This window comes from Paucisalibacillus globulus, from assembly GCF_900184735.1.
Lineage (GTDB): Bacteria > Bacillota > Bacilli > Bacillales > Amphibacillaceae > Ornithinibacillus > Ornithinibacillus globulus_B.
Map to the genome: position 1 here is coordinate 57,672 of NZ_LT855386.1, position 115,343 is coordinate 173,014.

Below are 115,343 nucleotides of genomic sequence, written 5' to 3' on the forward strand. Positions count from 1 at the left end.
AGAGTCTCCCTGAGATGTCTTTATGGTTAACCTACATACAGATGCTATACTAGCTAGAGCTTCACCACGAAAGCCTAATGTATGCACATGAAATAAATCTGACTCATTGCGAATTTTACTAGTTGCGTGACGTAGGAAAGCCCTTTCTACATCGTCTTCAACCATACCTTCTCCATTATCAGTAATTTTAATTTGTTCTAATCCCGCTTCTAGAACATCAATTTTTATCCAGGTACTACCAGCATCAATACTGTTCTCAACTAACTCCTTTACCACCGATGCTGGTCTTTCGACAACTTCTCCTGCAGCTATTTTATTTGCTAAGGTTTCTGGCATTTGAAATATCTTCATTAGAAAGAACCCTTTCTATTTACTACTTTGTACTCTTTTTTTACTTAACTTTTGTAAACGATGTAATGCATTCATTGCCTCTAATGGAGTCATATCAAAAAGATCTAGCTCATTTAACTCTTTTAGAATCTTGCCTTCTTCGCCTGATACTGTATTTGTATTCAATACCCTTTGATTACTCTCTTCAACGAAAAATGATAATTGATTAGACTCGTTATTTGTTTCTTTCAAATCTTGTCCTGAATCAAAGCTTTCTAATTGCTCCAATATTACACTTGCTCGATTAATCAACTTATCCGGCAAGTTTGCAAGCTTAGCGACATGAATGCCATAACTTTTATCTGCAGCACCATCTTTAATTTGGTGGAGGAATACGACATTTCCTTCATGCTCTTCAGCACGAACATGGATATTCTTTAACCTAGGAAGATTTTCCTCTAAGGCCGTTAATTCATGGTAATGGGTTGAGAATAATGTCTTTGCACGAATATTGTTATGAATATACTCAACTATCGCCTGCGCTAGCGCCATTCCATCATAAGTGCTAGTTCCACGACCAATTTCATCAAGAAGAATTAAACTCCTATCAGTAGCATTTGATATTGCATGATTAGCTTCGAGCATTTCCACCATAAAGGTGCTTTGGCCAGATACAAGGTCATCAGCAGCTCCGATGCGGGTGAAAATTTGGTCAAAGATTAAAAGCTCTGCCTTTTCACAGGGTACAAAGCAGCCTATTTGACCCATAATAGCAATCAATGCCAATTGCCTCATATAGGTGCTTTTTCCAGACATATTTGGCCCAGTAATTAATAATACATTTTTATCATTATCTAACAAGATATCATTCGGCACAAATGTACCATCATCCATTACTTTCTCTATGACAGGATGACGACCATTTTTAACTTCTAATTTATCTTTTGTAAAATTTGGTCGCTGATAATTATTCGTTTCACTTACGGTTGCAAATGATTGTAAAACATCAATTTTACTAATGATATCTGCTAGATATTGAATTTTAGGAATGTGTGACTTAATATTTTCCCGTATTTCTGTAAATAGTTTGTACTCTAAGTCTACACTTTTTTCTTCCGCTTCTAAGATTAATTGCTCTTTTTCTTTTAGTTCTGGTGTAATAAAACGTTCTGCATTGGTTAATGTTTGTTTACGCTCATACTTACCTTCAGGTAGCAAGTGTAAATTGGCTTTTGTGACCTCGATATAATAACCAAAGACACGATTATAACCAATTTTTAAGGACTTAATATTAGTTTCTATTTTTTCTTTTTGTTCCAATTCTGCTATCCATTTCTTACCATTTCGTGAAGCATATCGATACTTATCCAATTGATTATCATAGCCATCTTTAATAATATCTCCCTCTTTAATGGAGATAGGGGGATCCTCCACTATACTAGCTTCCAAGGTATCTACCACTTCAGTTGGATATTCTAGTTGCTCAGCTAGTTGAGTGATTACTTTGTTATCAAAAGATGAAAGAATTTCCTTTATTTCTGGAATTCTATTCAATGATTTCTTAAGTTGTATTAGGTCCCTGGCATTTACATTTCCAAATGCAATTCTTCCAGCTAAACGCTCTAAATCATACACAGATTTTAGGCTCTCACGTAATCTATCCCGTTCTAGAAATCCATTGTAGAAGCCTTCTACTGCCTCAAGTCGATTTTCTATTTGAATCTTATCTAATAATGGACGCTCTAACCATTTTTTTAACATTCGGGATCCCATTGCTGTTACTGTTTTATCTAGAACCCATAATAAACTACCGTGCCTTCCCTTTCTTAGAATCGTTTCGGTTAGCTCCAGATTCCGCTTCGAATACATGTCCAGAGATAGATAAGCATTGAGTTCAAGTATCTCCGCTTGTTTTAAATGATCTAAGGAACGTTTTTGTGTATGTTGAACATAATTTAGTAAGCGACTAAAAGCTTTCACTAGGAGTTCATCGGTCAAATTTTCACAAATATTACGATACTCTCCATTAAAAGTAACCTCATCTTGATATGATAATGTTACTTGTAATCGGTCTTTTAATTGTTCTTGAAGTTCCTCTGATAAATTAGATGAAACCACAATCTCTTTTATTGGTTGATTATAGAGTTCATGTATGACGCGATCAAATTCAGAATTAATATGAGCAATTTTACTCTCTCCAGTTGATAGATCACAATAAACAATAACAAATGACCCATCCTGAAAATGTGATAGACTTGCAATATAATTATTGTTCCGTTCATTTAACATAGTGCTTTCCATAACGGTACCGGGAGTGATAAGTTGTACAACTTCACGCTTAACTACTCCTTTTGCCGTTTTAGGATCCTCTACTTGCTCACAAATAGCTACTTTATACCCTTTCTCCACTAGATTCTTTATATAGTTTCCAGCTGAATGATAAGGAACACCACACATTGGAATCTTGTCCTCTTGTCCAGCATCACGTTTTGTTAAGGTAATCTCCAATTCTCTAGACGCTTTAATAGCATCTTCAAAAAACATCTCATAAAAATCGCCTAATCGAAAGAATAAAAATGCATCTTTATGATCTGCTTTAATTCTTAAATATTGTTCCATCATTGGTGTATATTTTGCCATTACAAAATCCTCCAAAAACCTACATATTATTCTATTATTATAGCATAAAATGTCCTAACTACCGTGAGTAAAAAAAAACTTACGAGGAACATCCCCCGTAAGTTTTCTAATCTTTACTTCTTGAACTCGAGCTACTCTCAAGGAAATCTGGTTTTAAATCGCTTAACTCATCCTCTGTTACAGCATAATCCCAGCTTTCATCATCATGATGTTTGAATCCTCTTGGTTTAACTTTAACGTAAATTTTTGTTTCGCCAACTACTTGAACCATAAATTCTCTCTCAATGTCTACAAGAATCTTATTTCCTTGATTTGCAATTCTGCATTCCAAGCAATTTGGTTGTTGTAGCACTTTACAAATCACATCGTAATCATCACTTATGCAATTTTCATCTAATACCCCCAGAGGAATATAGTCGCAGTACGTTACCCTTTCCGTAACTACCTCTGTTTTTGTATTATCATTATAGGAATACCAAATATTAATGTCATAGCTTCCATTAACTTCAATGGTATCTTCTGATTTTTTATTTGCATTATATAGATGATTTATAACCCAGCATCCTAAGATACTTGTAGGTCTATGTGATGGCGAAATGGAATGAGTAGCTTGCGTGAATTTTTTACCTTTGCCGATAACCGCTTTTGTAATAATTTCTCGGTAGTCTTTATCTAGAAAACTCATAATTACGTTTACCTCCTCTTTTTTCATAGTCATTTTATGCAAGACAAATACCTAATGTTCATGATGAATCCATGAAAGGTAAATAATTAATGATTTTTTTAGGCGAAAACCGTTACATGATGTTGGTTACAGGGACTTAAGGAATAATAAAAAAGCTAAGCATGATAATTCATTTGCTTAGCTTGTAAATTAGTTTATTAGGTTTTGATATCTAGAAAGACAATGTTAAAACTTTAATGATCACAGCCTACGTTATTTTTATCTGCTGCTGCTGTTTTTCCAGATAATGGATCTCCGCCGGTTGATTCGATCACTTTGTTAGTTACTTCTCGAGCGATTGTACCTGAAACTAGTTGTAATACATCATTAACCACAATTTGTGTTTCTTTAAATTCTTGAACAATAGGAATCTCATCTATTTCTGCTTGTAAACGATCGATTTCATCTTCAATTCGTTTTAATGCTTCTCTTTTCTCATAAGCTTGGAAATTAACTGCTTGCTTTTGCAAGGTTTTAATTTTTTGAATTAATTTCGTTACTTTTTGATTTTCATTTAATTTCGCTTCTACTTGTTTAAAACGCTCAATTTCTTCTGTATTAGCCAACATCTCTGCAAGTTTTCTTGCTTCTTCTAGTACTTGTGTGCGAGTAAATTCTGCCATTTATTTCACCTCTACCGTATTTTCAACCATGACTCCGTTTAAGGACCATGTCTTAGTCTCCGTAATCTCAACATCTACAATTTTACCAATTGCAGATTTAGGGCCTTTAAAGTTCACTAGTTTGTTCTTTTCTGTATAACCTGCTAAAACATTTGGGTCCTTTTTGCTTTCCCCTTCTACTAACACCTTTACAGTTTTGTTTTTATAGGACTTCATGGAAGCTGCTGACTGCTTGTTAACAAGTTCATTTAAGCGATATAGTCGTTGTTTTTTCACTTCTTCTGGGACATCATCCTGCTTTTTGGCAGCTGGTGTACCCTCACGTGGTGAATAAATAAAAGTATATGCCGCTTCAAAACCTACTTCTTCTACAAGTGTCATCGTTTCCTCAAACTGTTCTTCTGTCTCGTTTGGAAAACCAACAATTATATCAGTTGTAAGGGTTGCATTTGGTATAGCTTTACGAATTTTACGTACTAATTCCAAATAGTCCTCACGAGTATATTTACGATTCATACGTTTCAAGACTTCACTGCTTCCAGATTGGACTGGCAAGTGGATATGATCAAGTAAGTTTCCACCTTTTGCAAGTACTTCAATTAGATGATCATCGAAGTCTCTAGGGTGTGAAGTAGTAAAACGTACTCTTGGAATATCTATCTTATGCATATCATCCATTAAATCACCGAAACGATAATCGATATCCTCAAAGTCTTTCCCATAGGCATTCACATTCTGTCCAAGTAGTGTTATCTCTTGATAACCTTGTGCAGCTAAATGACGAACCTCTTGAATAATATCCTCTGGACGACGACTTCTCTCTTTACCACGCGTCATTGGAACAATGCAATATGTACAGAATTTATCACATCCATACATAATATTTACCCATGCTTTAATATTCCCTTTACGTACTTTCGGAAGGTTTTCTATAATGTCTCCTTCCTTAGACCATACCTCTACGACTTGTGCTTTACTAAACATTGCTTCTTGCACAAGGTTTGGTAACCGGTGAATGTTATGGGTACCAAATACAATATCGATATGTTGATGTTTCTTCATAATACGATCTACAACTGATTCTTCCTGTGACATACAACCACATACACCAAGAATTAAATCTGGTTTTTCCAGTTTAAGAGGCTTTAAGTGACCAATTTCACCGAACACTTTATTTTCCGCATTCTCACGTATTGCACATGTATTGAGTAAGATTAGGTCTGCTTCTGATGTCTCTGTTGTAGATTCATAGCCCATTTCCGTTAGGATTCCAGCCATGACCTCTGTATCATGTTCGTTCATTTGGCAGCCATAAGTTCTAATTAAAAATTTTTTCCCTTGGCCAATAAGTTGAACATCCTCTGGAATTTGAAAGTCGTAGTGAAATTGAACTTCTTCTCTACGACGCTTTCTAGCTTTCTTTAGATCAGGTGGTTGATAACTAGTTTGAAAATACTTAGCTATCATATCATCACTAGAAATGTTTTTAATTCGGTCGATATTATCTTTCTCAGAAAGTTTATCCGCAGAATGAACTGGGTTAATTTGAGCTTGTTCAAGACGTTGCTTCTCGTTCATGAATCGATCTCCTTTCTATCTATAAAAAGAAAAATAGTATATGTATAGTTGTTCATTATAACAGTATAAAGCCTTTTTGGGATTTTAACAATAAATGTGAGAAACAGACACAATAAAACCACAAAAAATGAAGACTGTTTGAATAAAAGTCATTATTATAATAGCCTATTGTTTTCCCCTACTTTGAATCAATTAAATATTAGATAGGAACTGTGCGGTAACTACGGATTTTGGGTAGAGCAACATACCCGCTACGGAAATACACTCCGCTTTCCGCGGGCGGCTGGTGAGCCTCCTCGCGCTTACGCACTGCGGGGTCTCACCGAAGCCTATCCTCCCGCAGGACAAGGAACGCTACGAAAGCGATACATCGCACGCAGAAAAAGTGATTTTCTTTTTCAAGGAGTCTCCGTGTATTTCCTTCGCTAGTATTGTGTGAAAAAAATAAGCGATTAAAACCAACACTATAATTATTTACTAACTTAAGTTAGAAAACCTAAACTAGCGCAGGCAGAATACGGAGACTCCTCGAAAATAAAGAACAATTTTCTTCGTGCGATGATTATGCTGCCGAAGCATTCCTTGTCCTGCGGGAATAGCACGTGTCCGAAGACCCCGCAGAGGTGAACTTTCCTCGAGGAGGCTGAGGCCGGGCCCGCGGAAAGCGAAGTATTCTGCCGGAGCGGTGTCGTACAGCTGTACCCAATAACTAATTCTTTTGTAATTAAACTAGTTACCGCGCCGTTTCTGTAAAATGCTAACAAACTGTATCAAAGTCAAAATAAAAAAGTGCTGCGTTAATACGCAACACTATGTAAGTTATTTCAATTATCTAGGTTCTACAATTAATTTAATTGCAGTCCTTTCTTCATTATCTATCATGATATCTGTAAACGCTGGAATACAAATTAAATCTACTCCACTAGGTGCTACAAACCCTCTTGCGATTGCAACTGCTTTTACGGCCTGGTTTAATGCTCCAGCGCCAATAGCCTGAATTTCCGCTGTGCCACGTTCGCGTAATACGTTCGCAAGTGCTCCCGCTACTGAATTTGGATTTGATTTTGCTGAGACCTTTAATATATCCACTACTAGTACCTCCTTCATTTCCTATTATAGTTCTACTGATACTATATTCTGGGAGACGTTAGCTTATAACCATATTATGCATCAAAGATTCACAAAATTCAAATTACCAAAGCCATATACTTAGGAGAAGAAAGGGTTATCCTCATTGATCATAATTCTTTCGATCTTTGTTGCGTTGCCTGTATCTTCATTAACTGATATCAAAACTCCATTGAGTTGCGTGCGACCTGCTTCGTCAGGTTCAAAACGAACTGGTAAACTAGTTAAAAATCTCTTTAGAACAGCGTCCCGCTCAACCCCTAGAATTCCATCATAAGGGCCTGTCATACCTACATCAGTAATATATGCAGTGCCACTTGGTAAAATACGATTATCTGCAGTTTGGGTATGTGTGTGTGTACCTACCACAGCACTTACCCTTCCATCCACATACCAACCCATTGCTTGTTTTTCACTCGTTGCTTCAGCATGAAAATCAAGGAATATGATGTTAGTCCTTTTCTTTGCTTGTTCAATTAGCTCATCCGCTTTTCTAAATGGGTCGTCAATTGGAGGCAAAAAAGTACGACCTTGTAGATTTAGTATTGCAATTTCTTTCCCATTCATATTAAGAAAAGTAATCCCTTTACCAGGCGTACCAGTTGGGAAGTTGGCAGGTCTTATTAGATTTTTTGCATCATCAATAAATTCAAATATATCCTTTTTATCCCAGGTGTGGTTCCCCATTGTTATTATATGTGCTCCCCACTCCATAAATTGCTTATATATCTTTTCGGTTATACCTTTTCCAGAAGCTGCATTCTCCCCATTAACAATGACAACATTTGGTCTATACTTTTCTTTTAATTTAGGTAAATATTCCTTTATCATATCTCGTCCTGGTGAACCAAATACATCACCTATAAATAAAATTTTCATTACTTTAATCATCCTATCGTTGGTATGTATGTCAATAACTTTAGTTTTCCATAATCACTATTTAAAGTCAAAGTTATCGAAAACAAAAAAGTGGGGGTGTTCATCCCCCACTTTCGCAGTCTTATTTATTTTGCATATTCAACTGCTCTTGTTTCACGAATAACGGTCACTTTGATATGACCTGGGTAATCAAGTTCGCTCTCAATACGTTTACGAATATCACGTGCAACTCTTGCAGAATCAATATCGTCTATTTCATCCGGCTTTACCATGATTCGAATTTCTCTTCCGGCTTGAATTGCAAATGATTTTTCTACACCTGCAAACGACTCGGAAATTTCTTCAAGCTTTTCTAATCGCTTAATATAATTTTCCAATGTTTCACTTCGAGCTCCAGGGCGAGCGGCAGATAGTGCATCTGCAGCGGCAACTAAAACAGAAATGACGGAAGTAGGTTCTTCATCACCATGGTGTGAAGCAATTGCATTAATGACCACATCGTGTTCTTTGTATTTCGTTGCTAGCTCTTTACCGATTTCAACGTGGCTTCCTTCAACTTCATGATCAATTGCTTTACCAATATCATGAAGTAATCCAGCTCTTCTAGCTAATCTTTCATCTTCACCTAATTCAGCAGCAAGCAGTCCTGATAAATACGCAACTTCTGTTGAGTGTTTTAATACATTTTGACCATAGCTTGTACGATATTTTAGACGACCAAGTATCTTGATAAGATCAGGATGTAGACCATGTACTCCTACTTCAAACGTTGTTTCTTCTCCAACTTCTCGTATATATTCGTCAACCTCACGACGAGCTTTATCCACCATTTCTTCAATTCTTGCTGGGTGAATTCTGCCATCCTGTACGAGTTTTTCCAAAGCTATACGAGCAGTTTCTCTACGAACAGGGTCAAAACCAGATAATATTACAGCTTCTGGTGTATCATCAATAATTAAATCGATTCCAGTTAAAGTTTCTAATGTACGAATGTTTCGACCTTCACGACCAATAATACGACCTTTCATTTCATCATTTGGAAGATTTACAACAGATACGGTAGTTTCAGCAACGTGGTCCGCAGCACAACGTTGTAAAGCAAGAGACAAAATACTTTTTGCTTTCTTATCTGCCTCTTCCTTGGCACGATTTTCAGCTTCTTTAACCATTATCGCTGATTCGTGTGCTAATTCCTTTTCAAGCCGCTCTAAAATGATACTTCTTGCCTGATCAGTAGTATATCCAGAAATGCGTTCAAGCTCAGTTTGCTGCTCTTGTAGCATTGATTCCACTTTGCTTTCCATTTCTTCAATTTGTTGTTGTTTTTCTGTAAGCGATTGATCGCGCTTTTCTAGCGTGAATTCTCGCTTATCTAATGTTTCACTTTTTCTATCCAGATTTTCTTCTCTTTGCATCAGGCGATTTTCTTGCTTTTGTACTTCAGAACGACGTTCACGTAATTCCTGCTCTGTCTGCTGGCGAAGCTTATGATTTTCATCCTTCGCCTCAAGAAGCGCCTCTTTTTTAGCGGCATCTGCATTTCGATGTGCCTCTTCAACTATTTGCTTTGCTAGATTTTCCGCACTAGAAATTTTAGCCTCAGCAATAGATTTACGAATCAGATAACCAACAAACAAACCGACTATAAGGGAAATTACGATAAGCAAAATGGAGATGAGTAGATTTGAGTCTTCCACGTTTTCACCTCCTCTTGCTATAGAATTGTTTTGATTCGTTCATTCATTCAAATTGTCGGTGTGTACCATATTCAATGAATAATTTAAACTACGTATAATAAAAAATATAAAATTATACAAATTAATTTTATCTGTCTGTAAAAATAATGTCAAGGAATCGACAAAAAAATTATATTAGTTTTCTGAAATTAGTAGTGTAAAAAAGGTGTATCCCCTTTTTACAACTGTAACATAGCTGTAATATGAGGATACACCCTTGAAAAATTAAACATCTAGTGTTTCTTGTGTTGCTTCTTCATCATGGCGTAATTCGACTTCATCATCTAATTTGTAGTGATCTCGAACTGCTTGATGAATTTCAGACATAATTTCCTTATTTTCTTTTAGGAATTGTTTAGCATTCTCTCTTCCTTGTCCTAGTCTTTCCCCTTCATACGCATACCATGCACCACTTTTTTGAACAATGTCGAGGTCGGATCCGATATCTAGAATTTCACCTTCAATTGAAATACCTTCTCCGTACATGATATCTACTTCTGCAGTTTTGAATGGTGGAGCAACCTTATTTTTAACCACTTTAATTTTTGCTCTATTTCCAACCATATCGTTACCTTGTTTTAGAGTTTCAGCACGACGAACTTCAAGTCTGACAGATGAATAGAATTTTAATGCACGTCCACCAGGAGTAGTCTCTGGATTTCCAAACATTACGCCAATTTTTTCACGTACTTGGTTTATGAAAATGGCAGTAGTTTTTGATTTATTAATGGCACCTGAAAGTTTTCTAAGTGCTTGTGACATAAGTCTTGCTTGAAGACCCATATGTGAATCTCCCATTTCTCCCTCAATTTCTGCTTTTGGAACCAATGCAGCTACTGAGTCAACAACAACAATATCAACTGCTCCACTACGTACTAATGCTTCTGCAATTTCAAGTGCTTGTTCACCTGTATCAGGTTGGGATAATAAGAGCTCATCTATATTAACACCTAATGCTCTTGCATAAGTCGGATCTAAAGCATGCTCTGCATCTATAAATGCAGCTTGTCCTCCTTGTGCCTGTGCTTCCGCGATAGCATGTAGAGCAACAGTCGTTTTACCTGAAGATTCAGGGCCGTAAATTTCTATAATTCTTCCTTTCGGATAACCACCAATACCTAATGCAATGTCCAATGATAATGAACCACTCGATGTAGTTGCTAGTTTTTGGCCTGCTTGTTCTCCTAACTTCATAATAGAACCTTTACCAAATTGTTTCTCTATTTGTTTCAAAGCCATATCTAAAGCTTGTTTTCTATCACTCACCGAAACTACCTCCTTAAATTAACTATATCTATCATACATTGTTTTTGTCGTTTTGCCAAGTAAAAAACGAATAAATGTTCTCATGTTTTTAATGGTTTTTTTAAAATAAAATTCGACTATAGGGAGTAATCAAGTCCTATAATCGAATTTTATGCAATTTAAACTAGCATATTTAATTATTTTAATAGATTTAGTAAAAGTTCATTCCCCTTTATAACTGCTCGATCACGAATTCTATCCCTATTTCCACTGAATTCATACTTGTGAACGATATGCTTATTGTTTCTGATATAAATTGAGATATAAACCGTACCCACTTGCTTCCCTTCAGTAGAGTCAGGTCCAGCAACCCCAGTAAAACTAATACCAATAGATGCGTCTAACAAATCAGCAACATTCTTTGACATTTCCAGTGCGCATTCTTTGCTAATTGTACCTTGTTTCTCAATCGTTTCATTCGATATTTTTAATATATCTCGCTTAACGGAGGTATCATAACAAACAATTGAACCTCTACAAACTTCAGAGGCACCTGGAACAGAAATTAATTTTTCAATAAACTTTCCACCAGTGAGGCTTTCTGCGGAAGCAATTTTATGCTGTTTCTCTTTAAGTTTTGTATTAATTACGTGTTCCAGTGTTTCATCGTCCATACCATAGTAATAGTCGCCAACTCTAGATAAAATCTCTTCTTTGACTCGATCAAGTAATTTAAATGCATTAATTTCTGAGCTTGCTTTAGCGGTTAAACGAATAATAACCCCGCTATCTTGTGCTAAAGGTGCGATTGTTGGATTTTGTTGTTTATCCAAAATATCTTTTAATTCATATTCTAACTGTGATTCACCGATTCCTATGAAACGGAGAATGTATGACTTAATAACGTCATTTTGCTTTAATGCTTTTCTTAAATATGGTAAAACCTGTTCTAACAACATGGACTTCATCTCACGGGGAACGCCTGGTAGGAACACCCATGTAGTGTCTTGATGTTGAATAATCATTCCAGGTGCCATTCCAACAGTATTATTAATAACTGTAGCATCTTCAAATACTCTTGCTTGTTTTCGATTGTTTGGAGTCATATCAGTATTATTTTTTTTGAAAAATGCTTCAATATACTCCATTGACGGTTTATGTTCAATCATTTTTTTTCCACTAATTAATTGAAAAGCTTCTCTAGTTAAGTCATCATCTGTTGGACCCAAACCACCCGTTACAATGATTACGTTAGACCTATTCTCTGCCAGTTTAAATGTATCTTTTACTCGCATTAAATTATCACCTACAACTCCATGATACATCACATTTATACCATGTAATGCAAGTTGTTCTGATATCCATTGTGCGTTAGTATTAGCGATTTGGCCGAGGAGAAGTTCTGTCCCTACAGAAATAATTTCAGCATTAATTTCTTTCATTATTTTGAATCCCTCATGACATGCCAGTTTTTAGCGAAATAATCATAGCCTGAGAGGACGGTAAAGAATAGTGCAAGATAAAGCATTAACGTGCCAAATGGAAAGTCAATGTAAGAGAATGGAAAGTTATGTAACAGTAAACTAGCAATTGCAATCATTTGAGTGGCAGTTTTAAGTTTACCCATTTTCCCAGCAGCAAGTACAATTCCCTCACCGGCAGCAACTAAACGCAATCCTGTAACAGCGAATTCTCTACTTATAATGACAATAACAACCCATGCTGGTGCAACTCCCATTGCTACTAACATAATTAATGCAGAAGAAACTAATAATTTATCTGCAAGTGGATCTAAAAATTTCCCTAAATTTGTAACAAGATTATACTTACGAGCATAATGACCATCCACCCAATCAGTTGCAGCAGCAAAAATAAATATTAATGCAGCGACAAAATGGGAAACAGGCAACACACCATCTCCAATATCCCATTCTCCCCAATTAAATGGAATACTCATGATAATAATAAAGATGGGAATTAATAAGATTCTTGAAACGGTAATTTTATTTGGTATATTCATTGATTTGACTCCTCCTAATTAAAAGGTAGAAAACCCTTCTACAGCATTATAGCTTCTAGAAGGGTTTTATCCTACTCATTTGATTCTACAACATTTAACCATAGTCGTTGAAGATCTGCTCCACGTTGGTTTGGATCAACAGGATATTCAAATTCAACCCCATTTATCGTTATGGCTAAGCTTGGTGCATGCCCAACATTTAGAAAAATACGTTTTTCCCCTGTAAGTTCTACAGATAGTGGCTCTTCAGGAGTGACAAAACCACTAAAGAAACTTTTTTCATCTCCATTCTTTACATCGAGCCACACTTTTTGACCAGTTGCATTAAATTCAACATTTAATGTGTCACCAACATTTAATAGTTCTAATTCAGAAGTTGGGGAAGGCACACTACCCTGTTCAACAACATTGATACTAAGTTCCGGTTCCTTTTCTTCAGTTTCTTCCGATTCAGTATCACCAGTATCATTAGTATTCTCTGATTCTGCATCAGATTCTTCTTCCTCTGAATCTGTATTAGAATCTGCATTATTTGCATTATTTTCAGCATTGTCACTTCGATAAAATTCTCTATCCTCTGTTTGTTCAGGCGAAGACGAAGGATCTTCTGGTTCATTTGATTTTGTAATAAACCACCAAGCTAAAAAGATAATACCAACAATTAATATAACAACAATAACAGTTGGGATAAATGAAAAAACAGCTGAACTTTTACTTGGCATATTATCTTTTCTCGAACGATGAATCCTTGTATACTGTGTAGTTGTGTCCTCTTCAGGTGAAGGAATATCCTCTTTAAAATCCTCCATTAATTGATTTGGATCTAATCCGACCGCTATTGCATATTCCTTTATAAAGGCTTTTGCATAAAATTTTCCAGGCAGAATAGAAAAATTCTCCTCTTCAATTGCAACAAGATATCTTTTCTGTATTTTTGTTGTATCTTGTAAAGAATCTAATGAGATGTCTTTTTCCATTCTAGCTTCCTTAAGTCTTGCACCTATTCCCATATATAAACACCATCCAATTTATTAATCGAACATTGAAAATCCATTGCCCCCGCTAAATTGTGAATTTTCGACTACTTCATATGTAATCTCTTCATTCTCATCACTTCGTAGTTCTATAATATAGTCAAAATCATCAATATTATACTCTGTAGATTGGACAAATATATCCGGATGTTCCACAACTTTAATCGCAGGAAGCTGCATAATTTCTCTAATTAGCTGCCAGTGTCGTTCATTGGCTCTCTGTTTTGAAACGATGCCATCGATAATAAAAATATTATCAGAACTATATTCCCCTTCAATTAATTGGCTTCTGACCGTTTGCTTTATCAATGTACTGGAAACAAACAACCATCTTTTATTTGCACACACACTAGCCGCAACAATAGATTCTGTTTTTCCAACCCTTGGCATACCTCTTATTCCAATTAATTTATGGCCTTCTTGTTTATACAATTCAGCCATGAAATCCACAAGAATTCCTAGTTCATCCCGTACAAAGCGTACGGTCTTCCGATCATCTGCATCTCTATGTATATATTTCCCATGTCTAACGGCGAGGCGATCCCTTAATTTTGATTTTCTAATCTTTGTTACAATTATTGTCTCCATCGTTTGTAAAATCAATTTTAAACGCGTTATTTGTTCCGTGTTATCTGCAAGTAACAACATGCCTCTTCGACCGTTTTCGACACCGTTTATTGTAACAATATTTATTGAAAGCATACCCAGCAAAGAGGATATCTCTCCCAATAATCCAGGGCGATTAATTTGAATTTCATATTCTAAATACCACTCTGTTTTTGCCACTCAAAAACTCCCCTTTGCCAAATTAACCAAAATGTTCCTATATGTACATAATATATGATTTTACCTATTGTTTAAAGACATTTCATAAAAATAAATACAAATGATTCTAATTGGAACATAAAAGAAGCTACGATTCAGGCGTAGCTTCTTTTATGAACATGTTTAACTTAACTGTTTGCTTCGTTTTGTACTAATTTCACCATTGAATTAGCAATTGCTTGCTGTTCTTCTTTGGAAGCAGCATTCCAAAGTTCACGAAGAACCGCTTCTTCGCTATTCTTTGCTTCGACACTTTTTGCAAGATAATCTCCAACCTCATAAGCAACTTGAGATATAGTTTGTTGTGACATACCTTGCGATTGTGCTTGTTCTAATCTATTAGCCAAAAAATGCTTCCAAGAATCAAAATTATCAAGAACAGACATTTTCATTCCTCCTTCTCATGATACATGCATAGTATTTGATTTTATTTAGTGTTTATGCATGTTTCATTTAAAGGAATCAGGTACTAATTATAACTTTAGCAGTTATAGTTATTTCATTGCCAACCACCGGCTACTCTTAGTATCTCACCATGAATATATCCTGCTTTATCACTTAATAAAAAGCTAACTGCGTTTGCAACGTCTTGAGTAGATCCAGCACGATTTAATGGAATATCATCAACTAAGATACCTTTTTCTTCATCTGATAAAGGATTCATCTTCGTATCAATAAAGCCTGGGCTTATAGCATTAATAGAAACCCCACTGGGTCCTACTTCTTTTGCAAGTGCCTTAACAAAACTAATCTGTGCTCCTTTAACAGCAGAGTACACTACTTCGTGACTAGCACCTACTTCACCCCAAATCGAAGAAATCAATATAATGTTGCCAGATTTTTTCTGGATCATTTCAGGCAAAATTTCTTTAACAATGGAAAAAGGTGCCTTAACATGGATAGATATGATTTCATCCATAATATTATCTGGGGTATCTTGAAAAATTCCATAATAAGCAACACCACTTGCGAATACAATAGAATCTATCGGATAATAAATTTGGGAAAGAAGATTCTTTATCCCTTTATCTGATGTCAAATCAGCTTGAACTGTATCCAGTATCGCATCACTTGGCAGTCTTCTCTGAATTTCCTCAATCGCTGTTTTGTTTTGGTGATAATGTAAAAGTAACGTATATCCTTCCTCACCTAATTGAGAAGCGATAGCACTTCCTATATCCCCACTTGCACCAATTATTAAGACATTTTTCCCCATAGTTTCTCCTTAACCTGCAATAATTTTACTAACACCTAGTCGGTCATCACTAATCCAATCTTTTAAGAATTCATTTGCATCTTTTACAGTTAATTTCTGAATAAAAGGAATTAATTCAAAGTAATCAACTGCAACCGTGTTGTAGTGTATAAATTTACTTGCGATGTTTTCTAATGAATTCATGGAACGAAGCAGCTGACCAATTTTCTTCCGCTTCATTCGTTCGAAGTCTTCCTCAGCAATCTCATGTGATTGGGTCGATAGTAACAATTCCTTAATTTTCTCTACAAATTGATCGGGATTATCAGAGTTTCCTCCAATAATCGAATATCCATAATTCTTATCTAGATTCGTCTCAAAATAAAAACTGGAATCAATAATATTCTCTTGATATAGTTGCTCATAAAACTGTCCACTCTTTGAGAAATAATATGAAATGATCATATCCTGTAATAGATCTTTTTTTACGAAGTCGTCACCTGATAGTTCTTTGTAGGATTCTTTTATTCCTACAGTACACTTTGCCACAGAAACAGGCATATTTAATGTAATTTCTTTTTCTGCAACTTCTACCGGTTCTTCTGGATAATTACGTTGTATTTCCTCTAACTTGGAAAATTGCTTCTTATTTTGGTTTTCTTTGATAAGTGTCATCATGGAATCAGGATCAAAATTTCCAGCAATAAAAAACGTCATATTTTCAGGATGATAAAATGTATTGTAACAAGTGTAAAGGTCATCCTTGGTAATTTCACTAATCGATTCAACAGTCCCAGCAATATCAATATTTACTGGTGTTTCTTTAAATAAACTTCTCAATGTACCCATAAAAGATTGCCAATCAGGCTGATCATCATACATTTTGATTTCTTGACCAATAATTCCTTTTTCTTTTTCAACTGATTGCTCTGAAAAGTATGGATCTTGGACAAAATCCAGTAGTGTCTCTACATTCTCTTCAATGTTTGAAGTAGCAGAGAATAAATATGCAGTTTTGGTAAAGGAAGTATAAGCATTAGCAGAAGCACCCTGCTTCCCAAAATCAGCGAAAACGTCTCGATCTTTCTTTTCAAATAACTTATGCTCAAGAAAATGAGCAATACCATCTGGAACGGTTATTTCTTCTGATTCTCCAATTGGAACGAATGTTCTATCTATCGAACCATAATTTGTTGAAAATATCGCATACGTTTTTGACATTTGTGGTCTTGGTAACAGATATACGTCTAAACCATTTTGTAACTTCTCATGAAATAAGGTCTCTTCAATAAGGCTATACTCTTTTTTGTCCATATTACGCTCCCCCTTCATTGGTTAGCAGGTATACTGTATCTTCTACAATACTTTTTCCAACTTCGATTACCTCTTCTAGTGTTACTTTCTTAATATTCTCGATCAGTTCATTTGGGGTAATCTGTGTATCAGCGATAACTTGTTGATACAGCATTTCAATTATTCCTTGTGGGTGATCTAATGTTTCTTGCAACGAATTCACAATTAAATCCTTTGTTTCCATTAATTCATTTTCAGTTATATCGCCATTCTTCATAGCCTCCATTTGTTCCTCCATAATATCCCTAGCTTTTTTGTAATCTTTCGGAGCAATACCACTAAATACTAGTAATAAACCTTTATGGCTTTCTAATCTGGAGGATGCATAATAAGCAAGGCTATTCTTTTCTCGAACGTTTATAAACAGTTTAGAACCCGGAAAACCACCTAAAACACCATTAAAAACCTGTAAAGCCGCATAATTTGAATCCTGGAAACGGATGTTCGTTCGATACCCGATGTGTAATTTAGCCTGTTGAATATTTTGCTCTTCAATTACTTCCTTAACCTCTTTCTTGGAGGTAGATTGCTCTGTATCTGCTTTTTTATTGTCATTCTGATATCCTTCTCTTTTAAAGGATGAGGAGATAACTTCTTCCATTTTATTTACTTCAACATCTCCAAGTACATAAATATCAATTTGATCGTTCTTTAAAAGGTCTTGATAATACTGATATAAATCTTGTGAGGTTAAGCTAGTTAAGTCTTCCTCATAACCACTCACATGAGTTTGGTATGTTTCCCCCTCACACATTTCATCAATGAGTCTCATGTTTGCATACTTCATTTTGTCATCGACAATGGATCTAATCTTCTGTTTTAATGTTTCCTTTTCTCTATTAAACACCGTATCATGAAAACTCTTTCCATCCACATTCGGATGAAAAATAACGTCATTCAGTAAACTAACCGCTTTATCCATAATATTAGATTCATTAGGTATGAACTTTTCATTTGCTACCTCTAGTCTAAAGCTAAGAATGTGGCTATCACCTTTCTTTCCCCCATCAATAGAGAGAACAGCTCCATACAAATCATCAAGTACTATTTGTAATTCTTTTCTACTAGGGTATTTCTTAGGTCCTTGTTGTAATACATAAGGTAGTAATGCTCTTTTGGTAATGGTTTCACGGCTTAATGGTGCTCTGAATTTAACGACGATATGAACTGTTTTAAATTTTTCATTTGGTACAAAATGAACATTGAGTCCATTAAAGTTTTTTACTTCTTCTTGGATAGTAACCATACATTTTCCTCCAATTTTATACATTAACTTGTTCTTTAGTTTGTACGATTTTTCATTATCAATGAACGTTTTATTAATAACCATAGTTTACCATTTATATGTGAAGGAACCAAAAAAAAACTGACTTGAAAGAAACATTCAAGTCAGTTCTTTTTAAAGCTATTACATTATCTACTACCTTTAATATAAGGAATACCATTAGCTCTTGGTGCGTCAGCACGACCAATAAATCCTGCTAAAGCTAGAATGGTTAAGACATAAGGTGCTATTAACAAGAACACCTGTGGAATATCTTCTAATACAGGTATCCCAGAACTTACAATACTTAAACTTTGAGCAAAACCAAAGAATAAAGCAGCTCCCATAGCACCTAGTGGATGCCATTTACCAAAGATAACGGCAGCAAGTGACATAAACCCTTGTCCAACAATCGTTGCATGTGAGAAGTTTGATACGATTGTTAAAGCAAAGACTGAACCACCTAAACCACCTAAGGCTCCAGAAAGAATTACTGCAATATATCGCATTTTATATACATTAATTCCGTTTGTATCAGCTGCCATTGGATGTTCCCCAACCGCTCTGAGTCGTAATCCAAATGCTGTTTTATAAAGTACGAACCAAGCAATAAAGGCAATGATAATAGCAACATAAGATGTTACATATACACCTTGGAAAAAGATAGGTCCAATAATAGGAATTTCCGATAAAACAGGTATGTTCTGTGAGTTGAATGGCTCAGCAACCATATCCGTTTGTCCTTTTTCATACCACACCTTGGTTAAATAAACGCCAACCCCTAATGCCAGCATGTTAATTGCAACACCACTTACCGTCTGGTCAGCTCGGAATGAAACCGATGCAATGGCGTGAATACTAGAGAATAAAGCTCCTGCTATCATCGCTACAAGAATAGATATCCAAGGAGTAAGTCCCCCAAAAACATCTGCAAATGTTAGATTAAAGACTATACCGACAAAAGCACCGATTACCATTAGCCCTTCTAACCCAATATTAATTACTCCAGATCGCTCACTAAAAACTCCACCTAATGCGGTCAAAATCAGCGGTGCTGAAAAGAATAACACGGTCGGAACTATTGATGCTAAGATATCGAGCATTTATTTCCCCTCCTTTTTAAAGCGAGTTAATGCCCAGCGTATAATGTAACTTGAAGCCACAAAGAAAATAATAATAGCTATGATAATATCAACGAGTTCAGTTGGTACACCAGCGCTCGGCATTTCCCCTGCTCCTTCTTTTAATACACCAAAGAGTATAGCAGCTAGGATAACTCCTAAAGGATTATTTGCACCTAATAATGCTACTGCGATACCATCAAATCCTAGATTTGTAAAACCTGAAATTACTGAAACGTTACCATATGTTCCTAATCCTTCCATTACTCCGGCTAGTCCTGCAAAGGCACCAGATATTACCATAGAAAGGATAATATTCTTACTTACATTCATACCAGCATATTTAGATGCATGGCGGTTAAATCCAACAGCTTTTAATTCATAGCCAACTGTTGTGCGGTCAATGATAAACCACATGACAACTGCGGCAAACAAGGCAATTAAAATACCGTAATGTAATCTAGAATAAAACGTTAATGCCTGAAGCCACTCTGATCCTAATGATGCTGTTGCAGCAATTTTTTCAGTTGAAGTATTATGATCAGTTAAAACAGAGCGTACAATCTCATTGGATACGAACATTGCAATATAGTTCATCATGATGGTTACAATAACTTCATGAACACCTAGTTTGGCTTTTAATAGTCCTGGGATAAATCCCCAAAGCCCACCCGCAAGAGCACCTGCTAAAACAGCTAGTGGTAAGTGAATAATCATCGGTGCATCGACTACAAGTCCAATCCATACTGCAGCAAGCCACCCAACGATAACTTGTCCTTCTGCACCAATATTAAATAGTCCTGTACGAAATGCAAAAGCAATCGCAAGACCAGTTAATATTAATGGAGTGATTCTTCTAATTGTTTCACCTATTGTAAAAGCATCATAAAAAGCACCATTCCATAAAGCTATATATCCTTCAATAGGATTATGTCCAGAAATAACCATGATAATGGCACCAACAATTAATCCAAGTAGAACTGAGATGATTGGTACGAGAATACCAAATAATCGATTATTTGACGTCACTTGAATCACCTGCCTCATTTATTGTGCTACCTGCCATCAATAACCCTAGCTCTTGCTCATTTGTTTCTTCTGGCTTCACGTTAGCAACAATTTTTCCATCAAACATTACCGCGATACGATCACTTACATTCATGATCTCGTCCAGTTCAAAGGATACAAGTAATACTGCTCTTCCTTTATCCCGCTCTTCAATTAATTTACTATGAATAAATTCGATTGCCCCAACATCAAGACCACGTGTTGGTTGAGCAGCAATTAATAATTCAGGTGAACGATCAATTTCACGTCCAATAATTGCCTTTTGCTGGTTTCCACCAGACAAAGCTCGAGCAGGAGTAAACTCACTAGGAGTTCGGACATCATATTCTTTAATAAGCTCTTTCGCTTTATCATAGATTTCTTTATAGTTCAGCACTGACACTTTCGAATACGGTTTTTGATAGTAAGTTTGTAGAACCATATTAGCGCCGATAGGATAATCCAGTACTAAACCGTATTTATGTCTGTCTTGTGGAATATGGCCTAATCCACTTTTAGTAACATTTCTCGGACTCATATTTGTAATATTTTTTTCTTTTAATGTAATTTTTCCTGAGCGAGATTTTGTTAAACCGGTTATAGCTTCAATGAGTTCAGATTGTCCGTTCCCATCCACACCAGCAATTCCTACAATCTCTCCAGCACGAACATCTAAATTTAACCCCTTAACTAAATCTACCTTCCTAGCATCTTGTACGAATAGATTTTCAATATGGAGTACTACTTCTTTAGGATTTGCTGGTTTTTTCTCAGTTTTAAAGTTTACTTCGCGCCCTACCATTAATGAAGCAAGTTCATCAGGATTCGAATCCTTTACTTCAACTGTTCCGATTCCTTGACCTTTTCGAATGACGGTACAGCGATCACAAACTTCCATAATCTCTTTTAATTTATGAGTGATTAGTATGATTGATTTACCTTCTCTTACTAGAGAACGCATAATATCCATCAGTTCGTGTATCTCCTGTGGTGTTAGTACTGCTGTTGGTTCATCAAAAATTAATACCTCAGCACCTCGATACAGGGTTTTTAATATTTCTACACGTTGCTGCATACCAACTGATATTTCACTTATCTTTGCAGTTGGGTCTACTTTTAAACCGTAGCGGTCTGAAATCTCTTGAATCTCTTTTTCTGCTTTTTTAATATTGATACTACCAAAAGCACCCTTAGGTTCACTTCCAAGGATAATATTTTGTGTAACGGTAAAAGGTTCCACAAGCATAAAATGTTGATGGACCATTCCAATCCCTAAATCATTAGCAATATTTGGGTTTGTAATATTAACTTTTTCACCTTTCACGCGGATTTCTCCTGCTTCAGGTTGGTATAACCCAAACAATACGTTCATTAAAGTAGACTTTCCAGCACCATTCTCACCGAGTAGTGCGTGAATTTCACCTTTTTTTAATTGGACTGTAATGTTATCGTTAGCAACAATACCCGGAAATTCTTTACGGATATTCAACATTTCAATCACATATTCCACAGATGTCACCCCTCTTTAATAAATTAGTTCATTTATATAGTAGATTTCATAAGTATAAAATCACCAAATGAAAAAGACGCCAAGCATCTTCTTCAGTTGAGGATTTTAAAGCAAAAAGATTGGAAAAGACCATTGAATAACGGCCTTTTCCATATTTATTAAAGGCTTTCTAAGAATGTTTTTAATTCATCACGAGTAGAAGGAGCTTCTACATCACCGTTTAGAATTTTTTCTTTCCATTCATCAACAGTGCTAATGATTTCTTCAGTCATTGCTTCTGTATTTGTAGTTGCATAACCAATACCATCTTCTTCAATACCGAATTCTAGAAGTTCTCCACCAGGGAATTCACCGTTCATTGTCATTGTTGCAACATCTTCAACAGCTACATCAACACGTTTAATCATAGAAGTAAGTGTTACGTTAGTGTCGCCTACTTTACCTTCTTCATGTTGGTCACGGTCAACCCCGATTACCCAAATTTCACGATCTGGATCATTTTGCTTCAAGTCTTTTGCTTGGTTAAATACACCATTTCCAGTTCCACCAGAAGCGTGATAAATAACATCCACACCATTGTCATACATGTTTGTAGCAATTAATTTACCTTTTGCTGCGTCTCCAAAGCTTTCAGCATACTGTACATCCACTTCGATATCTGGGTTTACAGATTTTGCACCAGCAATGAATCCAGCTTCAAATTTATTAATTAATGGAGAATCAATTCCCCCTACAAAACCAAGTTTATTAGTTTTGGTTTTTAATGCAGCAGCAACACCCACTAGGAATGACCCTTGGTGTTCTTTGAATGTGATACTTACAACGTTTGGCAACTCAATAACATCATCTACGATACCAAAGTGTGTATCTTCATTTTGTTTTGCAATTGTTTCTAAATCTGCTTTTAGTTCAAAACCGATACCATACACTAAATCAAAATCGTTACGTACAAGACGAGTTAAGTTAGGAATGTAATCCTCTTTACCATTTGATTGTTCATAAGCATAACCTTCCCCTTCAGTTAGGCCATTCTTTTCACCAAATGATTTTAAACCTTCCCAAGATGATTGGTTAAATGATTTATCATCAACCCCACCCAGGTCTGTTACCATACCTACTTTGAAGTCTGCATTATCTTCAGTTGTTGCATCTTCTCCAGCCTTATCATTGTTACCGCTATCTTTCTTGTCATCTCCGCCACCACATGCAGCTAATAATAATCCTAATCCAAGGATTAACACTAACAAAAAGCTTAGTTTTTTCATGAATAATACCCCCATAATGAATTTTAATAAGTATTTTTTAGTCATGTACTACTATGTGCGTTTTCCTACAAAAGTCCCGACATCACCCCCTAAAAGGTTACATAATTTATATACGTTTCCTCAATACATGGAAACTAAATACATCAGAACGAAAATAGTTTAAAGAATATAAAACTGGTTCATCGTCTTCTGTATAATGCATTTGTTTCAATAATAATAGGGATTGATCAAAATCACAGTTCAGTATGTTAAAAATTCTTTCATGGAAGCCTACAGGTTCAATATAAGTTATTGCATAGCTAATACGATTATTTGCGTGTTCCTCTATGGTCTTAAACAATGAATCTTCTCTGTGAGCAGCTTCATTTGGGATTAGACCTTGTGGTAATTTATCAATGCAAAAAACCACTGGTTTACCATCAGCTGTGCGAATTCGCTCAATCTTTACAAGTTTAGTTAGAGTGAGTGGTTTAAATTTTTGTCTTTCTTCTTCAGTTGGTTCTATTATCTCCGTTGAATAGTACTGAGAACCGGGTTTCTTACCAGCTTGTTCAATCATATAAGTCACACTAGTAAGTTGTTCTATACCTGATGAAACAATTGGTTTTGAATTAACAAATGTACCAACACCATGTTTTCTAGTTACAACATTATCCTCCTCTAATAGTCGAAGAGCTTCTCGTAATGTCGCCCTAGAAACACCTAAATTTTTAGAAAGTTCGAATTCCGATGGCAACTTTTCATTTGCACTATATAAACCGTTTTCAATATCATGTTTAATTTTGTCAATAACTTGTAAATATAAATGCCTAGAGTCAGACTTAATAGACATAGAGAACCCCCTAGTATTTGCTCTATTACCTCAGGGTATGCAGGATTTCCGACAAATACTGACAACCATACCTTGAATAATATATCATTAATTACCAAACAAATAAATAGTTTTGTTAAAAATTCGATACTTTATTTTTAAATGTTATACTATTTGCTGAAAAGCACTCATATTGCGGTTTCAATGTATTGAAAAGTCAAAAAATGCTATTTTTTTCTGTTATCAATATAGTAAAGGACCAAATGACACGATTAGTTATACGTTATCACCTAGTCCTTATTCTATACAAACGTTTTTAAGATGTTTTTTCTTCGGTTTGAGACACTAATACTGTTCTTGGCTTACTTCCTTCATAGGGACCTACAATTCCCCTTGCCTCCATTGCGTCTATCAATCGAGCCGCTCTTGTATAACCTATACGGAATCTTCTTTGTAGCATAGAGACACTTGCACTTTGCATTTCTGTTATTAGTTGTACAGCATCATCATATAGTTCATCATCGACTTCTTCCACTACGTCATTGGAATCCTCGGGAATCATTTCCTCTTGATAACTTGCTTTTTGTTGTTCGATACAATGATCAACAATTCTTTCCACTTCATCATCCGAGAGAAATGCTCCTTGAACTCGAATTGGTTTAGAGGACCCGACAGGCAAGAATAACATATCCCCGCGACCGAGAAGTTTTTCTGCTCCACCGGAATCAAGGATTGTTCGAGAATCTGTTGAGGAGGAAACACTAAAAGCAATTCGCGATGGTATGTTTGCTTTGATTACCCCTGTAATAACATCAACAGAAGGTCGTTGTGTCGCAATAATTAAGTGTATACCAGCTGCCCTCGCCATCTGAGCAAGTCTAGTAATTGAATCTTCCACATCACTAGATGCTACCATCATGAGATCAGCAAGTTCATCAACTATTACGACAATATACGGAAGGTTCGGCTGACCTTCATTATCATCCACTGTCCTGTTATACTTTCGAATATAATCATTATACCCTTCTATGTTTCTTGTGCCGGTATCGGAAAATAATTCATAACGCCTTTCCATTTCCGCAACGACTTTTTTCAGAGCACGAGATGCTTTCTTTGGATCCGTCACAACTGGTGCTAATAGATGTGGAATACCATTATATACATTCAATTCTACCTTCTTCGGGTCTATCATCATCATTTTAACCTCATGGGGTTTCGCACGCATTAAAATAGTAGTGATGATACCATTGACACAAACACTTTTACCGCTACCTGTTGCACCTGCGATTAATAGATGTGGCATCTTATTTAGCTCTGCATGTACGGCATCCCCTGAGATATCTTTCCCTAGACCAACTAATAGTTTAGAAGATTGATTACTTCCTGTACTATCTAGTACTTCTCTTAGTGACACCATCGCAATTTCTTGATTGGGCACTTCAATACCAACAGCTGATTTTCCAGGAATCGGAGCCTCGATACGAATATCCTTTGCTGCAAGGGCAAGTGCTAAGTCATCATGTAAACTAACAATCTTACTTACTTTCACACCAGCTTCAGGATATACTTCATATTTTGTTACGGCAGGGCCAACATTTACCTTAGTAACTCTCGCTTTTACACCAAAACTATGAAACGTTCTTTCTAGTTTTCTAACGACAGACTGGATTTGAGCCTTATCATGGTATTGTGAGTTATGCGCAGGTTCAGTAAGTAAATTTGGTGAAGGTAAAATGTATTCCGGATTTTCAACTTCCGCCATTGGCATAACTTCTACATCATCGTCTGGATCTTCTTCTACTTCATTTGTATTTTCTTCTTGTCCAATATCTTTTGGCACAGAAGAAATAGGCTCCTCAAAAGCATACGTAACATCTGGGAATTCATCTGATTTGGTCTCTATTATTGGTTCTACAAGAACAGGGCTATCCTCTGCTTCATCACTATTTTTCTTCTTGTTCACTCGCTGACTTGGCTTCATTCTTCCTTTAATATTCTTTATTTTATGTTTGCTTTGTTTTCCTATTTTAGTGAAGAAATCACCTATTGAAAACTCGGTTAAAAAGATTAAACCAATTATAATAGAAAAAATAGCAACAATTTGTGCACCAACAGAAGAAAATAGATAATAACAAAATGCGAAAAGGAATGCTCCAATCATTCCGCCACCAGTTTGGCCAGCTGACGCATCACTTCCAACAAAATCAAAAAAATTAACCCAAGTAGCTCGTATAATAGATGTATCACTAGAAGCTGCTAGTAAACTTTCATAAGTCTGAATATGTGTATAGAGTAATGTTCCTAGTAAAATAATATAAAATCCTATCATTTTTTTATGTAAAAAGTTTGGATAGTGTCTCTTAATAACTAGGTAAATACCAATTACAAGTAAGAACAGAGACGCAGTAAAGTACCAAACACCTAAGAAAAAACGAAAAATATGTTCTAAACCACCAGGAATTGCTCCATCACTTATTGCACTAGCACCACTTCCGAAGATTGCTAGAAAAATAAACAATAGACCAAGAAGTTCGAATTGAACTTGTTTTTTTAGTGAATTTTTTTTCTTCTTTCTTCTTCTCTTCTTTGCCATAAACTCACCTCTTACACTTCACTGATGTTTTGAAACTTATACCCCTGCCTCTATTGGCAAGGGTATAATCTTCTAGTTGATAATTAATAGTATATCATAGACAAACAAATTTAACGATTGTTATTAGGTAATATAGTACCTGGTGTATACATATTATTTAGGTAGTCTTGTGGATCTGTTGACAGTAATTGTACGAGTTGGTACTCTCCACTACTGTTTTTTTCGACAAAGACCGTTTTTCCTTCATATGTAATACATTGGCGATTAGTGTAAAGGTTCTCAGCTGTAGGAAAGATATCAGATTCTGATAATGGTGTATATAGTATCATTATTGAATAACCTCCTGCTCTCCATTTCCTTTCGCTTGTGCAATATATTCATTAATTTTGATCATTGCCTCTTTAACACCACCAACTTCATCAATCAAACCATACTCAACTGCGTCGGTACCAATTACATTTGTTCCAATATCTCGAGTTAGATTTCCTTTTGCAAACATTAAATCCTTAAATTTCTCCTCTTTGATATTAGAATGGTTTACGACAAAATTAATTACTCTTTCTTGCATCTTATCTAGATATTCAAAAGTCTGTGGTACGCCAATAACAAGACCTGTTAGTCTAACTGGGTGAATGGTCATGGTAGCAGTTGGAACAATGAATGAATAATCAGTAGAAACTGCAATTGGAACTCCAATTGAGTGTCCACCACCAAGCACAATAGAAACGGTTGGCTTAGATAAAGAAGCAATCATTTCCGATAGTGCAAGACCCGCTTCCACGTCACCTCCAACAGTATTTAATAATATAATTACCCCTTCTATCTTAGGATTTTGCTCTATGGCAATTAGTTGAGGTAAGAGGTGTTCATATTTAGTTGTTTTATTTTGTGGTGGTAACTGTATATGTCCTTCGACTTGACCGATGATAGATAGAACATGGACATTGGAATCCGGTGCTTGTGGAACATTCGTTTGTCCAAGCGCTTGAATCTTTTGCACTAAAGAGGACGGTCCAGATTGCTCCTCTTGTTCTTCTTGTCCATCTTTTTTTTCAGCATCTTTATTTGTCATGAAATACACTCCTTTAAAAAGATCACTATGGATATAGTATGAACGAGAATCTATAAATAAATTCTTCTTTTAACTTGTTTCCAATCATGCAAAGTAAACTATTTGATTATTCCTATTAAATTTATGGCACCTATTTTTCTGAAATGGGGAAACCCGAAAACAAATAAAAACCGAACAATGATTTACTACTTCCCGTTTGGGAACTAGTTCATTGTTCGGTGACTGTATATGATCTAATTTAGATTGAATCTACTTATCCCTTCAAACCTTCTAACAATAATTTTATGTTGTTATTTTCTACTTCTGTTAGCGGAACTAATGGAAGGCGAACTCCACCGGGATTTATCCCTTTAAATACAAGTGCAGCTTTCACAGGGGTAGGTGATGGTGCCTCAAATAATCCATTCATGATCGGTAATAGCTTACGATGGATCGAGGCTGCACGATTAGTATTACCTTCTTCATATGCTTTAATCATTTCCTGCATCTCATTTCCAATAACATGTGATGCAACTGAAACAATCCCATCTCCACCTATGGCCATCATCGGTAAGGTTAGCCCATCGTCTCCACTGTACACCGAAAAGTCATCATTAGTATTTTCAATAATGATAGCTGCTTGATCTAAATCTCCACTTGCTTCTTTCACTGAGACAATATTATCAATTTTACTTAAGGCAATAATTGTTTCAGCAGTTAATTTAACCACAGAACGGCCTGGTATATTATATAACATAACTGGGAGTGAAGTTTCATTAGCTACCACTTTAAAGTGTTCATACAATCCACGTTGATTTGGTTTGTTATAGTATGGTGCTACAAGCATAATGGCGTCTACACCACAGTTTTCAGCTTCCTTCGTTAATTCAATGGTGCTCTTTGTGTTATTTCCCCCTGTTCCGGCAATTACCGGGACACGTTTATCGACAATTTTAACAACGTGTGAAAAAAGCGCAATCTTTTCTTTTGTTGTGAGTGTTGGTGATTCACCTGTCGTTCCTGCAACTACTAATCCTTCTGTTCCATTTTCTAAAAGGTAATTAACTAATTTCGTTGTTTCATCAAAGTTGATTTCCCCATTTTCATCAAATGGAGTAATCATAGCAGTTAAAATTTTACCAAAGTTCATTTAAACTCACCTTTCTGTTAAAAAATCATGCAAAATTGTCGATTCCTTAGATAAATTGAATTCCTCGTGTAAGGCATTTACAGCTTTGTATACATCCTTGTTTGGAATTAGTACCCAAATAGTTGTGTGGCTATCTGCAGATTGTAAGATTTGTACTCCTTGACCTGTTAATGCCTGAACAATCCTTGAAGCAACGCCTGGAACACCTGTCATTCCTGCACCCACTACCGAAACCTTGGTGCAGTCCCTCATGACGTTAGGTTTGAAGCCATTCTCTTTTAGAATCGCTGTTGCTTTCTTTGTTTCCACATCAGGAACTGTGTATACCACGCCAGTAGGATATATATTAATAAAATCAATTGATATTCCGGCATCAGCCATTGCTTTAAATACTTCTGATTGCATTCGATAAGCTTCTTTTTCCTTGGTTTGGACCTTAATCTGTGAAATATTTGTTAAATGTGCAATTCCTGTTATTAAACGATCCGATACATCTACTCCAAGATTTTTACTTGTTTCTGTGGTAACCAAAGTGCCACCACTTTTCTCGTAAGTTGAACGAACAAGAATAGGAACTTTCGCATGCATAGCAATTTCGACTGCTCTTGGATGAATTACTTTAGCGCCTTGGTAAGCTAAGTTACATATCTCACGGTAAGACACAATATCTAATGCACGTGCATTTTTCACTACTCTTGGATCTGCTGTCATGATTCCATTTACATCTGTAAAGATTTCAATTCTGTCTGCTTTTAGCGCAGCACCTAATGCTGCAGCTGATGTGTCGCTGCCTCCACGACCTAGAGTTGTGAGTTCACCAATTCCATTTTTACCCTGGAACCCAGCCACCACCACAACATCGTATTGATTAAATTCTCTGAGTATTCGTGTTGGATTAACTTCTTTTATTTTTGCTTGATTATAATCTGCATTTGTTAAAATACCAGCTTGCGCTCCAGTTAACGCAACAGATTTTATCGATTTCTTCTTTAATTCATTGGATAATACCACAGAGGAAATAATCTCTCCACAAGCCATAAGCATATCAAGTTCTCGACTTGTGATAGAATGCTCTGGAAAACCAACTAAATCTAAAAGAGAATCGGTTGCATAGGCACTCGGTCTCCTACCTAATGCAGATACAACAACTACAAGCTTAAATCCATCCATTACTGCTTTTTCTATATGATTAATAACATGTTCCCTAGAATGTTTATCTTGTACAGAAGTTCCACCAAATTTTTGAACTAATATCTGCACACTTTGACACCTCTACCTAACTTTAGTTTATTTTATTAGTAGCCCCTTTTCTAGAACACGTTCGGCTATCTGCACAGTATTCCACGCAGCACCTTTCAGCAAGTTGTCAGATACCACCCACATATGGAAGCCATTATCTTGATCCAAGTCTTTTCTCACGCGGCCCACAAATACATCCGTTTTACCAGCAGCACTAAGTGGCGTCGGATAAACTTGCTCACTTGGGTCATCCTGTAAAGTAATGCCATCTGCATTACGCAATACTTTCCATAAATCTTCAGTGGATAATCCTTCTTGCTCTACTTCAATATATACGCTCTCAGCATGAGAAGTGAAAAAAGGAAGACGTACGCATGTAGCCGATATCTGAAGTTCAGGAGCATGCATGATTTTCTTTGTTTCGTTAATCATTTTCATTTCCTCAAAGGTATATCCATTATCTTGGAACAAGTCAATCTGAGGTAGTGCATTAAAAGCAATTGGATAATGCTTCTTATCTGCTTTTACTGGTAACAATTCTGGATTTATTTCTTCTTCATTTAAAAATTTCTCAGTCTGTGAACGTAACTCTTCAACAGCTTGATTTCCTGCACCAGATACAGCTTGATACGTCGAGACAATAACCCTCTGTAAACCAAAGGCTTCTTTTATTGGTTTAAGAGCAGCTACCATCTGAATGGTAGAGCAATTTGGATTTGCTATAATGCCATTATGATTTGCTAAGTCACTTTCATTTACCTCTGGAACGACTAGTGGTACATTCTCATCCATTCGATAAGCACTTGTATTATCCACAACAACAGCACCTCGTTTAACTGCTTCTGGAGCTAATTGTTTTGAAACTGCTCCACCAGCAGAAAACAAGGCAATATCTATATCGTTAAAACTATCATTCGTAGCTTCTTCTACTATTATTTCACTACCCTTAAAATTAACCGTAGTACCAGCTGAACGCTTTGAGGATAGAAGCTTTAATTGTTGGATTGGAAAATTCTTTTCCTCTAGTATTTTAATAATCTTTTGACCAACTGCTCCTGTTGCACCAACTACCGCTATATTATAAGTTCTTTGTGTCATGATGATGACTCCTTCCTCAGACGGATAATTTAAATTTTCAAAATCACTTTAATACTTAAGATATTATTTTATCATAAACTATTCCGAGAATGGAACTAAAACTGGCTGTAGTTGTTTACCCTCTAAAGCAAGTTTTATAGAGTCTGGTAATAAATCCATCTTAGCTACTAATGAATTTGGCTTCTTATAAGGGTCATCTTGACCAAAAGGTACGAAGTATATATATTTACTAGACATTAAACGCATTAAATTAACACCATTCAAACCTAATGCATCATTTGTAGAAATTCCTAATACGACAGGACTGCCATTTCTCATGGTTGCTTTCGCAGCCATTAATGGTGGAGAATCAGTTTGGGCATTTGCAAACTTACTCATGGAGTTACCTGTTATAGGAGCAATCACCATACAATCTAAAGGATTTTTGGGCCCAAGTGGTTCTGCACCTGGCATTGTTGATATAACTTCTTGACCAGTTATTTCTTCAATACGTGCAATATGATCCTTAGCCTTTCCAAACTTTGTATCAACATTTGCAACTGTGTAAGTTACGACCGGAACTACTTCCGCGCCAAGTTCCATCAATCGTTCCATTGGACCAAAGACCGCTTCATATGTGCAGTGGGATCCAGTAACTCCAAAACCAATTCTTTTCCCTTTTAAGTCCATCCCAATAACTCCTTTTCTTTTGTTAATATTTGGATAATTACGTCTGCAAGTATTTTACCAGCTGTCTTGGGTGCTACAATACTTGGCAAACTACGAGCTAATATCGCTTCAATTCCTCTTTGTTTTGCATATTCGAAATCCGTTCCACCAGGCTTTGACGCTAAATCAATAATTACTGCATTTGATGGGAGATTTTGTATTGCTTCTTTTGTAATTACCATTGCTGGTATCGTATTAATTAATAAATCACACTCACTTGTATATTCAGGTAATTTATTTAGTTCAATTGGTGTTAATCCCATTTCCGTAATTCTTGCAAGATCGGTAGATTTTCTTGTAGCAACAGATACCTTTGCACCTAAAGCAGAAAATTTATTAGCAACAGTATTACCAACTCTACCAAATCCTGTAACTATTACTCTTGAAGAATGAATGGTATAATCGGTGTTCTCGATTGCCATCATGATTGTTCCTTCAGCCGTTGGTATTGAATTGTAAATCGCCACATCATCCCGGTCTAGTAAGGGAATTAACGATGTCTTAGTCTTTGTAGTTAATTCTGTTAAATGATCATTCGCTATTCCTGTAAATACGACTGCATCCTCTTTTAATCTATGAAACCAGTCTTCTGTAATGCGAATTTCTTCCACTGAAAATACAGTTTCTACTTTCCCTTCTTCATCAGTACCAGTGATTGGTAATATGACAATATCTAATTCCTCACAATTAAGATCCTCAAATTCAGTTTGATTTAATCCGGTAAAACTTTGCTCCAATTTATCATAACCAACCAATATAAGTTCTATATTTTCAATAGCTTGTAGCTGCCTAATTAATTCTAAATATCTAGCATCCCCGCCTATTACAGCTATTATTAATTTCATTCCTTAGAACACCCTCCAACTTCAAAAAATAAATAGTTCCTTGACAACATGGTTTTCATAGTTAAAACATTTTTCTTTATAGCTTATGTTCTTATAGGCGGTTAGTGAATAGTTGTTAACAAAATGCATAGAAAAAGGCTAGTATCCCTATTCCGATACTAGCCCTCTTCATACTATTCTGCTTCAATCATTATCATATCCTCACCAATTTTGCGGATTGAATTCCAATGGATTTTGGCTTCCTCACCTTCTTTTTTCAGTCCGAACCATTTATAGTTTGGCAGGATAAAAGAGTGTATCTGTCCAGTGTGCTCATCAATCTCCAAATCAGTTTGCCCCAGAACACCTAACCGTTTTCCATTAGAAATATTTACTATTTCTTTATTACTAATATCGTTATAACGCATATATCCACCTCCAGAACTTACAGTTACTTCATATATATGCTAAAAAATAACTTGTATTCCCTCGTCAACATCTCAGATCTGTGAAAGTTTAAATTAATTTCATATCCGTAGCAAGTTTATTCTAGTTAATTGCCAATAGAAGTAAAAATCCCCACCATTTTTACCATTTACAAATTAAACATCATCATGATGAAGATTACTATCCATAATAATTCCTTATCAAGATAAAAATAGCATATCAATGGGAGGTCCAATGATATGCTATCAATAACGAAATCTTGAGTATTGGCTGTTTTCGAACAGTTGTTACTAATTTATTAGAAACTGCGCGGCTAGTATTCTTTTTGGGGAGCACCATACCCGCTACGGAAATACACTCCGCTAGTAAGATGTAATGAATAAATTTAATGGCATCTAAATTATTAAAATACATTATTTAACCTCATACACTAATGAGAAAACTAAACTAGCGTAGGCAGAATACGGAGACTCCTCGAAAATAAAGGACGATTTTCTTCGTGCGATGATTACGCTGCCGATGTCTTCCTTGTCCTACGGGAATAGCACGAGTCCGAAGACCCCTAGAGAGGCGAACTTCCCTCGAGGAGGCTGAGGCCGTGCCCGTGGAAAGCGGAGTGTTCTGCCGGAGCGGTGTAGTACAGCTCTGCACCCAATTACTAATTGTGTTGTGATTAAACTAGTTACCGCACAGTTTCTATCTACTATTCAGGAAAAGCACATTCTTTTTTTGCTAAGCATTTATAATTTATTGTTAATTACATCATTTTTGGTGCTATTAAGGCGGTTGATGGTTCTACACCAAATGTAAAATCAATGACCTCGCGAATAGAATCATGATTAACCGCATCGATTTCTTGAATCATCTCATCTAACGTACGATGACGCTGTAAGAGAAGCTCGTTTTTTCCATTTCTACTCATTCGACTATTTGTACCCTCCAAACTAAGCATTAAGCTACCTTTTAATTGTTCCTTGCTATTTCTTAATTCTTTATCAGATAATCCTTTTTCCTTTAAGGTAAGAATCGTACTTTCAATAGTTTCTTGTAGGAGTGGTAGCTGATCCTTACCAGTTCCAGCATATATAGTTAATAAACCGTGATCTAAGAAAGAAGAATGGTAAGAGAATACAGAGTATGCAAGTCCTCTCTTTTCGCGTACCTCTTGAAATAGTCTTGAACTCATGCTTCCACCAAGTACATTATTTAAAATTATTAAGCTATATACATTGTTAGCCCCTAAAGGTAAACCATTATAGCCAATGCATAAATGGGCTTGTTCTGTTTCTTTATGCCGTTCAATTTTTTCACTTAAAAAATTAGGCTTCTGAATTTTTGAACGTTCATATGTTGAGCTGTAGTGACCAAAGTAACTTTCTACTCTTGACATAAAATCAGAATCTACATTCCCCGCTACTGAAACAACTACATTCTCTGGTATATATTGCTTATGTATATATTCTCTAAGTGTTTCGGGAGTAAATGTTCGAAGATGATTCTCTGTACCTAAAATAGGATATCCTAGTGGGTGTCCTCCGTAGGATGCTCTTGCCAATAAATCGTGTACAATATCATCCGGTGTATCCTCATACATTTTAATTTCTTCATATACTACCTTTTTCTCACGTTCCATTTCTTCTGGATCAAACGCAGAATTGAAGAACATATCTGCCAAAACCTCTAATGCATAATCTTTATGAGTATCAAGTACCCTAGCATAGAAACAAGTATATTCCTTTGAAGTAAATGCATTGACCTGTCCTCCAATTGCATCAAAAGCTTCTGCTATATCTGAAGCCGAACGTGTTGCTGTCCCTTTAAAAAACATATGTTCTAAAAAGTGAGAAATACCGTTATTTATTTCATTTTCGTTTCTTGAACCCGTTCTTACCCAGATTCCGATTGTAACTGATCTGACTGCAGGTATTTTTTCTAAGACAATGCGAAGTCCGTTATTACTAGTGTGTTTTTCAATCAAATTAGTTCCTCCTGTAAAAACTATCGAGTTTCAGATAATAATTTGTCAATAGTACCTATTTTATAGTCTTTCTCTTTAATTTCTGTTATTAGTGAGGGTAGTCCTTTAACAATAGAAGTAGTAGGATGCATTAAAATAGTTGCACCTGGGTGGATTTTCCCCATCACTCGGTTAATCATAACATTTACTGCCGGATTCTTCCAATCTACCGTGTCTACTGTCCATAAAATTGTATCCATCTGTAGCTCATCTGCAACTAGGACCACTTCCTCTGAAAAGCTCCCACTAGGTGGGGCAAACCACTTAGGAGTCCCACCTGTTATCGCATTAATGACATCATTTGTGTCCTTTATTTGATTCATAATCTCTGTTCTATTTAATCTAGCCATATCTGGATGATTGTAAGCATGGTTACCTATAGTATGTCCTTGTTCTAAAATCATTTTCACATAATCAACATTGTCTTTAGCCCATTTCCCTTCGAGAAAGAAAGTTGCTTTCACTTTATGGTCTTTTAAGATATTTAATATTTCTGGGACATGTTCTGTCCCCCAAGATACATTAATTAAAAATGATACCATTTGCTTCTCCGGATGACCTCGGTAAATTGGAGCTGCTTCTAGATCATCAAGTGAGACTTTTGGTTTTATTTGTTTATAGACAAGTAAATTTTCATTAAAATTCCCATCTTTTTTCATTCTAATATACGATGCTTCCACATCAACTTGCCGCCCATTTCTCCCAGGTGTTTTCTTCCAAACAGGATCTATATATGCATCTTTTGGTTCCTCATTATAGGAAGCAGCCTTTTCTTGAATCTCTATATATAGTGGGTCTTCCTCAGTGTTTAAGACGGGAAGTTGGGAAAATACAGCTTCGTCATTTGTTTTAAAGGGATTAACATTTATATTAAATGAAAGCATTACAATAATCACAAATACAACTAAATTAATATAATTTCGATAGTTAATCATTTCATCACTCCTCCATCTCATTTATATGAGTGATGGGGACAAGATATGAAATCAATTAAAGAAACGCACTTTATTTTTCAAGTAGTAAGGAATAAAAAAAGAAACTGGATTTCCAGCTTCTTATAAAAACTACATTGTTGATTTTTCAGCCTTTTCTTTTTGTTCCTTTAGAACAGCTTTGCGCGAAAGATTTACTCGCCCTTGGTGATCAACTTCTTTCACTTTAACCATGATTTGATCACCGATTTTTACAACGTCCTCTACTTTATTCGTTCTCTCTTCAGCTAATTCTGAGATATGGACTAATCCATCTTTTCCTTTAAAGATTTCTACAAATGCACCAAATTTCTCAATACGCTTAACTGTACCTAAATAAACTTGTCCAACTTCTACTTCTCGTACAATATCTTCGATAATATTTTTGGCTCTTTCATTCATTTCTGGGTCTGTAGATGAAATGAATACATTACCATCTTGTTCTATATCGATTTTTACGCCGGTTTCTTCAATAATCTTATTGATTTGCTTTCCGCTTGGTCCAATTACATCACGGATTTTATCTGGATTAATGCTCATCGTCAAGATCTTTGGAGCGTATTTAGATAATTGTTCTTTCGGTTTATCGATAGTCTCAAGCATACTTTCTAGAATCTGCATACGTCCTTTTTTAGCTTGCGTAAGTGCTTCTTCTAAAATGTCTCGAGATAGGCCATCAATTTTAATATCCATTTGAAGGGCTGTTACACCATTTTCAGTCCCTGCAACTTTGAAGTCCATGTCTCCTAATGCATCTTCCATCCCTTGAATATCTGTTAAGATTGTATAATCATCACCAGATTTCACAAGTCCCATTGCAATTCCAGCAACTGGAGCTTTGATTGGAACACCAGCATCCATCATAGCCAACGTACTTGCACAGATACTTGCCTGTGATGTTGATCCATTTGATTCCAACACTTCTGATACCAGTCGAATAGTATAAGGGAATTCCTTTTCTGAAGGAACAACTTTCTCAAGAGCTCTTTCTCCAAGTGCACCATGTCCAATCTCACGACGTCCTGGTCCACGCATTGGTCCCGTTTCCCCAACACTATATTGTGGGAAATTATAGTGATGCATAAACCGTTTAGACTCTTCTAGATCTAAGCCGTCTAGAATTTGCACATCTCCTAGCGCACCTAGTGTACATACACTTAATGCTTGAGTCTGGCCTCTTGTGAATAAACCTGAGCCGTGTGCTCTTGGAAGTATTTTAACTCGTGAAGATAAAGGACGAATCTCATCAGGCTTACGACCATCTGGACGAACTTTTTCTTTTGTTATTAAACGACGCACTTCTTCTTTAACCATTTTATCCAGAATAGAACTTACTTGTTTGACAACCTCTGGTTCTTCTTCTTGATAATCATCTAACACCGTATTTTTCACTTCACTAATTGCTTCTTCTCGTGCATGCTTTTCTTTCACCTGAATAGCTTGTAGCAGTTTATCATGTGCTTCTGCTTCAACTTTTGCTTTTAGATCTTGGTCCAGTTCAAATAGTACAACTTCTGATTTCACTGGTTGAATAGCTTGTACTATTTCTTCTTGGAATTCAACGAGACGTTTAATTTCATCATGTCCAAACATGATCGCTTCTAGCATAACCTCTTCAGGAACTTCATCCGCACCTGCTTCAACCATGTTAATGGCATCTTTTGTTCCAGCAACCGTTAACTCGATATCACTCTGAGCTTCTTGCTCGACTGTCGGATTAATGACAAATTCACCATTTATTCTACCTACATGAACTCCTGCAATTGGTTGTTCAAATGGTATATTAGAGATAGAAAGTGCAATGGAAGACCCAATCATTGCTGCTATTTCAGTAGAGCAGTCTTGATCCACACTCATTACTGTACTTATCACTTGTACTTCATTACGGAAACCATCTGGGAATAAAGGACGAATTGGTCTATCAATTAATCTTGATGCCAATATAGCCTTTTCACTCGGTCTACCTTCTCTTTTGATAAAACCACCAGGGATTTTACCAACTGCATATAATCGTTCTTCATAGTTAACTGTTAATGGAAAGAAAGGCAAATCTTTTGGTTCCTTCGATGCAGTTGCAACAGCGAGAACAGATGAATCACCATATTGCACCATACAAGCTCCACCAGCTTGTTTCGCTAATTCTCCAATTTCAACAACAAACGGTTTTCCGGCTATTTCAGTGGAGAATACTTGTTTTTCAATTGCCATTATTACTAAAACTCCTTTCGTAAAACACTTCTATTTTTATTTTATACTTATTAGCCATTAATGTAAATTTTATCACTGGTTATTATCTATCAGATAATTTAGATTGTCTCTTTTTAACTCTTATATTATGTATGTAAATTATAGGATAAACGTAGAAAAAAAGCAGGATTACTCCTGCTTTTTACATTATCTACGTAAGCCAAGCTTTTTAATTAACTCACGGTAACGTGTTACGTCTTTATTACGTAAGTAGTTAAGTAAGTTACGACGCTTACCAACCATTTTTAAAAGACCACGACGTGAATGGTGATCCTTCTTATGAACACGTAAATGCTCATTTAAAGTATTGATTTCAGCAGTTAGTACAGCAATTTGTACTTCTGGTGAACCAGTATCACTTTCATGAACTTTGTATTCATTAATGATTTCATTTTTACGTTCTTTAGTAATAGCCATATTAGGCCACCTCCTATTATTATTAGTAACCCCTGTCCCCTAGCAAACGTCGGAGTTTCGATTTGCCAAGCGAAGGTTTTAACTGTTTAAGTGTACATCTTTTTATAACAAAATGCAAGGTCTTGTAAAAATGAATAAAAATTCCTAACTATTATTATTTAGATAAGAACGTATTTCTTCTTCATCTTTTCTCATTCTTTCAACTAAAGCTTCTACACTATCAAATTTTTCCTCATTACGAATATATTTATACCATTCTACAGTTACTTCTTTACCGTATATTTGTTGATTAAAATCAAAAATATAGACTTCAAGTGATAAATCAATTCGATCCTCAGTAAAAGTTGGGTTCACCCCTAGGCTTGCCATTCCTTCATAGTATTTCTCATCCATTATCACACGAACAGCATATATTCCGGGTTTAGGTAAGTGAGCTTCTGAATTATAGTTAATATTAGCTGTAGGATAACCTAATTCTCTTCCTCTTTTATCCCCTTGAATTACAGATCCACTTGTAGTAAGTGCCCTTCCAAGTAGTATGTTAGCATGCTCAACATTACCTGAATCAAGTAAACTTCTTATTTTGGTAGAACTAATCTTTTCACTATCTATCGTCACTTTATCAATTACAGTATGATTAAATTTCCCACCAGCATGACTGCTAATGGTTTCCATATTACCTTTACCCCTATGTCCATATGTAAAATCAAATCCAGCTACCATATGTTTTATATTTAGACCAATAATAAAATGATTGACGAAATCTTCTGGACTTAAAGCAGAAAGTTCTTTGTTAAAATTAATAATATAAAGGCGATCTACACCCAATTTCTCAAGTATTTCCTGTTTTTCCTTAAGCGGTGTAATGTATTTTACATCATGATTATTTCTGAGTACTACAGATGGATGAGGATAAAACGTAATAACAGCACTTTCCTTATGCGTTTCTTTTGCTTTAGCAATTGCATACTGAATGACGGCTTGATGTCCCCGATGTATTCCATCAAAAAATCCAATTGCAGCAATTGTTTCAGGTAATTCTTCAGTTTGTAACTGATGTGGATACGACAACTCTATTGTTTCCATTTTCTCACCTACACTTTGACTACTCGCTAAATACGCGAATCGGTTTTATTTCACCCTTCTTCTCCGGGTGAATTTGATAGATTGCTAATAATTTGTCACCATGCATTACTTTAAATGGTCTGGCCTCCATTATTTGATCTGTGCGTGAAAGCTTTTGTCCATTTAACACCTTTTGTTTCGTTTGTTCATCCACCTGCACTGTATCTAAATGGGTCAAGCCTTCTGTAATGGGAAGTAATAATTCTTGTTCATTACCATTTACACAAGCAGCTTCAATCGTTTCAAAATCAAATGTATGTTCTCTCGTAATTGTTCCAGTCTTTTCCCGAACAAGATAAGTCATATGTGCAGGATATCCTAATTCCTTACCAATATCAACACATAATGTTCGGATATAAGTACCTTTGGAACATGTTACATTAAATTTAATTTTGTTCGCCTCTTCATTCTTAGAAATAAAATTAATTTCATGAATAACGATTTTCCGTGATGAGCGCTCTACCGTTTGATTAGCCCGGGCATATTCGTATAATTTTTTACCTGCAACCTTGACAGCAGAGTACATAGGCGGAACTTGTGTAATCTCACCCTGAAATGATTTTAACACGTTTTCTATTTTTTGTTGAGTTGGAAAACGGGAAACCTTTACTTCTTCGATAATGTCACCGTGTGCATCTTCCGTTTCTGTTGCGCTTCCTAAAGTAAGCTCGGCAGTATAAACTTTTGATGTTTCTGTAAGAAACTGGACAATCTTAGTGGCTTGACCAATACAAATAGGCAATACGCCCTCAACTTCTGGGTCGAGGGTACCTGTATGGCCTACTTTTTTGGTTTTATATAATTTTCTTATTTTCATCACACAATCATGCGATGTCCAACCTTTTGGCTTCCATAGTGGTAAAATACCATCCATTATTTATTAACCCCCAAAGGTTTATTCTTAATAAAAATCTGACCCAACTGAGTCAGATTTTTATGTTTACATTATTGATTAATTTTTGTTCATATCACGTAGAATTGTTTCTATGCGATTGCCATATTCAAGTGCTTCATCAAATTCAAAATTAATTTCTGGTGTTTTTCGTAACCGAATTCGACTTCCAATTTCAGAACGGATAAATCCTTTAGCTTTTGCAAGCCCAAGTAAAGTATCCTTCTTCTTATTATCATCACCTAGAACAGATATATATACTGTAGCTTGTTGTAAATCTCCAGTGACTTCAACATCTGTAACGGTAACAAATCCAACACGAGGATCTTTAATCTTTCTAGTTAAGATTTCACCTAATTCTTTCTTCATTTGCTCTGCTACCCGATTAGCTCGTAAATTACTCAAAGTATTCACCTCTTTAATTAAGAACCTATAGAAAAGCAGAAGGTGCCATTCATTGGCGTAAGGCTATTAGCACTACTAGCTGATATCTACAAATGAAATAAGCTAGACAATTTCTACATTTGTAACGGTTCTTTCTAATTCAGAATACGTATCAATTACTCGAAGTACTTCCTGCATTACTTGTTCTCCATGGTTACGTTCATTCGTAATAGTCACAATACCAAGCTTTGTCCGCTGCCATAGGTCATGGTATTCAAGCTCCGTAACAGCCACATTAAAATCTCTACGTAGCCTGGCAAGTAATCGTTTAATTACGGAACGTTTATCCTTTAAGGAATGGCCATCATACAATATGCATTCTACTTCAAGAGAGATTATCATTTACGCTCAATTTCCTCCATAACGAATGCCTCAATAATATCGCCTTCTTTGATATCATTATAATTCTTGATTGTTATACCACATTCGTAGTTTTGAGCAACTTCTTTTACATCATCTTTAAAGCGTTTTAAAGCATCAATTTCACCTTCAAATAAAACAACTCCATTACGGATTAAACGAACCCCAGCATCACGAGTAATTTTACCATCGGTTACATAACTTCCTGCAATTGTACCAACTTTGGATACTTTAAAGGTTTCGCGAACTTCTGCTTGACCAATGACTTTTTCTTGAAACTCTGGATCAAGCATACCTTTCATTGCTGCTTCAATTTCTTCAATTGCTTTATATATAACTCGGTGTAAGCGAACATCAACTTTTTCAGATTCTGCAGTATGTTTTGCGTTTGAATCAGGACGAACGTTGAATCCAATTACAACTGCATTAGAAGCAGATGCCAATATAATATCAGATTCAGTTATGGCACCAACACCTGTGTGAATAATCTTGATTTTCACACCTTCCACTTCAATTTTTTGAAGTGATGATGCTAGAGCTTCCACAGTACCCTGAACGTCTGCCTTAACAATTAGATTGATTTCTTTCATTTCGCCTTGTTTTATTTGTTCAAATAAATCTTCAAGACTAACTTTATTCGTTTCCGATCTATTTTCTTGAATATGTTTTTGTTGACGCGCTTCACCTATATGACGTGCGGTCTTTTCATCTTCAAAAACAAGGAATTGATCTCCTGCTTGAGGTACGTCATTTAACCCTGTAATTTCTACCGGTGTGGATGGTCCTGCTTCTTTCACTCGTTGTCCAAGATCGTTTACCATTGCACGAACGCGGCCGAATGTATTACCAACTACAATTGGGTCTCCAATACGTAATGTACCATTTTGTACTAATAGTGTTGCGACAGAACCGCGTCCTTTATCCAACTGAGCCTCAATAACAGTACCAGTTGCATGTCGTTTCGGATTAGCTTTTAATTCTTCAACCTCTGAAACAAGTACAATCATTTCTAAGAGATCATCGATACCCTCGCCCTTAAGAGCTGACACTGGAACGTAGATTGTATCTCCACCCCAGTCCTCAGGTACTAACTCATATTCAGTTAGTTCTTGCATAACTCGGTCTGGGTTAGCTGTTTCTTTATCTACTTTGTTTACTGCAATAATAATAGGTACCTCAGCAGCCTTAGCATGGCTTATTGCTTCTACAGTCTGTGGCATTACACCATCATCCGCTGCAACCACTAGAATTGCAATATCCGTAACCTGTGCTCCTCGAGAACGCATACTAGTAAATGCTGCGTGTCCTGGTGTATCTAAGAAGGTAATTTTCTTACCACTTCTATTCACTTGATAAGCACCGATATGCTGAGTAATACCTCCAGCTTCACCGGCAGTAACTTTAGTATTTCGAATAGAGTCCAGAAGAGTAGTTTTACCATGGTCAACGTGTCCCATAATAGTCACCACAGCAGGTCTTTCCACTAAATCTGCTTCATTATCCTCCTCTAAATACTTGTCAAAATCTGTTTCTTCTAGAATAATTTCTTTCTCAACTTCTACTTCGAACTCTGCACAAATTAACTCAATGGCATCATCATCAAGATCTTGATTCTTCGTAGCCATAACTCCAAGGAACATAAGCTTTTTAATGATTTCCGAAGCTTCTTTATTCAGTTTATTTGCTAACTCACTAACTGTTAGAGTTCCTGAGTACTTAATTTGTTTTGGTGTTTCTTTTACTACTGGCTGTGGTTTAGGTTGATTATTCTTTTTATTTTTGTTTGGACCTTTATTTTGTTGTTTGTTGTTGGTTGGTTTTTGTTTGTTATTATTATTCATTTGTTTTTTAGTATGTTGCTCCCCGCGCTTTGTATGCGGATTAGAAGTCGATTTTGTTTCTTTTTCGCTCTTCTCATCACGCTTAATTGGCTTATTTTCACTCTTTTGTTTTTCTTGATTATTTTTTTGTGTTGTATTTTCTTGTTTTGCAGAGAATTTTTGGTCCAGTTTTACAATTGTATCAGCATCAATCGTCGACATATGATTGGAAACCTCAATATTTTTCTCTTTTAGAAAATTAATGACAACTTTACTAGTGATATTTTGTTTTTTTGCATACTCATATACACGCATTTTACGCATATGTTCACCCCCGAATTTATTTACCCGAGTAACGACTTTAGTTTCTTTGCAAAACCATCATCTAAAATTGCAATAGCTACTCTTTGGGATTTTCCGATAGCATTTGATAGTCTATCTCGGTCTTCTGCCACGATCACATAAGGAATATTATATGATTGACACTTATCCGTAAGCTTTTTCTTAGTTTGGGGACCTACATCATTTGCAATAAGTACTAATTTTGCTCTTCTTTTTTGTATGTCTTTAACTATTGTTTCTTCCCCTGTGGAACATTGTCCAGCCCGAAATGCTATCCCGACAATATTTAAGTAATTATTATTTTTCATAGTAACCCTGCACAAACGTTCTTAGCTCATCATAGATCGAAGAATCAATCTCCGTATTTAGATGCTTTGCCAATACACCCGTTTTTTCTGCTTGATTAATTACTGCTAAGTCTTTTGTTAAATAAGCTCCCCTACCATTTTTCTTACCGGTAGGATCTACAAAAACCTCGCCTTCCTTATTTCGAACAACACGGATCAAGTCTTTCTTGGCTTTCATTTCATTGGTGATCACACATTTACGCTCTGGAGTTTTACGTTTTGCTACCATTTGTATCTCTCCTTTATTCGAATAAATCTTCTTCGACATCTGCGTAATCTGGATCTGATTTCTCAGTTAATAAACCTTCTTCTCGAGCTTCTGTTTCGCTCTTTATATCAATTTTCCAACCAGTTAATTTAGCGGCAAGTCTTGCATTTTGTCCACGTTTACCAATAGCTAGAGATAATTGATAATCGGGTACAATAACAGTGGTTGATTTATCCTCTTCATTTACTAACACATCCACAACCTTTGATGGGCTAAGTGCATTAGAAACATATACAACCGGATCTTCAGACCATTCAACAATATCAATCTTTTCGCCTTTAAGCTCATTTACAATGGCTTGGACCCGTCCGCCTTTTTGACCAACACAAGACCCAACTGGATCAATTTCTGGATTCTCTGCAAAAACTGCAATCTTTGAACGATCCCCTGCTTCTCTTGCCACAGATTTAATCTCAACAATACCATCATAGATCTCAGGTACTTCCATCTCGAACAATCTTTTCAGTAAACCAGGATGTGATCTAGATATATAGATTTGAGGTCCTTTACTAGTATTTTCAACTTTTGTTACAAAGACCTTTATACGATCATGTACTTGATAATCTTCAGTCGGCATTTGTTCGGCCTCAGGAAGTTTTGCTTCGATTTTCCCTAAATTCACATATACAAACCTTGGGTCAATTCGTTGAATAATTCCAGTCATTACATCTTCTTCACGGTCAACATACTCGCTAAATATAACACCGCGTTCTGCTTCACGAACTCGCTGAGTTACGACTTGTTTGGCAGCTTGTGCAGCAATTCTACCAAAATCTTTAGGTGTAACTTCAACTTCTATAATGTCCTCAATTTCATAATTAGGATCAATCTTTTTTGCCTCTTCTAGCGATATTTCTTGTTGATCATCAAGAACTTCCTCAACCACTGTTTTTCTTGAGAATACGCGCATTGTACCAGCTGATTCATCTAATTCAACGCGAACGTTAGTAGCAGATTTGAAGTTCTTCTTATACGCCGATATTAATGCAGCTTCTAGAGCCTCAATCAAGATTTCCTTATCAATACCTTTTTCTTTACCCAAATTTTCAATTGCGTCAAACAATTGACTGCTCATCTTCCAATTTTCCCCCTTTATAGTGCAACAGCTAGTCGCGCTTTTGCAATTTTATTAAATGGAATCTCTACTCTTTTCTTACGTGTTTTTACCTTATACTCAATGGTTGCAATGTTTTCATTAAATTCAACAAGTATACCTTCAAAAGATTTTTCACCATCAATTGGTTCAAACAATTTCACAAAAACATTTTTATTTACATTTTTTGAGAAGTCTTCAACTGTTTTTAATGGACGTTCAACACCTGGTGAGGAAACCTCTAAAAAATAAGCCTCTTTAATAGGGTCAACTTCGTCAAGTTTTTCACTTAATAGTTCGGATACTTCGCCACATTCTGATATGTCTATACCGCCTTCTTTATCAATAAAGACACGTAAAAACCAATTCTTACCTTCTTTTACATATTCGACATCAACTAATTCTAACTTCTTTTCTTCTAAAATTGGTTGAACTAATTCTTCGGTTGTTTTTACAACTTGAGAGCTCAATCTGACCTTCCTCCTTTAACTCTAGCTGCACATACTATTTCTTATTATTTACAATCTGCATGATTTTCATTTAAAGGCAAACCAATATAAAACCCTTGCCAAAACTAGGCAAGGGAAGTTTAAACAAAGTAGGCAGATTACGAAGAAAGAGTGGGAATGCCCACTCTTTTGTCCGATGCTATCAAAACTTACTACTAAAATATACCATATGTAAACCATTCTTGCAAGAAATTAGCAACTATTTAATCCTTGTAGAATCCCATTACAAATAATCTACTAATCCATTATGATTAATTTTTATCGTATCAAACTTTAAGTAATCTTGTAGTGCTTTTTGTAGTGTTGCTTTTGTAGTTTCTTTAGTACCAAATTCTACATCTAAATTGATCATATTACGCACGATTTCAGGACGTAAACCGGTTATAACTAACTTGCTTCCCATCATTGTTACACCATCAAGTAATTTTAAGAATAGTTTAATTGCTTCATTATCCATTTCGGCTATACCGGAGAGGTCCATAATTAATGTTTGTATTCTGAGTCTACCAACTTCTAATAATACTTTTTCCTCAATAATGTTTGCACGATTCGTATCGATAGTACCAATTAACGGTAAAATGCTTACATCTGGTGTGATTGGTATAATGGGTACTGATAGGTTGTTTACTAATTTTTGTTGTTTCTCAATTAATTCATCTTTATATCTTGAATAACTAATGAAGAATCCATTTGTAAAAGAATCAATTAATTCATTATACATACTTGTTTCTGAGTAAAAAATATCACTTTTCTTTTCTCTATTATCAGTCAACACATCAAATTGATGTAGAAATTCCCAAAAGGTCTTACGAATTGCCCGTATCCATTCTAGTTTAAAGCTTAGTGTCATCGCATACTTAGCCCAAACCATGCCCTCTTTCCTAGCAAATGCTTTTACTTCTTCTTCTTTTTGATCAACGACAAGTAAAACTAATTGATGGGCATTATCTAATAAATTTATATTCCCAATCAAATGAATTTCGTTTATCTTATCCCTAACGTTTACCGCAACACTAAGTAGTTTCTCTTCAAAAAGGCTACGATTTACCTCTAAAAATTCATGTATATTCTCACTTTTTTTGAAATCAGACACAGACAAACCACTTCCTTGTTTTGATTGGCTAGTTTCGTGCAGCTTGTTGCTATTTATAGAAACAGTGCGATACATATTAATAAACCACCCTCATAATTAATAAGGGATAGTGGAACGATACCGCTCCGGCAGAATACTCCGCTTTCCGCGGGCCCGGCCTCAGCCTCCTCGAGGTAAGTTCGCCTCTGCGGGGTCTTCGGACACGTGCTATTCCCGCAGGAGTCTCCGTATTCTGCCTGCGCTAGTTTAGGTTTTCTAACTTAAGTTAGTAAATAATTATAGTGTTGGTTTTAATCGCTTATTTTTTTTCACTCAATACTAGCGAAGGAAATACACGGAGACTCCTGCGGGAGGATAGGCATAGGTGAGACCCCGCAGTGCGATAGCACGAGGAGGCTCACCAGCCGCCCGCGGAAAGCGGAGTGTATTTCCGTAGCGAGTATGTTGGGCTAACCAAAATAATTATTTACCGCACAGTTTCTATCAACTATTTGTTATTTTAACTAAGTGGAAAACAACAATCTATTAGTAACCAGCCTTTGTTTTTAAAAACGTAATCAATTAAACAATATTTTGAATTTATTATACATATAAACACCTTGGACTATCAAGAAATTAAGTTATAAAGAAGGGTTGTTCCCAGGAAAGTAACTGAACAACCCATATAATTTTAATATCACCTAGAACAAGGATAATTGATTCTTTTCTTCCATACCTTCTAAACAGCCATGATTATCCAAATATTCTAAGACTGTTTTGGAGATTCTACTACGTTCACGTAAATCTTCTTTAGAGAGAAATTCCCCTTCTTCTCTAGCATTTACGATGTTAATAGCGGCGTTAGTACCAAGACCTTCAACAGCATTAAAAGGCGGTATTAACGTGTTGCCTTCTACAACAAATTCAGAAGCTTTGGATTTATAAAGATCGACTTTTTGGAATGAAAATCCTCGCTCACACATTTCAAGCGCAATTTCTAATACTGTTAGTAAACTTTTTTCTTTAGGAGCTGCATCATTTCCTTTTATCGAAATTTCCTCAATACGCTTACGAATTGCTTCAGATCCTTTTACCATGGTATCCAGATCAAAATCACTTGCACGTACTGTAAAGTATGCAGCATAAAATAGGATAGGATAATGAACTTTAAAATAAGCAATTCGGACTGCCATTAATACATAAGCTGCAGCGTGTGCTTTAGGGAACATATATTTAATTTTTTTACAAGATTCAACATACCAATCAGGAACATTATGTTTTTTCATTTCTACAATCCACTCATCTTGTAGACCTTTACCTTTACGTACAGATTCCATTATTTTAAAGGCAAGAGAAGCTTCAAGACCTTTATGCATTAAATATACCATGATATCATCACGACACCCTATTACATCTGGTAGTTCGCAAATACCATCATTTATTAACTCTTGAGCGTTACCAAGCCAAACATCTGTACCATGTGATAAGCCTGAAATAATAACTAATTCAGCAAAAGTACTAGGTTTCGTATCTTCTAGCATTTGGCGTACAAATTTAGTACCAAATTCAGGTACTCCTAAAGTACCTGTTTTACAATTTATTTGTTCGGATGAAACCCCTAACGATTCAGTGCTTGAAAAGATTTTCATGACCTCTTTATCATCTGTTGGAATTGTTTTTGGATCAATTCCACTTAAATCTTGTAGCATACGAATAACTGTCGGATCATCGTGACCAAGTATGTCGAGTTTTAATATATTGTCGTGAATGGAATGGAAATCAAAGTGAGTTGTCTTCCATTCACTTTTTCTATCATCCGCAGGAAATTGGATTGGTGTGAAATCATAGATATCCATATAATCCGGAACAACGATAATACCACCTGGGTGCTGACCGGTTGTTCGTTTCACACCTGTTGTCCCTTTTACTAACCGATCCACTTCCGCATTCTTGAATACTAAATTCTTATCAGAAGCATAACCTTTCACATAACCATATGCTGTTTTTTCTGCTATCGTGCCTATTGTACCTGCACGATACACATAATCTTCTCCAAACAAAACCTTTGTATAATTATGAGCTTTAGGCTGATATTCGCCTGAGAAGTTTAAGTCAATATCCGGAACCTTGTCTCCTTTAAAACCTAAGAATGTCTCAAACGGGATATCCTGGCCATCTTTACTTAATGAAGTTCCACATTCCGGACAATCTTTATCAGGTAAATCAAAGCCACTAGCAACCGAACCATCCGTTATAAACTCATTGTAGTGACAGCCTGGACAGACATAATGAGGTGGTAATGGATTTACTTCTGTAATCTCTGTCATGGTTGCTACAAAGGAAGAGCCAACCGACCCCCTTGATCCAACCAAGTATCCATCATCCAGTGATTTTTTCACTAGTTTTTGTGAGATTAAATAAATAACCGAGAATCCATTACTTATAATACTATCTAACTCTTTTTCCAAACGATCGGTAACAATTTTAGGGATTGGTTCACCATAAATGAGCTTTGCACGTGAATAGCATAAATCTCTTATTTCATCATCTGCACCTTCAATACGTGGTGTATAGAGATCATCTTTTACTGGAGAGAGCTCTTCAATTTCATCTGCCAAAGCTTGTGTATTTTGAACAACAATTTCCTTTGCTTTCTCAAATCCTAAGAAACTAAATAAATCTAGCATTTCATTTGTAGTGCGAAATGGAGTATCTGGTAATGTTACACGATTAAGTGGGTTTCCGGCTTGCGAAGCAATTAAAATTTGACGATACATTTTTTCATGATCATCGATATAGTGAACATTACCCGAAGCAATTACCTTCTTATCCATTCTTTCCCCAAGCTCAACCAATTTGGTAATAATATCTAGTATCTGAGCTTCATTTTGGACCAAATCTTTCTCGATTAAATGAGTATAATTACTAGGTGGTTGTACTTCGATATAATCATAGAATTCTGCAGCTTTTTCAGCTTCTTCTTTAGACTTTTGCATCATTGTCTCAAATACTTCACCCTTATCACAGGCAGTACCTAAGAGAAGACCAGTTCGATATTTTTGCAGTACTGATCTTGGAATTCTCGGAACACGATAAAAATAATCGATATGTGCAAACGATATAAGCTTATAAAGATTTTTTAATCCTTCTTGTGTTTGGGCCAAAATGGTGCAATGGAAAGGACGAGATCGTTGATAAGCATTCCCTTCTCCCATGTGATTATTCAAATGATTATGGTTTGTAATATCCTTTTTCAACACTGCTTGTACGAGTTTCCATAGTAAATAACCTGTTGCCTCGGCATCATATATTGCACGGTGATGTTGTGTTAGTTCAATGTCTAAATGCTTACACAACGTGTTTAATCGATGGTTCTTCAACTCAGGGAATAGGAAACGAGCTAACTCTAAGGTATCAATAACCGGGTTAGTAACCTTTTCATATCCGATTTTATTATATCCTTGATTTAAAAATCCAATATCGAAACTTGCGTTATGAGCTACAAATACATCATTGCCACTCCATTTATAAAAATCTCGTAGTACATCATCAATTTCCGGTGCATCTTGTACCATTTCATCGGTAATTCCAGTTAAATCAATAGTAGTCTGAGATAATGGATGATGTGGATTAGCAAATGACTCAAATCGATCCACGATTTCACCTTGATGTATTTTTACTGCAGCGAGTTCTATAACGGTGTCATAAACAGCTGATAGTCCAGTTGTTTCCACGTCAAAGACAACATATGTTGCTTCATCTAGTGCAATATCACTTTCATTATAGGCAATGGGTACCCCATCATCTACTAGATTTGCTTCTACACCGTATAGAACTTTAATTCCATGTTTCTTACCTGCACTGTGTGCATCTGGAAACCCTTGTGCTCCAGCATGATCCGTAATTGCAATAGCTTTATGTCCCCACTTAGCAGCTTGTTCGACTAGTCTTGCTGGGGAAACAACTGCATCTAATTGGCTCATTGTCGTATGAGTATGGAACTCTACTCGTTTCTCATCTTCCGGAGCATAATCCTCTCGTGATGCAACGTTAACCTCATGCATATCATTGGCCATCATGGCTAACTCATTGGAATACATATCTGTTTGGATGCTTCCCCTTGCCTTAATCCACATTCCTTTTTTCAATTGCTCAAACTTCGCTGCATCTTCATCATTTTTAGAGAACATTTTAATTTGTAAAGAATCTGTGTAATCTGTTGCTTTTGCTATTAATAGGCTTCTACCAGATCTTAATTTTCGTATCTCAACATCAAAAACATACCCCTGAACTGCCACTCGTTTTTCTTCTTCAAGGATTTCCTGCATTTCGATTGGTTCTTCTTGAATTTTGTACCCTAATGTAAATGGCTGATTATCCGCAACAGGTCGATCTTTATCACGTTTTTCTTTTTCTTGAATGGTTTTTAATACTAATTTTTGATCTTCTAGTGCGGTCTGTTCCCTAAACTTCTGGATCTCATCCATCTCTGTCTTTACATCAATAGTTAGAGGATAGTAGGACAGACCGACACTTTTACAGAAAAGTTTAAAACTTTCATCTAACCTTCTCTTCAAGGCAGTAGCCTCTACTTCATTTCTCGCGGTTAACATAATCTTATTACCATAAATTCGAGGCTTTTGGTTAAATGCCAAATCACGATATGCTGGAGAAATATCTGAAGTGATATTTAAAAATAGCTGCCAATATTCACTGACTAATTCCTCGGTACACTGATTATCTACTGCTTGTAAAGTTAACTGTACGGAAGCTATTTGTTGAAACGCATTTTTTAATCTGGTAATTAACTCTTGGTAAATAGTTGTAGGTAATACTTTTTCTACAATAATATTAAAATGCCAACTTTTCTTTTGTTTATAGATTTCTAGTTTATCTAAAGAACTTTCTTGGAAAAATTCTTGAACATAATCAGTCGGCATTTCAATTTGCTTTAAAAGTAAATTCATTTTTTCTTTTTTCGAAATATCCATACTCATATTCCTCCTGCATTCATTCGCCAATAAATGACATTCTCAGGGAATCATAATAAAAAACTTGTGTGTTTGCTCAGCATTCATCTATTGTTCTTGTTACTTATGTTTTACACTCTACTTCCAATATTACATTAAGAACATATAAAATTCCCAAACAGGAAACAATTGAAACCCTTGTCGAAATGAAATTAGACAAGGGTCCCAAAACATAAATATTCTATTTATATAGTACCTTCTTTACTTTAGAGATACAACCTTTTTATATTGGTAATCATTACAATGATAAATGACTAGACCATCCATTTATTGTACTAATGTTCCCTGATTATAAGAACAAACGCTGAATATCATTCCATGTAACAATAATCATTAACAGCATTAATAATGCAAACCCGACAAAGTGAAATATTCCTTCCTTTTCTGGTTCCATAGGTTTACCACGTAGAAGTTCAATTCCTACAAATAATAGTCTTCCACCATCTAATGCAGGTAATGGAACTAAGTTTACTACACCTAAGTTAATACTAAGTATTGCAGTCCACATTAGAAAATTCATAAATCCAGTCTGAACAACCTGGTCGGTAGCATCATAAATCCCTACAGGTCCTGACAACATATCAAGACCTAACTGTCCCGTTACTAACATTGTTAGATTGGTCAGAATCATAGAAGTTGTTTCATATGTTTTCTCTGCACCATATTTAAATGAGCCCCAAAATGTCTTTTCCAATGATTGATAAACACCTATCTGTCCTATTGATGCTTCTTCACCTTCTATAGGTATTTCATTTGGAACTACAGTTAAATTAACGGTCTCCCCGTCACGCAGAACTGTCATACTTAACTCTTCAGCTGGATTTTCTCTAACAATAGTGGTGAATTCTTCCCAAGTTGATATAGATTTATCCTCAATCTGAATTATTTCATCATTAGGTTGGAATCCAGCTTCTTCTGCAGGATTGCCTGAAATTACCTCACCTATTCTCGCCTCTTCAACAGGTACACCTTGAACAACACCTAAAATAATGAAAATAACAATTGCCAAGATAAAGTTCATCATAGGACCTGCAAATAATTGCATAGCACGTTTCCCAGGTGATTTAGAAGCAAACTGACGATCATATGGGGCAATTAGAGTTTCTTTTTCATCCATAACAAATAAAGCACGGCGATCTACATTAAAATGAAGTAATTCATCTTCATCAATCTCATAACCTTTAATAAATAATTCATGGTCTAAGTCAACTTTTTCTACTTCAATTACTCGAGCATTAGGATGTTTTGATTTGTTATTGACAATAATCTTATTGACAATACCTTCCTCGTTAAACTCTAGTCCTATATGGTGTCCAGGCTTCAATTCAATGATTTCTGGGTCTTCACCTGCTACCCGCACATAACCACCTATTGGTAATAATCGAATGGTATAAAGCGTATCATTTTTGGTGAAAGCAAATATTTTAGGTCCCATTCCAATTGCAAACTCTCGAGCTAACATCCCAGCGCGTTTTGCAAAAATGAGATGCCCAAGTTCATGGACAAATACTAAAAGTCCAAACATAAAAATAAACGCAATAACTGTTGTCAAGCCGAACACCTTCCTTTATTGAAGTAGAAGAGTTGTATATCTCTAGCTAACTAATTGTAATATCAAATGGAGAACTGGAAAAACAAAAATAGCACTATCGAATCTGTCTAAAATACCACCATGTCCTGGTAAGATGTTACCCGAGTCCTTAACATTATAATGGCGCTTAAAGGCGGATTCGACGAGGTCACCAATTTGTCCAAAAATAGAAACCAGAATAGAAACAATGACAATTGTAACCATACTATATGGGAATTGGTAAATTAAATGAAAAACAACTCCAACTATAGTAGCAACAACTATTCCACCTAATGCTCCTTCTATAGTCTTATTTGGGCTAATTTCAGGCCAAAGTTTATTCTTCCCAAATGACCTGCCAGTAAAATAGGCACCCGTATCAGTAGACCAGATTAGTAATAAGGCAAAAAACACTTGAGCTAGTCCATCTTCAGAACCGTTTCTTGTTTCAATAAAATAGAAAAATCCCATACCAACATATAAAACAGCTAACAACACAAACCCAACATCATCGAATGTGAATTTGTTTTTTAATAAAACGGTGTATGCTAATAATAATAGGAAAAACACCAGAATGATTTGAGCTGTATTTGAAGTAAACGGTAGATTTCCATTTATCGCTGCAGGATATAATAATAACCATAATAAAATAAAAGCCATCAATCCTGGAGCTGAATACCACGTAATTTTATGCATCTTAAGGAGTTCATACAAACCTATAGTTGCTAGTAAGTAAACTACAACCGTAAATGGAAGGTCACCATAGATTACAAAGGGTAAGAATAAGATTATTGCAATGACTCCTGTTAAAATCCTTTGTTTCATATACCATACATCACCTTAAATACCTCCATAGCGTCTGGACCTTCTTTGATAGTCCATTAAAGCCTCTACAAATATCTCTTCACTAAAATCTGGCCACAGTACATCAGTAAACCAAAATTCAGTGTAAGCTAATTGCCATAATAGAAAATTACTTAATCTTTGTTCCCCACTGGTCCGGATTAATAAATCTGGATCTGTTAATCCGTGTGTGTATAAATACTCTGAAAGCAAGTTTTCGTCTAACTGCTCAAGTGAGAACTTATCATTGTCTAGATCTTTCATCATCAATTTAATAGCACTTAAAATCTCACTTCTACTTCCGTAGTTTAATGCAAAATTCAGTAATAAACCATCATTATTCTTCGTTTTTTCTTTAGCATACTGAACTGCTTCTTTAGTAAATCCTGGTAGCGAATCAAAATCTCCAATTGTTTCAATTCTAACATTATTTTTCATTAAGTCAGGTAAATAAATATGTAAAAATTCCTTTGGTAATTTTAGCAAATATTCTACCTCAGACTTTGGCCGTTTCCAATTTTCGGTTGAAAATGCAAAAAGGGTAAGAATTTTAACATTATATTTAACAGCAGTTTCCACTGTTTTTTTTACCACATCCATGCCCTCTTTGTGACCAGCAATTCGTGGTAGTCCCCTTTTCTTCGCCCAGCGCCCGTTTCCATCCATAATTATTGCTACATGTTCAGGTACACTCGTTAATTCTTCTTGTAGGGGTATTTCTTTTTTGGGTTTAAAAAATGGAAGTTTCATTGGCATAATTTCCTCCGAACACTGGTGTTTAACCATTTGAAAATACTTTAATAATTATGCTAAAAAAATGAGTTATATGACTATAAGTGATTTCGTACCCATAATAACAGCCCACTATAGTGTAACTCATCACTATTACAAAGCAAAATTTATTTTAATTATAACGGTTTTTCAATAAGAATACAAAAGCCCCCTTAAACAAGAGGGCTTATTTATGTGTTAAAAGAAACATATTGTGTGAGCAAAGGGTTCTAATTAAACTTCCAAGATTTCTTTTTCTTTATTTTTTGCTAGTTGGTCAATCTCAGAAATATGCTTGTCTGTCTCTTTCTGAACGCTATCTTGGGATAATCTTAATTCATCTTCAGTAAGATCGCCACCTTTTTCTGCCTTTTTAAGGGCATCATTTGTATCACGGCGAATATTTCTAACTTGAACACGATACTCTTCTGCATACTTCCCTACTACTTTAACAAGATCTTTTCTACGCTCTTCTGTTAGTGCAGGAATATTAATGCGAATAACGTTACCATCATTAGAAGGAGATAAACCTAAATCAGCTTTTTGAATTGCTTTTTCAATATCTCCCATTGCTGTTTTATCATAAGGAGTGATCACTAGTAGACGCGCCTCTGGTGCGGCAATAGTGGCTAATTGATTTAATGGAGTATTTGCACCGTAGTAATCAACAAAAACATTGTCTAAAAGACTAGGATTTGCTCTTCCAGCTCTAACTGTTGCCAAATTTCTAGAAAATGCTTGAACAGCTTGTTTCATTTTATCCTTGCACTCGTTCATAATTTGATCAGTCATGATTATTTCCCCCTTATTATAGTTCCGATTGTTTCACCTTCAACAACCTTTTTAATGTTTCCTTCTTCCGTAATAGAAAAGACAATCAATGGAATATCATTCTCCATACACAAAGTTGACGCAGTAGAATCCATCACACCAAGACCTTCATTCAGCATTTCCATATAAGAAATATTTTCATATTTCTTGGCTTCTTTATTCACTTTAGGATCATCTGAATAAACACCATCAACATTGTTTTTTGCCATTAAAATAACTTCTGCTTCAATCTCTGCAGCTCTAAGCGCAGCAGTAGTATCTGTTGAGAAATATGGATTACCAGTACCAGCTGCAAAAATGACAACTCGCTTTTTTTCTAAGTGGCGAATTGCTTTTCTCCTGATGTATGGTTCAGCTACTTGTCGCATTTCTATTGATGTTTGAACACGTGATGGAATATCGATTGTTTCTAAGGCATCTTGTAACGCTAATGAGTTCATTACCGTAGCCAACATCCCCATATAATCAGCAGTCGCACGGTCCATTCCCATTTCACTACCGACCTTACCACGCCAGATATTACCCCCACCTACAACGACAGCAACCTCAACTCCAAGTTTTACTACCTCTTTGACCTGTGTTGCAATCGATTGTATAACTTTTGGTTCTATGCCATATCCTTGGTTTCCGCTTAAAGCTTCACCACTTAATTTAAGTACAATTCTACTGTAACGAGCTGTTGTCATAATAACCTCCATAGAGATAAATTTATAAACTCTAAATAATTTATGTGCTCATGGTGAAATAGGGAACATGATATGTCCCCTATTTCTCCCACTGAAAATTATTTTTTAATTTGGCTCATTACTTCTTCTGCAAAGTTCTCAGAGCGTTTTTCTAATCCTTCTCCAACTTCATAGCGAGCGAAAGATTTTACTGTTGCACCTTTGCTTTCTACATATTTCTTAACTTTTTGATCTGGGTCTTTTACAAAACTTTGTTCAAGTAAGCAAATATCTTCAAAGAATTTACCTAGGCGACCATCAACCATTTTTTCAACGATTTTTTCAGGTTTACCTTCGTTAAGTGCTTGTTGTTTAAGAACTTCACGTTCATGGTTAATAACATCTTCAGAAACTTCATCACGAGATACATATTTAGGGTTAACTGCAGCTACATGCATTGCGACATCTTTAGCTACACTTGAATCAGTTGTTCCTTCTAATAAAGCTAGAACACCGATACGGCCACCCATATGAAGGTACTCACCAAATGCATCATTATCAGTTTTTGTTAATAATTCAAAGCGGCGCAATGAAATTTTCTCTCCGATTTTAGCTACAGCAGAGTTAATGTATGTTTCTACTGTATCTCCATCACCATTTAATTTTTGTTGTAATGCTTCTTCAACAGTAGCAGGTTTTTGCGAAAGTATATGGTTACCTAAGTCTTCAAGTAATTGCTTAAATTGGTCGTTCTTAGTAACAAAGTCAGTTTCACAGTTTACTTCTAAAAGTACTGCTGTATTACCTTGAGATGTAATGTATGTAGATCCTTCTGCAGCAATACGGTCAGCTTTTTTAGCAGCTTTCGCAATACCTTTTTCACGTAAGTAGTCGATTGCTTGATCGATATCACCATTAGTTTCAGTTAGTGCTTTCTTACAATCCATCATTCCAGCACCAGTTTTTTCACGAAGTTCTTTTACCATTTGTGCAGTTACAGCCATATTAAGTCCTCCTTAGTATTATTACATATTTAGCATTTGTACTATTGTTAATAACAAACCTGAAAGTTCTGATCTCTACAGAACTTTGTATCTTAAAAAAAGGTGATAAAAGGCTTATCCTCTTATCACCTGACCTTTTCAGAAATTAAGCTTCTTCCGTTGTTTCAGCTACAGCATCTGTTTGAGCTTCTTCAGCTACTTCTAATTCTTCACCTTGTTTAACTTCAAGGATAGCATCAGCAATTTTACCTGTAAGAAGTTTCACAGCACGGATAGCATCATCGTTAGCTGGGATCACATAATCAATTTCATCAGGATCACAGTTTGTATCAACGATTCCGATGATAGGAATGTTTAATTTGTGTGCTTCAGCAATTGCAATACGCTCTTTACGAGGGTCAATTACAAACATTGCATCTGGAAGTTTCTTCATCTCTTTAATTCCGCCTAGGAATTTAACAAGACGTTCTTTCTCTTTCAACAAGCCTACAACTTCTTTTTTAGGAAGTACTTCAAACGTACCGTCTTCTTCCATTTTTTCAATTTGAACTAAACGGTTAATACGTTTACGAATTGTTTGGAAGTTAGTTAATGTACCACCTAACCAACGTTGGTTAACATAATACATTCCAGAACGGATTGCTTCTTCTTTAACAGAATCTTGAGCTTGTTTCTTAGTTCCTACGAAAAGAACAGTACCGCCATTAGCTGCGATCTCTTTAACGTAGTTATAAGCTTCTTCTACCTTCTTAACTGTTTTTTGAAGGTCGATGATATAAATGCCGTTACGCTCAGTGAAGATATATTTCTTCATTTTAGGGTTCCAACGACGTGTTTGGTGTCCGAAATGTACACCAGCTTCTAGTAATTGCTTCATAGAAATTACTGACATTATTTTTTCCTCCTCAGGTTTATCCTCCGCTTACATCATTTCTGTATAAAGACCCATTGGGCACCGATTATACAAATCAACAAGCGTGTGTGGTTATAAATCATTTTGTTGTATTTACACCAGAAATAAATATATCATACCAATAGCTTGTAATCAAGTTAAATGTTACTTTTCTCATGAAACTTTATAATTAATTCTACTTCTGTTTTACCACAACCAAGTTTCCGAGCAATTTCTTCTACTGAATTGCCCTCTTTATACAGTTTAAGTATTCTAGAGGATGTTGATACTTCTATCTCATCACGCACTGCTTCTCCGGTGTCGGTTAAATCGATACTAACATTTACATCCTCTTGGTCCAATATGGAGTTACTATTCTCTTTTAAACTAGATGGACCAGGTTTTGTAATCGTCTTATCTACGGCTCTTGATAACTCTTCTTCGAGAAGCTTATTTTCATTCTTTATTTCTTCTAAATAACTTTCCATTAAACTAACTATTTCCTGTGTGTTAGAGGATTTATTTGTAACTAACTGTTTATTTATTGCAATTATTGCCGTGATGGTTATGATATGTAATAAAAAACTAATAATAAATAAAAAAGATGTCATAGTAGTTAGCTCCTACTGTCAAAATTGTTTCCTAGAAATGGATGATTAATATTTTCTACAGCTTCACTAGTCTGTTTTTTTTGCAGATACTTCTCTTCGTTCTTTTGATTCTGGCTATCTTTTTGCAACATAACTTCATCTGAGTCTTGAACCCGCTTCCTTTTGATATTTTCTTGGATTAATTGCGTTTGGGCAAGAGCTTCTTGAAAATGTTGATTTTGCTTTAGACTTTGTTCTTGAAGTTTTCCGGCATCCATTGTTCTAGGGAGAGCAACCTGCATTTCAACTGATTTCCAACTCATGTTATCACTTCCTGAAATCGCTATTTATATAGAACGCATATAGATTTCATTACGCAGAAGTTCTAGTTCGACTTGTTTGTATGATTCTGTAATGACTCGTTTATATTTTCCGAAACTAATAATGGTATTACCAAATAAATTTCCTGTGATGGTCAATGTTGCCTTTCTTTCATTGCCATCAGTACTAAAAGAGTCAAGTTGTTCCTTAATACTATTAAGTAACTCTATGTTTTTATTATAGGATAGTTTTTGTTTTTGTAATGTTGACAGTAATTTCGGATTGGATCGGATATTGGGTGTCTGAGTTAGTTTTTCTCCAATAATTGTTAATTTCTGCAATGTGTCCTCAATTTTCTTTTTTTCTACTAAAAGTTTTTCCATTTCTTGGGTTTCGATATGATTTTGTCCGAGCAAAATCTCGGTTTTTGTATTCATATAATTCCCCACATGATTTACATGGATTGTTTCTCTAGCAGAAACACGGCCCCCAATTATACTACCCCTTTGAGAGATTATCTCCCTTCCAGCTACACATTCACTATGAAGAATGGAATTCTCAACATATAAATTCTTTCCAGCTCGAACGGTACCTTGGTTAACATAGCCAATTTGAATGTTTTCTTCAGCTATTATTGATCCTTTTTGCATTCCGGAAAGACCTTCAGCCACATAAATAGATCCACTTGCCACAATAGTGGCAGCCTCGACCATTCCAAATATTTTTACGTCTCCACCAGCTGAAATCGAGAATCCAGTAGGCACATCTCCTTTTATCACGATAGTTCCGATAAAATCTATATTACCTTCTTTCATTGAAAGGGTAGATGTTACCTCATAAACTGGATGAACATGCATATAATTTGCTTGAACATTAGCCTGGCCGCTTGAATTAGAGTAGTAGGACATATCCTGTTCCGAAAACCGGACGTTTTGACCTGCTTTTATTTTTACCGGGCGTCCAGGTTTTGCAGGAATATTAACCCCAGACACATTAGTTCCTGGGGTACCCTCTGTCGGTAAAGATATGGTTGCAAGTTTTTCATCTTTTTTAACTGATGGAATTCGCATCACTTCTCGAAAATTCCAATCATCATTTTTTTCAACGGTTGGATTAAAATTAATGTGATAGGTTATGTTTCCATCGCGTCCTGAAATCGGAGCTTCTCCTTGAGCGATGATGATTGGAAAATCCTCAAGTGAAACTCCTGAAATTACTTTTTCTATGTGGTCTTGAATAATACCAAAGTTAATATTGTTTTTGGCTAGGAAGTCTAAGAAAGAATTTATCGTGATTTCTATATCTCTGTTTAATAGGTATTCTTCAGTAAAATGGAGTTCTGCAATCATTGCATCTTTAGATATAATGATTTTGAAGAGTTGACTAAGCTGGGCCATCACCATGCTTCTCCTTTAATGTAGAATTATAGGGCCTCTTGCATTTTGTTACGTAATTTAAATATTACTTTTTTATGGATTTGTGAGATCCTTGAGGTAGTAAGCCCCAGAACTTGTCCTATTTCCGTAAATGTTAGCCCTTCTTGATAAAATAAACTGATTATCATCTGTTCATTTTCTTTTAGACCTTTAATACTTTTAGCTAACTCTTGATATTGCTCTTTTCGAACTATATGTGTATCTGGTTGAATACTAGTATCGTCTGGAATGGTATACCCAATTCCTTCTTTATGTTGATGATTGGAGCCGTCTTTAGATTTTTCTTCGATAGAAAGCAAATTAGCAAATACTGCATCTTTAACATGAGTTTCTACCTCATGCACCTCAAGTCCTAGAGCTTCTGCTATTTCAGCGGAACTAGGCTCCCTTTGGTATAGTTGGATTAATTCTTGTGAGGCTTTTTCTATTTTTTTCGTTTTTTCCCGTATTGATCTTGGCAACCAGTCTTCTTTTCGTAATCCGTCAATAATAGCGCCTCGAATTCTAAAGGAAGCATACGTATCAAATTTCAAATCACGATCAAGATCGAACTTTTTCAAAGCATCATAAAGTCCAAATAACCCTAGACTTTTTATGTCATCTTTTAGTACATTACTAGGTAAATGACTCATTGTTCTTTCAACATGGTAATTTACAAGATGCATATATTGTTGAATAAGTTGATTGGCTGCTTCGTTATCTTGATGTTTTTTCCATTTATTCCATAGTTCTTGCTCTAGAGGAGAGATTTTTGTTCCCAAATGACTTGCTCCTCCCTATCCATTTTTTAGTTAAATAACATGTTCGCCTTTTGTGATGGTTCTTATTTTTAGTTTCCCTGTTTTGGGATTGAATTCAATAGTTCTGCCGTAACTTCCTCCAACATCCGATGATTCAACCGGTATGTTGTGTTCTTCTAATTTAGTTAAAACCGCTTCTATATTTCTTTTACCAATTCGCATAATGTCATTAGAAGTATTTATTTGAAACATTTGTGCGCCACCAGCTAATTTTGCTTTAAGTTGTGATTTTCTAAGTCCTCTACTGCAAAGTTTATCTACTAGTATGTCAATTGCAGTATCAGCATATTTGTATTGATTTAATGATTCCTGCTTCCCAAGACTAGAATCAGGTAACATAATATGTGCCATACCTGCAATTTCTCTTTGGATATTGTAAATAACAACACCTACACAAGAACCTAAACCCGAAGTCCTAATCATATCAGGGGCAGTCACCACATTTAAATCCGCAATCCCGACTTTTACAATGGACCATTCCTGTGTTTGGCTACTCATGGTCTTGTATTCCTAATGCTTGAAATATTTTTGTGAATGACTCTGGTGATGGCAACAGTAGAAGTTGACCATTAATACCTTGATTACTTTCTTCTGTATCAATTATTTTAGTATTGATAATGATAGCAAAATCATATACCTCAGAAACTTGAAGCAACCCAACAGTAAGTATTGCCCCTGCCATATCAACACTTAAATGAGGGACAGATGGCTGCATATTAATATTGGTGAAATCAGATAGAGCGGTTAGGTATGAACCAGCTAATATATTGCCTGCTTCTTGAAGAGCTGATACTGCCAATTCATCCTGATCTGTAAATGATATTTCGTTATTATTGGTCATTTGTCTTACTAGAGCTTCCGCTTCCTCTAATGTAAATAAAAGATAGACCATACCAGGTGCTTTTCCATGAATTTGAAATAGTATTCCAACAATTAATTGTTCAGGACCCCCAACCATTTCCATTACATCATCGAAAGCAACGATCTCAATACTTGGAACTTCCATATCGACTTTATTACGAATTAACCTGGACATGGTAGTAGCGGCATTACCTGCCCCGATATTGCCTATTTCTTTCAGTGCATCTAGTTGAATAGTTGAGAATTGTTGATACTTCATATTATTGACCTTCTACTGTTTTTAACTCGGTAATTTCCTCAGCAGTTAGTATCTTTCTAAGGTCAAGTAGGATGAGTAGTCGATTTTCTAGTTTCGCCACACCTTCAATATAATCCTGATTAACCACTCCAATCACTTCTGGAGCAGGTTCAATAGTTTGAGTTGGAATATCAATTACATCATTAGCGGCATCCACGATTAGACCTACTTCCATATCATCTAGATAAACGATGATGATACGAGTTGAGTCGTTGTATTCTGTTTCTTCGATTCCTAAACGAGTACGAAGATCGATGATGGGTGTTACAACCCCTCTTAGATTAATAACTCCTTTTACAAATTTTTCCGTGTTTGGTACTCTCGTTATTGATTGAATACGTTCAATAGAACCTATTTGTTGAACGGAGACTGCAAATTCTTCATCTTTTAACTGAAATACAATAACCTTTTTCTCGGTAGTTGTTTCTAAACTCATTGACTGTTTCCCCCTTGGATTACTAACTTATTTAATGATTGAATTACTATCAATAATTAGTGCTACTTGTCCATCACCAAGAATTGTTGCACCTGATATTGCAAAAGTATTACTCAAGTAAGAGCCTAAAGATTTAAGTACAACTTCTTGTTGGCCTATAAAAGAATCAACGACAAGTGCTGCCATTTTTTCCCCTTTTTTAACGATAACTATAGACGTGTACTCATCATCAAGGTTCGTGTTCGGAATATCAAAAACGTCTTTTAGATTCACTAAAGGAACTACTTTTCCTCTAAAATCAATTACTTTTTTATGGTGAGCAGAAAGAATTTGTTCTTTAGAAACAATAGCCGTCTCAATTATCGATGACAATGGTATAGCATACTTCTCTTTATTTAATTCAACCAACAGAACAGAAATTATGGTCAATGTTAATGGTAGTTGAACTGAGAATACAGATCCTTTACCAAGTTCTGAATCAATAGAGATACTACCACCTAAGGATTCTATTGTGTTCTTTACCACATCAAGACCTACACCCCTACCTGAGATATCGGAGATCTTATCTGCAGTGGAAAATCCGCTTTCCATAATTAATTCATAGATTTGTTGATCGGTTAAAGCATCAATTTCTCTTTCGGTTAATAATCCATTATTGATTGCCTTAGATAGTACTTTCTCTTTGTTAATACCAGCCCCATCATCTTCTATCTCAATAAATACATGATTTCCACTATGATAGGCCTTTAATTTAATGGTACCTTTTTCTATTTTCCCTTTTTGCAATCTTTCTTCTGGCGTTTCAATACCATGATCAATGGCATTTCGTAGGAGGTGAACAATCGGATCTCCAATTTCATCAATTACCGTCCGGTCAAGCTCTGTATCTGCACCTATAATTTCAATATCCACTTGTTTCTCGAGATCCCGAGCCAATTTCCGAACCATTCTAGGGAATCTACTAAACACGTGATCAATCGGTACCATCCTCATGGTCAAAATGATACTTTGCAAATCACTTGATACTCTTGACATTCGTTCTACCGTATCTTGTAAATCAGCATTTTTCAAATCTGAAGAAATTTGTTCTAAACGGCCACGATCAATAATTAATTCCTCAAAGAGATTCATTAAAACATCTAATTTATCAATATTAACTCGAATTGTTTTTTGTTGGTTTTTCACAGGTACTTGTAGCTCTTTTTGTTGTTCTTCTTTATCTTTATTAACTGAGTTATGGTCAGTAATTTTATTTACCGATGAGTTACTATCTTTTGATTCACGATATTTTGTTATTGAGAAAGGATGTACCATAACAGATTCAATTTCAGAGACTTTTTTAATTTTTTCTTCTATTTCTTTTGGAGCTTGGTTCGAAACAAGAATAACAGAAAACGTAAATTCAAAGTCTTCTTCTTCTAAGTCACTAACTGGGGGATCCGATTTAATAACTTCGCCGAGCTGTTCTAAAACTTCAAAAACCATGAATACACGAGCACCCTTTAATAGACAATCTTCCCTTAAGCGGACTGTAATTTCAAAGTTCTGGAATCCTCGTTCTTGAGACTCATTCAAGATAGAAAGTTCAAATTCGTCAATATTGGTGAATACACTAGTAGTATGAACAGAAACTTCTTCTTGCACTAAATCTTGTTCTGTATCTTCCAATAATTGTCCTTTCTCAATCAACTGCAACTGTTTTTCGATTCTAGTAATATTATGTGAACCGTCTCCACCACCAGAAATATCATCAACCATAATTTGTAGCTGATCAACTGTTTCAACTAATAGATCTATCATTTCAGATTGAACCCGAACCCGCTCATACCGGATAGCGTCAAACACATTTTCAAGAGTGTGGGTTAATGTGGCTAAATCATTATAGCCCATCGTTGCTGACATACCTTTTAAGGTGTGAGCTGACCTAAAAATCTCCTCAATAATTGTTTTCTCATTAGGATTCTTCTCTAAATCTAGTAATTTTCTATAGAGAGTTTCTATATGTTCCTTACTCTCATCTATAAAAACATCTAAATATTGTGCCGTATCCATTCTAAAACCCCCCGGATCTATTAGTTAGTGCATGAATCATTTCACCCATTTGTTGTATATGAACAATATAATTTACAGCATTTGTTTTTACAGCGGCATTTGGCATTCCATTGATAATAGCTGATTCTTTAGACTCAGCTATTACAGTTGTTTCTGGATCCGTTTTCTTAAGTATTTCAATACCTTTGGAACCATCACTTCCCATCCCAGTAAGGATGACTGCAAGTTTATTCACTTGAGAAAGATTTGCAGCTGATTCTAACATGATATCTACTGCCGGTCTATGACCAGCTCTTAAACTTTCCTGTGTAAGTTCAATTGCATGAACTGTACCAGCCCTTCTTATCTTCATATGGTAATCACCCGGAGCAATATAAATTGTTCTATCTTTAATTATCTCACCATGAGTCGCTTCTTTTATATGTAAATCGGATAGATTATTTAAACGGTCAGCTAGTGACTTCGTAAAACCTGCAGGCATGTGTTGTACCACTAAGACAGGACAAGAAAAGTCTTTAGGTAAATCGAGTATGAGTCGTTGTAAAGCTCTTGGTCCACCGGTTGAAGCACCTATAAATACCATTGTGGTGGGATGCTTTAGCTTTGCCCTATTAATCTTAGGTGAACGCACACTCACATTTGAATCTGATAGATTTACTTTAGAAGCAGCAATTACCTTATTAATAATTTCATGTTCAATTGTTGTAATATCAAGTGAAATCGAACCAGATGGCTTAGGGATAAAGTCTACTGCGCCGTTCGTGATAGCTTTCATTGTATTGATTGTTCCATCCTTGGTCAGACTAGACAACATTACAACGGGTACCGGATGCTGTTCCATAATATGCTCTAAAGCAGTTATGCCATCCATGATTGGCATTTCGACATCAAGAGTGACTACATCTGGTGATAGCTCTATTATCTTTTTTAACCCATCTACCCCATTCCTTGCTGTTGAAATAACTTGTATTCGGTTATCAGTTTCTAATATATCTGAAATCATCTTGCGCATAAATGCAGAATCATCGATTACAATTACACGAATGGGAGTCATAACCTCACCTTCCTCTATTGCCTAAAAGACCTTTTAGTCTTTCCACAAATGTAGAAGATTCCTTTACATTAATGGCTACTTGTCTATCTCGATAGTTTTCAGTTAATTGTTTAATTGATTTTGCAATATTAGATTTATTATTCTGAATTGCAAAAGGAGCTTGTCGAATTACTGCTGACGTTACAGCCTTATCTTCCGGAAGAATCCCAAGAAATTTTATATTAACTCCTAAAAACTGTGCAATAAGTTTTTGGAACCGGTTAACTGTCATCAAGCCCTTCTTTACATTGTCAGAACGATTTAACACAACATATATTGGCATTGTTTTCTTGAAACCAATAATAAATTTTATCATACTATATGCATCAGTTATTGAAGTTGGCTCTGGTGTTGTTATAACAATACATTCATCTGATGCAAGAACAAAATCAATACTTCCGTGTGTAGCTCCAGCACCCATATCAAATATGATATAATCATATTTCTTTATAACTTCATTGTATTGCATTAAGAAATAATCCATTTTTTGTTGATTAATGGAAAATAATGTAGAGAGTCCTGAGCCACCAGCAATGTAATGTAGGTTATTTGGACCTAGTTCCATAATATCATAAATAGGTAATTCGTCCTCTAGCATATCAACAATTGTCTTTTTTGCTTGTAAACCTAGCAAGATGTCAACATTACCCATGCCAATATCCAAATCCACTAACAGGACTTTTTGCCCTTGATTACAAAGTTCTAATGAAAAGTTAACGGCGATATTTGACTTTCCAACACCACCCTTTCCACTAACAAAAGAAATCGTTTTAGCTTGTTTTACATTATTTATTTCGAGCTTTCTTCGTAAACTCTCCGCTTGATCAGGAATCAATTAAATCACCCACTATATAATTACTTATAATTTCTTTTGATGGCTCAACTAAATTATCAGGTACCTCTTGACCATTTGTAATATAAGCAATTCCTTTTTGGTGAGCTAGAGGTAGATTGAGTAAACTACCATACTGTCTAGTTTCATCTACTTTAGTAAATATTAGGGCTTTAATGTTTACATGACGGAAACTGTGATAAATATCGTTAATATCTCTCGGTTTAGCTGTTAAGGAAAGGACGAGATAGTTTTCAACATTTTCTGCCTCAACGATATTTTGAGTTAACTCTTTTACATACTGCTCATCTCGATAATTCCTACCTGCAGTATCAACTAGAATTAAATCGTATCCCTTTAGCTTCTGTATCGCATTACGATAATCCTCTATTGAGTAGACTACCTCAACAGGGGTGTCTAGTATTTTCGCATAAGTTTTAAGTTGTTCAATAGCTGCAATTCGGTACGTATCCATTGTAATAAAGGCTACCTTCCGATTTTCTTGTAATATAGACTTTGCTGCAACCTTTGCCAAGGTTGTTGTTTTTCCCACTCCAGTCGGTCCTACAAAATGAACAACCCTTGCTGTAGGAGAAATTCCTTGAAATGATAGCTCATCTAATTGTGCTTCTATTTCTCTTTTTACTTCAGTTATAATAACGGAAGAGGTTGGAGATACCTGATTTTCTTCTAGCTTCTTTAATACATTTTCAATAATTGTAGTTGCAATGTCTTCCTCAATTTCTTGGTCTAGCAAGTATTGAAAAATGACTTGGAAATCTGGTGCGAATTTAAAACTATTCGCTTGTAATGATTGTTGCTCTAGGATCCGTCGCATATGTTTCATCTCATTAATAAGTTCAGTCTCCATTTGTCCTTTTTGGTTCTTCTCCATAGCCTGGGGATTCTTTAGGGTATTGGTCATCGACTGCTTCTTTGGAACTGGACTTGGATCAAGGGCTGCTACAACTTCTATTTTTCTTTTTTGAAAGAATCCTAAGAAGCCGCCATCTTGAATTTCCTTTGAACTAAGGATAACTGCGTCAGCTCCTAGTTCTTTACGTATCAGTTTCATAGCCTCTGGCATTGTCGGTGCTGTATATTTTTTTACTTTCATGCTACATTCACCACTCCAACACTTTGTACTTGTACTGTCGGTTCTAATTCGTTATACGATAAGACGATTACTTGAGGTAAGAAGCGATCTAGCAATTGTTTTAAATACATTCGAATTGCTGGTGAGCACAAGATAATGGCATTTTCTTCTTGAAGTGTTAATTTCTCCACTTCATCGTTAATTGCTTTGATAATCAATTGTTGTGTTTCTGGGTCTAATGCTAAATAATTACCGTGCTCTGTTGTTTGTATACTTTCAGCAATTTTCTTCTCTACTTTACCGGAAACTGTAATTACCTTCATCGAATTATCTGGATTAGCATACTGCTTAGTTAATTGAGAAGAGAGTGCTTGTCTAACATATTCTCCTAGTAGTTCAGGGTCATTTGTTAACTTACTAAAATCGGCTAATGTCTCAAAAATAATAGGTAAGTTACGAACAGAGACATTTTCTCGTAATAATTTTGCCAAGACCTTTTGTATATCCCCAATTGCAAGTGGTTCCGGTGTAACCTCTTCCACTAAAATTGGATAATTTTCTTTCAAATGGTCGACAAGCTCTTTCGTTTCCTGTCTTCCTAATAGGGTATGCGCATGGCGTTTAATTACCTCTGTAATATGTGTAGAGACTACAGAAGGTGGGTCAACTACCGTATAACCTGATAATTCGGCTTCATCTTTAAGGTCTTCACTAATCCATTTGGCAGGTAAACCGAATGCTGGTTCCATCGTATCTATACCTTCAATTAAGTCGTTATCCATATCGGGAGTCATTGCTAAATAATGATCAAGAAGTATCTCACCAGTAGCAACTTCATTACCTTTTACTTTTAAACGATACTCATTTGGATTCAATTGGATATTATCCCGAATGCGTACAACTGGAATAACGATACCAAGTTCAATTGCTAATTGCCTACGAATCATTATTACACGATCAAGCAAGTCCCCACCCTGTTTAGTATCAACTAAAGGAATAAGGGCATATCCGAATTCAAATTCAATCGGATCCATACTAAGTAAGTTGATGACATTTTCTTGGGTCTTCATTGCTGTACCTTCCGCTTGTTCTTCTTCTTCCTCAGTCTCCACAATAGGCTGCTTCTGTCTTTGCATCATTAGAAAAGCACTTCCAGCAAGTACTACAGCAATTGTTGTGGTAAGAAAAAAGTTTATCGGAGTTAAACCTAATAAGAATATTGTACCCGCAGCTATAAATAATAACTTTGGATATTGTACTAATTGTTGGGCAACATCCGTACCTAAGTTATTACCTGTCGCGGAACTACGTGTTACAACTATCCCAGTAGCTGTTGAGATTAATAATGCAGGAATCTGACTCACTAACCCATCACCCACAGTTAATCTCATATACGTGTCAATTGCTTCCCCGAAGGAGAATCCCATTTGAGTCATACCAATAATCAATCCAAAAATTATGTTAATAAGTACGATAATAATCCCTGCAATCGCATCTCCCTTAACAAATTTACTGGCACCATCCATTGAACCATGAAAATCCGCTTCATTTTCAACCTTTTTACGTCTATCTTTCGCTTCCTGTTCGGAAATAAGCCCTGCATTTAAATCTGCATCAATACTCATTTGCTTACCAGGCATTGCATCCAAGGAGAATCTGGCTGCTACTTCTGATACACGTTCAGATCCCTTTGTAATAACTAAAAAGTTAATAATAACTAATATAATGAAAACAACAAATCCAACTAGTGGATTATCCCCAATTACAAAGGTACCAAATGTATCTACTACTCCCCCTGCATCCGCTTCACTTAAAATGGATCTTGTCGTAGAAACATTAAGTGCAAGCCTAAACAGTGTTAGTAACAAAAGAAGCGTTGGGAAAACCGAAAATTGTAACGGTTCTTGTGTATTCATGGATACTAAAAGTACAATTAAGGCAAGAATTATATTAATCAAAATAAATACACTTAATAGCCATCCTGGTAGTGGGATGACTAACATTACAACAACTAAAATTACGGCAATTAAAACGGATAAATCACGGGCTTTCATGGATGTCTCTCCTTACCTGCTTAAAGTTTTTTCTCCATTCGATATACATAAGCAAGTACTTCTGCTACTGCTTGATAGAATTCTTCAGGAATTGCCTCACCTATTTCTACTGAGGCGTAAAGCGACCTTGCTAATGGTCTGTTTTCCACTGTCACGACATGATTTGCTTTAGCTATTTCTTTTATTTTAAAAGCAATGTGATCAACACCTTTGGCTATTACATAAGGTGCGCTTGCTTTATTTTCATCATATTTAATGGCAATAGCAAAATGCGTCGGGTTGGTAATAACTACATCCGCATTTGGAATCTCACTCATCATACGACGCATTGCTATCTGCCGTTGTTTTTCCTTAATTTTTGATTTAATCAAAGGATCCCCTTCGATATTTTTATATTCATCTCTAATATCTTGTTTAGACATACGGATATTTTTTTCAAAGTCAAAGCGTTGGTATGCATAGTCAAAAACTGCAAGTATCAGTAAAGCGATAGTAGCTGCAATTCCCATAATAAGGGTAACTCTTCCAAAAAAAGAAAGTGCACTTTCTACATTTTTAAAGGCAACCATCATCATTTCGTCTTTATACATCCAGATGACGAAGAATGTAACCGTTCCAATAATCACAATTTTCAAAAGAGACTTAAGCAACTCCACTAGTGCTCGAATTGAAAAAATACGCTTAGCTCCTTGGATTGGATCAATTTTCTTCAAATCGAATTTTAAAGGCTCTGTTGTAAATAAAAAACCAATTTGCATTAAATTAGATGCAACTCCTGCAATTATGGCAATCAACATGACTGGTCCTACGATTTTCGCAAACTGGATAATACTTTCAGTAAAGATTTGAAATACGGAGGTCTCTGTAAGCTCCCAGTTTAGATATTCAGTAAATGTATGTTGGAATAATGCAAGCATATTATCCTTCATTAAACCAGCAAATACCGCCATTAAGATAAATACGAACAACAATAGAAATGCGGTATTTACATCTTGACTTTTGGCTACTCTTCCCTTTTTTCGTTCATCATTTCTTCGTTTAGGGGTTGCTTTTTCTGTTTTTTCACCTGCAAAATATTGTAAATCCAACTTAAGTTGCAAAACTTAAGCACCCCCAAATAACTTCATAAGTCCTTGCATCCCTGAAAACATCGCTTCAAATAGATTTTTTGCAAGAATGATATATAGACTAAGAAAGACTAAAATAGCTACAAAACTTACCAATATTTTCAATGGTAATCCGACTACAAATACATTAAGCTGCGGTACTGTTCTCGATATAATTCCTAAAGCAACATCAACTAAAAATAAGCACCCAACAATAGGTATTGATATTTGGAAAGCTATCAGAAACATATTATTGAACACTTTTATAACAAATTCTGCGATATTACCATCATGAAATGGTATAAAGGCATCTAATGGTATAAATGTATAGCTATTAACAATCCCATCTATTAATAAATGATGACCATCAACCGATAATAAAAATAAGAGTGCAATAATATAAAAGTACTGTCCAGTAAGTGGACTTTGTGCACCAGTCTGCGGATCCATTACATTAGCGATTGCAAAGCCCATTTGGAAATCGATAAACCCTCCAGCAACTTGTACGGCAGAAATAATGATATAGCCAATAAGTCCTACTAACACACCAACAAGAAGCTCTTTTATAATCATAAAGAAATACATCTCATCAATGACAATTGCAGTTGTATCGACTGTATATAGGATAATAAAAGCTAAAAAGACGCTTATCCCAATTCGAAAAGGTAATGGAATGGTACGATAAGAAAATAAAGGCATCGTAACAAAGAATCCTAATACACGTACCAAAATCAGTAAAAATATTGGTAAACTATTGACATTAATTAACTCTAACATGATTTATCCTGCAAACCGATTCAAGTTTTGAAATATATCTGCTGTGAATTCTACTATAGTAGAAAGCATCCATGGACCAAAAAATAACACACCAACTAAAACAGCTACAATTTTCGGGATAAAAGCAAGGGTTTGTTCCTGAATCTGAGTGGTTGCTTGAAAAATACTTACCAGTAATCCAACTGCAAGGGCCAAGATTAGCAGTGGACCCGTAATAAGAAGTACAGTATATATTCCTTTCTCTGCTAAAGCTAGAACAAATTCACTACTCATCCTTTTAACCCCTCCTTTAAATTAGCTCATCTTTAGTTAGTAACCTGTTAGTAATGAGTGTGTAATTAAATACCAACCATCTACCATGACAAACAGTAATATTTTAAATGGTAAGGAGATCATTACCGGTGGTAACATCATCATCCCCATTGACATTAAGATACTCGCTACTGCCATATCAATAATTAAAAATGGTATAAATATCATAAATCCCATTTGAAAGGCTGTCTTTAATTCACTGATTGCAAATGCTGGTACTAATGCAGTTAGAGGTATATCCTGAATACTTTCTGGTGTCTCTATTTCTGCATAGCTCAAAAACAATGCTAAATCCTTTTGCCTAGTGTGTTCAGCCATGAATTCCTTCATTGGTGCACTTGTAAGTTCGTATGCTTCATCTAGCGTAATCTCTTCATTAAATAATGGCTGTAATCCTTCTTCATAAACCTCACTAAAAGTTGGTGCCATAATAAAGAAAGTTAAAAATAATGCTAGTCCAATTAAGACTTGATTCGGTGGCATTTGCTGTGTTGCAAGGGAAGTTCTAACAAATGACAAAACAATAATAATTCGTGTAAAACTTGTCATTAATATTAAAATCCCGGGTGCCAATGAAAAAACAGTTAACAGTAATATTAGTTTTATGGATGTTGAAACATTGGTAGGATCTGAACTAGAAAACATATCGATAAATTCATTCATGTTTATCTTCCTTCTCGGTATGCTTATTCATTAAACTCTTTCTGTTTTGCTTTAACTTTTCTAGTTCGTTCGAAAAAAGATTTTTGAAATCCACACCAGTACCGCTATCCTCTGAATTTGATTTACTTTTGAATATAGAAAGGATATTCTCTGGTTTAAATTCAGGTTGTTCTTGATAGCTCTTCATAATCTCCTCTTTCAAATCCTCATCTTCTAACACCTCAAGAAGTTGAACATTTTCTCCTACCCCAACTAGATATAACTTATTACCAACACGAACAATTTGTATAGATTTACTTGGACCAACTGCAATGCCACCAAGATTTTCTAATGCTCTAACTTTATTAAAAATTTTATTACGTTTATTCAGGAACTTTAGTAATAAATAAATAAGTGCAAGAATCAAGAATAAAGCAAAAACCATTTGTATTAAATTAAAAATTAAGGAACTATTATTTAAAGCCTCGTCCTCGGAAGAGCCAGAATTAACCTCTTCAGGAGATAGTATACTGTCATCAGTTTCTGGGCTTTCATTACCTTTTTGCTCAGAGTCTTGATCACTATTTTCAAACATGTCTTTCACTGTATCTCCATCAGCTTGAACATATATAGGGGATACTAAGAGGAATAAAACAAACCCAATAAGCATCCCCAACAATTTTTTATTACGCAACTTTTTCACTCGTTTCTTAATCCAAGGCTTTCTGGATAGCTTCAATTACTCTATCTGCTTGGAACGGTTTCACAATAAAATCCTTTGCACCAGCTTGAATAGCATCAATAACCATTGCTTGCTGCCCCATCGCAGAACACATAATAACTTTAGCATTTGGATTTACTTCTCTAATATTCTTAAGAGCAGAAATTCCATCCATCTCAGGCATCGTTATATCCATTGTTACTAAGTCCGGTGTCAATTCCTTATATAATTCCACCGCTTGCATACCATCTTGGGCTTCTCCTACTACTTCAAAACCATTTTTTGTTAAAATATCTTTAATCATCATTCGCATAAAAGCGGCGTCATCTACAATTAGAATGCGTTTACTCATGTCAACTTCCTCCTTGTTTGTTTATTTCAGCTTCAAAAGTCTATCGGATTGACTAATAATATCTGTCACTCTTACTCCAAAATTTTCATCAATAACAACTACTTCACCTTGAGCGATTAATTTCTCATTTACTAAGATATCAACGGGCTCTCCAGCGAGTTTATCTAATTCAATAATAGATCCTGAAGTTAAATCTAAGATATCTTTAACACTTCGCTTCGTTCTCCCTAGCTCAACCGTAACCTTTAGTGGTATATCAAGTAGCATATCAAGGTTTCTATGTTGATTAACAATCGGTTCTTGTGGTTCGAAGCTTGAGAACTCCGCCCCTTGTATATTTGTTTTATTAAGGCTAGCTGTATTCCCAACCATTTGCGGTTCACTTTGACTTGTAAATTGAGTGTTGCTTAGAACTTGTGACTGCTCCATCATGGTTGCTTCAGGTTGTATGTTTTCTTGGTACATAAATGGTTTCTCCAAAGGTTCTACTGCTACAGCTGACTCCATTTGACTGCCTTGATTCAAATGTAATAGTTCCTCAACCAATTGTTTTGCAAATTGAACTGGCATCAATTGCATGATATTGGAATCAATTAAATCACCAACTTTTAGTTGGAAGGAAACTTTTACACAAACATCATCAGTAGATTTTTCTGCGCTATCTCCTACTCTTGCCTGTGAAATAGACGGTGGTGAAATATCAACTCTCTTTTCAAAGACGGTTGACATACTTGTTGCTGCAGCACCCATCATTTGATTCATTGCTTCTTGAACTGCACTTAGATGAATCTCATTTAAATCACCGAATGGACCTTGTCCTGTACCACCTAGCATGATATCTGATATTACTGCTGCGTCATCTTTCTTAATGATGAGAACATTTTTACCAGTAAAGCCTTCTACATAATTAACTTGGATACTTACATGCTCAAATTGAAAGACGTCTTGTTTTTCATTGTTAGAGATTATATCAACTTTAGGAGTTGTAATTTCCACCTTTTGATTCAGAAGCGTTGAAAGTGTAGTTGCAGAGCTTCCAAATGAAATGTTTCCAATTTCACCTAGTGTATCAATCTCTATCGTTGTAAGGTAATCACTCATAGTAAGAGTAGCGTTTGTTTGTTCACTTTGATTGCTATCGGAATCCTCATCTGCTCCTATCTTTAATAGAGCATCAATCTCATCCTGGGAAAGCATTCCATCACTCATCATTGTTCAACTCCTCCCTTTATTTCTTCCAACACCTGTACAGAAAGTTTATTTTTGTATTTTCCAGGTTGAATATGGAATTTAGGTTCATCATTTATCTTTAAAAGTAAAGGTTTCTCTATTGGTTGTTCTAAAGCTATTACGTCATCTGAACGTAAATTTAAAAATTGCTCAATACTGATGAATGTTTCACCTAGTATTGCCTTTGCATCGACATGTACCTTTTCAATACTTTCCGCTAGCTTTTCAGCTGCCTCTGGGTCACGTTTTTTAGCAGAGGTTTGCATCCAGTATTGGACAGAAAGTCTTGATATTATAGGTTCTAATACGATATGCGGAATACAAATATTTATCATACCACTCACTTCACCAATGGCTGTGTTAAATGACACAACAACAACCGTCTCATTTGGGGAGACCATCTGTAAAAATTGTGGATTGATTTCCATTTCATCTAATTCTGGCTCGATTGATATAAGTGAGGACCAGGCCTCTTTCAAGCTGATAGTAGTTTTTTCAAACAGTTGCGAGATTAGAATTGATTCAATCTCGGTTAATTTATCAATTTTATTAAATGAATCCCCTCTACCACCTAGTATTCGATCAAGCATACCATAGGCGATGTTTGGATTTACTTCCATAATGATTTTCCCGTCTAATGGTGCAACATTATAGATATTCAAGACTGTCACTTTAGGTATGGACCTAATGAATTCTTCATATGGAATCTGGTCGACAGATGCAACCGTAATATTTACATACGTTCTAAGTTGGGAAGAAAATAAGGTAGTTAAGCTCCGCGCAAAATTTTCATGAATTCTACCTATACTTCGAATTTGATCTTTTGAAAACCTTAGAGCACGTTTAAAATCATAAACACGAACCCTTTTTTCATTTTCTTCTTTTTTTAATTCTTCTGCATCCATATCTCCAGTTGTTAATGCTGACAAAAGGGCGTCGATTTCATTTTGCGATAGAACTTCATCTGCCAAGATTTACTCACCTCCAAACAGGAGTAATTAAATTTACTGTAAGATTTTACTAATTGTATACACATCGATAATAGAACCCTCTGTCATCACTTTATTGAGTTCAACTTTTAGGATATCTTCAACATTAGAAAGCCCAGATTTAAAGGCTTCTTCATCCATTGTTGCTAATTCTTTAATTAAAATGTTTTTCACTTGAAATTCACGTTTTGCAATCTCTTGTTTTGCGTCTTTGCTATCAGTTACGATTTGGAACTGAATACGAACAAAACTTCCATCACTTAAATCAGTAGTAATCTCTGGAGTTTGATATGAATATTCGATAATTTCATCAATAGATGGTTCCCCGTTATCATTCTTCTTATCTAAGACATTAAGAATGATGACAGCTGCTACAGCACCAATTAAAACGATAATTAATAAAGACAAAAGCGTGATTTTTAAAAATTTATTCACTTGAATTCCCCACCTCACTTAGTGAATGTACAATCCCTATTCGTTGATAGAAAGAAGTTATGAGTTGAACTACTTCGGTCTCTGGTTCTTTGACAACTACTTTCTTACCATTTAATAGAGTTATAGTAGTATCTGGGTATGATTGTATTTGCTCAATCATAAATGCGTTTATAGTAAATGAAGCACCGTTTAAACGTGTAAGTTTAATCATAAATGGGAAGAAGATGTCTCAGTGGCATGAGGAATCGCCCTGAGACATCAACCTACCTCCTTATTATCGTTTTAAGTTTACAAGTTCCTGTAGAATTTCATCTGATGTTGTGATGATTCTAGTATTAGCTTGGAATCCACGTTGAGCAGTAATCATTTCAGTAAATTCTTCCGCAAGGTCCACGTTAGACATTTCTAATGCACCACTTACGATAGAAGCACCTTCTGACTCAGGGATCACTAATCCTGTGTATCCTGCGTTAGTACTATTTAAGAATAAGTTGCTACCTGATTTCTGAAGACCAGCTGGATTTGAAAAGTTCGCAATTGCAATTTGACCTGCAATTTGTGTATTACCATTTTCATCAACATAGTTTACTATTCCGTTTGTTTGGACACTAAAGCTCTGTGCGTTTGCAGGAATATTGATAGGACTTGTTAAGTTGTAATTGATATCGGAAATTTCAATTGGTTCAGCTGTAGCATTTTCCCCTCCGAATTCAGTTGGTAATTGTACTGATACATTATCGTTTACATCCGTCGTAACAACAACTTCGTAAGTCTCATAACCATTCGTCATAGAATATCTCTCGATTCGCTCACCATTAGGTCCAGTTTCAACGGTAGGAGCTGCTACATTTTCATCCGAGATTCCTTGACCATTAGAATTTACAAGATTAATAGATGTTACACCGTTTACAGTTCCAATGGTTACATAATTACCAGTAGAATCCTCTGCTAGAATCCCTGTCCCTTCAACCTTGGCAAATCCCATTAAGTATAAACCCTGTGGATTAACAATATTACCTTGCTCATCTAGGTAAAAGTTACCCGAGCGAGTATAGGAAACATTCGAATTTTCAAGACTACCTGGTACCAGGTCACTTGCTACTACAAACATACCGTCGCCCTCTAAAGCAAAGTCTAACGGATTATTAGTAGTCTGACGGAAACCTTGGGTATGAATATTATCAATAGATCCTAATTGTGAACCTAAACCAACCTGTGCTGGGTTAACCCCACCACGAGTTGCAGTTGGGCCTTGAGCACCTGATGTCATTTGACTCATCATATCCTGAAAAGTTACTCGGCCTTTCTTAAAGCCAGAAGTATTGACATTGGCAATATTATTACCAATAACATCTAATTTTGTTTGGAAGTTTTTCATTCCAGAAATACCTGCATACATTGAACGTAGCATATTTATTCTCCCCTTTTTGGTTGTATGTGCTGTATCAGTCAGTCAACAGCTTTGGCCTCCCAATTGGGTCCAGCCTATTCGTTAATTAAAATGGTTCCATTAATATTGGTAAAAATTCTGTTAGAAGCTTCTTCTAGATTCATTGCAGTAACTACCGTGTTGTTTTTTGCACTAACAAGTAACGCTGCATTGTTCATTACTACAAGAGAGTCAATAACACCCTTTTGTTTTGCTTCTGATACCTTGTCATTTATAAGTTGCCACTGTTGGTCATTTAAGTGAATGTTTCTTTCTTGTAATCGCTCACTCGCATGCTTACTAACCTTTAGTTCCTGCTGCTCTTGTAACATCGTTTTAAAGTCAAGGCTAGTATTTGCAGTCTTTATATTTTGCTTAGTTGGGAACTGTAACGCATGTTGTCTAGGTACCTGATGGATTCGATGATCCATAAATTTCACGTCCTTTTTCAGATACTATTCAGTCTAGTTTTGATTGTCATTAGAGTCTTCTTCAGTTTTCTTTTCACTCGCCCTTGCCTCAAGTATTAAGTCTGCATATACACTGTCTCCATTAGTCAATTCTAGTACCGCATAACCATTACGCTGACTTACCGATACTACCTCACTTGAAAGGACTTCTGACAATTCACCAGTCTCTTCATCCATAGTTTGGTAGGATACCGTTTTACCAATCATATGGCTGTACTGAATAATAGGATTTAATTGTTGATTACTTACCAAATTATTTATTGCGGTAGACATATTCATTACTTGTTCTAGTGAAGAAAACTGAGCAAGTTGTGAAATAAATTCGCGATCTTCCATTGGGTTCGTTGGGTCTTGATGTTGAATTTGGGTCATTAATATTTTTAAAAAATCATCTTTACCTAGTTCATTACTAGGAACTCTTGTTTTAGTTTGATTTTTTAAGTATAGCGATGGATCAATTGTAGTCATTATTACACCTACACTTTCACGTTTTGAAGCAATTCATCTAGATGTGCTTCAAAATCACTCTCATTAGAATTATTTCCTTGTTGATTCGTTTCATCTGATTGACTTTGACTTTGATTTTGGTCTTGGCTATGAAGTGATTGTTCATCACTGTCTTTAGTTTGATTCTGAGTTTGACCTGCACCTAAATCCTGTCTCTCAATAACTACTTGTTGGGGTGAAAACATATGCCTTAGCTGGTTGATGTTCGATTCTAGCATTTCTTTAGCAGCTTGTGAGGTTACCACTATTTTCACCGTCATCTCACCATTAATTTCTGTCAAACGAACCATCATTTCTCCTAAATTATCAGGTCGTAATGCAATTGATAATTGGTTTACCCCGTTAGGCATGGATAAGAACTTACTTGTTTTCATTACTTGTTGAAATTGTTCAATCAGCTGACTCTCTACAGCCCCTGGATTTTGATTTTGATTAACATAAATGACGTATTGTTCTAACTTTGGCATTGGTACATTAGTTTGAATGTTTATATGTTGAACTGATGTTGTACTATCATTTCTAGACTGATTTTGAAGTGCGTGCTCCATCCACTTGACCACATCCTTAGATGTTACTTCGGATTCACTTTGATAATGTTGCCTAGAAGTTAATTTACTACGATTCTGGTAGGATAATAGGATCTCATTCCAAGTTTGATTGACCTTCAGACTCGTCGATTCTACACCTTCTTGAATTTCACTAGCATGAATTAACTTGTTCTCCAATCCAGTCCACTGCTTTAATAGTTCAAGTATCTTAGGAGCTACTTTTCGAATATCGTCCTGATTGTTTATTTCCGATAGAAGACTTTCAAACTTTGACATAATGTTTGCTAGTTGTTGCTTAATGGCACCAAATGACTCTGCATCTAGCTGCTTAATACCCTGTACTGATTGCAATTCTGCTAAAATTGCGGGATTTACCACAACACCATCAGCAAACATTTGTTCCAAATTAGGTTCTAACATCTCTTCACTAGAGGTAAGCTCTGCTAACCTGGTGTCTTCACTAATCCCTGAAAGTAATTCTAACAATTTGTTTAAATTACCTGAATTAGCTATTAGATCTTCATTTATTCCCATTCCCTGTTGTTGTAGTACTTGTGAAAACGGAATTGATGTCTCTCCATTTTGCATTTTAACCTTCAAGGAAGTATTTTTATCACCAACTAACGGAGATGGAACAAACATTCCTATCGCATTCATTTTTTCACCTCCCTTCAAATGTTAATTCACTCTAATCTGAATCGATAAATCGCTTTGTAATAATCGCTGCCTTTTCTGGATTCATGCTTTCCATAACTAGACCACGATCTTGATTTGACATTTCACTTAAAATAAGAAATGCAGCTTCTGTATCAAGTTGCTCTAATATCAATGCAGCTTGCTCATTTTTCATTTTTGTAAATGAGCTCGAAATCTCTTTAACTGTTTTTTCTGTTTCTTGTTCATCTGGACTTTGTCGAGCTACATTTAAATCTCTTTCAAGCTTTGTAATTTGTTGTTCTAATCTTTCAATTGTTCCTTCAAGATTTAACTTTTCTTGGCTAAGTTTTTCAATTTCTGTATCTTTTGCATCAATTCTTTCTTGAACACTTTTCTCTTTTTCCAATTCTCTTGCCTCATCGTCTGTCGTAATAATGGAAGAAAGTACAGGGATATTATTCCCTGTTTTCTTTGCCCAATCTACTACGTCAACTCCAACCACTGCGAACACGATTATTGTTAATGTTATTGCAATAATTACCGGAATAACGATGGCAAATAAGAACCATACAAATGGATTCATTTTTTCTTTTTCTTCTATTAATCTTTGTTTTGCCATTTAAACTCACCTATTATTTGTGACTAAGATATTGTTGAATGGATACTTCATTCATGAAGGACTCTTCTACTTTTTTCACTTTTTCTAGTAGTTCGCTTGTTCGAAACTCGATAATTTTTTCAAACTTTTTCGTTTCAACATGTGCATCGGATAATACTTGTTGTTTCATTTCCATATTACTTCTCGCATAGCTTACTTTGCCTTGGAGTTCCGCAACTTTTCTTTCTAATGACTCTATATAAGCAAGTTGATCCTGAATAAAATTCAAATGCATATTTGAAGTAAGTCCTTGTTCATAAGACGATTCGGCCGCTTCTTTTTTTCGCAGTAAATCGAGAAGTTCGGTAGCAACCTCTTCAAACACATCAACTGATTTACGATAGGCAAGCTGGGCATCCTGTTTTTCTTTTTCCCGAATATCAAGAATTTTTGTTAAAACTGCAGTCCCTGCCATAATTAACTACCTCCATTAAGTACCCTGTTCAAATGTTCTACTGACTCTTCCAGAGTTACTTTTTCGAGAACACTTTGTTTTAGAAAGGTTTGAAGCTTCGGTTGGTAAAGAATTGCCTTATCAATTTCATGATCTGTCCCACGTTTATAAGCACCGATTTGAATCAAATCTTTATTATCCTCATATTTTGCTAGAAGAGCTCTAGCTTGTTGAGCGGAGTCTAAATGTTCAGTAGTCACGATTTGATTCATGACCCTACTAATGGACTTCAAGATATTTATTGCTGGATATTGACCTTGCTCTGCAAGTTTTCTATCCATTACAAAGTGTCCATCTAATATTCCTCGAACGGTATCAGCAATTGGCTCATTCATATCATCTCCGTCCACCAATACCGTGTAAAATGCTGTAATTGCCCCATATTTATTTGTACCAGTACGTTCCAATAGTTTAGGCAAAATAGAAAAAACAGAAGGGGTGTACCCTTTAGTTGTTGGTGGTTCACCTGTTGCTAGTCCAACTTCTCTTTGAGCCATAGCAACGCGAGTCACAGAATCCATCATGAGATTAACGTTATAGCCTAAGTCTCGGAAGTACTCAGAAATAGCAGTTGCTGTGTAAGCACCTTTAATCCTCATTAAAGCAGGTTGATCTGAGGTTGCAACAACAACAATCGATTTCTTTAATCCCTCTTCACCAAGGTCCTTTTCGATAAACTCACGAACTTCTCTTCCGCGCTCACCAATTAATGCAATAACATTTATATCAGCTTTACTATTTCTAGCAATCATCCCTAGTAGAGTACTTTTCCCTACACCACTTCCTGCAAACAACCCAATGCGCTGTCCTCTTCCTACGGTCAACATTGAATCGATTGCTTTTACTCCAACTTGAATCGGTTCGGATATGGTTGGACGTGCCATAGGATTAGGTGGGGATTGTTCCGTTAAATAATTTGATAATCCTTTTGGCAATTCAGAGCCGTCTAGTGGCCTGCCTAATGAATCAATCACATTACCTATTAAACTTCGACCAACTTTAACAGTTAAAGGTTTTCCAGTAGATTCTACAAGACAACCTGGTCCGATTTCTGCAACCTCGTTATAAGGCATTAAAATGATATTTTCATTACTAAATCCTACTACCTCTGCTAGAACAGGTTGTTTATTTCGGTTTAAAGTTGGATGGATATAGCAAACTTCACCAATATTTGCAGCTGGTCCAATTGACTCAATCATAATCCCAACAACACGTTGTACTTTCCCATAACGTTTATAGAGATCTACATCTTGGATTGCGGTTAGGTATTTCGATAGTTTCATTCTTTTGACTCCATTACAATTTCATGTAAAACCTGTTTTATCTGGTTTAATTGCGTATCGATGCTTGCATCAACTTTCCCAAATGGATGTTCTATAACACAGCTTCCTACATCTAATCTTTCATTAATAAAAATAGAAAGGGTAGCTTTCGAATCAAGAACTTTTTCAAGTTCATTTTTTTGTGTTAATACATGCTCGTAATTGTCTGGATGTAAGAATATAGAGAGTTCTCTTTGATCCTTAATACTTAGAATTGCCTCTTTTACAATTGGCAAGAATGATTCAGGTCTATTTTCTAGTTCTAACTTCATTATTCTCTCTGCAATTTGAATAGCTAAATGCAATATAGTTTCTTCACTTTTATCAATGGTTGATTGATAATCCTTATTAGAAGCAGCTATGATAGTATTTGCTTGTTCAATTAGATGTTTGTACTGTTCAAGACTTTCATCTCTACCTTTAGAAAAACCCTCACGAAAACCTTCTTCTTTTGCTTCTTCTACCAATTGATTCCGTTCCTGGATCCAATTATCTTTTGCTACTTTTATTTGGTTTTCTGTTTCTTTAAGAAGCGTTTCCTGCTGATTTTTTACAAGTTCAAGCTCTTCCTTTGCCTCTTGTATTCTATTTAAATCTTGTTGTAATTGGTTTTCATCATTTTCTTCGTAATCAGCTTTAGGCTGATAAACTGGTTTTAGTTGTATAACCCTTTTGTTTACAGGTTGAGTATCAGACAATGATATCGTCTCCTCCACCACGAGCAATTACAATCTCACCTATATCCTCAAGTCTTCTTATAATTGCTACTATTCGAGTTTGAGCTTCCTCTACATCACGAAGTCGAACAGGTCCCATGTATTCCATTTCATCCTTAAACGTTTCGGCCATACGTTGGGACATATTTTTGAAGACAATTTCCTTAACTTCATCACTAGAAACTTTAAGTGCTAAGCGCAGATCTTCATTTTCCACTTCACGTATAACACGTTGTATGGCACGATTATCGAGAATCACAATATCCTCAAATACAAACATCCGCTTCTTAATCTCATCTGCTAGTTCTGGATCTTGTATTTCCAAAGCATCCAGAATAGTTCTCTCTGTGCTTCGGTCAACTCCGTTTAACACTTCTACAACGGTTTGAATTCCGCCAGTTTGGGTGTAGTCCTCAGCAAATGAAGATGAGATATTTCTCTCTAGTACTTCTTCAACCTGACTAATAATCTCAGGTGATGTGGAATCCATCGTAGCGATTCGTTTCGCAATATCTGCTTGTAATTCCTGTGGTAGAGCAGATAAAATTTGTCCTGCTTGCTCCGGATCCAAATACGATAATACTAGGGCAATCGTTTGGGGATGCTCGTTTTGTATAAAGTTTAATACCTGCTGCGGATCTGCTTTTCTCGCAAAGTCAAACGGCCTTACCTGTAATGAGGATGTCAACCGGTTAATGATATTGCTAGCTTCTTGCTCTCCGAATGCTTTTTCTAATACGGTTTTTGCATAACCGATACCACCTTGGGAGATATAATCTTGTGCAAGAGCTATCTGATGGAATTGTTCAAGTACATCTTCCTTCATGGAAGAATCAACTTTTTTAACAGATGAAATTTCTAAACTAAGCTTTTCAATTTCTTCCTCTGTTAGGTGCTTATAAACTTGCGCGGAGACATCAGGACCTAGAGAGATTAAGAGAATTGCAGCTTTTTGTTTACCAGTTAATTGTGTTTGTTGCCTAGCCATTATTCAAAACCTCCTAATCTTCCCCAATCCAGCCTCGAAGCAGTTTCGCAAATTCTTCTGGTTTGTCTTTTGCCATTTTTTCTAATTGTTTTCTACGTTGAATTGATTCAGTCTCTTCTGTTACCTCAGGTATACTTTCAATAGATTCAGTAACAAATGCCTCTTGACGAATCTCTTCAACTTGATTCTTAGGTTTTCTTACAAACAATAAAATAATCAAGATAATAATTATTACTAGAAGAACTGCACCGACAATATACATCCAAAGTGGAATCTGAAATCCAGGTTCTTGGATAGCGGTATTGCTACCACTAAATTCTTGGAAAACAATCGATGTTTTTTCTTCTGGTACTATATCTCCATATCCAGCATCGATAGAAGTTGTAATAATAGAATTTAAGATAGAAGTAATCCCATCCTCAACAACCATCATATCCTGCTGAGATAAGTATTCTGTATCATCATTAGTCCGACTTTTGACATTATCAACCGCTACCTGTATTCCTAGGTCACGAACTTTATAAGGACTTTCTACAATTTCCTTATGGATACGATTAAATTCATTATTTATTGTTTCTTTGATGTATTCGTAATCACCATTTTGACCTTCTTCTGCACCAGGATAATTCGCTATATCACCATCACCAGTAGCTGGGACACCTCCTGCATTTGCACCCTCGCCAGAATACGTCTCACGAATTGTTTCAATACTAACTGGTAAACCTTCCATATTCTCTGGGTCTGCCGGTTCAACAATTTCTTCTACTCGATTTTCTTGAGTGAAGTCGATGTCTGCAGTAACTGAAACGATAACATTGTCCATACCTACCATTGTTCCAAGCATTTGCTGTACTCTTCGCTGAAGATCACGTTCAATATCTTTTTTCACAGTCTGTTGATAAGTATAGGCATCCTGAAATCCCGGAGAATTCTGAGAATTCTGGTCATAGTATTCAAAATACTGATTCATAATGGTAATATCTTCTGGTTGAAGATTTGGAACAGCCTTCGACACTAGTTGATACAGAGAATTTATTTGATTACCTTCAAATCGATATCCAGGTGCTGTTTCAATTACGATTGACGCGCTTGTAGGTTGAGTCGCCTCATTTACAAAGACCGGCTCCTTGGGCATATTAATCATAACCGTAGCGTCATTAATCCCATCAATACTCTTAATTAGGTTCGCAAGTTCAGTTTGCATAGCATCAAGCTTCATGATGTTAAATTCATTATCAGTAATCCCCCATGAAGAGTTTTCACTAAAGAATGAATAATCAATACTGCCACTGTTTGGAATCCCTAGTCCCGCTAAATCAACTAACAATCCGTCAGCTTGTTCACTAGGAACCATTATAGTTGTTCCGCCCTTATCCAGCTCAAATGGAATGCCTCTAGTTTCTAGTTCTGTCTTTATTTGGCCAACTTCCTGCAAGGATAAATTATTATATAATGGCACATATTTTGTATTCGTCGTAAATAATGAAATGACTGCTACTAAAGCAATAACCGCTACGATCGAACCTATTAATAAACCTTTTTGACTTTTCGACCGTTTGGACCAAAAAGTTCTTGCTGTTTCCTTTAATTTCATTATTTTTTCGTTATTCATGTACTCCCCCGCCAAATTCCAAACAATATAATAAAAACCTTCATATCACTTTATTAATAATACAGTTGTAAATTTTATTAATTTTATTAAAACTTTGTAAAAGTTTCCGATATATATGATAGAAGGTTATACTTGCATTCTCATTATCTCGTTATAAGCATCAATTGCTTTACGTTGTACTTCAACAGTCGCCTGTAATGTAATACTAGCCTTCTGTGCCGTTATCATAACATCATGCAAGTCATCAATTTTCCCTAATGCAAGAGCCTCTGTTTTCTTATCAGATAAGACCTGTAAGTCATTTACATTGCTTATTGCATTTTTAAGCACATTCGCAAAACTTGCTTGTGCTTTTCCTGGTGAAGTCTTAAGTGTATTTACATCTTTAACTGCACTAGTATTTATTCCATTTATAGCAAGATTCATTTGTCTACTCCTTATTTACCTATTTCTAATGCTTTCATTAACATGCTTTTACTAGCATTAATTGCAGTAATATTTGCTTCGTATGACCTTGTTGCACTCATTAGATCTACCATCTCTTTCAGTGGATCTACATTTGGCATTTGAACATACCCTGCTTCATTTGCATCTGGATGCGAAGGGTTATAGACAAGTTTAAAAGGCTCTTCATCTTCAACAATTTCTGTTACTTTGACACCAGTAGCTTTATTGTCTGTGGTACTGGTAGCTTTTTGAAGGAATGTTCGAAAACTTTTGTCCGTTGGCTCAATTTGTACCATTTTTCTACGATACGGTTCGTACTCACCATTTTCATTCACTGTTGCTCGAGTCGTATTCGCATTAGCAATATTAGATGAAATAACGTCCATGCGTAACCGCTGCGCTGTAAGAGCACTGCTGCTTGCATTAAATGCATTGAAAATGGACATCCTTACCTTCCTCCTTTAATTACCGTTTGTAAACTATTAAACTTACCATTTATTCGATCTACTAAACTTTGATAATAAATTTGGTTCTGTGCTAATTCCGCCATTTCTTTATCAATATCCACATTGTTACCATTATGATTAAATGTTGTATTATTTCTTTGAACTGTTTGATAGGATAATCGTTGGTCAAGATCAAAAGATAAATGCCTTGGGTGTGTTCTCTTAGCAGCTATTGAACTTGATAACTCATTTTGAAGCACATCCTTAAAAACGACATCTTTCGCTTTATAATTAGGAGTATCGACATTAGCAATATTGGAAGCAATCGTCTGATTTTTAATAGAAGAATAATTTAGTGATTGTTGTAAAGTATTAATCGTTCCACTAAACAGATTCATTCAAAACCCACCTTTTTGTAAAAAAATACATTAAAACGGACATAAAAAATAAATTGTATACGAATATTGTAATTTATATCTGGGATAAAGTCTATCAAAATTCGACAGAATTCTAATAGTTACGTCAAAACAGGAGCTTAATACTAGGTATATTTTACTATAAAAAGTCGTATTGAGATTAAGTTGTTTAGAACTTTAGTATTTAAGTAAGTAAATAATTGTAGAAATTTGTAAAAAATGGGTGGTTAAGGATATTCATTATAGTCCATTTTATCTACAAAATTCTGTAGAAATTAAAAACTAGCATATCCTAAATAACTTTGGGACATGCTAGTTTTTAATTAAATAATATAAAAACGAAAAAAAGAATTCATAGTTTCTCTATGAATTCTTTTTTTTATTACTTATCTAGAACGTAACTTTTCTAACTCCACTAAAAACTTATCATTTAGAACTTTGATATATGTTCCTTTCATACCTAGTGAACGTGACTCAATTACTCCAGCACTTTCTAACTTTCTTAATGCATTTACGATTACGGATCTTGTAATACCTACACGGTCAGCAATTTTACTAGCTACAAGTAAACCTTCGTGACCATTAAGTTCTTCAAAGATATGATCGATTGCTTCTAACTCACTGTAAGAAAGAGAACTGATTGCCATTTGAACAACAGCTTTACTTCTAGCTTCCATTTCGATTTCTTCTGTCTTTTCATGAAGAATTTCCATACCTACAACCGTAGCTCCATATTCAGCTAACAATAAGTCGTCATCATTAAATGTCTCTTTCAATCTTCCGATGATCAGCGTTCCTAGGCGTTCTCCCCCACCAATAATAGGAACAATTGTAGTTAAACCACTTTGAAATAAGTCTTTGTTTTCCACTGGGAAAACTGTGTATTGGCTATTTATGTCTAAATTTGCTGTTGTTTCATGAATATGGAATAAACCTTCTGTGTATTCTTCAGGGAATTGTCTTTCTTCAAGCATAGATTTCATACGCTCATTCTCAATTTCTTGATTAATTGCATAACCAAGTAGCTTCCCTCTTCTACTTAAAATGAAAACATTTCCTTTGATAACGTCTGTCAGTGATGCAGCCATATCGTTGAAGTTTACTGATTTACCTGTTGCTTTTTGCAACATTGAGTTGATTTTTCTTGCGCGATTTAATAGTTCCATGTCATGTAATCCTCCATTTTTTTAATTATTATTACAATATGAATTGACTTAAGTCTTTATTTTTAACAATGGTGCTAAGTTTTTGATCGACATATTCCGGAGTTATCTCTACCTTCTCCATAGAAACGTCTGGTGCTTCAAATGATAAATCCTCTAATAATTTTTCTAGAATAGTGTGAAGCCTTCTAGCACCAATATTATCTGTATCTTGATTTACTTGATAAGCAATTTCCGCAATTCTATTGACAGCTTTGTCAGTAAAAACTACGTTTATACCTTCCGTTTTAAGTAGAGCTTGATATTGTTTTAAGAGAGCGTTTGATGGTTCATTTAGAATTCGAACAAAGTCATCAACAGAAAGTTTCTCTAACTCTACCCTAATCGGAAATCGCCCTTGTAATTCCGGTATTAAGTCAGAAGGTTTCGCCATATGAAATGCCCCCGCTGCAATAAATAGCATATGGTCAGTTTTAACAGGTCCGTGTTTGGTTACGACAGTAGACCCTTCTACAATCGGTAGGATATCACGTTGCACACCTTCTCGAGATACATTCGGTGAGTTATCATGCTTACCAGCAATTTTATCAATTTCATCAATAAAAATAATACCAGATTGTTCTGCCCTAGTTATTGCTTCTTGAGAGACTTCTTCCATATCAACAAGTTTTTGTGCCTCTTGTTGCGTCAGAACTTTTCTGGCTTCAGACACAGGAAGCTTTCGTTTCTTCTTCTTCTTCGGCATAAATTGGCCTAAAGCATCTTGCATATTCATACCCATTTGTTCCATTCCAGAACCTTGTAACATATCGAACATTGATGGTGGAATTTCTTCTATCTCGATCGACACCATATGGTCTTCTAGTTCACCCATTGCAAGTTGATGAGCTACCCTACTTCGTTTACTCTTAATTTCTTCATCCTTTTCCGAATCATCATTGTCTTGTTGTGTTCCTTGACCTGAAAATAGCATTTCAAAAGGATTAGAAATGGTTGACTGTTTTTTCACCTGTGGAACTAATAGCTTGACGAGTTTTTTCTCAGCCTCTTCTTTTGCTTTGTCTAATACTTCACTCATTTTTTCTTCTTTTACCATGCGCATAGACATTTCCACTAAATCCCGAACCATCGATTCGACATCGCGCCCAACATAGCCAACCTCTGTAAACTTTGTAGCCTCTAGCTTTACAAATGGTGCACCAACCAACTTCGCTAAGCGTCTAGCTATTTCAGTCTTACCTACCCCAGTTGGCCCAATCATAAGAATATTTTTCGGAACAATCTCATCTTTGAGTTTTTCATCCAACAAGGATCTACGGTATCTGTTTCTGAGAGCAACAGCAACCGACTTCTTAGCATTTTGCTGACCAATAATGTAGTTATCAAGTTGGTTAACAATTTGTCTCGGAGTATAATCTATCCCCATATTTGCAATGGCCTCCTCATTAATCAAGTACTTCCAATGTAATTTGATCATTTGTAAACACACAGATTTCTCCAGCAATTTTCATTGCAGCAAGTGCAATTTCTTTTGCTGACATATGTTCTGAATAGTTTACAAGAGCCCTACCTGCACTAAGTGCATAGTTTCCACCTGAGCCAATTGCTAATATACCATCATCAGGCTCAATTACCTCTCCAGTTCCAGATATGAGCAACATGCTTTCTATATTCATTACAATAAGCATTGCTTCTAACTTCCGTAGCACTTTATCACTACGCCATTCTTGCGCTAATTCAACTGCAGCTCTAGTTAAGTTACCATTAAACGCCTCGAGTTTACCCTCGAATTTTTCAAACAGGGTAAATGCATCCGCAACAGAACCAGCAAATCCAGCTAAAACTTGGCCATTATACAATCTTCTAACCTTTTTAGCTTTGTGTTTCATAACAACGGAATTCCCCAATGTAACCTGACCATCACCACTCATTGCACATTGTCCGTTATGCTGAACAGCAAATATCGTGGTGGCATGAATTTCATGTGCCAATAAACTCACCTCATCCGTTATTCCTGACTTCTTTTTGCTCTAGGATGACTATTTAAATAGATGTTTCGTAAATGATCTTTTGTGACATGGGTATAAATCTGAGTAGAAGATAAGCTTTCATGTCCCAAGAGTTCTTGAACGGTCCTTAAATCAGCACCTTCATTTAACATATGGGTCGCAAAAGTATGCCTTAACTTATGTGGGTGGATATTAATTGTAAGCGCAGCTTTTTCTACCATTTTATTTAATATCAATCTTATCCCTCGTGTTGTAATTGGGTTACCTCTTGAGTTAAGGAAAACCGATTCAGAATTTGATCCGGACCTTTCTAGTAGTTGTTTTCTACCATCATGTATGTATAATTGTAGAGACTTCTCAGCAAAGCTACCAAAAGGTACGTATCTTTCTTTATTTCCTTTCCCTTTTACAAGGAGTGTACCAATTGAAAAATCAATATCCTTAAGACGTAGGTTTTGACATTCACTTACCCGAATACCAGTGCCATATAGTATCTCTAGCAGTGCTAAATTCCGCTGACCCAAAGGGTCCTCAGTATCATTACTTTCAAAAAGTTTTACCATTTCTTCTTCATATAAAAAGCCTGGAATGGGCTTAGCCGCTTTGGGTAAAGTAATAAGCGAGAAGTTATTAGAATTTATAATTTCTTCCCTCTCTAAAAACTTGAAGAAAGTACGCAAACTAGAAATCTTTCTTGATACAGACCTTCTTGAGAACTTCTTATCAAAGAGAGTGGTTAGAAACAAACGAATACATTGCAGGTCAACTTCCTGAAAGGTTTGGATTCCTTCTTGATATAAAAAAGAAAAGAATTCATCCAAGTCATGATTGTAGTATTCAACTGTGTACGGTGAAGCATTTTTTTCTATTTGCAGATATTCTGTGAAAAGCTTTTGAAACTGTGTGAAATTTTCCAAATACTCACCTCAACCTGACAGCCAACTAATAATATATCACATGTGAATTAGAGATTGCAATGAACTTAACAAAATTGTAACAAAATTCTGAATTGAGCGCAACACTAAACATTTTCAACCTAAACCTTTTTATCTCAAAGAAATTGCTGTCAAGTAGTTTCTCTTACCACTGGATAATTATAGCGATTCACGTATTAATAGTCAACAAAGAACTCTTCATTTTTCGACATTATTCGATACCTACAAATATTTAGAATTAATCACCTATCTATCATTTTTACCAATTGTTCAAAAATTATAATCTAAAACAATTATAATTCTTTACCCTTTTCAAAAAATGTAAAACATTTTGGACTAAAAACAAAAGACGCTCAAGGTATGAGCGACTCTGTTATCCCTGACTATTCTCTTTATAATCACAGTTTGTACAGACAATTTGTGTATCTTTCTTGTTTTTCTTTTCTACCAATAATGAATCACATTTAGGGCATGGTCTAGATATTGGCTTATCCCATGAGACAAAGTCACACTCTGGAAAACGATCACACCCATAGAAAACACGACGTTTCTTCGACTTACGTTCTACAACATTACCTTCCTTACACTTCGGACATGTAACACCAATCTCTTTCAGGATTGGTTTTGTATTGCGACAATCTGGAAAATTAGAACAAGCTAAAAATTTACCATAGCGCCCCATCTTGTAAACCATTTCGTGTCCGCAGTTTTCGCAGTCGATACCAGCTGGTTCGTCTTTAATTTCTATTTTATCCATTTCCTCCTCAGCCACACTTAAGCGTTCTTGGAATCCATGATAAAAATCATCAATGATATTAACCCACTCTACTTCGCCTTCTTCTATAGCATCTAGATCATTTTCCATTTTCGCGGTAAATTCAACATCGATAATCTCTGGGAAAAACTCTTTTAATAAATCTACAACAATTGTACCGAGTTCAGACGGTATAAATCTCTTATTATCCAATGTCACATATCCACGGCGTTGAATGGTGTCAAGCGTCGGAGCGTAGGTTGATGGTCTACCTATGCCTAACTCCTCCATTGTCTTAACTAATCTCGCTTCTGTAAAGCGTGGTGGTGGCTGTGTAAAGTGTTGATTAGGATTAATTTCATTGGCATTTACAATCATGCCCTCTTCTAAATTTGGAAGAAATTTATCGTCCTGCTTTTTATTATCATCAGTACCTTCCACATAAACTTTCATAAATCCTTTAAACTTAACTTTTGAACCCGTCGAACGAAATTCTACATTATTATTTTTAAGTGTCACAGTCATGGTATCTAAAATTGCCGATGCCATCTGACTTGCTAAGAAACGTTCCCATATGAGTTTATACAGTCTTAACTGATCTCTTGATAACACAGACTTGAGTGAATTCGGTTCTCTTAATACAGAAGTCGGGCGTATTGCCTCATGGGCATCTTGCGCTTTTTCATTTACCTTCTCACTTTTATTTATACCTAGGAATTCACTTCCGTACTTATCTTCAATATATCCCTTTGCCTCATCTTTAGCTGTATTAGAGATTCGGGTCGAATCTGTACGCATATACGTAATTAGACCAGTAATACCTCCAGCAGATTTACCGAGATCAATACCTTCATATAATTGTTGTGCAATCATCATGGTTTTCCTTGCTCGGAAATTCAACTTTCTTGCTGCTTCCTGTTGTAAGGAAGATGTGGTAAAAGGCTTCGCAGGGTTACGACGTCTTTCTTTTTTTGTTACTTTATCTATCGTAAACTTTTTATCTACCAGTTTACTTAATACATCTTTTACTTCTGACTCAGAAGATAACTCCAATTTTTTTCCATCAATTCCGTAAAAGGTACCCTCAAATAATTCTTTATCCTTTTGAAAGTTTGCTTCTATTGACCAATACTCTTCTGGTTTAAAATTATTAATTTCATTTTCGCGATCAATAATCATTTTAAGGGCTACTGATTGCACTCGACCAGCACTTAAACCTTTTTTTACTTTTTTCCAAAGTAAAGGACTAATGTTATAACCAACTAATCGGTCGAGTACTCTTCTAGCCTGTTGTGCATCTACTAAATCTGTATCAATGGAACGTGGATTTTTAAATGATTCTTTAATTGCATCTTTTGTAATTTCATTAAATACGACTCGACACTTAGAGTTTTCATCTACATTTAACGCATGTGCTAAATGCCAAGCAATTGCTTCCCCTTCACGGTCGGGGTCGGCTGCTAGATATATTTTTTTTGCTTTCTTTGCTGATTTCTTTAAATCCTTTAATATATCACCTTTACCACGAATCGTAATATACTTTAACTTATAACCCTCTTCTACATCAACACCCATTTGACTTTTTGGCAAATCGATAACATGTCCCATAGAAGCTTTTACTTTGTATTTTTTCCCTAAATAACGTTCAATCGTTTTCGCTTTTGCAGGTGATTCTACAATTACGAGATAGTCAGCCATCCTTTTCCTCCTTAACTGAGGTAACGAAAATCTAGTACATTTATCTCCTAAATCATTCGTGTCCTTAAATCACTATACAATTAAATGTATGAATAGATAATAAAAATGTCAACATTTTCAGATTTTAAATCCGAAATTAATAAGTATTCGTTTTATTAAATCCTCACCTATATTAAATATATACGGTATATTTGTCAAACATACGAATAATTTCCAAGAGCAAGTTTCTAACATTTATTCCAAAAAATCTGTTGTGTTTCCCAGTCTTTTTGTATATCTTCATAGGTTATGACTACTTTTGCCCCATCTTGTATTAGTTTCAGACAGCCTTTTGTCTGTGTTACTAATGGTGACCCTGGAACTGCATATACTTCTCTACCTTGGTCTAAAGCCTGGTCTACCGTAATCATGGTACCACTTTTCTCCGTTGCCTCTACAACTAATGTCGCAAAGCTTAAGCCACTGATTAATCGATTTCTTTCAGGAAAGTGATATTTTTTTGGCGGTACATTGGGAGGATATTCAGATATAGCTAATCCTTTTTGTACAATTTGATAGAATAATTTTATGTTTTCTCTTGGATAAATATGGTGAAAGCCACTACCTAATACAGCGATTGTTTTACCATTTTCATATAATGCTAATTTATGTGCCAAACTATCAATACCCCTGGCCATACCACTGACAATAACCCAATTTTCTCTAATTAAAGGAGTTACTACAAATTTAACTTTTTGGTTAGCAGTTTCAGAGGGATTTCTAGTTCCAATTACACTAATCGCGGGGGCACCAAATAATAAGGAGACATTCCCGGCTGCATATAATACTAATGGTGCATCTTTAATTGTTTTTAACATAGGGGGATAGTTTTCGTCAATGATTGTGATGATATGATAATGTTTTAAGTCCTTTTGGATGTCTTCTATTATCGTATGGCTATGTAGATCCCTATAAAGCTTTTCTGCCATCTTTTTATTGATAGATAGAAAATTACTGATCTGAGGGGAAGATAATCCATACAGTTTGGATAAAGAGGGGTCTAATTGAAGTAGTCTTCGAAGTTTATTCCTTGATAGTCCACGGCATCGGTGAAGATGTATGAGTCTATCTCTATTATTCTTATGCAAAAATACACTTCCTTTCTATTAATATAGAAGCCATTCGTTGAGTCAATATGACATAAAGACTAAAGTTAAGAGGCTGGGACACTTGTACCAGCCTCTTATTAAATTTTGAATTAGTGAGTTTTACACTTTTCAGCTAATCCTTGTTCTTCAAGGACACGAATCATAGTCTCTCCGATAACTGAAGGTGTTTCTGCAACAGCAATACCGCACTCATTCATAACACGGATTTTTTCTTCTGCTGTTCCTTTACCACCAGAGATAATTGCTCCTGCATGACCCATACGTTTGCCTGGAGGTGCAGTAGCTCCACCAATAAATCCTACTACTGGTTTTGTCATATTTGCTTTAACCCATTCAGCCGCTTCCTCTTCTGCAGTACCACCGATTTCACCAATCATTACAACTGCATAAGTTTCAGGGTCTTCATTAAAGGCTTTTAGAACATCGATAAAGTTTGTGCCGTTAACCGGATCTCCACCAATACCTACAGCTGTAGTTTGACCATATCCAGCTTGTGAAAGTTGATGTACAGCCTCATATGTCAATGTTCCAGATCGTGAAACAACTCCGATATGACCTTTAGTATGAATATATCCTGGCATAATTCCAATTTTACACTCATCTGGAGAGATTACTCCTGGACAGTTTGGTCCAATTAAACGTGTTTTCTTACCTTCCATATATCGTTTAACTTTTACCATATCCAATACAGGAATATGCTCTGTAATACAGATAACTAAATCTAGTTCTGCATCTACTGCTTCAACAATCGCATCTGCCGCAAATGGTGCAGGAACATAGATAACAGATGCTGTAGCACCTGTAGTATCAACTGCATCCTTTACAGTATTAAACACGGGTACTCCTTCTACTTCTGTACCACCTTTTTTAGGTGTTACTCCGCCAACAATCTTCGTACCATATTCAAGCATTTGTTTTGTATGGAATCTAGCTGTTCCGCCAGTAATCCCTTGGACAATTACTTTTGTATCTTTATTAACATATACACTCATTTACGTCCGCCCTTTCCAAAATCTAGTCTATTCTATCTACCAAATTTATTTAAGCACCTTTGACTAAGGATACAATCTTCTCTGCACCATCCGCCATTGAATCTGCAGGAATAATGTTTAATCCAGAATCATTTAAAATTTTCTTCCCTAAATCAACATTTGTACCCTCTAAACGAACTACTAGTGGTAGATCTAATCCGACTTCTTTAGTAGCTGCTACTACACCTTCAGCTATTACGTCACATTTCATAATTCCACCGAAAATGTTAACGAAAATACCTTTTACATTCTTATCGGACAAAATAATTTTAAATGCCTCTGTAACTTTCTCAGCAGTAGCACCGCCCCCAACATCAAGGAAGTTAGCCGGTTCGCCGCCAGTATGCTTAATGATGTCCATTGTAGACATTGCAAGACCTGCACCATTTACCATACAACCAATGTTTCCGTCTAAAGCTACATAGCTAAGGTCAAATTTAGAAGCCTCAATTTCTTTTTCATCTTCTTCATCTAAGTCACGGTACTCTGTTACGTCTTTTTGACGATATAAAGCATTATCATCAAAATTTAATTTAGCATCTAATGCTAATACTTCACCATCGCCAGTTGTAACAAGTGGGTTAATTTCAGCAATAGAACAATCTTTTTCTACAAACGCTTGATATAAGCCCATCATGAATTTAACTGCTTTACTATTTAATTCATCTGGAATATTAATATTAAATGCTAGTCTACGAGCTTGATAAGGTAGTAAACCAACAACAGGATCAATTACTTCTTTAAAAATCTTTTCTGGAGTTTCTGCTGCTACTTCTTCAATTTCAGTTCCACCTTCTTCAGATGCCATCAAGACAACACGAGAAGTGGCACGTTCAAGAACAACCCCTACATAATATTCTTTTTGAATATCGCAGCCCTCTTCAATTAGTAAACGCTTAACTTCTTTGCCCTCTGGACCAGTTTGATGTGTTACAAGTGTTTTACCAAGAATTTCATTAGCATATGTACGTACTTCATCTAAATTCTTAGCAACTTTTACACCACCAGCTTTACCACGTCCACCAGCATGAATTTGTGCTTTAACTACAGTTACTGATGTGCCTAATTTCTCAGCTGCCTCTACAGCTTCATCTACTGTATATGCAACATATCCATTAGGAACCTTTACACCATATTTGCGTAAAATTTCTTTCCCTTGGTACTCATGAATATTCATTCTTTGTCCTCCCATCAAAATCACTGCATTTTCATTGTATTAAAAAACAAATAAATGTACAAGAAAAGAGAAATTATTTGTCGTAATTTAACTAATATTTATTACTTTGTTCCATTTTCTTGTCTGTTTGGTAGATAAATGCAAATACCTCTGCAACAGCCTGATACAATTCTTCTGGAATTCTTTCATTTATATCCAGTTCAGAAAGTAATTCAATTAGAGTATTATCTTCTAATATTGGGATCTGGTTTTCTTTAGCTTTCTTGATGATTTGATTAGCTACAAGCCCCTTACCTGTTGCACTGACTCGCGGAGCATACGTTTGTTCTTGATCATAGCTTAATGCAACAGCTTTCTGTCTTTTTTCACTCATATTCGTAGGTCAACTCCCTTGGAAGAGGAATACTGGTTATATTTCAAAAATTTATTTTTGGTATGGTTTAATTCTTGACTACTTAACGGTTTATGGCTGACATTAGACAAATGATAATTGATATTCTCTAACCCTTCCTTCAACAAAGATTGTAAAGGTCTCATAATATCTTCTATCGAATTATCATTTAGTATGGTTAATGATATTGACCTTTTTTGCACATGCATATCCACTACTGTCTTTTTGATTGTTGCGAGATCCAGGTAAAATACCACTCTGCAAAAATCAGGGTCTATCTCACCATTATCTTTTTTCTTTCCTTCAAAATCTAATTCTACATCGCTTTCTATCCCTAATTTGCTAGCTGGAACGATTAAATTAGCTTGAAGAAATTCACCCGTCTCCTGTATGGATTGCAACTGCATTCCGTTTACAAATTGTAAAAACTTATTGGCTTGATCCTGTACTAATCCGTCACTAGTTTGAACTAATGATAGGAGTATTGCCTTTAATGAGTTCGCTGGATTTTTTTCATCATGCAAGATAGACTTTTCATATTGCAAACCAACATTTTCCAACATATTTCTTGTCTGTTCAGCAAATGAATCCTTAATTAATTGGTGCGAAAAACGGTCAAGGCTCAATAGTTTATCACTATGAGCTAATACTTCCAATTCCTGTAATAAGTTTTGTAACTGTTGTGGGTTATTAACGAGATGAGCGCTGTTAATCTGTAAAGGTTGAAGAACATTTTGTTTAACTTCTTTTACTAAATTGGCAAAAACTTCTACAGCTAACGGCTTTTTATTCCCAATACTGGATTGTAAATTATCCCCATATATAGTTAGGATTGATAATACATTGTTACGGATGGAATCAATTTTAAATAGATTCTGTAACTTATCCACATCTACAAGCGTGTTTACTTCTAATACATTTCCATTTGAAATATTTTTTACCCGATTACTCCACTCAGTAAACTGCGAATCATGATCAATTATTTGGATGGATTTCAGCAGATGGAATAATTCCTTATTTTCTGCTATTACAAGTAATTTGGAAAGAAGTTTATCTTGGCTAATCACACTATTAAACTTATCATAAATAACTTGTTTATGATTATCCTTTAGTGTTGGGGTGTTTTGGACTGCCTTGTCTAATGCTCCAAGTCTTTCTGTGAAACTACTTACTAATCTCTCCTGAAGAGATTCGAATATAGAATCTGTAAGTGGAATTCGTTTTGCTATCATCTCAAGTAAAACATTTTGGGCTTGTCTTTTATCTGGTGTCCCTTCTAATAAAGCTATTGCACGTTGTAATTGGCCCTTATTGAAAGGAATTTTCCTCTCAAGAAGTGTGTTTACAAACACATGATTTACTTTTGTTGATTTAATCCCTAAGTGCGAGAATAGTTCTTGCAGATGGGACTTACTATTGTAAGTCAGAGCATCCCCTAATACTTTTAAATGGATCATATTTTCTGTTGACCCAACTTGAAAATGGTATCTTTCTCCAACTGCTAGTGAAGCTTCTAGCTGGGCGATTAATTTATTTGTACCAAGTTGAATGCTAGCCTTATTATTTGGGTAAAGCTTTAGTATTCTGCCTTGTATAATTTGCCCTTTCCTGAGCATTTGAGGTGTATCTTGCAGTTTCTGCAATTGATTGCCTAACACTTTTTGAATACTCAACTAGATCACTCACTTCTAGATATTCTCTCTAACTGGTGCAAATGATTTGCGGTGATATGGTGAAATTCCATATTCATTTAATGCTTCCATATGATACTTTGTACCATAACCCATATTTGATTTAAAATCATACATCGGGTACTCTTCATGAATCTTATTCATCAAACGGTCTCGGGTAACTTTAGCTAAAATACTAGCTGCTGCAATCGAAATACTCTTTGCATCACCCTTGATAATAGATTCAGAGGTACATGGGAGATTATCTAATCTTACTGCATCAATTAGTACATGATCAGCTGGCGTATCTAACAGTAGCAATGCCTCTTTCATTGCCAGTTTAGTTGCTTCAAAAATATTTACTCTATCTATTGTCTGATTGTCTATAACAGATACACTATAGCTAATAGCATTTTCTTTAATATATTCAAAGAACTCATTGCGTTTCGTTTCACTTATCTGTTTGGAATCATTTAAACCTATGAGCTTAAAATCTTCTGGTAGAATAACCGCTGCAGCTACCACAGGACCAGCAAGTGGACCTCTTCCAGCTTCGTCTATACCAGCAATCATTTCCTTCCCTTTTAAACGGCTATTTCGTTCATATGTACACATTTCATAAAAATCTTTTTCAAGCATCTGTCTTTTTTGCTTATCTTTCTCGTACTTTGCAATTAGTTGTTGTACACCTTTGCGTGTATCATTTTTTAATGTTGCTATTTCTGTTTCTGTAAGTTCTTCTTCAGTAAATAATGTTTTTATTTCTGAAATTGATAGCTTCCCCATGTTTACACCTATCTTTCTTCTTTTTATATCGACACTATCTAGAGATGTATTAGACTGTTTTCTAAAAGATTGTTGTCTTCCCAGTATTTAACAAAGAGTAGATAGAAACTGCGCGGTAACGTACTATTAACCCTCATAATTAAAAGAGGATAGTGGAACGATTACCGCTCCGGCAGAAGACTCCTGCGGGAATAGCACGTGTCCGAAGACAGAGCAGTTCCTATCAAAATAGTATCAAACTGTACTCAAATAGCCTTATCTAATCAAATATGTTGAATGGTTTATGACCAATAATTGATAAAGTAAAAAAAGAAAAGACATCCATCATTATGACGTATGTCTTCATTGTCCTTCTGTTGGTCTCTCTAAGGTAATATTCCCTAATCGGCCTGTTCTTAAATCACGGAGTACAAGGTCTGAAACTTTATCTAAGTTAACAGTCCCGCCGCTTTCTAGTGCACCCCTTAATTTCCCAATTTTATTAAATATATCCAGCATATCCTCATCATTTGATTCAATTTGATAACGTTCTTCTAATTGAGCAGGATAATAAGCTTTCAAATAATTAATCACATATACTACTATATCTTGTAAGGAAAGTAATTGATCCTTTATTGTTCCGATTGCAGCCAATCGATAAGCAACTTCTTGGTCCTCAAACTTTGGCCAGAGAATACCAGGTGTATCAAGTAAATCAAATTCCTTCTTCACCTTAATCCAAAGCTGTTGCTTCGTTACACCAGGGCGATCTCCTACTTTAGCTATTTTCTTATTTGCTAATCGATTAATTAACGTAGACTTTCCAACATTTGGTATACCAACAATAATTGCTCTTGCTGGCCTAGGTTTTATTCCCTTTTTCAATAGTTTTTCTAGCTTTATTTGTCCTAATTCTTTAGCTTGCTGAATGACTCGGTTGATATCAGTTTTATCATTTACATTTACCGCAATTGCTGGAATATCGTTTTCTTTATAATATTCTATCCATTCATTTGTTACCTTTGGATCAGCTAAATCACGCTTCATTAATAATACCATTTTTGATTTATTTTGTAGCACTTGGCGCAACATTGGATTTTGGGACGACAATGGCGCACGCGCATCCACTAACTCCATCACAAAATCAACAAGTTTAAGCTTTTCTTCAATTTCTCGTCTCGCTTTTGCCATATGGCCTGGAAACCATTGTATTGTCATACCGTTTACTCTCCTATAAACTCGAATCGGTCAAATGGCCAATAGATAACACTCGCTTTACCAACAATCTGATCAATAGGTATTGGCCCAAGCAACCTGCTATCAGTTGAATTTGTCCTATTATCACCTAGAACAAAGACATGTCCTTCTGGCACGATTGAATAATTCCCTTTAATTTGTTCTAAAGTAAAATCATTCGTATATAAATCGATGTTATTATCGGTAAAGAACTTTTCCTCTATAGGCTGACCATTTATGTATAAATTATTATCTTTATATGCAACATGTTCACCGGGTAAAGCGATGACTCGTTTTATAAAATCCTTTTGATCATTCGCATGAAAAACTACTATATCAAATCTTTCTGGCTCATCAAACCGATACGTAAACTTGTTAACTATCATTTGATCGCGATCTTGAAGTGTTGGTTGCATGGAAGGACCATCAACAATTATCGGTGTAAATAGAAAGGTTCTTACTAGAAAGGCTAATCCAAACGCAATTAAAAGAGCCTTAATCCAATCTAACCATTCACTCTTTCCTTTTGCCATACTCTAACCTCCGAAACCTACTGAATATATCGTATCCTAATACTTTTATTATGTAAAAAGGAGCTTGAACAAAGTACCAAGCTCCTTACAAACAATACATTTCGTTTTACAGTCTTATCGACGTTCTTTGATACGTGCTGCTTTTCCGCGTAGGTTACGAAGATAGTATAATTTCGCACGGCGAACAATACCACGTCGAGTTACTTCGATTTTATCAAGACGAGGAGAATGTACTGGGAAAGTACGTTCAACACCTACACCGTAAGAAATTTTTCTTACTGTAAATGTCTCGCTGATTCCACCGTTTTGACGTTTAATAACGACACCTTCGAATATCTGAATACGTTCACGAGTTCCTTCAACAACTTTAACGTGAACTTTTACAGTATCTCCTGGGCGGAAATCAGGATGATCAGTACGAAGTTGATCTTTTGTGATTTCTTCGATTAGTTTTTGCATCCTGCTTCACTCCTTCCAAACCAATGCTCATAATACAAGATGGTAACAGCGGAACATCGTTTATATGCACTTAATCGTACTTAAGCACAATAAATAATATATCATAATTAGTGATAGACTTCAACTAGATATTAAAAAATATCATTTAATTCATATGTAGGTTTTTCACTCAAATTGTAACTTACACACAATCCGCGATTAGAGTCTGATAACTTTAACCTATGACCTTTGTTATTTTACTTCTTTACTTTCTATTTCTTGTAAGAACTTCTTTTCTTCCTCTGTTAAAGGATAGTTCTCTAGCAAATCTTTTCGGCGTTGGTAAGTTCTTTTCAGTGATTCGTTCTTACGCCAAGATTCAATTTTGGCGTGGTCACCAGATGTTAGAACTTCAGGAACCTTTAATCCTCTAAAATCAGCTGGTCTTGTATAGTGAGGATGTTCTAGTAATCCAGTAGAAAATGAATCTTGTGGTGCAGATTCCTCATTTCCAAGTACATCAGGTAATAGTCTAACAACACTATCAACCACTACCATCGCACCTAGTTCTCCTCCTGTTAATACATAGTCACCAATTGAAATTTCATCTGTCACAAGATGCTCTCGTATACGTTCATCATAGCCCTCATAATGACCACAAATAAGAATTATATGATCTTCTTTAGCTAATTCCTCTGCTTTTTTCTGTGTGTACCGCTCCCCTTGCGGACACATTAGGACAACTCGGGGAGTTGAAACTTTATCTCTTGTAATCGATTCGACCGCATCAAATATAGGTTGTGGAGCTAATACCATACCAGCTCCTCCCCCATATGGATAATCATCCACTTTTTTATGTTTGTTTTGTGTATATTCTCGGAAATTTATTAAATTGTAATGGAACTTATTCTTTTCTTGGGCTTTTTTTAAGATAGAAGTATTAAAGACACTTTCAATCATTTCTGGGAATAAGGTTAAGATGTCTATTTGCATTACTCAAGCAACCCTTCCATAGGTTCTATTACAATTCTTTTACCTTCCACATTAATGTCGATTACAACATCTTCAATATAAGGAATTAATATATCTTTACCTTTAGAAGGTTTTACTACCCAAACATCATTAGCTCCAGGTGATAATATTTCTTTTACGAACCCTAAAGACTCCCCTTCACCAGTAAATACTTCACACCCGATGATCTCATGATAATAATACTCATTCTCTCCAAGCTCTGAAAGTTGTGATTCTGGTATTTTCAAGCTTGATCCCTTAAAATGCTCTACATCATTAATATTATCTAAACCCTTAAAATGTACTAAATCAAATCCCTTATGGATTCGGTGACCATCAATAATTAGTTCACTAACTAACTTATCTCCTGTAAAAAGATAAAGAGTGTTCCCAATATCAAATCGTTCTTCAAAATCACTTACACGAAGAACCTTAACATCTCCACGGATTCCATGTGTATTTATTATTTTTCCAACAGTAAACATTTTTTCTTTCATTTTTTCCTCACCTACTAGTTATCAATCCGAACAACAACCCCATCTTTAATAATGATGGCTGTCTGTTCCATAATCTCATTCCAATGCGTTCCTTCTTTTACCTCAACAAGAGCCTCAACTTCACTCTCAATAATTTCGCTTCCAATTTCTAGCATTTCCAATTGTTCTATTTTAAACGCTGCTAACTTAATTTTTTCTTTGCGATTCTTAATTTCTTGTTGGAAACGATCATGTAGTTCTTGTTTGGAAATACTTTTTTTGTTTTGTAATTTTCGTTGTTCAAATAGCAGTTGTTGACACTCTTGTTCAAGTCGCATTATGTGTTTATTAAATTTTTCTTGTAAAACAGATTTACTTTTTTCAGAAATAACTTGTTTAATAGCAACTTTTTTTATTATTTTCATGAATATTCCTCGCTCTCGTTCCTTTCTCAAAATGAGATGGCATTAGTTAAATAACCCACGGTAATTACCGTTTATCTGGGTAGCTCAGAGCATAAATATGTTTTACAGCTAATTTAAAAAGCAACTTCTTAAAATGTAGAAAAAGGGAAAGGTTTCCCCTTCCCTTACATGATATCTAAATAGATTCGTTTATTAGCATCTGACTTCGCTGCATAAACAACTGTACGAATCGCTTTTGCTATACGTCCATTTTTTCCAATTACCTTACCAACATCTTGTTGATTAACAGTAAGATGGTATACAATTTTTGTATCTTCTTCTCTTTCTGTTACAGTGACATCTTCAGGATAATCTACCAATGGTGTTACAATCGATTCAATTAGGGCTTTCATGATATCACACTACTTTACTTATTAGTTTTTTGTTCGTGGAATTTCTTCATGATGCCTTCTTTTGAGAATAAGTTACGTACTGTATCACTTGGCTTAGCGCCTTTTGTCATCCAATCAAGTGCTTTTGCTTCATCTATTTTAACTTCAACTGGATCAACTACTGGATTATAAGTTCCAATTTGTTCAATAGAACGTCCGTCACGAGGAGAACGTGAATCTGCTACAACAATACGATAGAAAGGATTTCTTTTAGAACCCATACGTTTTAAACGAATTTTTACTGCCATTACTTGCACCTCCATTATTTTGTTCTCACAAGAATTGATTTTAACAGAAACTTTTTAGTCTGTAAAGTGTTTTTACATTACATCTTAATTATTAAGTTGTTTTAGTTACTTAAAAAGGGTTGAACGGCATTTTAAAGCCTTTTCCTTTTTTGCCTTTTTGCATGTTAGTCATTTGTTTCATCATTTTTTTCATTTCTTCAAACTGTTTAAGTAAACGGTTCACTTGAGATACGGAGGTACCTGAACCTTTAGCGATACGTTTTTTGCGATTTGCATTCATAATGCTTGGATCTTGACGTTCTTTTTTAGTCATAGATTGAATGATAGCTTCTACATGTACAAGCTGCTTCTCATCAAATTGAACGTTCTTTAACCCTTTCATTTTATTCGCACCTGGTATCATTGCCAATAAATCTTCCAAAGGTCCCATTTTCTTAACTTGGCTCATTTGCTCTAGGAAGTCATCAAAAGTAAAACTTGCATTTCGCATTTTCTCTTCTAAATCTTTCGCTTGCTTTTCATCAACAGATGCTTGAGCCTTTTCAATTAGTGTTAAAACATCACCCATTCCTAAGATTCGGGATGCCATACGTTCCGGATGAAACGCCTCTAATTGGTCGAGTTTCTCACCCATACCAGCGAATTTTATCGATTTACCCGTTACTGCTTTAATTGATAGAGCAGCACCTCCACGAGTATCACCGTCAAGCTTCGTTAGAACTACACCAGAAATATCTAACTGCTCATTAAAGCTTTCCGCAACATTAACTGCATCTTGTCCTGTCATTGCGTCCACTACAAGGAATATTTCATCTGGATTAACGGTTGATTTTATCTGAGCTAATTCATCCATTAGATCAGTGTCAACATGCAGCCTACCTGCAGTATCAATTAGGACATAGTCATAATGTTCTTCTTTTGCCTTTACTATTGCATTCTTTGCGATATCTACTGGATTAGCTTCCGTCCCCATTGAGAACACTGGCATATTTAATTGAGATCCTAGTGTCTCCAATTGTTTAATAGCAGCAGGACGATAAACGTCACAAGCAACTAGTAAAGGGGAACGATTATGTTTCTTTCTAAGAAGGTTAGCAAGCTTACCAGTTGTTGTCGTTTTACCAGCACCTTGTAAACCAACCATCATAATAACGGTGGGAGGTCGATCACTCACCGCAATTTTACTCTGCTCCCCACCCATTAGTTCTGTTAATTCTTCTTTTACTACCTTTATTACCTGTTGGCCAGGTGTAAGGCTCTCCATTACCTCTTGACCAACTGCTCGTTCTTTTATACGCTTGATTAAATCTTTCACAACTTTAAAGTTAACATCTGCCTCAAGTAGTGCTAAGCGTATTTCTCGGGTCATTTCTTTTACATCTTGTTCAGATACTTTTCCTTTTCCAGTGATTTTTTTAATCGTATTTTGCAGGCGATCAGCTAGTCCCTCAAACGCCATATAAGGTGTCCCCCTAATCTAATTCTTTTAGTTGGTTTATATATGTTTTAAGCTGTTGATTTTCCGATTTTGAAATTTCCTCATCAATCTTTTGAATCAATTTCATTCGCTTCTCAAACTTATCATATAAATGTAGTTTCTTTTCATAGGATTCTAACATTGTTTCCGTTCGTTTAATATTATCATAAACAGCTTGTCTTGAAACATTGGCTTCTTCTGATATCTCCCCTAAAGAATAATCCTCAAGATAGTACATTTCCATGTAATTACGTTGCTTTGGGGTTAATAATGCTTGGTAAAAATCTAATAAATAATTAATTCTAGTCGTTTTATCTAGCATGTTAACACCCCTTGTTAAGTGAAAATCCTTTACATTTTATCTTAACGAACGAAATATTGTTTTGCAAGTATTAGTTTCCTAATCTTGAATTGGTTCTTCTAACATATCAGCAAATAATCCATAAACAAATGCGTTCGCATCGAACTTCTGTAGATCTTCTGCTTTTTCTCCTAAACCAACAAACTTTACAGGTATATTTAATTCATGTCTGATTGCTAAGACAATACCACCTTTTGCAGTTCCATCTAACTTTGTTAACACAATTCCAGAGACGTCGGTAGATTCAGAGAAGGTTTTTGCCTGACTAAGGGCATTTTGACCTGTTGTTGCATCTAAGACTAGTAAGACTTCATGTGGAGCACCAGGGACTTCTCTTTCAATTACTCGTTTCACCTTTGATAACTCATTCATAAGGTTTACTTTATTTTGCAATCTTCCAGCCGTATCACAGAGTAATACATCAACTTCACGGGACTTGGCAGCTTTAATTGCATCAAAGATAACTGCTGCAGGATCACTTCCAGCATTTTGTTTAATAACTTCAACACCGGCACGTTCACCCCAAACTTCTAATTGTTCGATAGCACCAGCGCGGAACGTATCCCCCGCGGCTAACATAACCGACTTCCCTTCTTCTTTCAGTCGGTGTGCTAACTTCCCAATCGAGGTTGTTTTCCCAACACCATTCACACCTACTACTAGGATGATGGTTAATCCATCTTCTTGTACATTCAATGTTTCGATTTCATCGTCATCATCACCGTAGTAGATCTCAACTAGTTTTTCTGAGATGACTTCTTTCACTTCTTTCGTTTCTTTTATCTTGCGTCGTTGCACCTCAAATTTCAGTTCGTCAATTAAGTCCATAACAGTCATCACACCAACATCTGCTGAGATGAGTACTTCCTCTAATTCCTCAAAGAAGTCTTCATCTACTTTACGGTAACGCGCAATTAAATCATTAATTTTTCCAGAAAAGGATGTTCTTGTCTTTTCCATTCCTTCTTTATATTTAGACGATACTTCTTCTTCATTATCTTGTTTAAATTTATTCTTGAGTTTTTGTAAAAAGCTCATAAACTATGACACACTCCTTTAAGATTGAATAAGCTCTTTTGTCTCTTCCAAGCGGACAGAAACCAGTCGTGATACCCCAGATTCCTGCATAGTTACACCATATAAAACATCTGCCTGTTCCATTGTACCTTGTCGATGGGTAATTACTATAAATTGTGTGCCCTCACTATAGTGCTTAACATATTTTGCAAATCTTGCCACATTCGCTTCATCAAGGGCAGCTTCAACCTCATCCAACACGCAGAATGGAACCGGCCTTACTCGTAATATGGCAAACAACAGGGCAATTGCGGTCAATGCACGCTCTCCACCTGATAGAAGTCCTAAGTTTTGCAACTTCTTACCTGGCGGTTGAGCGATTATATCAACCCCTGTATCTAGTAAATTCCCTGGTTCAGTAAGCTTTAACTCAGCATGACCACCACCAAATAATTCTTTAAATACAACTGCAAACTCATCTTTAATTTGATGGAACGTAGTACCAAATAAGTGTTGCATTTCTTCATCCATTTCTTTAATAACAGCAAAAAGCGTATCTTTTGCTTGAACAAGATCATCCCTTTGTTCAGTTAAGAATGTGTACCGTTCAGAGATACGATCGTATTCGTCAATTGCTCCCAGATTCACATTACCTAGACGAGAAATACTTGCTTTGATTTCGGCCACTTTACTTTTAGCTTCTTCAATGTTTTCTACTTTTTCATATTCTTGTTTTGCTCGTTCAAATGTAATGGTATATTCTGTTTGTAATAAAGTTAAACGGTTCTCAAGCTCTACATCAACACGGTTAGCTTTTACTTCTTTTTGTTGAATTCTCTGCATTAGAACTTGATGTTTTTTGTTCTCTTCTTTCTGTTCTCGTTCTTCATCCTGAATCTTTTGAGTTCGAATTAATCTATCAGATCGAAGCTCTTGAATAGATGTTGTAATATCCTCTTTTTCTTCGCTCTTCTCAAGAAGTTTTTCATTAATTTCCTCTTCTGTTTCATCAGATAGAGTTAATTCTATAAGCTCCTCTAATTCTTGAACAAACAGCTCATACTGATTCGTTTGCTCGATTAATCTTTGTCTTAGTGAACTTGTTTTTTCTTGTTGGTTTTTAACCCGCTCTTCTTGCTCCGCAAGCTGAACTTGATACGTATGGAAGTCCTGTTGAAGTTGATCTTGGTTTTCTTTAAATTCAGTTTCTTGCTTAGAAAGCGTATCTATTTGCTTCTGAAGTTCTTGTAAATTTTGTTCAATATCCCTAAGTTCCATTTCCAGTTCTTGATCACGAGTGTTCAGAACGTTATAATCGCGCTCAAATTGTCGCTTATCTTGGTCGTAGACAGATAGGTTCTCTTGTAAAGATAGTAATTTCAACTCGATTTCTTTATGATGTGACTTAGCATCTTGGAGTTGTAATTGATTTTTAGAAAAGCTAGACTCAAGTTCTTCTAATTTTAGTTCTAACTCAGTTAGAAGGCTTTTCTCTTTCTGAACTTTTTTCTCAAAACCATGTGCTTTAATAGTATAGTCATCTAGTTTTTCAGTTAACTCTTGTAAATCCTTCTCCCTCGTAAAAAGGGATTGATTTATCTTCTTTTGAGCCCCACCAGACATGGAACCTCCAGGATTAACCACGTCTCCTTCTAGAGTAACAATACGGTATTTACGCATGACTTGTCTTGCAATATCATTTGCATCCTTTAACGTTTTTGCAATGATGACATGCCCCATTAAATGATCAACAGCTTTTTGATAAGCAGGATCTGTAGACACGAGCTTTCCCGCTACTCCAATGAATCCAGGGTGACCTTCTACCTGATTCAGAATATCTTGGGGAATGAACCTCGGTTGAATTGACCTTAATGGTAAAAATGTTGCTCGTCCGCTACTAGTTTGCTTCAACCAAGCTATTGCAAGTCTCGCAGCTTCATCGTTTTCCACAACAATATGCTGTGCTTGCCCACCAAGAACAGTCTCAATAGCAGTAATATAAGATTTAGGAACATCAACTAATTCTATCACCGCACCATGAATAGATGATAACTTACCATTTTCTCTTGCTTTTAGTACCGACTTAACTCCTTGAAAGAACCCTTGAAAGTCCTCTTTCATTTCTTCCAACATTTCTTTTTTAGACTTCAATTTTTCAATATATTGATAGCCCTGATAAAGTTTAGTCTGTGAATCTTGATATTGTTGACGCTTTTGTTCAATAGCTCTCTTTGTTTCTCTGATAGTTACTTCTTTTTCAAAATACTCTTTTTCAACAGATTTCTTTAATTCCTCAGCATCTTGTAATTTATTAGTATAATCTTCACGTAGATTAAGTAGATCCTGGAATTTCTCTGATTGTTTTCCTTTTTTTGCATTTATTTGTTGTACTTGACCCGAGATAGACTGGCGTTCATTACGTTTAGCTGCTTGTTTATTCAGTAGCTCAATGTATTCTGATTTCAGGTCCTCTATTTGTTCTGCAATACTATCTTGATCAGTTGTGAGCTTTCTTTTAAGTTCTTCTACTAAACTTTTTGTATGACGTCTTTTTTCGTTCAGCTCATTTAATTTATTTGTTTCTTCTACGAGCTCCGATTTTATAATAGTAATTCTTTCTTCCGTCTCGTGTTTTTGTATTTCAAGTTTTTCTTTATTTTCCGTGAAATGTTTCGTCCTCTCGTGGAACACTTGCTTTTTACCCTCATATTGTTCAAGTTGTTGGGTTGTTGTTAATAAGCGTTCCTGCAGAGTATTTATTGTTTCGTCAATTCTTTCAATCTCCTGACGCTCACTTTCTAAGTATGCTTCTTTTTTTTGTATCAAAGTCTTTAACGCAATCTCATCTGCTTTTTCAGCTTCAACCTCTCGTAACAATCCTTGCCATTCATCGTGAAGCAACTCAATTTCGGTAATTAGCAATGAAATTTCTTGATTCTTTAATAGATCTTTATGTTTTAGATATTCTTTAGCCTTTTCGGCTTGTGCCTGTAATGGCTCAAGTTGTGTTTCAATTTCATAAATAATATCTTCGACACGGTTTAAATTCTCTTGTGTTTCGGCTAACTTATATTCGGCTTTCTTTTTTCGACCTTTATATTTTAAGACACCTGCTGCTTCCTCAAATATTGTACGTCGTTCTTCCGCCTTTGAACTTAATATTTCTTCAACTTTCCCTTGACTGATGATGGAGAAAGCTTCTTTCCCTAGGCCAGAATCTAGGAATAAATCGACAATATCCTTTAATCGGCAGGATTGTTTATTAATATAAAATTCACTCTCACCCGAACGATATACTCTTCTTGTTATACTTACTTCGTCATAGTCTAATGGTAGAGCTTGATCATTATTGTCTAGTACTAGTGTGACTTCAGCGACATTAAGGGCTTTCCTACTATCACTACCTTGGAAAATAATATCTTCCATTTTCGTCCCACGAAGTGATTTTGCTGACTGTTCACCTAGTACCCAACGAATTGCATCCGTTATATTACTTTTTCCACTTCCATTTGGTCCAACAACTGCTGTTACACCTGGAACAAACTCAACATTAATTCGTTCGGCAAAAGATTTAAAACCAACACTTTCTAAACGCTTTAAAAACATAGACATTCTCCTACTGGAAACAAATCTCCCATTTCGAAACAGTTCGATTCCATTTTCCCTTTTTCTCTATACCAATTTTTATTTAAAATAATATATTGATTGGCTTTTTAATGCATTTATTTTATCATAAACATGGACACAAAAGAAGAGTAGACAGGGTATTAGAAGATTTTTATCCCATTTGCTCAGAAAAAGAGGTGCATTATGAATTTAGAGAACCCTACGAAAGAAAATCTAGAAATCATGTTAAATGACTTAGCAGAACGATTATCAGTAGTAAACCGGGCCATTATGGATGCAGAGGACTACGACCTTTCTAAATATGAAGAAATAAAATTCTTGTATGATATGATTGTCAAAAAAGGGAGTCTTTCTGTATCAGAAACACAAGCCTTTATCGAAGAACTTCGTAGTGTTAGAAAAAGCTAGAAACCTTACTACTTAATCTGAGGCTAATTTCTAAAAGACCGTTGCAAAAAACACACTTGATAGAAATTGTGCGGTAGATCCACCATAATTAAAGTGGGATAGTGGTACATACCGCTCCGGCAGAATACTCCGCTTTCCGCGGGCCCGGCCTCAGCCTCCTCGAGGAAAGTTCGCCTCTGCGGGGTCTTCGGACACGTGCTTTTCCCGCAGGAGTCTCCGTATTCTGCCTGCGCTAGTTTAAGTATTCTAATTTAAGATAGCAAATAATTTTTGTGTTGGTGTAAAGTGCTTATAATTTCCAATCATTACGAGCGTAGGAAATACACGGAGACTCCTGCGGGAGGATAGGCATCGGTGAGACCCCGGAAGAGCTTTAGCTCTGAGGAGGCTCACCAGCCGCCCGCGGAAAGCGGAGTGTATTTCAGGAGCGGGTATGTTGCTCCCAACTAAAAGTCATACCGCGCAGTTTCTATCAACCGTGCAACAAGAATTTCGTGCTAGTCCCCAATATTAATCTGTGTTGTTTAGTAGTATTATCAATAAAAATAGCATACTAACTCAATTGAGTCAGTATGCTATTTCCTTTTACATCATGCAATTAGCGTACAGCTGTCTATTACTTTTAAAATTCAAGCTTATCTAAAGCATCTTTTGCAGCTCGCTGTTCCGCTTCTTTTTTTGTTCTCCCTACACCAGAACCTAGTACTTTGCCATTAATAAGTAGTTCAGCAACAAATTCTTTATTATGTGAAGGGCCTTTTTCATCGACAATTTGATATTCAATTGTCTGATTTTTGTCTTGTTGGACAACTTCTTGCAGTTTACTTTTATAATCCATCCCATGCGAAAAAGCACCGGTTTCTATTTGAGGAAATACATGTTTCTCCAGAAAATCTAAAGCTGTATTAAATCCTTGGTCTAGGTATAATGCGCCTAGAAAAGCTTCAAATACATCCGCAAGTAATGCAGGACGATTTCTACCACCAGTCATCTCTTCACCTTTACCTAAAAGTATGTGTTCACCAAAATTCAAACTTCTAGCAAACACATCTAAAGATGGCTCACAAACGATAGCTGCACGTAGTTTTGTCATTTCCCCTTCTGGCATATCAGGATACTTACGGTACAGGTGTTGAGATACACCCAATTCCAATACAGCATCTCCTAAAAACTCTAAACGCTCATTATCAGAAGTGCGTCCCTCACGATGCTCATTCACATAAGATGAATGGGTAAATGCTTGTTTAATTACTTCAATGTTTCGAAATTTAAGTTCTAGCATTTTCTCTAATTTATCTTGATTCATCTCTTATATGCCACCTCATGTTGATATATGGAAAAGTCTCGCATCTAGCGAGACTCTCAATACCCTATATTAGCCCTGTAAATTGTTTATGTAATTTACAGCATCACCAACAGTGTTAATTTTTTCTGCTTCCTCATCAGCAATTTCCATATCGAATTCATCCTCAAGCTCCATAACTAGCTCAACAACGTCTAAAGAGTCCGCTTCTAAATCATCTTTGAAAGATGCTTCCATTGTAACTTTAGATTCTTCAACATCAAGCTTATCAACAATAATTTCTTTTACGCGATCAAAAACGTCTGCCATAACACTTTCACCCCCTTTCAAAGTTTTATGAGAATAGGATATTACATTACCATACCTCCATCAATATGGATAGTTTGACCTGTAATATAATTTGCATCGTCTGAAGCCAAAAAGCGAACAACTTTTGCAACATCTTCTGGCTCTCCTAATTTTGCAAGTGGAATTAAGCTTAACATGCTATCTCGTTGTTCCGTTGTCAATTGATCCGTCATATCGGTTGAAATAAATCCTGGAGCAATTGCATTAACTAAAATATTACGTGAAGCTAATTCTTTAGCGGTAGTTTTGGTTAACCCAATGACACCCGCTTTAGCAGCAACATAGTTAGCTTGTCCTGGATTCCCACTAACTCCGACAATCGAAGCAACATTAATAATTCTTCCCGACCGTTGTTTCATCATTTGACGTGTAACGGATTTTGTACACATAAATACACCTTTTAGATTCGTATTAATAACTTGGTCAAATTCTGTTTCTTTCATTCTCATCAATAAATTATCACGTGTAATTCCAGCATTATTAACTAGAATGTCCACACTTCCAAACGTGTCAACTGTAGCCTTAACCATTTCTTTTACCTGTTGTTCATCGGCAACATCTGCTTGTACTTTAAAAGCTTTAACGCCTAGTTTCTCAATTTCTTCTACAACAGATTGTGCTTTTGCTTCACTACCAGCATAGTTTACCACAATATTTGCACCGTTTTTAGCTAGTTCTAAGGCAATTGAACGACCAATGCCTCGAGAGCCACCTGTTACGATTGCGGTTTTACCTGTTAACATTAGGCTTCACTCCTATACCATGTAATAAATTTATTCATGGATTCTTGATCTTGTACTGTGAATATCGTTGCATTACGATCTATCTTTTTCACTAACCCACTCAAGACTTTACCATTTCCTACTTCAACAAATGCATCCACACCGGCTTCCATCATGTTGCGGATTGATTCTTCAAACCGAACTGGAGAATAAAGCTGTTTTAATAATAGATCCTTTATCTCATCTTTATTAGATACTGGACCAGCAGTTACATTAGCATAGACCGGAACCTCTGCATCTTTAATCATGACTTCTTCTAAGGATGTAGCAAAGTCATTATTTGCAGCTTTCATCAATCGTGAATGAAAAGGTCCACTAACGTTCAATGGAATAACTCGTTTTGCACCTTTTTCCTTTAAAAGTTTACTAGCTTCTTCTACTCCAGAAATTGATCCAGAAATCACAATTTG

General features: G+C 35.7%; 116 protein-coding genes (2 of these 116 cut by a window edge). 1 reads left to right on the forward strand and 115 read right to left on the reverse strand.

Going from position 1 to position 115,343, the window contains the following annotated elements:
- From mutL to smc, 111 genes are all read right to left on the reverse strand, one after another.
- Positions 1 to 351: the 5' portion of a DNA mismatch repair endonuclease MutL gene (mutL, locus tag BN999_RS02435; RefSeq protein ID WP_096269811.1), read on the reverse strand. It extends 1,512 nt beyond the left edge of the window; 351 of the gene's 1,863 nt are visible here — the first part of the coding sequence; the start codon lies at positions 349 to 351; the stop codon falls past the left edge of the window.
- A 15-nt stretch (positions 352 to 366) separates the two neighbouring features.
- The gene (mutS, locus tag BN999_RS02440) at positions 367 to 2,970 is read right to left on the reverse strand and encodes a DNA mismatch repair protein MutS (RefSeq protein ID WP_096269812.1); all 2,604 of its coding nucleotides are present in this window, start codon (positions 2,968 to 2,970) and stop codon (positions 367 to 369) included.
- Between the two features lie 106 nt (positions 2,971 to 3,076).
- On the reverse strand, positions 3,077 to 3,655 hold the full coding sequence (gene cotE / locus BN999_RS02445) for an outer spore coat protein CotE (protein WP_096269813.1): 579 nt from the start codon (positions 3,653 to 3,655) through the stop codon (positions 3,077 to 3,079).
- Positions 3,656 to 3,888: 233 nt separating this feature from the next.
- Positions 3,889 to 4,317, reverse strand: coding sequence for a RicAFT regulatory complex protein RicA family protein (locus BN999_RS02450; RefSeq protein WP_096269814.1), 429 nt, complete (start codon positions 4,315 to 4,317; stop codon positions 3,889 to 3,891).
- On the reverse strand, positions 4,318 to 5,895 hold the full coding sequence (miaB, locus tag BN999_RS02455; RefSeq protein WP_096269815.1) for a tRNA (N6-isopentenyl adenosine(37)-C2)-methylthiotransferase MiaB: 1,578 nt from the start codon (positions 5,893 to 5,895) through the stop codon (positions 4,318 to 4,320). It abuts the gene before it with no gap.
- Between the two features lie 828 nt (positions 5,896 to 6,723).
- On the reverse strand, positions 6,724 to 6,984 hold the full coding sequence (locus BN999_RS02460) for a stage V sporulation protein S (RefSeq protein ID WP_026906194.1): 261 nt from the start codon (positions 6,982 to 6,984) through the stop codon (positions 6,724 to 6,726).
- A gap of 120 nt (positions 6,985 to 7,104) precedes the next feature.
- Positions 7,105 to 7,902 carry a TIGR00282 family metallophosphoesterase gene (locus BN999_RS02465; RefSeq protein ID WP_096269816.1) on the reverse strand — a complete coding sequence of 266 codons (798 nt, stop codon included), beginning with the start codon at positions 7,900 to 7,902 and terminating at the stop codon, positions 7,105 to 7,107.
- A 125-nt stretch (positions 7,903 to 8,027) separates the two neighbouring features.
- The gene (gene rny / locus BN999_RS02470) at positions 8,028 to 9,599 is read right to left on the reverse strand and encodes a ribonuclease Y (protein ID WP_096269817.1); all 1,572 of its coding nucleotides are present in this window, start codon (positions 9,597 to 9,599) and stop codon (positions 8,028 to 8,030) included.
- A 264-nt stretch (positions 9,600 to 9,863) separates the two neighbouring features.
- Positions 9,864 to 10,904, reverse strand: coding sequence for a recombinase RecA (gene recA / locus BN999_RS02475; RefSeq protein WP_096269818.1), 1,041 nt, complete (start codon positions 10,902 to 10,904; stop codon positions 9,864 to 9,866).
- 176 nt (positions 10,905 to 11,080) lie between these two features.
- Positions 11,081 to 12,325 carry a competence/damage-inducible protein A gene (locus BN999_RS02480; RefSeq protein WP_096269819.1) on the reverse strand — a complete coding sequence of 415 codons (1,245 nt, stop codon included), beginning with the start codon at positions 12,323 to 12,325 and terminating at the stop codon, positions 11,081 to 11,083.
- Entirely contained in the window at positions 12,325 to 12,903 is a 579-nt protein-coding gene (gene pgsA / locus BN999_RS02485; protein ID WP_096269820.1) for a CDP-diacylglycerol--glycerol-3-phosphate 3-phosphatidyltransferase, read from the reverse strand. The genes BN999_RS02480 and pgsA overlap by 1 nt, the downstream gene beginning before the upstream one ends.
- Before the next feature lie 71 nt (positions 12,904 to 12,974).
- Positions 12,975 to 13,913 carry a helix-turn-helix domain-containing protein gene (locus tag BN999_RS02490; protein ID WP_096269821.1) on the reverse strand — a complete coding sequence of 313 codons (939 nt, stop codon included), beginning with the start codon at positions 13,911 to 13,913 and terminating at the stop codon, positions 12,975 to 12,977.
- A gap of 21 nt (positions 13,914 to 13,934) precedes the next feature.
- The gene (locus BN999_RS02495; RefSeq protein ID WP_096269822.1) at positions 13,935 to 14,723 is read right to left on the reverse strand and encodes a DUF3388 domain-containing protein; all 789 of its coding nucleotides are present in this window, start codon (positions 14,721 to 14,723) and stop codon (positions 13,935 to 13,937) included.
- 167 nt (positions 14,724 to 14,890) lie between these two features.
- Positions 14,891 to 15,148, reverse strand: a complete 258-nt coding sequence (locus BN999_RS02500; protein WP_176481853.1) for a DUF3243 domain-containing protein — start codon at positions 15,146 to 15,148, stop codon at positions 14,891 to 14,893.
- A 113-nt stretch (positions 15,149 to 15,261) separates the two neighbouring features.
- Positions 15,262 to 15,978, reverse strand: a complete 717-nt coding sequence (gene ymfI, locus BN999_RS02505) for an elongation factor P 5-aminopentanone reductase (protein ID WP_096269824.1) — start codon at positions 15,976 to 15,978, stop codon at positions 15,262 to 15,264.
- A gap of 9 nt (positions 15,979 to 15,987) precedes the next feature.
- Entirely contained in the window at positions 15,988 to 17,271 is a 1,284-nt protein-coding gene (yfmH, locus tag BN999_RS02510; RefSeq protein ID WP_096269825.1) for an EF-P 5-aminopentanol modification-associated protein YfmH, read from the reverse strand.
- A 1-nt stretch (position 17,272) separates the two neighbouring features.
- Positions 17,273 to 18,556, reverse strand: coding sequence for an EF-P 5-aminopentanol modification-associated protein YfmF (yfmF, locus tag BN999_RS02515; protein WP_096269826.1), 1,284 nt, complete (start codon positions 18,554 to 18,556; stop codon positions 17,273 to 17,275).
- Between the two features lie 167 nt (positions 18,557 to 18,723).
- Positions 18,724 to 19,677, reverse strand: coding sequence for an ABC transporter permease (locus BN999_RS02520; RefSeq protein ID WP_096269827.1), 954 nt, complete (start codon positions 19,675 to 19,677; stop codon positions 18,724 to 18,726).
- Entirely contained in the window at positions 19,678 to 20,742 is a 1,065-nt protein-coding gene (locus BN999_RS02525; protein ID WP_176481854.1) for an ABC transporter permease, read from the reverse strand.
- Positions 20,711 to 22,252, reverse strand: a complete 1,542-nt coding sequence (locus tag BN999_RS02530; RefSeq protein WP_096269829.1) for an ABC transporter ATP-binding protein — start codon at positions 22,250 to 22,252, stop codon at positions 20,711 to 20,713. Before BN999_RS02530 ends, BN999_RS02525 begins: the two co-directional genes overlap by 32 nt.
- 158 nt (positions 22,253 to 22,410) lie before the next feature.
- The gene (locus BN999_RS02535; RefSeq protein ID WP_096269830.1) at positions 22,411 to 23,517 is read right to left on the reverse strand and encodes a BMP family lipoprotein; all 1,107 of its coding nucleotides are present in this window, start codon (positions 23,515 to 23,517) and stop codon (positions 22,411 to 22,413) included.
- A gap of 106 nt (positions 23,518 to 23,623) precedes the next feature.
- Complete coding sequence (locus tag BN999_RS02540) at positions 23,624 to 24,349, reverse strand: GntR family transcriptional regulator (RefSeq protein WP_096269831.1); 726 nt, start codon at positions 24,347 to 24,349, stop codon at positions 23,624 to 23,626.
- Positions 24,350 to 24,644: 295 nt separating this feature from the next.
- Positions 24,645 to 26,921, reverse strand: a complete 2,277-nt coding sequence (locus tag BN999_RS02545) for an FtsK/SpoIIIE family DNA translocase (RefSeq protein WP_096269832.1) — start codon at positions 26,919 to 26,921, stop codon at positions 24,645 to 24,647.
- A gap of 110 nt (positions 26,922 to 27,031) precedes the next feature.
- Entirely contained in the window at positions 27,032 to 27,250 is a 219-nt protein-coding gene (locus BN999_RS02550) for a YlzJ-like family protein (protein ID WP_096269833.1), read from the reverse strand.
- Entirely contained in the window at positions 27,250 to 27,993 is a 744-nt protein-coding gene (locus tag BN999_RS02555; protein WP_096269834.1) for a ClpP family protease, read from the reverse strand. Before BN999_RS02555 ends, BN999_RS02550 begins: the two co-directional genes overlap by 1 nt.
- Positions 27,994 to 28,246: 253 nt before the next feature.
- Complete coding sequence (gene dapA, locus BN999_RS02560; protein ID WP_096269835.1) at positions 28,247 to 29,122, reverse strand: 4-hydroxy-tetrahydrodipicolinate synthase; 876 nt, start codon at positions 29,120 to 29,122, stop codon at positions 28,247 to 28,249.
- Positions 29,123 to 29,128: 6 nt separating this feature from the next.
- Positions 29,129 to 30,382, reverse strand: a complete 1,254-nt coding sequence (gene dapG, locus BN999_RS02565; RefSeq protein ID WP_096269836.1) for an aspartate kinase — start codon at positions 30,380 to 30,382, stop codon at positions 29,129 to 29,131.
- 27 nt (positions 30,383 to 30,409) lie between these two features.
- Complete coding sequence (gene asd / locus BN999_RS02570) at positions 30,410 to 31,459, reverse strand: aspartate-semialdehyde dehydrogenase (RefSeq protein ID WP_096269837.1); 1,050 nt, start codon at positions 31,457 to 31,459, stop codon at positions 30,410 to 30,412.
- A gap of 78 nt (positions 31,460 to 31,537) precedes the next feature.
- A complete protein-coding gene (gene dpaB / locus BN999_RS02575) occupies positions 31,538 to 32,128 on the reverse strand; it encodes a dipicolinate synthase subunit B (RefSeq protein ID WP_096269838.1) in 591 nt (196 codons plus the stop codon).
- Positions 32,119 to 33,012, reverse strand: coding sequence for a dipicolinic acid synthetase subunit A (gene dpaA / locus BN999_RS02580; RefSeq protein WP_096269839.1), 894 nt, complete (start codon positions 33,010 to 33,012; stop codon positions 32,119 to 32,121). Before dpaA ends, dpaB begins: the two co-directional genes overlap by 10 nt.
- Before the next feature lie 173 nt (positions 33,013 to 33,185).
- Positions 33,186 to 33,419, reverse strand: coding sequence for a YlmC/YmxH family sporulation protein (locus BN999_RS02585; RefSeq protein ID WP_096269840.1), 234 nt, complete (start codon positions 33,417 to 33,419; stop codon positions 33,186 to 33,188).
- A gap of 776 nt (positions 33,420 to 34,195) precedes the next feature.
- On the reverse strand, positions 34,196 to 35,416 hold the full coding sequence (locus BN999_RS02595; protein ID WP_096269842.1) for a M16 family metallopeptidase: 1,221 nt from the start codon (positions 35,414 to 35,416) through the stop codon (positions 34,196 to 34,198).
- 20 nt (positions 35,417 to 35,436) lie between these two features.
- Positions 35,437 to 36,390, reverse strand: a complete 954-nt coding sequence (locus BN999_RS02600; RefSeq protein ID WP_096269843.1) for a polysaccharide deacetylase family protein — start codon at positions 36,388 to 36,390, stop codon at positions 35,437 to 35,439.
- Between the two features lie 129 nt (positions 36,391 to 36,519).
- The gene (locus BN999_RS02605; RefSeq protein WP_096269844.1) at positions 36,520 to 38,634 is read right to left on the reverse strand and encodes a polyribonucleotide nucleotidyltransferase; all 2,115 of its coding nucleotides are present in this window, start codon (positions 38,632 to 38,634) and stop codon (positions 36,520 to 36,522) included.
- Between the two features lie 186 nt (positions 38,635 to 38,820).
- Positions 38,821 to 39,090, reverse strand: coding sequence for a 30S ribosomal protein S15 (gene rpsO, locus BN999_RS02610; RefSeq protein WP_026906165.1), 270 nt, complete (start codon positions 39,088 to 39,090; stop codon positions 38,821 to 38,823).
- 144 nt (positions 39,091 to 39,234) lie between these two features.
- Complete coding sequence (locus tag BN999_RS02615; protein WP_096269845.1) at positions 39,235 to 40,176, reverse strand: bifunctional riboflavin kinase/FAD synthetase; 942 nt, start codon at positions 40,174 to 40,176, stop codon at positions 39,235 to 39,237.
- A 19-nt stretch (positions 40,177 to 40,195) separates the two neighbouring features.
- Entirely contained in the window at positions 40,196 to 41,089 is an 894-nt protein-coding gene (gene truB / locus BN999_RS02620) for a tRNA pseudouridine(55) synthase TruB (RefSeq protein ID WP_096269846.1), read from the reverse strand.
- A gap of 78 nt (positions 41,090 to 41,167) precedes the next feature.
- Positions 41,168 to 41,512 (reverse strand): 30S ribosome-binding factor RbfA, encoded by a 345-nt coding sequence (rbfA, locus tag BN999_RS02625; RefSeq protein ID WP_096269847.1) that lies wholly within the window; start codon positions 41,510 to 41,512, stop codon positions 41,168 to 41,170.
- 102 nt (positions 41,513 to 41,614) lie between these two features.
- Positions 41,615 to 41,893, reverse strand: a complete 279-nt coding sequence (locus BN999_RS02630) for a DUF503 domain-containing protein (RefSeq protein WP_096269848.1) — start codon at positions 41,891 to 41,893, stop codon at positions 41,615 to 41,617.
- Entirely contained in the window at positions 41,890 to 44,055 is a 2,166-nt protein-coding gene (gene infB, locus BN999_RS02635) for a translation initiation factor IF-2 (protein WP_096269849.1), read from the reverse strand. The genes BN999_RS02630 and infB overlap by 4 nt, the downstream gene beginning before the upstream one ends.
- 20 nt (positions 44,056 to 44,075) lie before the next feature.
- Positions 44,076 to 44,381 carry a L7Ae/L30e/S12e/Gadd45 family ribosomal protein gene (locus tag BN999_RS02640; protein ID WP_096269850.1) on the reverse strand — a complete coding sequence of 102 codons (306 nt, stop codon included), beginning with the start codon at positions 44,379 to 44,381 and terminating at the stop codon, positions 44,076 to 44,078.
- Positions 44,371 to 44,649 (reverse strand): RNase P modulator RnpM, encoded by a 279-nt coding sequence (gene rnpM, locus BN999_RS02645; protein WP_096269851.1) that lies wholly within the window; start codon positions 44,647 to 44,649, stop codon positions 44,371 to 44,373. The genes BN999_RS02640 and rnpM overlap by 11 nt, the downstream gene beginning before the upstream one ends.
- A gap of 13 nt (positions 44,650 to 44,662) precedes the next feature.
- A complete protein-coding gene (gene nusA, locus BN999_RS02650) occupies positions 44,663 to 45,763 on the reverse strand; it encodes a transcription termination factor NusA (protein ID WP_096269852.1) in 1,101 nt (366 codons plus the stop codon).
- A 17-nt stretch (positions 45,764 to 45,780) separates the two neighbouring features.
- Positions 45,781 to 46,251 carry a ribosome maturation factor RimP gene (gene rimP, locus BN999_RS02655; protein ID WP_096269853.1) on the reverse strand — a complete coding sequence of 157 codons (471 nt, stop codon included), beginning with the start codon at positions 46,249 to 46,251 and terminating at the stop codon, positions 45,781 to 45,783.
- 262 nt (positions 46,252 to 46,513) lie between these two features.
- Positions 46,514 to 47,458 carry an STAS domain-containing protein gene (locus BN999_RS02660; RefSeq protein ID WP_096269854.1) on the reverse strand — a complete coding sequence of 315 codons (945 nt, stop codon included), beginning with the start codon at positions 47,456 to 47,458 and terminating at the stop codon, positions 46,514 to 46,516.
- A 605-nt stretch (positions 47,459 to 48,063) separates the two neighbouring features.
- A complete protein-coding gene (locus BN999_RS02665) occupies positions 48,064 to 52,353 on the reverse strand; it encodes a PolC-type DNA polymerase III (RefSeq protein ID WP_096269855.1) in 4,290 nt (1,429 codons plus the stop codon).
- Between the two features lie 328 nt (positions 52,354 to 52,681).
- Positions 52,682 to 53,944, reverse strand: coding sequence for an RIP metalloprotease RseP (gene rseP / locus BN999_RS02670; RefSeq protein ID WP_096269856.1), 1,263 nt, complete (start codon positions 53,942 to 53,944; stop codon positions 52,682 to 52,684).
- Between the two features lie 42 nt (positions 53,945 to 53,986).
- Complete coding sequence (locus tag BN999_RS02675) at positions 53,987 to 54,787, reverse strand: phosphatidate cytidylyltransferase (protein ID WP_096269857.1); 801 nt, start codon at positions 54,785 to 54,787, stop codon at positions 53,987 to 53,989.
- 15 nt (positions 54,788 to 54,802) lie between these two features.
- Entirely contained in the window at positions 54,803 to 55,561 is a 759-nt protein-coding gene (locus BN999_RS02680; RefSeq protein WP_096269858.1) for an isoprenyl transferase, read from the reverse strand.
- Between the two features lie 249 nt (positions 55,562 to 55,810).
- Positions 55,811 to 56,368 (reverse strand): ribosome recycling factor, encoded by a 558-nt coding sequence (gene frr, locus BN999_RS02685; protein WP_096269859.1) that lies wholly within the window; start codon positions 56,366 to 56,368, stop codon positions 55,811 to 55,813.
- A gap of 2 nt (positions 56,369 to 56,370) precedes the next feature.
- On the reverse strand, positions 56,371 to 57,093 hold the full coding sequence (pyrH, locus tag BN999_RS02690; protein WP_096269860.1) for a UMP kinase: 723 nt from the start codon (positions 57,091 to 57,093) through the stop codon (positions 56,371 to 56,373).
- A 98-nt stretch (positions 57,094 to 57,191) separates the two neighbouring features.
- Positions 57,192 to 58,076: a translation elongation factor Ts gene (gene tsf, locus BN999_RS02695; protein ID WP_096269861.1), complete on the reverse strand. Its 885-nt coding sequence runs from the start codon at positions 58,074 to 58,076 to the stop codon at positions 57,192 to 57,194.
- Positions 58,077 to 58,221: 145 nt separating this feature from the next.
- Positions 58,222 to 58,968, reverse strand: coding sequence for a 30S ribosomal protein S2 (rpsB, locus tag BN999_RS02700; RefSeq protein WP_096269862.1), 747 nt, complete (start codon positions 58,966 to 58,968; stop codon positions 58,222 to 58,224).
- 158 nt (positions 58,969 to 59,126) lie between these two features.
- Entirely contained in the window at positions 59,127 to 59,579 is a 453-nt protein-coding gene (locus BN999_RS02705; protein WP_096269863.1) for a helix-turn-helix domain-containing protein, read from the reverse strand.
- A 5-nt stretch (positions 59,580 to 59,584) separates the two neighbouring features.
- The gene (locus BN999_RS02710; RefSeq protein WP_096269864.1) at positions 59,585 to 59,881 is read right to left on the reverse strand and encodes a hypothetical protein; all 297 of its coding nucleotides are present in this window, start codon (positions 59,879 to 59,881) and stop codon (positions 59,585 to 59,587) included.
- A gap of 24 nt (positions 59,882 to 59,905) precedes the next feature.
- Complete coding sequence (locus tag BN999_RS02715) at positions 59,906 to 61,276, reverse strand: DUF342 domain-containing protein (RefSeq protein ID WP_176481855.1); 1,371 nt, start codon at positions 61,274 to 61,276, stop codon at positions 59,906 to 59,908.
- 26 nt (positions 61,277 to 61,302) lie between these two features.
- Positions 61,303 to 62,076, reverse strand: a complete 774-nt coding sequence (locus BN999_RS02720; RefSeq protein WP_096269866.1) for a FliA/WhiG family RNA polymerase sigma factor — start codon at positions 62,074 to 62,076, stop codon at positions 61,303 to 61,305.
- 30 nt (positions 62,077 to 62,106) lie between these two features.
- Positions 62,107 to 62,613 carry a chemotaxis protein CheD gene (locus BN999_RS02725; protein ID WP_096269867.1) on the reverse strand — a complete coding sequence of 169 codons (507 nt, stop codon included), beginning with the start codon at positions 62,611 to 62,613 and terminating at the stop codon, positions 62,107 to 62,109.
- On the reverse strand, positions 62,606 to 63,235 hold the full coding sequence (locus BN999_RS02730; protein WP_096269868.1) for a chemotaxis protein CheC: 630 nt from the start codon (positions 63,233 to 63,235) through the stop codon (positions 62,606 to 62,608). Before BN999_RS02730 ends, BN999_RS02725 begins: the two co-directional genes overlap by 8 nt.
- Before the next feature lies 1 nt (position 63,236).
- Positions 63,237 to 63,710 (reverse strand): chemotaxis protein CheW, encoded by a 474-nt coding sequence (locus BN999_RS02735; RefSeq protein ID WP_096269869.1) that lies wholly within the window; start codon positions 63,708 to 63,710, stop codon positions 63,237 to 63,239.
- A gap of 27 nt (positions 63,711 to 63,737) precedes the next feature.
- Positions 63,738 to 65,762: a chemotaxis protein CheA gene (locus BN999_RS02740; RefSeq protein WP_096269870.1), complete on the reverse strand. Its 2,025-nt coding sequence runs from the start codon at positions 65,760 to 65,762 to the stop codon at positions 63,738 to 63,740.
- 1 nt (position 65,763) lies between these two features.
- Positions 65,764 to 66,816: a protein-glutamate methylesterase/protein-glutamine glutaminase gene (locus tag BN999_RS02745; protein WP_096269871.1), complete on the reverse strand. Its 1,053-nt coding sequence runs from the start codon at positions 66,814 to 66,816 to the stop codon at positions 65,764 to 65,766.
- A 4-nt stretch (positions 66,817 to 66,820) separates the two neighbouring features.
- Positions 66,821 to 67,690, reverse strand: coding sequence for a MinD/ParA family protein (locus BN999_RS02750; protein ID WP_096269872.1), 870 nt, complete (start codon positions 67,688 to 67,690; stop codon positions 66,821 to 66,823).
- Positions 67,680 to 68,804 carry a flagellar biosynthesis protein FlhF gene (gene flhF, locus BN999_RS02755; RefSeq protein ID WP_096269873.1) on the reverse strand — a complete coding sequence of 375 codons (1,125 nt, stop codon included), beginning with the start codon at positions 68,802 to 68,804 and terminating at the stop codon, positions 67,680 to 67,682. The genes BN999_RS02750 and flhF overlap by 11 nt, the downstream gene beginning before the upstream one ends.
- Positions 68,801 to 70,837, reverse strand: a complete 2,037-nt coding sequence (gene flhA, locus BN999_RS02760; RefSeq protein WP_096269874.1) for a flagellar biosynthesis protein FlhA — start codon at positions 70,835 to 70,837, stop codon at positions 68,801 to 68,803. The genes flhF and flhA overlap by 4 nt, the downstream gene beginning before the upstream one ends.
- Positions 70,838 to 70,857: 20 nt before the next feature.
- Positions 70,858 to 71,937, reverse strand: coding sequence for a flagellar biosynthesis protein FlhB (flhB, locus tag BN999_RS02765; protein ID WP_096269875.1), 1,080 nt, complete (start codon positions 71,935 to 71,937; stop codon positions 70,858 to 70,860).
- 3 nt (positions 71,938 to 71,940) lie between these two features.
- On the reverse strand, positions 71,941 to 72,720 hold the full coding sequence (gene fliR, locus BN999_RS02770; RefSeq protein WP_096269876.1) for a flagellar biosynthetic protein FliR: 780 nt from the start codon (positions 72,718 to 72,720) through the stop codon (positions 71,941 to 71,943).
- 3 nt (positions 72,721 to 72,723) lie between these two features.
- On the reverse strand, positions 72,724 to 72,993 hold the full coding sequence (gene fliQ, locus BN999_RS02775) for a flagellar biosynthesis protein FliQ (protein ID WP_042144809.1): 270 nt from the start codon (positions 72,991 to 72,993) through the stop codon (positions 72,724 to 72,726).
- Positions 72,994 to 73,029: 36 nt separating this feature from the next.
- Complete coding sequence (gene fliP, locus BN999_RS02780; RefSeq protein ID WP_096269877.1) at positions 73,030 to 73,695, reverse strand: flagellar type III secretion system pore protein FliP; 666 nt, start codon at positions 73,693 to 73,695, stop codon at positions 73,030 to 73,032.
- A complete protein-coding gene (locus BN999_RS02785) occupies positions 73,688 to 74,413 on the reverse strand; it encodes a flagellar biosynthetic protein FliO (protein ID WP_255247383.1) in 726 nt (241 codons plus the stop codon). The genes fliP and BN999_RS02785 overlap by 8 nt, the downstream gene beginning before the upstream one ends.
- The gene (locus BN999_RS02790; protein ID WP_096269878.1) at positions 74,385 to 74,747 is read right to left on the reverse strand and encodes a response regulator; all 363 of its coding nucleotides are present in this window, start codon (positions 74,745 to 74,747) and stop codon (positions 74,385 to 74,387) included. The genes BN999_RS02785 and BN999_RS02790 overlap by 29 nt, the downstream gene beginning before the upstream one ends.
- A 21-nt stretch (positions 74,748 to 74,768) precedes the next feature.
- The gene (gene fliY / locus BN999_RS02795; RefSeq protein WP_096269879.1) at positions 74,769 to 75,959 is read right to left on the reverse strand and encodes a flagellar motor switch phosphatase FliY; all 1,191 of its coding nucleotides are present in this window, start codon (positions 75,957 to 75,959) and stop codon (positions 74,769 to 74,771) included.
- Positions 75,956 to 76,948, reverse strand: a complete 993-nt coding sequence (fliM, locus tag BN999_RS02800) for a flagellar motor switch protein FliM (RefSeq protein ID WP_096269880.1) — start codon at positions 76,946 to 76,948, stop codon at positions 75,956 to 75,958. The genes fliY and fliM overlap by 4 nt, the downstream gene beginning before the upstream one ends.
- A 33-nt stretch (positions 76,949 to 76,981) precedes the next feature.
- Entirely contained in the window at positions 76,982 to 77,374 is a 393-nt protein-coding gene (gene fliL / locus BN999_RS02805; protein ID WP_306418990.1) for a flagellar basal body-associated protein FliL, read from the reverse strand.
- A gap of 19 nt (positions 77,375 to 77,393) precedes the next feature.
- Complete coding sequence (locus tag BN999_RS02810; RefSeq protein ID WP_096269882.1) at positions 77,394 to 77,612, reverse strand: flagellar FlbD family protein; 219 nt, start codon at positions 77,610 to 77,612, stop codon at positions 77,394 to 77,396.
- Positions 77,613 to 77,675: 63 nt separating this feature from the next.
- Positions 77,676 to 78,812, reverse strand: a complete 1,137-nt coding sequence (locus tag BN999_RS02815; RefSeq protein ID WP_096269883.1) for a flagellar hook-basal body complex protein — start codon at positions 78,810 to 78,812, stop codon at positions 77,676 to 77,678.
- A gap of 74 nt (positions 78,813 to 78,886) precedes the next feature.
- The gene (locus BN999_RS02820; RefSeq protein ID WP_096269884.1) at positions 78,887 to 79,261 is read right to left on the reverse strand and encodes a TIGR02530 family flagellar biosynthesis protein; all 375 of its coding nucleotides are present in this window, start codon (positions 79,259 to 79,261) and stop codon (positions 78,887 to 78,889) included.
- A 33-nt stretch (positions 79,262 to 79,294) separates the two neighbouring features.
- The gene (gene flgD / locus BN999_RS02825; RefSeq protein ID WP_096269885.1) at positions 79,295 to 79,768 is read right to left on the reverse strand and encodes a flagellar hook assembly protein FlgD; all 474 of its coding nucleotides are present in this window, start codon (positions 79,766 to 79,768) and stop codon (positions 79,295 to 79,297) included.
- Positions 79,769 to 79,776: 8 nt separating this feature from the next.
- On the reverse strand, positions 79,777 to 81,012 hold the full coding sequence (locus BN999_RS02830) for a flagellar hook-length control protein FliK (RefSeq protein ID WP_096269886.1): 1,236 nt from the start codon (positions 81,010 to 81,012) through the stop codon (positions 79,777 to 79,779).
- 31 nt (positions 81,013 to 81,043) lie between these two features.
- On the reverse strand, positions 81,044 to 81,631 hold the full coding sequence (locus tag BN999_RS02835; protein ID WP_096269887.1) for a MotE family protein: 588 nt from the start codon (positions 81,629 to 81,631) through the stop codon (positions 81,044 to 81,046).
- Positions 81,632 to 81,644: 13 nt separating this feature from the next.
- Positions 81,645 to 82,085, reverse strand: a complete 441-nt coding sequence (gene fliJ, locus BN999_RS02840; protein WP_096269888.1) for a flagellar export protein FliJ — start codon at positions 82,083 to 82,085, stop codon at positions 81,645 to 81,647.
- A 2-nt stretch (positions 82,086 to 82,087) separates the two neighbouring features.
- A complete protein-coding gene (fliI, locus tag BN999_RS02845) occupies positions 82,088 to 83,407 on the reverse strand; it encodes a flagellar protein export ATPase FliI (protein ID WP_096269889.1) in 1,320 nt (439 codons plus the stop codon).
- Entirely contained in the window at positions 83,404 to 84,144 is a 741-nt protein-coding gene (gene fliH / locus BN999_RS02850; protein WP_176481856.1) for a flagellar assembly protein FliH, read from the reverse strand. The genes fliI and fliH overlap by 4 nt, the downstream gene beginning before the upstream one ends.
- Positions 84,137 to 85,150, reverse strand: coding sequence for a flagellar motor switch protein FliG (gene fliG, locus BN999_RS02855; RefSeq protein ID WP_096269891.1), 1,014 nt, complete (start codon positions 85,148 to 85,150; stop codon positions 84,137 to 84,139). The genes fliH and fliG overlap by 8 nt, the downstream gene beginning before the upstream one ends.
- Before the next feature lie 13 nt (positions 85,151 to 85,163).
- On the reverse strand, positions 85,164 to 86,744 hold the full coding sequence (gene fliF, locus BN999_RS02860; RefSeq protein WP_255247384.1) for a flagellar basal-body MS-ring/collar protein FliF: 1,581 nt from the start codon (positions 86,742 to 86,744) through the stop codon (positions 85,164 to 85,166).
- Positions 86,745 to 86,888: 144 nt separating this feature from the next.
- Positions 86,889 to 87,188: a flagellar hook-basal body complex protein FliE gene (fliE, locus tag BN999_RS02865; protein ID WP_096269893.1), complete on the reverse strand. Its 300-nt coding sequence runs from the start codon at positions 87,186 to 87,188 to the stop codon at positions 86,889 to 86,891.
- A gap of 11 nt (positions 87,189 to 87,199) precedes the next feature.
- On the reverse strand, positions 87,200 to 87,655 hold the full coding sequence (flgC, locus tag BN999_RS02870; RefSeq protein ID WP_096269894.1) for a flagellar basal body rod protein FlgC: 456 nt from the start codon (positions 87,653 to 87,655) through the stop codon (positions 87,200 to 87,202).
- Positions 87,656 to 87,657: 2 nt separating this feature from the next.
- A complete protein-coding gene (gene flgB, locus BN999_RS02875) occupies positions 87,658 to 88,053 on the reverse strand; it encodes a flagellar basal body rod protein FlgB (protein WP_096269895.1) in 396 nt (131 codons plus the stop codon).
- Positions 88,054 to 88,457: 404 nt separating this feature from the next.
- Entirely contained in the window at positions 88,458 to 89,237 is a 780-nt protein-coding gene (codY, locus tag BN999_RS02880) for a GTP-sensing pleiotropic transcriptional regulator CodY (RefSeq protein WP_096269896.1), read from the reverse strand.
- A 31-nt stretch (positions 89,238 to 89,268) separates the two neighbouring features.
- Complete coding sequence (gene hslU, locus BN999_RS02885) at positions 89,269 to 90,660, reverse strand: HslU--HslV peptidase ATPase subunit (RefSeq protein ID WP_096269897.1); 1,392 nt, start codon at positions 90,658 to 90,660, stop codon at positions 89,269 to 89,271.
- Positions 90,661 to 90,679: 19 nt separating this feature from the next.
- Positions 90,680 to 91,225, reverse strand: a complete 546-nt coding sequence (gene hslV / locus BN999_RS02890) for an ATP-dependent protease subunit HslV (protein WP_096269898.1) — start codon at positions 91,223 to 91,225, stop codon at positions 90,680 to 90,682.
- A gap of 17 nt (positions 91,226 to 91,242) precedes the next feature.
- On the reverse strand, positions 91,243 to 92,160 hold the full coding sequence (xerC, locus tag BN999_RS02895; protein ID WP_096269899.1) for a tyrosine recombinase XerC: 918 nt from the start codon (positions 92,158 to 92,160) through the stop codon (positions 91,243 to 91,245).
- A gap of 391 nt (positions 92,161 to 92,551) precedes the next feature.
- The gene (gene topA, locus BN999_RS02900; protein WP_096269900.1) at positions 92,552 to 94,630 is read right to left on the reverse strand and encodes a type I DNA topoisomerase; all 2,079 of its coding nucleotides are present in this window, start codon (positions 94,628 to 94,630) and stop codon (positions 92,552 to 92,554) included.
- A 227-nt stretch (positions 94,631 to 94,857) separates the two neighbouring features.
- On the reverse strand, positions 94,858 to 95,757 hold the full coding sequence (gene dprA, locus BN999_RS02905) for a DNA-processing protein DprA (protein ID WP_096269901.1): 900 nt from the start codon (positions 95,755 to 95,757) through the stop codon (positions 94,858 to 94,860).
- A gap of 110 nt (positions 95,758 to 95,867) precedes the next feature.
- On the reverse strand, positions 95,868 to 96,770 hold the full coding sequence (sucD, locus tag BN999_RS02910; protein WP_096269902.1) for a succinate--CoA ligase subunit alpha: 903 nt from the start codon (positions 96,768 to 96,770) through the stop codon (positions 95,868 to 95,870).
- A gap of 49 nt (positions 96,771 to 96,819) precedes the next feature.
- Positions 96,820 to 97,986, reverse strand: coding sequence for an ADP-forming succinate--CoA ligase subunit beta (gene sucC / locus BN999_RS02915; protein ID WP_096269903.1), 1,167 nt, complete (start codon positions 97,984 to 97,986; stop codon positions 96,820 to 96,822).
- A 91-nt stretch (positions 97,987 to 98,077) separates the two neighbouring features.
- Complete coding sequence (locus tag BN999_RS02920; protein ID WP_096269904.1) at positions 98,078 to 98,359, reverse strand: EscU/YscU/HrcU family type III secretion system export apparatus switch protein; 282 nt, start codon at positions 98,357 to 98,359, stop codon at positions 98,078 to 98,080.
- Entirely contained in the window at positions 98,356 to 100,050 is a 1,695-nt protein-coding gene (locus BN999_RS02925) for a hypothetical protein (RefSeq protein ID WP_096269905.1), read from the reverse strand. The genes BN999_RS02920 and BN999_RS02925 overlap by 4 nt, the downstream gene beginning before the upstream one ends.
- 15 nt (positions 100,051 to 100,065) lie before the next feature.
- On the reverse strand, positions 100,066 to 100,833 hold the full coding sequence (locus BN999_RS02930; RefSeq protein WP_096269906.1) for a ribonuclease HII: 768 nt from the start codon (positions 100,831 to 100,833) through the stop codon (positions 100,066 to 100,068).
- Between the two features lie 342 nt (positions 100,834 to 101,175).
- Positions 101,176 to 102,030, reverse strand: coding sequence for a ribosome biogenesis GTPase YlqF (ylqF, locus tag BN999_RS02935; RefSeq protein ID WP_096269907.1), 855 nt, complete (start codon positions 102,028 to 102,030; stop codon positions 101,176 to 101,178).
- A gap of 5 nt (positions 102,031 to 102,035) precedes the next feature.
- A complete protein-coding gene (gene lepB / locus BN999_RS02940; RefSeq protein ID WP_096269908.1) occupies positions 102,036 to 102,581 on the reverse strand; it encodes a signal peptidase I in 546 nt (181 codons plus the stop codon).
- 114 nt (positions 102,582 to 102,695) lie between these two features.
- Positions 102,696 to 103,040, reverse strand: a complete 345-nt coding sequence (rplS, locus tag BN999_RS02945; RefSeq protein ID WP_042144870.1) for a 50S ribosomal protein L19 — start codon at positions 103,038 to 103,040, stop codon at positions 102,696 to 102,698.
- A 231-nt stretch (positions 103,041 to 103,271) separates the two neighbouring features.
- Positions 103,272 to 104,012 carry a tRNA (guanosine(37)-N1)-methyltransferase TrmD gene (trmD, locus tag BN999_RS02950; RefSeq protein WP_096269909.1) on the reverse strand — a complete coding sequence of 247 codons (741 nt, stop codon included), beginning with the start codon at positions 104,010 to 104,012 and terminating at the stop codon, positions 103,272 to 103,274.
- Positions 104,012 to 104,527, reverse strand: coding sequence for a ribosome maturation factor RimM (gene rimM, locus BN999_RS02955; RefSeq protein WP_096269910.1), 516 nt, complete (start codon positions 104,525 to 104,527; stop codon positions 104,012 to 104,014). The genes trmD and rimM overlap by 1 nt, the downstream gene beginning before the upstream one ends.
- A 14-nt stretch (positions 104,528 to 104,541) precedes the next feature.
- The gene (locus tag BN999_RS02960) at positions 104,542 to 104,961 is read right to left on the reverse strand and encodes a YlqD family protein (RefSeq protein WP_306418991.1); all 420 of its coding nucleotides are present in this window, start codon (positions 104,959 to 104,961) and stop codon (positions 104,542 to 104,544) included.
- Positions 104,962 to 105,095: 134 nt separating this feature from the next.
- Entirely contained in the window at positions 105,096 to 105,323 is a 228-nt protein-coding gene (locus BN999_RS02965; protein WP_042144880.1) for a KH domain-containing protein, read from the reverse strand.
- A gap of 14 nt (positions 105,324 to 105,337) precedes the next feature.
- On the reverse strand, positions 105,338 to 105,610 hold the full coding sequence (gene rpsP / locus BN999_RS02970) for a 30S ribosomal protein S16 (RefSeq protein ID WP_026906094.1): 273 nt from the start codon (positions 105,608 to 105,610) through the stop codon (positions 105,338 to 105,340).
- 109 nt (positions 105,611 to 105,719) lie between these two features.
- Positions 105,720 to 107,069: a signal recognition particle protein gene (gene ffh, locus BN999_RS02975; protein WP_096269912.1), complete on the reverse strand. Its 1,350-nt coding sequence runs from the start codon at positions 107,067 to 107,069 to the stop codon at positions 105,720 to 105,722.
- 13 nt (positions 107,070 to 107,082) lie between these two features.
- Entirely contained in the window at positions 107,083 to 107,409 is a 327-nt protein-coding gene (locus BN999_RS02980) for a putative DNA-binding protein (RefSeq protein WP_096269913.1), read from the reverse strand.
- Between the two features lie 78 nt (positions 107,410 to 107,487).
- Complete coding sequence (gene ftsY, locus BN999_RS02985; RefSeq protein ID WP_096269914.1) at positions 107,488 to 108,486, reverse strand: signal recognition particle-docking protein FtsY; 999 nt, start codon at positions 108,484 to 108,486, stop codon at positions 107,488 to 107,490.
- A gap of 18 nt (positions 108,487 to 108,504) precedes the next feature.
- Positions 108,505 to 112,071 (reverse strand): chromosome segregation protein SMC, encoded by a 3,567-nt coding sequence (gene smc / locus BN999_RS02990; protein WP_096269915.1) that lies wholly within the window; start codon positions 112,069 to 112,071, stop codon positions 108,505 to 108,507.
- Positions 112,072 to 112,275: 204 nt separating this feature from the next.
- Between smc and BN999_RS02995 the strand changes: the two genes are divergently transcribed.
- Positions 112,276 to 112,500 (forward strand): DUF1128 domain-containing protein, encoded by a 225-nt coding sequence (locus BN999_RS02995; RefSeq protein WP_096269916.1) that lies wholly within the window; start codon positions 112,276 to 112,278, stop codon positions 112,498 to 112,500.
- 622 nt (positions 112,501 to 113,122) lie between these two features.
- Here the strand turns inward: BN999_RS02995 and rnc are convergent.
- From rnc to fabD, 4 genes are all read right to left on the reverse strand, one after another.
- Positions 113,123 to 113,806, reverse strand: coding sequence for a ribonuclease III (gene rnc / locus BN999_RS03000; protein ID WP_096269917.1), 684 nt, complete (start codon positions 113,804 to 113,806; stop codon positions 113,123 to 113,125).
- 69 nt (positions 113,807 to 113,875) lie between these two features.
- Entirely contained in the window at positions 113,876 to 114,112 is a 237-nt protein-coding gene (locus BN999_RS03005; RefSeq protein ID WP_042144891.1) for an acyl carrier protein, read from the reverse strand.
- 41 nt (positions 114,113 to 114,153) lie between these two features.
- Positions 114,154 to 114,894, reverse strand: coding sequence for a 3-oxoacyl-[acyl-carrier-protein] reductase (gene fabG, locus BN999_RS03010; protein WP_096269918.1), 741 nt, complete (start codon positions 114,892 to 114,894; stop codon positions 114,154 to 114,156).
- Positions 114,894 to 115,343: the final stretch of an ACP S-malonyltransferase gene (gene fabD, locus BN999_RS03015; protein WP_096269919.1), read on the reverse strand. Its footprint extends 489 nt past the window's final position; 450 of the gene's 939 nt are visible here — the last part of the coding sequence; its start codon lies off the right edge, out of view; its stop codon occupies positions 114,894 to 114,896. Before fabD ends, fabG begins: the two co-directional genes overlap by 1 nt.

What these genes read in the sequence shown, in the direction of transcription:
- mutS (WP_096269812.1), bottom strand. Translation starts at nt 2,970, where the DNA reads ATGGCAAAATATACACCAATGATGGAACAATATTTAAGAATTAAAGCA.
- cotE (WP_096269813.1), bottom strand. Translation starts at nt 3,655, where the DNA reads ATGAGTTTTCTAGATAAAGACTACCGAGAAATTATTACAAAAGCGGTT.
- BN999_RS02450 (WP_096269814.1), bottom strand. Translation starts at nt 4,317, where the DNA reads ATGGCAGAATTTACTCGCACACAAGTACTAGAAGAAGCAAGAAAACTT.
- miaB (WP_096269815.1), bottom strand. Translation starts at nt 5,895, where the DNA reads ATGAACGAGAAGCAACGTCTTGAACAAGCTCAAATTAACCCAGTTCAT.
- BN999_RS02465 (WP_096269816.1), bottom strand. Translation starts at nt 7,902, where the DNA reads ATGAAAATTTTATTTATAGGTGATGTATTTGGTTCACCAGGACGAGAT.
- BN999_RS02480 (WP_096269819.1), bottom strand. Translation starts at nt 12,325, where the DNA reads ATGAAAGAAATTAATGCTGAAATTATTTCTGTAGGGACAGAACTTCTC.
- pgsA (WP_096269820.1), bottom strand. Translation starts at nt 12,903, where the DNA reads ATGAATATACCAAATAAAATTACCGTTTCAAGAATCTTATTAATTCCC.
- BN999_RS02490 (WP_096269821.1), bottom strand. Translation starts at nt 13,913, where the DNA reads ATGGGAATAGGTGCAAGACTTAAGGAAGCTAGAATGGAAAAAGACATC.
- BN999_RS02500 (WP_176481853.1), bottom strand. Translation starts at nt 15,148, where the DNA reads ATGTCTGTTCTTGATAATTTTGATTCTTGGAAGCATTTTTTGGCTAAT.
- ymfI (WP_096269824.1), bottom strand. Translation starts at nt 15,978, where the DNA reads ATGGGGAAAAATGTCTTAATAATTGGTGCAAGTGGGGATATAGGAAGT.
- yfmH (WP_096269825.1), bottom strand. Translation starts at nt 17,271, where the DNA reads ATGGACAAAAAAGAGTATAGCCTTATTGAAGAGACCTTATTTCATGAG.
- yfmF (WP_096269826.1), bottom strand. Translation starts at nt 18,556, where the DNA reads ATGGTTACTATCCAAGAAGAAGTAAAAAACTTTAATGGACTCAATGTT.
- BN999_RS02520 (WP_096269827.1), bottom strand. Translation starts at nt 19,677, where the DNA reads ATGCTCGATATCTTAGCATCAATAGTTCCGACCGTGTTATTCTTTTCA.
- BN999_RS02525 (WP_176481854.1), bottom strand. Translation starts at nt 20,742, where the DNA reads ATGAGGCAGGTGATTCAAGTGACGTCAAATAATCGATTATTTGGTATT.
- BN999_RS02535 (WP_096269830.1), bottom strand. Translation starts at nt 23,517, where the DNA reads ATGAAAAAACTAAGCTTTTTGTTAGTGTTAATCCTTGGATTAGGATTA.
- BN999_RS02540 (WP_096269831.1), bottom strand. Translation starts at nt 24,349, where the DNA reads ATGTCTATTAAGTCTGACTCTAGGCATTTATATTTACAAGTTATTGAC.
- BN999_RS02545 (WP_096269832.1), bottom strand. Translation starts at nt 26,921, where the DNA reads ATGGCAAAGAAGAGAAGAAGAAAGAAGAAAAAAAATTCACTAAAAAAA.
- BN999_RS02550 (WP_096269833.1), bottom strand. Translation starts at nt 27,250, where the DNA reads ATGATACTATATACACCATTATCAGAATCTGATATCTTTCCTACAGCT.
- BN999_RS02555 (WP_096269834.1), bottom strand. Translation starts at nt 27,993, where the DNA reads ATGACAAATAAAGATGCTGAAAAAAAAGATGGACAAGAAGAACAAGAG.
- dapA (WP_096269835.1), bottom strand. Translation starts at nt 29,122, where the DNA reads ATGAACTTTGGTAAAATTTTAACTGCTATGATTACTCCATTTGATGAA.
- asd (WP_096269837.1), bottom strand. Translation starts at nt 31,459, where the DNA reads ATGACACAAAGAACTTATAATATAGCGGTAGTTGGTGCAACAGGAGCA.
- dpaB (WP_096269838.1), bottom strand. Translation starts at nt 32,128, where the DNA reads ATGGACTTAAAAGGGAAAAGAATTGGTTTTGGAGTTACTGGATCCCAC.
- dpaA (WP_096269839.1), bottom strand. Translation starts at nt 33,012, where the DNA reads ATGAAATTAATAATAGCTGTAATAGGCGGGGATGCTAGATATTTAGAA.
- BN999_RS02585 (WP_096269840.1), bottom strand. Translation starts at nt 33,419, where the DNA reads ATGCGTTATAACGATATTAGTAATAAAGAAATAGTAAATATTTCTAAT.
- BN999_RS02600 (WP_096269843.1), bottom strand. Translation starts at nt 36,390, where the DNA reads ATGATTAACTATCGAAATTATATTAATTTAGTTGTATTTGTGATTATT.
- BN999_RS02605 (WP_096269844.1), bottom strand. Translation starts at nt 38,634, where the DNA reads ATGGCAATTGAAAAACAAGTATTCTCCACTGAAATAGCCGGAAAACCG.
- rpsO (WP_026906165.1), bottom strand. Translation starts at nt 39,090, where the DNA reads ATGGCTATTACTAAAGAACGTAAAAATGAAATCATTAATGAATACAAA.
- BN999_RS02615 (WP_096269845.1), bottom strand. Translation starts at nt 40,176, where the DNA reads ATGGAAACAATAGAGTTGTCGTATCCACATCAGTTACAAACTGAAGAA.
- truB (WP_096269846.1), bottom strand. Translation starts at nt 41,089, where the DNA reads ATGGATGGTATTTTACCACTATGGAAGCCAAAAGGTTGGACATCGCAT.
- BN999_RS02630 (WP_096269848.1), bottom strand. Translation starts at nt 41,893, where the DNA reads ATGATAATCTCTCTTGAAGTAGAATGCATATTGTATGATGGCCATTCC.
- infB (WP_096269849.1), bottom strand. Translation starts at nt 44,055, where the DNA reads ATGCGTAAAATGCGTGTATATGAGTATGCAAAAAAACAAAATATCACT.
- BN999_RS02640 (WP_096269850.1), bottom strand. Translation starts at nt 44,381, where the DNA reads ATGAAAAATAATAATTACTTAAATATTGTCGGGATAGCATTTCGGGCT.
- rnpM (WP_096269851.1), bottom strand. Translation starts at nt 44,649, where the DNA reads ATGGTAGCAAAACGTAAAACTCCAGAGCGTAAATGTGTGATCACCAAT.
- nusA (WP_096269852.1), bottom strand. Translation starts at nt 45,763, where the DNA reads ATGAGCAGTCAATTGTTTGACGCAATTGAAAATTTGGGTAAAGAAAAA.
- BN999_RS02660 (WP_096269854.1), bottom strand. Translation starts at nt 47,458, where the DNA reads ATGTATCGCACTGTTTCTATAAATAGCAACAAGCTGCACGAAACTAGC.
- BN999_RS02665 (WP_096269855.1), bottom strand. Translation starts at nt 52,353, where the DNA reads ATGGATATTTCGAAAAAAGAAAAAATGAATTTACTTTTAAAGCAAATT.
- BN999_RS02675 (WP_096269857.1), bottom strand. Translation starts at nt 54,787, where the DNA reads ATGAAACAAAGGATTTTAACAGGAGTCATTGCAATAATCTTATTCTTA.
- BN999_RS02680 (WP_096269858.1), bottom strand. Translation starts at nt 55,561, where the DNA reads ATGCCAATGAAACTTCCATTTTTTAAACCCAAAAAAGAAATACCCCTA.
- frr (WP_096269859.1), bottom strand. Translation starts at nt 56,368, where the DNA reads ATGACTGATCAAATTATGAACGAGTGCAAGGATAAAATGAAACAAGCT.
- pyrH (WP_096269860.1), bottom strand. Translation starts at nt 57,093, where the DNA reads ATGACAACAGCTCGTTACAGTAGAATTGTACTTAAATTAAGTGGTGAA.
- tsf (WP_096269861.1), bottom strand. Translation starts at nt 58,076, where the DNA reads ATGGCTGTAACTGCACAAATGGTAAAAGAACTTCGTGAAAAAACTGGT.
- rpsB (WP_096269862.1), bottom strand. Translation starts at nt 58,968, where the DNA reads ATGTCAGTAATTTCTATGAAGCAATTACTAGAAGCTGGTGTACATTTC.
- BN999_RS02705 (WP_096269863.1), bottom strand. Translation starts at nt 59,579, where the DNA reads ATGACATCTTTTTTATTTATTATTAGTTTTTTATTACATATCATAACC.
- BN999_RS02710 (WP_096269864.1), bottom strand. Translation starts at nt 59,881, where the DNA reads ATGAGTTGGAAATCAGTTGAAATGCAGGTTGCTCTCCCTAGAACAATG.
- BN999_RS02715 (WP_176481855.1), bottom strand. Translation starts at nt 61,276, where the DNA reads ATGGCCCAGCTTAGTCAACTCTTCAAAATCATTATATCTAAAGATGCA.
- BN999_RS02725 (WP_096269867.1), bottom strand. Translation starts at nt 62,613, where the DNA reads ATGAGTAGCCAAACACAGGAATGGTCCATTGTAAAAGTCGGGATTGCG.
- BN999_RS02730 (WP_096269868.1), bottom strand. Translation starts at nt 63,235, where the DNA reads ATGAAGTATCAACAATTCTCAACTATTCAACTAGATGCACTGAAAGAA.
- BN999_RS02735 (WP_096269869.1), bottom strand. Translation starts at nt 63,710, where the DNA reads ATGAGTTTAGAAACAACTACCGAGAAAAAGGTTATTGTATTTCAGTTA.
- BN999_RS02740 (WP_096269870.1), bottom strand. Translation starts at nt 65,762, where the DNA reads ATGGATACGGCACAATATTTAGATGTTTTTATAGATGAGAGTAAGGAA.
- BN999_RS02745 (WP_096269871.1), bottom strand. Translation starts at nt 66,816, where the DNA reads ATGACTCCCATTCGTGTAATTGTAATCGATGATTCTGCATTTATGCGC.
- flhF (WP_096269873.1), bottom strand. Translation starts at nt 68,804, where the DNA reads ATGAAAGTAAAAAAATATACAGCACCGACAATGCCAGAGGCTATGAAA.
- flhA (WP_096269874.1), bottom strand. Translation starts at nt 70,837, where the DNA reads ATGAAAGCCCGTGATTTATCCGTTTTAATTGCCGTAATTTTAGTTGTT.
- fliR (WP_096269876.1), bottom strand. Translation starts at nt 72,720, where the DNA reads ATGTTAGAGTTAATTAATGTCAATAGTTTACCAATATTTTTACTGATT.
- fliQ (WP_042144809.1), bottom strand. Translation starts at nt 72,993, where the DNA reads ATGAGTAGTGAATTTGTTCTAGCTTTAGCAGAGAAAGGAATATATACT.
- fliP (WP_096269877.1), bottom strand. Translation starts at nt 73,695, where the DNA reads ATGAATGAATTTATCGATATGTTTTCTAGTTCAGATCCTACCAATGTT.
- BN999_RS02790 (WP_096269878.1), bottom strand. Translation starts at nt 74,747, where the DNA reads ATGAGTAAACGCATTCTAATTGTAGATGACGCCGCTTTTATGCGAATG.
- fliY (WP_096269879.1), bottom strand. Translation starts at nt 75,959, where the DNA reads ATGATGAGTGATGGAATGCTTTCCCAGGATGAGATTGATGCTCTATTA.
- BN999_RS02810 (WP_096269882.1), bottom strand. Translation starts at nt 77,612, where the DNA reads ATGATTAAACTTACACGTTTAAACGGTGCTTCATTTACTATAAACGCA.
- BN999_RS02815 (WP_096269883.1), bottom strand. Translation starts at nt 78,812, where the DNA reads ATGCTACGTTCAATGTATGCAGGTATTTCTGGAATGAAAAACTTCCAA.
- BN999_RS02820 (WP_096269884.1), bottom strand. Translation starts at nt 79,261, where the DNA reads ATGGATCATCGAATCCATCAGGTACCTAGACAACATGCGTTACAGTTC.
- flgD (WP_096269885.1), bottom strand. Translation starts at nt 79,768, where the DNA reads ATGACTACAATTGATCCATCGCTATACTTAAAAAATCAAACTAAAACA.
- BN999_RS02830 (WP_096269886.1), bottom strand. Translation starts at nt 81,012, where the DNA reads ATGAATGCGATAGGAATGTTTGTTCCATCTCCGTTAGTTGGTGATAAA.
- BN999_RS02835 (WP_096269887.1), bottom strand. Translation starts at nt 81,631, where the DNA reads ATGGCAAAACAAAGATTAATAGAAGAAAAAGAAAAAATGAATCCATTT.
- fliJ (WP_096269888.1), bottom strand. Translation starts at nt 82,085, where the DNA reads ATGGCAGGGACTGCAGTTTTAACAAAAATTCTTGATATTCGGGAAAAA.
- fliI (WP_096269889.1), bottom strand. Translation starts at nt 83,407, where the DNA reads ATGAAACTATCGAAATACCTAACCGCAATCCAAGATGTAGATCTCTAT.
- fliG (WP_096269891.1), bottom strand. Translation starts at nt 85,150, where the DNA reads ATGGCTAGGCAACAAACACAATTAACTGGTAAACAAAAAGCTGCAATT.
- fliF (WP_255247384.1), bottom strand. Translation starts at nt 86,744, where the DNA reads ATGAAATTAAAGGAAACAGCAAGAACTTTTTGGTCCAAACGGTCGAAA.
- fliE (WP_096269893.1), bottom strand. Translation starts at nt 87,188, where the DNA reads ATGAATCTTGCTATAAATGGAATAAATACTAGTGCAGTTAAAGATGTA.
- flgC (WP_096269894.1), bottom strand. Translation starts at nt 87,655, where the DNA reads ATGTCCATTTTCAATGCATTTAATGCAAGCAGCAGTGCTCTTACAGCG.
- flgB (WP_096269895.1), bottom strand. Translation starts at nt 88,053, where the DNA reads ATGAATCTGTTTAGTGGAACGATTAATACTTTACAACAATCACTAAAT.
- codY (WP_096269896.1), bottom strand. Translation starts at nt 89,237, where the DNA reads ATGGAACTATTAAATCGCGCAAGAAAAATCAACTCAATGTTGCAAAAA.
- hslU (WP_096269897.1), bottom strand. Translation starts at nt 90,660, where the DNA reads ATGGGGATAGATTATACTCCGAGACAAATTGTTAACCAACTTGATAAC.
- topA (WP_096269900.1), bottom strand. Translation starts at nt 94,630, where the DNA reads ATGGCTGACTATCTCGTAATTGTAGAATCACCTGCAAAAGCGAAAACG.
- sucD (WP_096269902.1), bottom strand. Translation starts at nt 96,770, where the DNA reads ATGAGTGTATATGTTAATAAAGATACAAAAGTAATTGTCCAAGGGATT.
- sucC (WP_096269903.1), bottom strand. Translation starts at nt 97,986, where the DNA reads ATGAATATTCATGAGTACCAAGGGAAAGAAATTTTACGCAAATATGGT.
- BN999_RS02920 (WP_096269904.1), bottom strand. Translation starts at nt 98,359, where the DNA reads ATGAGTGAAAAAAGACAGAAAGCTGTTGCATTAAGCTATGATCAAGAA.
- BN999_RS02930 (WP_096269906.1), bottom strand. Translation starts at nt 100,833, where the DNA reads ATGGGGAAGCTATCAATTTCAGAAATAAAAACATTATTTACTGAAGAA.
- ylqF (WP_096269907.1), bottom strand. Translation starts at nt 102,030, where the DNA reads ATGACAATACAATGGTTTCCAGGCCATATGGCAAAAGCGAGACGAGAA.
- lepB (WP_096269908.1), bottom strand. Translation starts at nt 102,581, where the DNA reads ATGGCAAAAGGAAAGAGTGAATGGTTAGATTGGATTAAGGCTCTTTTA.
- rplS (WP_042144870.1), bottom strand. Translation starts at nt 103,040, where the DNA reads ATGCAAAAACTAATCGAAGAAATCACAAAAGATCAACTTCGTACTGAT.
- trmD (WP_096269909.1), bottom strand. Translation starts at nt 104,012, where the DNA reads ATGCAAATAGACATCTTAACCTTATTCCCAGAAATGATTGAAAGTGTC.
- rimM (WP_096269910.1), bottom strand. Translation starts at nt 104,527, where the DNA reads ATGAAAGAAAAAATGTTTACTGTTGGAAAAATAATAAATACACATGGA.
- BN999_RS02965 (WP_042144880.1), bottom strand. Translation starts at nt 105,323, where the DNA reads ATGAAAGCCCTAATTGAATCGATTGTAACACCATTGGTAGATTATCCT.
- rpsP (WP_026906094.1), bottom strand. Translation starts at nt 105,610, where the DNA reads ATGGCAGTAAAAATTCGTTTAAAACGTATGGGTTCTAAAAGAAATCCT.
- ffh (WP_096269912.1), bottom strand. Translation starts at nt 107,069, where the DNA reads ATGGCGTTTGAGGGACTAGCTGATCGCCTGCAAAATACGATTAAAAAA.
- BN999_RS02980 (WP_096269913.1), bottom strand. Translation starts at nt 107,409, where the DNA reads ATGCTAGATAAAACGACTAGAATTAATTATTTATTAGATTTTTACCAA.
- ftsY (WP_096269914.1), bottom strand. Translation starts at nt 108,486, where the DNA reads ATGAGCTTTTTACAAAAACTCAAGAATAAATTTAAACAAGATAATGAA.
- smc (WP_096269915.1), bottom strand. Translation starts at nt 112,071, where the DNA reads ATGTTTTTAAAGCGTTTAGAAAGTGTTGGTTTTAAATCTTTTGCCGAA.
- BN999_RS02995 (WP_096269916.1), top strand. Translation starts at nt 112,276, where the DNA reads ATGAATTTAGAGAACCCTACGAAAGAAAATCTAGAAATCATGTTAAAT.
- rnc (WP_096269917.1), bottom strand. Translation starts at nt 113,806, where the DNA reads ATGAATCAAGATAAATTAGAGAAAATGCTAGAACTTAAATTTCGAAAC.
- BN999_RS03005 (WP_042144891.1), bottom strand. Translation starts at nt 114,112, where the DNA reads ATGGCAGACGTTTTTGATCGCGTAAAAGAAATTATTGTTGATAAGCTT.
- fabG (WP_096269918.1), bottom strand. Translation starts at nt 114,894, where the DNA reads ATGTTAACAGGTAAAACCGCAATCGTAACAGGTGGCTCTCGAGGCATT.